Here is a 93,765-nt window from a genome sequence, read left to right on the forward strand (position 1 = left end):
TACACCGTCACATGGGCATTAGGACACCAGATAACGGTGCCCATGCCCGAAGCCTACGGTTTCAAAGGTTTCCATCGTGAAAATCTTCCCATCCTGCCTCCCGTCTTTACCCTTATTCCCCGTCAAGTCAAGAGCGGTAAAGGCTACAAGGCAGACCCGAGTGCCCTTGCCCAGCTCAAAGTCATTGAAAAACTCTTCAAAGCGGCAGAGAGCATCATCGTAGCCACCGACGCAGGACGTGAGGGTGAGTTAATATTCAGGTTCATCTACGAGTATCTCGGCATCGCCAAGCCTTTTGAGCGACTCTGGATCAGTTCGCTCACAGACAAAGCCATTCGGGAAGGACTTGTCCAGCTCAAAAGCGGAGCCGAGTACGACAATCTTTATTATGCCGCTCGAGCACGCAGCGAAGCCGACTGGCTCGTGGGTATCAATGCCACTCAAGCCGTTTCCATAGCGGCAGGTTATGGCACTTACTCGTTAGGCAGGGTGCAGACTCCGACACTCTGCATGGTCTGCTCACGCTTCTGGGAACATAAGAAGTTTACGCCACAACCGTTTTGGCAACTGAGCCTTTCTGTAAAGGACGGCGATGAGAGCTTCCGTTTCTCATCGCCCGAACGCTACTTCAACAAGGAAGAAGCCACCGCCTTGTATGAGAAACTCAAAGCAGCCTCTCAAATCACGATAGAGACGATTGTCCGCAAGGAAGCGAAGCAGGAACCACCTCTTTTGTACGACCTGACCACCTTGCAGAAGGAAGCCAATAGCCGACACCGTTATCCGGCAGAGCAAATCCTTACACTGGCACAAAAACTTTATGAAAAGGGATACATCACTTATCCGCGTACCGGAAGTCGTTATATCTCGGAGGATGTCTTGGAGGAAATCCCCGCATTGATCGCATTCCTGCATGACCATCCCGTATGGGGTATCCATGCCCGTAACCTTTCCGTCCTCAATGCCCGATCGGTAAACGGGAAGAAAGAGACCGACCACCATGCCCTGCTCATTACAGGCAAAAAGCCGATAGATGTATTTGGAGAGGAAGCGGTCATCTATAATATGATTGTAGGGCGTATGCTGGAAGCCTTCTCCGCTCGGTGTGAGAAAGACGTTACCACCGTAACCGCCTTGTGCGAAGGTGTAAAGTTCACGCTCAAAGGAGAAATCATCAAGGAAGAGGGTTGGCGTGCCATCCTCAAAAACAGCAGGAAAAAAGATAAGGAGCAGTTAGAAGCTGAAGAACGAGAAAGTCGAGAAAATGGGGAAGGCATCATCATCCCCGAATGGGAGGAAGGCGAGCAACTCCCGCTCTGCGCCTGTTCGTTGGCACAAGGGACGACTAAGCCAAAACCGCTGCAGATTGTCAAATTTATAGAAAGAAAGTATTTGGTAGATCCTTTCTATACCCTTTTGCGAATATACTTTTTTTTATAAATAGAAGTGCCAAGTTTTTCCGAAAACAACTCCTACGATGTTGGAAAAAGAGATCTCATTTGCCATGCCTCCCCAACTCTTGTACAATAACTGGGGAGAGAGCAAAAATTCTCTCCTGAGAGAATTTTTGCTAACACAGGAGAGAATTTTTGTTTTCACAGGAGAGAATTTTGACCCCCTCAGAATGCCGATGAATAGGGCCTTTTGAGAAGAGCTTTTGGAGACCTAAAAGTTCTTTTTGTTTGGCTATTTCCCAGTCAAATGGCATCACCATTAGGTGGAAGACAGCTTTTCTAAAATCGTATTGCTTTAGTTATAATGCGATATGAAATTTAAATTACAGAAGAGTGGAATTAGCTCCTTAGTCAAAGTGATCGCTTGTTATATATAAATTAGTGTCAACGCCATGTCGTAATTATTGCATTCCATAAAGCTTGACAAAGGGCTACTGAAACAAGCGTCTTGGGAGCCTGCGCAACGATCTCGAAAACAGAAGCTTTCGGGTTTGCTTTTTTGTCAGGGAAAATATAAATTAGCGGTGAAATGAATAATCAATAATGTCCAACCACTAATAACAACAACACTATGTCAATCACCATTTCTTTCAACGAATTGCGAAGAATAAAAGATAGTCTGCCTGACGGCGCCATGACACGCATCGCCGAGGAGCTTGATCTTCGCCCGGATACAGTGAGGAATTACTTTGGCGGTGCCAACTACGAAGAAGGTCGGAGTTGCGGTATACATATAGAACCCGGCCCCGATGGCGGTCTGGTTGAGATTGACGACCCCACCATACTCAATAAGGCTAAGGCTATTCTTGGGGAAAAGCCCCTCGAGGAAGAAATGGCATCTGAGTCCTAATGATACCATGAAAGAGAGGGGAGATCTTGCATATCTGTTAAAGAGTGGGGTAGAAGGTCTCCCCTTTTGATTGTTTTTCGTCTCTTGATACGTCGAGAGAGCGTCTCTCTTGAGCTATATGAGTTGCCGGACTTGTCGGGCTGTTTCCCCTTGTAGTCCTGCGTTTATGATTGAACACAACCAACACAAAGCAGTACGTTATGTCTGAAAGCAAATTAGTTACCATAGCCATTCATACATATGAAAAGGCACAGATCCTAAAAACACTATTAGAGAGCGAAGGAATTGAGACTCAGTTGCACAATGTAAACCAGATACAACCGGTCGTTTCGGCCGGAGTGCGGGTACGTATCAAAGAGACTGACTTGCCCAAGGCTCTGCGTATCATAGAAGACAACAAATGGGACCAAGAAGAAAAAGATGTTCCCGAAGAGAAACCATCTCATCCCAGTGACTATGTATTGATTCCTGTAGACTTCAGCGAATATAGCATGAAGATATGTGAGTTAGGGTTCAATTTTGCACATAGAAAAGGACTAAATGTGGTCCTATTCCATGTTCACTTCACCCCCATTGGCTCTGCATTCTTCTCAATAGGGGATGCCGCAATGTTTCAGGTACCTGTCGAAACCAATCTTTCCAAGGAACTGGCTAAGGCTAACAGACAGATAAGCAAACTGAAGAAAGAGCTACGGGAACGAGTTGCAGCGGGGGAATTGCCTGAAGTAAAATTCACCTCTATTATACGCAACGGCACGCCGGAAGATGTGATACTAAGTTATAGCCGTCGTCATCCGCCGGTAATCATTATAATGGGGACAAGAGGGAAATCTCGCAAAGACTCCGACCTGATAGGCAGTGTGGCCGCTGAAGTAATAGACTCAAGCCGGGTACCTGTGCTGGTTATCCCCGAAGAAGTTCCATTTAATGACCTAAAAAAGGCCGATCGTGTGGCAGTAGCTACCAGCTTCGACCAGAGAGATATGGTTCTTTTCGACTCTTTCATGGAGCTTTTGGGATCACATATCAACGCGTCTATTCGCTTATTTAATATCTCTACTTCTACGCCGGAATGGAATGAGGTTCAGCTTAAAGCGATACAGGAATATTACAAACATTATTATCCAAACATCGATATCAGTTATAATCCTTTGGATCCGGGAGATTTCTCTCTGGCATTGGAGAAATTTATCCGAATGGAGGATATAGATATGATTGTGGTTAATACCTATCGCAGGAATTTCTTCTCACAATTCTTCAATCCCAGCATGGCCAGACGTATGCTTTTCCATGCTGGTACTCCTTTGCTCGTTATGCACGGCAAGCGCAGTTGATAAGCATAATAGGAAAAGCCTTGCAAATGAGGCTTAAACAACCCAACTAAGAGAGCTACACATTCCGGGCTCCACCATAAGAGGGCTGTGTCCAAATTAAAATTTGGCGCAGCCCTTTTACTTATACACAGATCGGAGATGTTTATTGATAGTGAGCCTCGTTTGGTTTCCTCCTTTTATATCCGGACTTCTCGCAAATATCTCACATTTCGCAAAGTTCTCTTCAGAAATTTCCCAAATCTCTGTTTTGAGCACTTATGATATGGTTTACTTTATCTATATATCTACTTGATATTCAAATAAATAGTCGTCTATTTTAGTCTCCTAAACTCTCCATGATTAAGAAAAAAGGCAATTCGTGTGACATCTTATGCCAAAAACGCAAGGAGGGCATTTTGATGATTGCCATCAAAAAGAGATCGTCTCTCTTTCTAAAATCACGCTTCTAAATAGAATGACAATTTGACTGTATATAGAGAAGTAAATCTACAAGTATAAAATGTAATCCTTTATCATGCGATTTATATATATAAAAAATAATAGAGGAGGGTAGGGGAGAAGTATTTCAGTGAGAGTTTCTATGGTTATTTATAATTACAAAATAGTCTTTCGATCATTTTTCGGGATTATATACCATGCATATATACTTCTTTTATTCATCACTATGAGTATTGCATATATACTTGTTAGCCAAACTCTTATACTATATGATTAGAAGTTTTACAGCACAAGTATTGGCTTTGTAGAGTACTGTTAGTAACATATATTCCTAAAACCATATAAATATAATGCTTAATAGTCTTATTATCAGATGATTATATATATCAATATGATTGATATATACATGTATGTGAGGTGTTTGTTGCCTCAATATAGAGATGTAAACCAGTGTGGGAATGCATATATCTAAATTATAACAGGGGGTGGATTTATAAATATACTCTTTGGGATGTGATTTGTCTTTATATATTTGTATTCATAAGAACAAACTCAAAATTGTAGACATAATGTCAGAAGAAATAGGCTTGGATGCCGTTCAAATAAGAGATCGTATCCAGTACATGCTAAATGTATTGGAAATGAAGTCTTCTGCTTTCGCTGACAGTTGCGAACTTCCGAGAGCTACTGTGTCGAATATTCTCAATGGGAAGTCCAATGTGACGTTGGAAGTCTTGAATAAGATTATCCGGACATTTCCTGATTGGTCTCATGCTTGGCTATTATTCGGTACAGGCCCCATGCAACATTTGGCTCACGAAGAACAGTCTCTCTTTTCAACAGAGGAGCTAGATCAGGGAATGCGTCAAGAATCGAGAAATCCTGACCATTCTACTGACTTGTTTCAAAAATCGCAGCCATCAGGGGTTGAGAAAAAACGAGAAAAAGATGCAGTAGCCACTCAATCGGAAACAACTTCCCCTCCGACTATCGTGATACAACAGCCAACCAAGGCCATAGAAAAGATCATCGTATTCTATACAGATAGCAGTTATCAAACCTTTATGCCTTCTGATATGGGTGAAACAGGCCAATAAGCGAAGGGAGAAACTGAAGACACGGGGAGTATTGCCTGCTGTATATAACCAAGTCTGAAATCTAATGAGGACAATTGTTACAAATGCTCCGCCATAAACAGCATAGACTTATCCATGGTGCTTGCAAGGATACCTTTATCTTTGTATCGGACAACATAGCCCATATTATATTACAATGTTTCAGAAATACCAACAACTCATGCCGGTTGTAGGCATAAGCCAACCCGGAGGCACTTACCATCTGATTGAGTTGGCTTGCCCGGCAGAGATACCACTAAGAGATGTCGAGCCAGGACAATTCGTGGAAATATCCGTACCCGGCCGCAAGTTCATGCTGCGTCGTCCAATATCCATTTGTGATATAGACGAGCAGAAAAACCACCTGCTGTTACTTGTAGATGCAGTAGGAGAAGGAACACGACTTATCACTCAAGTGAAGAGTGGAGACAGCCTTGATATTCTTTTTCCATTGGGGAAAGGCTTCTCACTCCCATCTTCTTCTAAGGCTTCTCCTCTTCTGGTGGGAGGAGGGGTCGGTATAGCTCCCATGTTATACTTAGCCAGAAGTATTTACCGCCATTCCGGTGAAAAACCGAAAGTCCTTTTAGGTGCAAAAAATGCTGCGTATCTGAAGGGTATTGCAGATCGCTTTTCCGAGTTTTCCCAACTCTATTTGTGTACGGATGATGGCACTCTTGGAAAAAAAGGCTTTGTCACAGACCACGAGATTTGGCAGCAAAAGCACTCTCATGTATATGTATGTGGCCCTAAACCGATGATGAAGTCCGTAGCTCATAAAGTGGCTGGAGGAGATGCTTGTGTGGAATTCTCTCTGGAAAATATGATGGCTTGTGGCTTAGGTGCCTGCCTCTGTTGTGTGGAACAGACCGTTACCGGCAATCGATGTGTGTGTACAGAAGGACCCGTATTCAAATTGGAGGAACTAACATGGCTCAAACAGCAGTAAACATAGGTGGTCTAAAGCTAAAAAACCCTATAATGACCGCTTCCGGTACTTTTGGCTATGGGACGGAATTTTCAGACCTGATGGATATTTCTTCTTTGGGAGGAATAGTTGTGAAAGGGACAACCCTTCACCATAGAGAAGGAAACCCTTATCCTCGCATGGCTGAGACAGCTTCTGGAATGTTGAATGCTGTCGGATTGCAAAATAAAGGGGTAGACTACTTTGCCGAGCACATATATCCAACTCTTGAGGCTTACAATACAGAGTTTATAGTAAATGTAAGTGGATCTCGCATAGAAGATTATGCAGAGACAGCCAGAAAGGTGGCTCAACTCGACAGGATACATGCAATAGAGTTAAATATATCCTGCCCTAATGTCAAGGAAGGAGGGATGGCCTTTGGAGTTTGTCCCCCCTCTGCAGCAGAGGTAGTGGCTGCGGTGAGGGCTTCTTATCCTAAAACTTTGATTGTGAAACTCTCCCCAAATGTCTCAGATATATGTGCTATAGCCCGAGCCGTGGAAGCTGCTGGAGCCGATGCTGTATCTCTGATCAATACCTTGCTTGGAATGGCTATTGACGTGCGAAGTAGAAAGCCTATCCTCAGTACCATTACTGGAGGATTATCCGGCCCGGCCATCAAACCCGTGGCCCTGCGTATGGTATGGCAGGTTGCACAAGCTGTGTCGGTCCCCGTGATAGGGATGGGAGGAATATCCTGTATCGAGGATGTCGTAGCTTTTCTTTTAGCTGGAGCCACTGCCATACAAGTCGGATATTACAACTTTGTGGATCCAACCGTGTCAGGACGTCTGGTACAGGAATTGAACAATTACCTCGAATCCGAGGGTATAAGTGATGTAAATGAGCTGATCGGAGGCTTGATTTGCTAATAAAACGGAGACTTTGATATATGCCGGACTTTTCTCTTTCCTCCTTGTTTGAATACTCTCATCCGTCTTTGTTTGAAGCTGGGGTCCGTATATTGCTCAGCCTTCTTTTGGGAGGGGCAATTGGTTTGGAGCGCGAAGCAAAATATCACTCAGCTGGTTTCCGAACGTTTACGTTGATATGTCTGGGCTCCACGTTGGCAATGCTTATTTCTATCTGGACTCCTTTGTCCACACATCTGAGTAGTAGCAATCCAGGAGACCCGGCACGCATTGCGGCACAGGTACTTACCGGTGTCGGTTTCCTGGGAGCTGGAGCCATTATGCGCACGAAGGCGAGTATACAAGGGCTTACTACAGCTGCTGGCATCTGGGTCTCCGCAGTGATCGGGTTGGCTATTGGGGCTGGGTTGTATGTCCCATCGGTAGTTGTCACCGCTCTTGTTATTGCCGTATTGTCCATGATGGATCGTTTGGAAATATCCAGACGCATCGGAGGATACAACAAGTTGATTGAGTTGCAGTTTTGTAGCCAATTGGGGGGGATGGAAACAGTGACCCAAATTATGGCCAAACACAATGTGAAAATCATAAACTTCAGCACAGAACACGATTTACAAAACATGAGTTTTGCTATTTCTTTGAGTGTCCGTATTTCCTCTCTAAACAACGAAACAGAGCTCTCCAATGAGCTGTGCCAACTCCCCAATCTGATCAGCATGAAGATTTACTCTTAAGCGAAGACAAATCTTGGGTATTAGCAGGCTATGAAAGTCTATGAATTTGGAAGAGAGAACTCCAAGAGGCTACTGTTCTTTCAGGGATCTTGTACTTGTTGGACGGATTATATGCCCTCCATCAAATTGTTGGCAAAACACCTGCATATCATTGTTCCGGCTATTGAGGGGCATGATCCGACGGAAAAGAAAGATTTCGTTTCTGTAGAGAAGACAGTGAGTGATACAACGGACTATTTGCTAAAACATGGCTATGGAGAACTTTGGGGAGTGTATGGATTGAGTATAGGTGGAGCAATGGCTTTGCGTATGCTGGCAGAACATCGCATCACGATCCACAAGGCTATCATTGATGGGGGAATTACTCCTTATAATTTCCCACGTTGGATTACACGTCTTATCCTTCTCAGGGATTATCTAATGATCCAACTTATCAGAATTTTCAAACGATTTGTCAGCCCCAATCGCTGGACTCCGGCTGGGGATAATGGTAAAGAGAGATACCAAGATATGTTTTCTTTTCTCAGGGGATTATCTCGAAGGACCATTTGGAATATTTTTGACTCGGCTAACAACTACAAGATGCCCATAACTATGCCAGCATTGGCAACAGAGATTCTATTTTGGTACGGTTCTCGAGAAAAAGACTCTCGAAAGAGAGATCTTCAATGGGTTTCGAAATATGTGAATGGCATACATACGAGAGAAATTCCTGATATGGAACACGGAGAACTGGTGATGATGCATCCCGAGCAGTTCTGTGAGGTAGCAAGTGATTTTCTGATATACAAACCCGCATGGCAACTTCCTTGTTTTAGCATAAATCCCATGTGACCCGAATGAATAAAATATCTAATTAAGAGTTCAGAAGAGAAGAGAAGAGTTAGCTTACACAATAGCGGAGAGGCTTTATTCAAGCTTCATTATTAAACATAACTATGATTACCTAATAATACGTATAGTATATTCTAAATCGGATTGTCTGGTAATTATTAACTTTGGTAGTGGATAAATACAAACAGAACACACGTAAAAAAGTACAGTATAATATGAGCTTATTTGAGGACATCAATGGTGAGATCAAAACAGCTATGCTGGCACGCGAGAAGGTGCGTTTGGAAGCATTGCGAAGCATAAAGAAGGAATTCATGGAAGCTGTCACAGCCAAAGGTTCGGATGGCACACTACACGATGAACAAGCCCTGAAAATCTTGCGAAAATTGCATAAACAACGGATGGAATCGGCCGAGATATACAAGCAGAACAATCGTCCCGAATTGGCGGAAGTCGAATTAGCAGAGGCCGAAGTAATCGCCTCTTTCTTACCGGCAATGCTTAGTGAAGAACGGGTTGAGCCAATTATTAGAGAACTTATTGCTGAATTAGGGGTTTCTGATATAAAAATGATGGGCAAGGTAATCGGAGCCGCTCAAAAAAAACTTGAAGGGAAAGCCGAAGGAGCCGTCATTGCAGGCATTGTAAAGCGATTACTGTCGTAAATATCAGTGCCCATCCCCCATAAATTAAGTGGAACGACAACTGTTCTTCGTCCGGTATAGTATGTATGGAATATAAGGAAGAATTACAAGCCGATCTTTTTAGCCCTCAAGACCTTATGCAAATGGAGGCACGAGGTATTACTCCGGATAAAGCTCTGGAGCAGGTGCGTATGATCAGCGAGGGAACCCCCTATCCTGAAATCATCACTTCAGCATCTCTGGATAGAGGCATTGTACGTATAGATCTATCGGAGAAGTCCGCTTATCTGGATTTATGGGAAGACTATATGCAAAGTCTCGAAGCCAATGTGACTAAAATGGTGCCTGCTTCGGGAGCAGCCACACGTATGTTCAAAGATCTGTATGCTTTCCTTGAAGCTCCATATGATATCCCTCAAACGGAATCGGAACAACTCTTTTTCGAACGGATACAAGACTTTGCTTTCTATGGTTTGCTTAATGAGGCTTGTCTACGAAACAATTGGAGGCCTATACAGAAGCTCGTTTCTCAAGAGGATTTCAAACTTGTAGTAAAAAATTTGCTACAAAAAGACGGTATCAACTATGGCAATCTCCCCAAAGGGCTGCTGCTTTTTCACAAAGGACTTAAACATCCGCGCACTGCAGTGGAGGAGCATATGGTGGAAGCTGCCATCTACACAAGGCCAAACGATGGACTGGTAAAGTTGCACTTCACCGTCTCGACTGAGCATCGCGAGGCTTTCATGGCATTGATAGAGAAAAAGAAAATCGAATACGAAGATTACTACTGTGTTCGATACGACATTAGCCTCAGCGAACAAAAATCATCTACAGATACTATAGCTCTTACTCCACAAGGGGAGATATTCCGTTTGCCTGAGGGTGAAATGCTATTTCGCCCTGGTGGACATGGAGCTTTGATACAGAATCTCAATGACCTCGATGCAGACATCGTTTTCATAAAGAACATTGACAATGTAGTTCCCGAAGAGCAGCTTTGTGATACTATCGTATACAAAAAGCTGCTTGGGGGGATATTGGTAGCTCTTCGTAGACAGGTATTTGCTTATGTAGGTAAACTAAAGCAGGCAAAAACGAGTCGCAACGAGTTGAATGAGATATATTCTTTCCTACGAGAGAACTTTGCTATTTGCCTTCCAGATGTAGACAAGATAGATGACAATAGACTTCAGGCAGCCCTCTTGAGTAAACTGGATAGACCTCTCAGGGTCTGTGGTATGGTCAAGAATGAGGGAGAACCGGGCGGAGGGCCTTTCATTATTCGAGAGCCGGATGGATCTTCATCTTTGCAAATACTGGAAAGTTCGCAGATAGATACTTCTCGAGAAGATCAGCTGGCCCTATTCCGTGAGGGCAGTTTCTTCAACCCTGTAGACTTGGTTTGTTCCAAACTGCGTCCGGAGGGTGGACATTATGACCTCAATGAGTTTGTAAATGCGAAAACGGCCTTTGTATCCGAGAAAACCTACAATGGCAAGCCTCTATTAGGATTAGAATTGCCGGGATTATGGAATGGAGGTATGCACCATTGGCTGACTCTTTTTGTAGAGGTGCCTCTTACTACTTTCTCTCCTGTCAAGGAAGTAAATGACCTACTAGATCCTGTCCATCAGTAGGATCAATCAACAGCTAAATACACAAACAACAAAACAGATACTGAAAATATGCAGATCAAGGAACACGTAGAAAGGCTTAGAGCTGCCATGCATAAGAATGGTTTCAAGGCTTATATTATCCCATCTTCCGATGCTCACCTGAGCGAATATACACCTGAGCATTGGAAAGCTCGTCTTTGGATTTCCGGCTTTTCGGGCTCGGCAGGAACAGTACTCATCACACCAGACAAGGCCGGTCTTTGGACAGACTCGCGCTATTTTCTTCAGGCAGAAGAACAATTGCGAGGCTCTGGTATCAAACTTTACAAAGAGGGTCTGCCCGAGACACCGGGGATAGACAGCTTCTTAACATCAGAGCTGCAGCCGGGAGATGTGGTTGCTTGTGACGGACGTTGCTACCCTCATGCCGAAGCTCAAGCTTTGGAAAGTAAGTTGGAAGCATTCGGGATTCGTTTCGATTGTTCCACAGATTTATTTGACCAAACAGTGTGGCCCGATCGCCCGGCTATTCCTACAGGAAAACTATTTGGTCAGCTCACCCAATACAGTGGAGAGACGGCAAAAGGCAAGATTGCTCGCTGTCGCAAAGCTTTGTCTGAACATGGGGCCAATTGCTACATAATCAATATGCTTGACGAGTTGGCTTGGATCTTCAACATCAGAGGGAAAGATGTAGAATGCAACCCCGTAGGTGTAGCATACGGATTTGTTTCGGAGCAAACTGCAATTCTTTTCGTGCTTCCTGAAAAAATAGATTCAGATCTGCGTAATGAACTTGAGGTACAAGGTATCACTCTCAAACCTTATGGAGAGATCTACAACTATGTATCATCCCTGTCCGATTCTCATAAAGTACTGATAGACGGTCGTCGCATCAACGAAGCCCTCTATAAGGCTATTCCTGCTCATTGCCGGATCATAGAAGCAGTCTCCCCTATCACACTTATGAAAGCTGTAAAGAATGAGATAGAATTGCAGGGTGTACGCAATGCCATGAAGCGAGATGGAGTGGCTTTGACACGCTTTTTTATCTGGTTGGAAAAAACTCTCGACAAGGGGCTAACTCCTAGCGAGGTTGAGATTGGAGAGAAACTCACAGCTTTCCGGGCTTTACAAGATCTATATTTCGGTGACAGCTTCGATACAATTGCTGGATATCAAGGACATGGAGCAATTGTGCATTATCGAGCCGAAGAACCAACAGCCTACAGAGTGAAAAAGGAAGGAGTACTACTACTTGACAGCGGAGGTCAGTATTTCGATGGTACAACAGACATTACTCGTACCATCTCTCTTGACGGCAAACCGTCTAAGCAGCTACAGGAGGACTATACTCTTGTCATGAAGGGGCATATCGCCATTGCTACAGCACAGTACCTCGAAGGCACAAGAGGGAATCAGATAGATGTATTAGCTCGCAAACCACTATGGGATAGAGGATTGCACTATGGTCATGGCACAGGGCATGGAGTTGGCTGCTTTCTGAATGTACACGAAGGGCCACAGAACATCCGTATGGAAGTGAACCCTACCCCTCTCAAAGTCGGTATGATCACCAGTAATGAGCCGGGGATTTATAGGGCTGATCAATGGGGGATACGTATCGAAAACCTTGTTGTGACAAAGCTGAATTGTGAAACGGATTTTGGTCGTTTCTTCGGATTTGAGACACTCACTCTTTGTTATTTCGACAATAATATGATCGACAAGAGCATGCTCACAGAACAGGAGATTGAGTGGTACAATGCTTATCAAGAAAGAGTATATAAGACTCTGTCTCCCCTACTAAGTGCAGAGGAAGCCCTTTGGTTAAAAGGAAAAACTCAAGCAATCTAAATTCGTACAGAATGGCCTTAATAAAGGAAGTCAGAGGTTTTCAACCTCAGTTTGGGGATAACTGCTTTTTGGCAGAAAACGCCACCGTGATCGGGGATGTGGTCATGGGGGACAATTGCAGTGTTTGGTTTGGAGCAGTGGTACGTGGCGATGTTAATAGTATACGCATTGGGAACAATGTGAATATACAAGACGGCGCAGTAATACACACGCTCTATGAGAAGTCTCAAACAGTGTTGGGGAATTACGTCTCTCTGGGACACAATGTAGTTGTACATGGTGCCACAGTGGAGGATTATGCACTTATCGGTATGGGATCAGTAGTCTTAGATCATGCGGTAATCGGAAAAGGTGCTATCATTGCGGCCGGTTCCGTGGTGTTATCTGGTACTCATGTAGAGCCAGGGAGCATATACGCAGGAGTACCCGCCAAATTTGTCAAAAATATAGATCCTGAACAGGCAGCAGAGATCAACCTTCGTATTGCACACAACTACACGACCTACGCCTCTTGGTACTCTTCACCCCAAAATGACTAATCGAATGGATGAAGATATCGAACATATAAACCTTATAATGGAATATACAAAAGCCTCTCGAGAGATTAGCCCCGAGAGGCTTCTGCTTGGATCTAACAACGTACCGGCAAAGTTGAGAGCACGAGTAGCCTTGCAACTTGCCTTACAAGGCAAGTTCTCCCACAAATTGCCATCTTGGGCCTCTCTGTCATGCTACATCCCTTCTCGCTTAGCCCTGGAGCAGTGCAGCTCTGAAGAAGTAGCGAATTATAAAAAACGTTTCATTAACCTAGATGATACATTAGCTGACCTTACGGGAGGGATGGGTGTTGATTTTTGGGCTCTTGAATCTGTTTCTGAGCAACCGTCATACTACGTGGAGTTGCAACCTGAGCTTATCCAAGCTGCTCGATATAATCTATCTCGACTTTCATCCTCTCCACGACGCTTTCTACAGGCAAATGCTGAAAAGATGATACCCCAACTGATAGAGAGTGGTGTAACTTTTTTCTATATAGATCCAGCCAGACGAGAAGGAATAGACAAGGGTAAGCAATATCATCGTCAGTATAGTATTGAAGACTGTAAGCCCAATGTATCCGAGCTATTGCAGCATCTCCCTCAAGATGGCTCTATACGATTGTTAGCCAAGCTCTCCCCTATGCTCGACTTGTCTGACACGTTAAACAAATTGACTTTCATCAGCCAGTTGCACATCGTGGCTCAAAAAGGGGAAGTAAAGGAACTCCTTGCTCTCATTGAACCGGGAGTCTCTCTACCAACAGAAGAAATCCCTATCATAGTGTCGGACGTCTCTTCGGGACTCCATTTTACCTTTTGTTTGGCGCAAGAAAAGACAAGTCGGGCTTTGATAGCAGATCAACCGCTTTCTTACCTATATCTCCCCCACTCTGGTATCATGAAGGCTGGTTGTTATAGGTTTCTTTGTCAGAAATATGAGGTTTACAAACTGCATCCCAATAGCCACCTCTATTCTTCGGAGAAGGCAGTATCTGATTTTCCGGGTAAGAGTTTCCGAATAGCACGCATTATTCCCTATCATCACAAAGAAGTCAAAGCCCTTACTCAAAGTCTACCGGCGGCTAATTTGGTTTCTCGAAATTTTCCTCTTTCTCCTCTCGAACTCCGAAAAAAACTGAAGATTCGGGAAGCAGAGTCTCCTTATTTAGTGGCAACAACCCTTTCTGATGGTTCACTCGTACTCATTGAAGCGATTGGATAGTGTCCCCTCCTTAACAACAGCTCTTCTGCGGGGTTAATCGACAAAAAAGAGCCTCGACAATGGAGTTTCTCCATTGCCGAGGCTCTTTGCTATCCCATGGATTAAGACACAAGGCTGTCTCAGCTTATGATTCACTACGATGTAACAATTGAAGTCGTGTTTCGAGATCGGGGAATTGCGCCTTCGGTATTAAAGAAGTACAAATGCGTATTGCTTCCATGCGATCACTGCCGGTAGTTCGCAACGTAATAGCACAAATCCCATATTGGATCATCTTAAACAGGAGCTTTTCACTATCCATATTGCCGTAAGCGACGGTGAAATAGAAACCATCGGCAATATCTCTTTCTCCATCCTTGTCGTATACAATATGGAAGCCATTGTTCAGAAACATTTGCTTCATCTCTTTGGCTTTCAGACCATATTCAATCGTAGCATCTCGGTAGTTGTACGTACCATCGTTGGTCGCTTTCAAGATAGCAGCCAAAGCCCACTGTGCAGAGTGTGTCACACCGGCAGAGATAGCATAAAGAGCAGAAGAAATCATTGCATCCCCAAAGTGCAAACGACCGAATATGGGTTGCAAATCGGGATATTGTCTGTCAAAAAGTTTATTGCTCATGATCATCAATCCAATACGCTGCCCCGCATAACTGAATGCTTTAGAACCGGATACTGTAAGGATATAGTGATCCGTGTAATGCGCTACTGTAGGTTGATAAGGAGGCTGTCCAGGGCGAGAGTAATCTTGTCGAAAATCCATGCCAAAATAGGCCAAATCTTCAACCACAATACAATCAAACTCCGTGGCCAATTCACCTATAATACGTAACTCTTCCTCTGTGAGACATTGCCAAGTAGGATTGTTGGGATTGGAATAAAATATCGTGCAATACTGGCCGGTCTCCAGATAAGAGCGAAGCTTGCCTCTAAGTTTCTCTCCTCGATATTTATATAGGTCGAAGCTATCAAATTTCTGCTGCAAGATACGACACTGCAGTTTATTCAGATTAAAGCCGGGATCAATAAAGAGAGTTCCCTTTTCTCTGTTCTTGAAAGTATTATTTGCAACTAAAAAAGAGGAAAATCCTCCCATCATGGAACCTACAGTAGGTACACAGCAACGAGCATCGACTTCAATGTCAAGAAATAGTTTAGCAAATCGGCTTCCCTCTTGTTTGAGTTCGGGTAGTCCGTTCAAATTGGGATAGACAGCAGCTACTCCTTCTCTCAACTTTTCTATTTCCTTCTCAATGCCAACTTTAGGTGCAGGTAGACCTGGCACTCCCATCTCCATGCGCACGAATTTTGTCTGAGTAGCTTCTTCTAAGGCATTAACCAAAGCTACAAGATCACGGATAGAAGCTATAGCTACATTCTCAATATGCAACTTGGCCATCTGCTCCTTGATGAGCTCTTCTGAAATTGGTAAGTTCATTGGGTATTGTATTGTTTGTTGTGTTTATTGTTTCATCTTTAGTTCTCAGAGAGAAGTTATTTCTGCAGTTTTACCACTACATCGACAGCAACAAGCCTTTCCCCTCTACCTATTAAAGGATTGATATCCATTTCTTCAATTTCCGGGGCTGCTGCAACTAAAGCAGAGACTTGGCATAAAGTACGAGCAATCAAATCTTCGTCTATCCCCTGCTTCCCCCTTATCCCCTTGATGATAGGATAAGACTTGAGTCGCCCTACCATGCCAAGAGCTTCCTCAAAACTTAAGGGGGACAGAGCTACTTGTATATCCTTCATGACCTCTACAAATATCCCTCCCAAACCACAAGTGATGAGGTGGCCATAAGCTCCTTCTTTTTTTACTCCGATCATGACCTCTACACCATCGATCATCTCCGAAACTTGCACACCTTCGGCTCCTTCTATCCTCATCATACGTTCATAAGTTGTTTCAACGGTGACAGGATCAGCTATACCTAGAGCTACACCGCCAAGCTCCGATTTATGAGCCGGACCGACTACTTTTATTGCCAGAGGATAGCCAATACTTTTGGCCTTTTCCACGGCAGCCTTTGCAGATGTCACGATAGCCTCCTGAGGACGGTTTATACCGGACAAATCGAGCAAATGAAGAGCTTCCGAGGTTGGGAGCAGACCCGATGCATTTCTATTTACTAAAGCTCGTATTTCATCAAGTTGAGGTAAAGAAGCCAGTTGAGTCTTGTTGGGAGCATGGCTGTGGTAAACTTTGGACAAAGCTTGGGCCAAGCCCACTTCGTCTTGGAAAAACAATCCACCTCTCCGTACATACTCTTCCATATCAGACTTTGTATTGAGCACCGAAGGCATCACTACATACAAAGGTTTTCTGCAGCTCTTTTGCTTTTTCAGGAGTAATTCATAGACATCTGTCAGAGAACGCAAGCCCGGGCTACCAAATATAATGATAATGCCGTCTACCTCCTGGGCCTCTTTATCACAATAGTCTATGCAGATTTCCAACTGTTGAGGGGTACCTGTGGCCAAAATATCTATGGGATTGGCAACGGAAGAGCCATCAAACAAATCAGAGAGTAAACGCTCTGCTCCAGTATCGGAGAGAGAAGGTACCGACATCCCTATCTTAGACAAAGCATCCGTAAGCATTACCCCTGGCCCCCCGGCATTAGTGATAATAGCAAGCCTGTTCCCCCGAAGAGGTTTGTGTTGTAGGACAGCTCCTACTGAGCACAACTCTTCCCTGCCATAGCAACGAATGACTCCAGCCTTGTTTAACAAAGCTTCTACAGCCATATCTGAGCTGAGCATAGCTCCTGTATGGGATGCTGCAGCTCTACTGCCAGCTTCAGAAGAGCCTGCCTTTATAGCTGCTATATGACAGCCTTTCTCCACAAGAGATCGGGCATGTTCCAAAAGCATGGCGGGTTTGGAAATACTCTCGATATAGAGCAGTAAAGTAGAAGAAGATTGTCCTGAGATATAGGCTTCATCAAGGTAAGCAAGTACATCCTCGATACCCGTCTGTGCCGCGTTACCAACCGAATAGACAGAAGAAAAACTTAGCCCTCTACATAAAGCAGACTCCATGATAAACACACAAGTAGCCCCAGATCCTGAAACCAGTTCACAGCCGTGAGAGTTGAGAATGGGTACTGGTTCTGTAAAAACCGAGCTGTGGAATGTATTCATCATACCAATGCAGTTGGGGCCTATAATTGTAGCTCCATGAGCATTTGCAATTTCGGCAATCTCTCTCTCCATGGTCTTTCCTTCAATGCCCAATTCAGAGAATCCAGCCGAGAAAATAATAATTCCTTTAGCTCCTTTTTCTACAACAAGTTCCCTCACAGTGTCCGGACAAAAACGTGCCGGTATGGCTAATATTCCAAGATCTATTGGTGGCAAATCAGTAATCGAAGAAACGGTTTTCAGTCCTTGAATCTCTTCTGATTTTGGATTGACTGGGACCAGCCGTCCGGGGAAATGACTTTCTATAAGGTTTTTAAGTACTCGTCCTCCTGGTTTTGAATAATCGTCAGAAGCTCCGACAATAGCGATGGATTGCGGGTGGATCAACTGTTTGGCTATCATAATGCAACATAATATTTTCGTTCGCTTTCTTTCAGGCTGAAAATCTCCTTTTCAGCCTCGTAATATTAGTAAAATAATCTCAAAGGATGGATGAGAAGAAGAAATGTCTAATTCCTCAGAAGAAGGTAGGAGAAAGCAAAGAAGGCCAAAGCTCTGAAATGGACAAGCGTACCCGCTTACAATAGATGTCGATAGGAATGTTCAGAGCTTCACTCTGACTGAGATATATCTGTTCTATGGGTAGCCCAGAGTTATCCGACTCCACCAGCAGTCGGTTGGAATAATATGCCAATCGTAAACTTTCAACGGAGAAATTAACCCCAAAACTCAGATATATACCCCTGTCGATCAGCTGCTTTGCCAGAGTAATATTCTTCCTAAAACCATGTACAATCCATGGTTGTTTCGGCCTAAGTTCTTTGTGAAGAAAAAACAGATCTGACCAAGCTCTTACAAGATGAAGAATAATAGGCTTGGCCAAATCCTCTGATACTTTATGTTGAAATCGCAGGACTGCTATCTGAAGATCCCAATCACTCTTTACACACTTATCCAGACCACATTCTCCGATGGCCACACAAGATCTTGATGTCGCCATACGAACGAATAATTTCTTTTGGTCTATGGTTGGCTCTCGTTCCAAGTAATAAGGATGAAACCCTAAGCTGAAAGGGAAAACAGGCAGTGTGGAAAAGGATATCTCTCCAACATCATAGGAGCTTATCGAAAAAGGAGTTTTTCTCTTTGATAGATGGGTGTGTATATCAAAATACATATTGGGAAAAAGTAAGAATCAGGGCACAGGATCGTACCCACTTCCTCCCCAGGGGTGACAACGGAAGATACGACGTATAGACAGATACAAGCCCTTAAATGGACCGTATTTGCGAAGGGCCTCTAATGCATAGGTCGAACAAGTGGGAGTAAAACGACAAGAAGGAGGCAAAAGAGGGGAAATAGCTCCTCTATAGAAATAGATTGGAAGACTCAATACATGCGTAAGGAATATCTTGGCTATCTCAAAAAGTTTCAATAAAAAAGGAATCAGTCGCATCGTCTACACTAACTCTTTTTGTATTCGGTTCAATGCTCTAGTTACAGCTTTGCCTATTTCATCGAAAGAGGGTAACTGTTCTCCTACCATCATATAGGCCAAATCCAACTGCAGGCCATGGTCACTAAGGAATTCTGATATTTCGAGCTTCCTCAAACGATGATTCTCTCGTACTAAGCGTTTTATTCTATTTCTTTTGTTAGCTCTGCGAAAACGTCTTTTAGCAACAGAGACCAACATCCGCAGAGGAGGAACTTCTTCTTGTATCGGACAGACCAACCACACCACTCTCAAAGGATAGGCTACAAAAGATTTCCCTTTCCGGTGGAGATCGGCTATTTGCTCTCGTAAATACAGCCGCTCTGCCTTAGATAGCGAATACGAGGAGTTAGACATGGAGGGTGCGATTGAGAGTAAATCTTTATGCCACAAAGAGCAAAGCTTTGCCTTTCTCTCTTCGTTCGGGTTCCTTTAAACAATTTTATTTAGCCTTTTTAATAAATTGAGATAGGTACAACTCCAAAGCCATGGGCATCGATTTGGCCTCTGGAGTGGGAGCTGAAATATCCAATCTCAACCCAGCCTCCTCTACGGCCTTGCACGTAGAGGGACCGAAGGCTCCAATACGAATACTTCCTTGGTCAAAATTCGGGAAGTTCTTCCTCAACGCAGAAACACCTGAAGGACTGAAGAAAAGAAGCACATCATGATCCAGACGCTCATCCTCAGCAAAATCGTTGCTTACAGTTCGGTACATAATTGCCTTGTCGAACTGGATTTTTGCTGCTCTGAGCATATCTAATAAATCTTCCTTATGCTCCTCTGCCACAGGAATAAAATACTTTTCCTTGTTGTGCTTTTTGATAACTGTCACCAAATCCGCAATCTCATTAGAAGCCCCAAAGAAAACCTTACGCTTGCGGTATACAATGTATTTCTGCAAGTAGACAGCTACAGACTCGCTCACACAGAAATACTTCATAGTCTCTGGCATCGTGAGCCTGAGTTCTTCCAGTAGACTGAAAAATTTGTCTATAGCTGTCCGAGCTGTAAAAACGATAGCCGTGTGTTCCAGTATATTTACTTTCTGATCTCGAAACTCCCTGGCTGAAACACATTCTACCTGAATGAAAGGACGAAATACAATTTCAACACCATACTTCTCTGCTACATCGTAATAAGAAGATTTTCCCGTAAGAGGTTTCGGTTGAGAGACCAAGATTTTCTTTATACCTGTTGCCATAAAAATTCTTGCATTTCGCTATTCAACATCCCTCCCATAATAGCCACTGACAAGTAGGCATATGGCAGAATTTCGTGGGCGCAAAGGTACAAAAAAACATGTGCCTGACATAAGCCAGCCACTCTTAAATCCCGGGCTGAAAAGATTATAACAGCAATTCTCCACAAGAGGAATAAACTCAAAACTGTTATGCCACAAATATGTACAGGGCAAGGCAATAAGAACAACAAAGAACAAAAAGATAAAGAAACCGACCAAAACCAGGAACACAAGATATACCTGAGAGAAGAATAATCCAACCTATGCAAAGGCAGAAACAACCATTTCCACAGCCGATACGAGAGCAAGCGAATTGATAGAGTCAATATCACTACTCCCAAAATTAACAAAGGGAAATAAAATTCTCCTACCTCCCAAATCGTACAAATACCATATTTACGCAATATGAGCCATGTTACAAAAGCTCCACTTATACTCGTCTGAACAAAAGTCAAAATAGAAAATGAAGCAAATGGCATATGCCGGAGGAGATAGGTATGAAGGTCTTTCTCTTTGCCTGCCCATAAAGAGGAAAGACTCAATCGGAAGATCTCAGGTATATGCCACACCATTATACCGATCAACAGAAGCTGAATGGCGATAGTCACGTAAACGATGTCTACAATCGGTTGTCCAACCCAAAATAAATTCCACATGATTCGTTCCTACTTTATTCTTTCAGCCCAACAGAGCCGAAGCCCTACTCATGAGATAAGCATCAGCCAAAACCAAAGCAGCCATAGCCTCCACCACAGCTACTGCTCGTATGGCAACACAGGGATCATGTCGACCTTTTGCCTGTAAAACACGTACCTGACCGTTGCGGCTTACGGTAGACTGTCGTAGAGCAATCGTGGGAGTTGGTTTGAAAGCCACACGACAAAAAATAGGGCTACCACTGCTGATCCCTCCCAGTACTCCTCCACAATGGTTACTCAGAAAAGAAACCCGACCATGACTACCTATGCCATAAGCATCATTTGCTTGAGAGCCTCTCATAGAAGCAAGCGAAAAGCCATCTCCAATCTCAAAACCTCGTGCAGCGTTGATACTCATCATTCCTGCTGCCAACATAGATTCCAATTTGGAGTATATGGGTTCTCCCCAACCGACCGGGACTCCTTTTGCAATACATTCTACGACCCCACCTAGACTATCTCCATCTGCTTTAGCAGAAAGCAACACCTTTCCCATGGCCAAGTCCAATTCAGGAAGTGGGCAGTATGTGGCTGAAGCTGTAGTAAGGATCTTTAGTTGTGCAATATCCATACACAATAACTTTTCTCGATCCTGATTGGAAATGCTTATGCTTCCTATTCGGGATATAAAGGCTGCGAGGTCTACCCCTATTTCATGCAATAGAATAGATGCAACTGCCCCTCCCACACAGCGCACAGCAGTCTCTCTTGCCGAAGCTCGTCCTCCTCCTAGAATCTCCTGATATCCACCATATTTGCTGTGATATGTGTAATCGGCATGTCCCGGACGGAATACCTCTGCTATATCTTCATAATCCCCACTCCTAACATCAATATTGGGTATTAAGAAGGCCAAAGGGGCTCCGGTTGTATACCCTCTCTTCAAACCAGACACAAACTCAACGCTGTCAGGCTCCTTCCGAGGTGTGGTCAGATTGGATTGCCCAGAACTACGTCTACTCATTAGTTCGGAGACAAAGTCTCCATCTATACGTAAACCGGCCGGACAACCATCTATTGCCCCTCCAATTATCTTACCATGACTTTCCCCAAAACTGGTCAAACGAAAGATATTACCGAAAGTGTTCATCAGAGATATATCTCTATAGTTTGCACAAAAGTAGCCAAATCCAGACACTCCATATCGGGAAATTCATAGATGCAAAAAAGCACCGAAGCAGGGCAAAACCGTACACTCGGTGCTTGTATTCGTCGGGGTGAAAGGATTCGAACCTTCGACCACACGCCCCCCAGACGTGTACTCTAACCGGGCTGAGCTACACCCCGAATACGGATGCAAAGGTAGACATATTTCTCATACATCCAAATACGGTACGTTATGTTTTTCCATTTGCAGTTCCCTACCAATGTTGTCCTAAACGTTTTGATACCCCCATCAAAAAAAGGAAGTAGAGCTAAGGAACAAAATGGCACCTCCGTAAAGAGAGTCCAACTCCCCTCACTCTTATGACGAATGTAATACTCTTCGCGCAAGCCATCAGTAAACTGCCAAGAGAAAAGGATTATTCGAGAGTCTAGCACAGATAAACATTGCAAAGGCTACAATGCTTGAAATCAGTTTATTAGTATGATGTTCAGCCAATTCTCAAGCTGCGACTCTGTAAGAGATATTTCCAATGGTCTCAATTCTGCCAACGGCAATCTCAACCACTCAGGAATATTGCATGACTCAAGTTTTCTCGCTTAAATTGGGCTTTAGGACTACGATCCTCTTTTCGAAGTCGTTGAAGTTCTTCTTTTTTCTTTTCTCTTCTTGAATGACCCGTGCAGGAATCTTTTTTTCTTTTATTGTCTCTTGATGTTCACATCAAAGGGTAAATTTATGTAGCTATTGATTAATATTACCATGCGAGAGACCTTATTTCTTGTTTATCGCATACTTGCTTTGATCACACCACTGAAGTATTCTTCCTGGATCTCGAGTCGATCAGAATCTGTCGAATGTTTTTCATCATCTTCCTGCCCCTGCCGTGTACTGAAAAAAGTTGACAGTTTGGCGTGCTATCAATCAAAAACATTATGTCCAAACATCTCAGCAATTCCGAACGTCTTCGGATCTTGGAAGGGTACCTCAGTACCTCCTTCAGTAAGTATGCCATACAGAACAGATATGGCTTGTCCAGAGGGCCTATTCCCTCTTGGCTTCGTAAATTTAGTTTATCGGACAAACCTCAAGCCCAAGATTGTATGAAACCGAAACGTAAAGAAGAGAGCAGGCTCAGCATGAGCGAATAGGAAGAGTTAGCGCAACTCCGTCAAGAGAATCGCTCCCTCAAGGTGAAACTCAAAAGAGAAGAACTGGGGCATAAGGCCTATAAGATACTATTGGTGTCCGATAAAAGTTTTTCGAGACTTATCATTCTCTTTTTACCGGTTGCTATTCTAAGAAATAACCAACTATTCTCTTTCTAAGAGAATTTCTCCTTTTCATCAAAGTATATTGTCGTTCTATTTAATCGGACAGCCGAATAGTCAATCTCTTAGGAGAGCTTTTTGGAAACAATCTCATGCTCTTGCCACCACAAGAGGTAAGAGAATACCAAAACAGGTTCTCGTTCTGAAGTGCAAGAAAAAAGGGGCTTACAGAAACAAAAAGACTCCAAAGGAGCTGATTTATGGGCTTAACTATACCTTTTTATGCTTTCGAAAAGTTTTATCGGATACCAATAATAAGATACTTGTCGACCTGGCAGAAGAGACCTACAGTATTGAGATAAGAAAAAACTCCGCAGACAAGTAGTTCAGCGTTTCTCAGAGTCGGAGCAACCTCAGCCGGTGGCTCCCCTCTGCGGACTGCTTAGCTTCAGCCGTCAGGCTTACTATAAATGCAAGCTCAGAACTCTTAATACTTCTAAAACAGGTGTTTAGTTTTTATCGAGAACAGAATGTAAACCCGAGGGGTATGATTCATCACAGCGACTGAGGAGTGCAATATGCTTCTTGGGAGTACACAAATCTTCTTAAGGCGCAATAGTACCGTGTCAGTATGACTCAGACTGGTGATCCACTGCATAATGCTTTAGCCGAGCGGATGAACAATACGCTCAAGAACTCGTGGTTCATTTCCGAGGAAATGCAAACACTGGAGCAGGCCATGGCACGGGTGGTGCTGATGTATAATGAGGCGCATCGACACCAAGCTCATGGAGGCTTGACACCGATGCAGATTCATCAAAACAGAGCACACAACCTGCTCGTCCCGAGTGTGGAAGAGAAATTGGAAATCGCTCCTAAATTGTACGCTAAGATGAGAATCCCAGGCAAAGGGCTAAATTTGCCAGTGTAAACCATTTGAGGAGTCTGAGTCGGCAGGTGTAAACCCAAAACAGAAGTAAGAAAGGTGTGTGTAAACAGCTAATAAAAAACAAGCACGCCAACTGTCAACTTTTTTCAGTACACGTCATACAATTATTCCTATACTCCTATCTATTTGTTACAAAGACAGCACAACTTTTTTGGAGAGGGGGAGAAAAAATCACCAGAGATTATCTTTTTTTATTGCTGATTTTGCAAACAGCAGTTTGCATTTCGATAAAATTTAGTTCTACCTTTGTAGCAACAATTAGGTAGTCGGCAATGGACCACATGCATAGAACACACCGTTACTTGCTTAGTAACAGTCACTCCTCTCTTCGCCGGGGACTGATGGATGAAATAGACTGGAGCAAGCATCTTATCGGCATCAAAGGAGCCAGAGGTGTTGGTAAGACGACCTTCTTGCTGGATTATGCAGCCGAACATTATCAAATAGATGACAGACGTTGCCTGTATGCTAACCTCAATCAGTTTTGTTTCTCCGAAATGAGTATCATAGGCTTCGCTGAGCAGTTTGTAAAGGACGGAGGCGAGGTTTTACTCTTGGATCAAGTATTCAAATACCCCAATTGGTCGGAAGAACTTCGTTATTGCTATGAGCATTTCCCCTCTCTTAAGATTGTTTTTACAGGTTCAACTGTAATGCGCCTGAAAGAAGAAAATGAACAACTTAGGGGTATCTGTCAACCTTATACCTTAAATGGTTTTTCTTTCCGCGAATTTCTATATCAAATGACAGGACATAAATTTCCTGTACTGAAACTTTCGGAAATTCAACAGCAACACGAGGAAATTGCTAGAGAAATAGTGAGCAAAGCTCACCCAGCCCTATGGCTCAATGATTTCATCCATCATGGCCACTATCCTTTCTTTTTGGAGAAACACAACTACTCAGAAAATTTGCTCAAAGCAATCAATATGATGCTGGAGGTCGATGTCCTACTTATTCGTCAGATAGATCAGCGTTTTTTGCATAAACTGCGCCGAATGCTCTACCTGATGTCAATGGAAGCCCCTGCTTGGCCAAATGTTTCAAAACTTTCCCAAACTCTTGAGTTGTCTCGTGCTACGGTCGGCAATTACATGCAGTATCTGGCGGATGCTCGTCTGGTAAACTTACTCTACAAATCAGGAGACAACTCTCAAAAAAAGCCATCGAAATACTATCTCCATAACCCTAATCTTTGTTTTGTATTGAATCCGCAAACAGCTTTCGATGCCCAAACTTATGCCACATTTTTCCTCAATCAAGTTAAGGTGCGACACGATGTGTCTGTTCCCAAACAAAACGGAATAGACTTTTTGCTCGACAATGAATACTCCTACTCTGTCCAGACAGATCAGGAGGGTATTCGCAAATCTAAACCTCGTCAATATACAGCTGTGGCAAACATCGAAGTGGGGAAAGAAAAAGTAATCCCATTATGGCTCTTTGGCTTCCTCTATTAAGAGATCCTGTGGAGATTTTACGCACAATAAAAAAGAAAAGATCAAGAATTAATAATCCAAATTAATCACTATCAAATGGCACGCGAAAAGAAATATCTAACCTGTGACGGCAACCAAGCTGCTGCTCACGTGGCTTATATGTTTAGTGAAGTAGCCGCTATCTACCCCATTACGCCATCTTCTACCATGGCTGAATATGTAGATGAGTGGTCTGCACAGGGCAGGAAAAATATCTTCGGAGAAAGAGTAGTAGTTGAAGAGATGCAGAGTGAAGCCGGAGCGGCCGGAGCTGTGCATGGATCTCTCCAGGCTGGAGCCCTTACCACTACTTTCACCGCATCTCAAGGGTTGCTATTGATGCTCCCCAATATGTATAAGATAGCCGGGGAGTTATTGCCTTGTGTATTCCACGTATCTGCACGTGCATTGGCAGCACAAGCTCTATCTATTTTCGGAGACCACCAAGACGTGATGTCTGCCAGATCTACAGGTTTTGCTCAATTGTGTACAGGGTCCGTGCAGGAAGTTATGGACTTGGCTGGAGTAGCTCACCTGTCTACGATTCGTTCAAGAATTCCTTTCATCCATTTCTTCGATGGCTTCCGCACCTCGCATGAGATACAGAAAATTGAAGCCCTCGACAATGAGGATTTAGCCCAATTCATAGACTGGGATGCTTTAAACGAGTTCCGTAATCGTGGCCTCTCTCCTTTGCATCCAGTAGTTCGAGGTACAGCCCAAAATCCTGATATTTATTTCCAGTCACGCGAAGCTTCCAATCGCTTCTACGATGCTGTTCCAGAGATTGTACAGCATTATATGGATGAGGTAGCTAAAGTAACGGGGCGTAAGTACCACCTCTTTGACTACTATGGAGATAAAGATGCCGAACACGTGATCATCGCCATGGGATCTGTAACCGAGGCTATCCGTGAAGTGGTAGACTTGAGAATGTCTCAGGGGGAGAAAGTGGGGCTGCTGTCTGTACATCTCTATCGTCCTTTCAGTGCTAAGCACTTCCTTGCTGCTATGCCCGAGACCGTGAAGCGCATTGCTGTACTTGATCGTACGAAAGAGCCGGGAGCCAATGGAGAGCCCCTCTACCTTGATGTTAAAGACTGCTATTACAACCAACCAAATGCTCCTCTGATCGTAGGTGGACGCTATGGTTTGTCATCCAAAGACACGACTCCGGTTCAGATTATGTCCGTATTTGACAACCTGAAACTTAACGAACCAAAAAATCGCTTCACCATAGGGATTGTAGATGATGTGACTTTCACCTCTCTACCAATGGGAGAAGATATCCAATTAGGGAGTGACTATTTCGAAGCTAAATTCTTTGGTCTTGGAGCGGATGGTACAGTAGGAGCCAACAAGAACTCTGTAAAGATTATTGGGGACAATACGGATAAGTATTGCCAAGCATACTTCGCTTACGACTCCAAAAAATCCGGAGGATTCACCTGCTCTCACCTGCGCTTTGGAGATAAACCAATCCGGTCGACCTACCTTGTGGTGACCCCTAACTTCGTAGCTTGCCATGTACCGGCTTATTTGAGAATGTATAAAGTACTCAAAGGCTTAAGAGACAATGGTACGTTCTTGCTAAACTCACCTTGGGATGCAGAACATGTGGCTGACAACATTCCAGTGAAAGTGAAGAAATACATGGCTAAGCATAAGATACGCTTCTTCATCATTGATGCAACAAAAATCGCCATGGAAATCGGTTTGGGCAATCGTACCAACACTATTCTGCAATCTGCCTTCTTTAAAATCTCCGGAGTAATCCCATATGACTTGGCTGTAGAACAAATGAAGAAATTCATCGTCAAGAGTTATGGACGTAAGGGAGAAGAAGTGGTCAATAAAAACTATGCAGCTATAGATCGCGGTGCAGAAGTGGTGGAGGTCAAAGTTGATCCCGAATGGATCAACCTTCCGGATGAACTCGAAATACGTCACGAGCATGACACTGACTTTGTGCACAATGTAGTACGTGTAGTCAATGCTCAAGCAGGAGATGAACTCCCCGTATCGGCTTTCTATGGTCGTGAAGACGGTACTTGGGACAGCGGTACGGCAGCCTCTGAAAAACGAGGAGTAGCTCCTTTCGTTCCAGTGTGGAACAGTGACAACTGTATCCAATGTAACCAGTGTGCTTACGTTTGCCCTCACGCTACGATTCGTCCATTCTTGCTCAATGACGAAGAGCGACAGAAGACCGGCATACCTACAATCAAAGCTATCGGTAAGCAATTTGATGGCTTGGACTTCCGCATTCAGGTCAATGTACTTGACTGTATGGGCTGTGGCAACTGTGTAGACGTTTGTCCGGGCCGTAAGGGAGAAAAGGCATTAGAGATGGTGCCTATCCAGACCCAGCTTGAGGAACAAAAGAATTGGGATAAGGCTTTCCTTCAGGTAAGTAGCAAAGCTCATTTGGTAGATATCACTGCCAATGTCAAAAACTCTCAGTTCTCACAACCTCTTTTCGAATATAGTGGAGCCTGCGCCGGCTGTGGCGAAACTCCTTATGTTAAGTTGCTCTCTCAGCTCTTCGGAAGTCGCCAGATGATTGCCAATGCAACCGGTTGTTCTTCTATATACTCTGCTAGTGCTCCTTCTACTCCATACACCACAAATGAGAAAGGGGAAGGACCGGCTTGGGCTAACTCTCTGTTTGAAGACAATGCTGAGTTTGGTCTCGGTATGCATATGGCAAAAGAAACCCTCCGTAGCCGTCTGCTAAACGTAGCCAATGAGGCTTTGCAAGATGAGATGATAGGACAAAACATCAAATGTTTGCTCTCTGAGTGGATTGAAAACATCTCCGATGCATCTCGCTGCAAAGCTTTGTACGATGCTATCGTACCCGAATTGGAAGCAGCCAAGGATAATGATCTTGTGGAGAAATTATTGTCTCTCAAAGACCACTTCATCAAGCATTCTCAATGGATTATTGGTGGTGATGGTTGGGCTTACGACATCGGTTTCGGCGGTCTGGATCATGTATTGGCTTCGGGTAAGAATGTCAATGTATTAGTACTCGATACTGAAGTGTATTCTAATACTGGAGGACAAAGCTCAAAGAGTACTCCTATCGGAGCCATTGCCAAGTTTGCCTCCGGTGGTAAACGTGTGAGAAAGAAAGACCTTGGTATGATTGCTGCTACCTATGGTTATGTCTATGTAGCTCAGATTGCAATTGGGGCGAATCAGGCTCAGACTCTCAAAGCAATCAGAGAAGCAGAGGCTTATGATGGACCGTCACTCGTTATCGCCTATTCGCCTTGTATATCACATGGTATAAAAGCCGGCATGGGTAAGACTCAGGCAGAAGGAAAGAATGCCGTCGAATGTGGCTACTGGCATCTGTGGAGATACAATCCTCAACTGGAATCCGAAGGTAAGAACCCCTTCCAGCTGGATAGTGCAGAACCTAAGTGGGAACTGTTTAAGGATTATCTCAAAGGAGAGGTTCGCTACGCTTCTGTTGCCAAGATGTATCCACAAGAAGCCGATGAGCTATTCCAAGCAGCACTTGAGAATGCACAATGGAGATATCGTAACTACAAACGCTTGGAAGCCTCCAATTGGCAGAAGGAAGAAAACTGATCTATGTAAATACCTCCAGAGAGAAGGAGGCTCTCCCCTCTTTCTCTTCAAAAAAGCAGAAGGCTACTCCGAAAAGGAGTAGCCTTCTGCTTTTTTTTATCTACCTGAGAGAAGATCCCTTCTCTCTCCACAGTTATCAGTTTTTTTATGGTAGTCAGATTCTGGAGTGTTTGGTAGCAGAATTTAGTATTTCAAAATATAACTCTTACAATCAGAAGATTCAGGAGGCTTTTTTACCTTTGTCTTGTCATTGCAGACACCGTACAGAGGGAAAATCCCCACCCTCTTTCACCGGGTAGCTATGATGGGGACTTTTTTCAATAACTACTCTACTCTGAAATAAAATGTCTGTACTGAATCAGCTTGTAGAAATGGAGCGAGAGGTTTTTCTTTGGCTAAATAGTATGCATACTCCCTACACCGATGCATTCTTCTATCTATTTACTTCGACACATACATGGATAGGGGTTTGGGTATTGTTGGTGATGCTTTTGTTCTACAAGCAACCGGCAAAAGAGGCTGTGTTAGTACTTATTGCCTTGCTTTTTTCTCTCCTTGTTTGCGATCAACTTACCTCTCATATCATCAAGCCATACTTTATGCGTCCGAGGCCGACGCATTTTCCGGAAATCAAAGAATTGGTCAAGATCGTTTATGAATATCGTGGTGCTTTATATGGCTTTGTTTCGGGACATTCAGCGAATTATTTTTCTCTAGCCATGTTCACGTCTCTACTCTTCAGAGACAAAAGGTATAGTGTACTTATTTTCTTCTTGGCTACTCTCATAGCTTACAGTCGCATATACATAGGAGTTCACTTTATCACAGATGTACTACCCGGTGCTGCCATTGGACTTCTAATCGGTTGGTTTACCTATTGGCTTTATTCCAAACTACGATTTAGGTGGATCCCAGGAGCACGAACAACCCCTCCGAGCCGGGTCTTTGCTCCAATCCTTCGTTCATGGGTTTTTGTGCTGCTTTTTTTTCTACTCTTTACAGCATCTGCATCGTATGCAGTAATGAAGATGGCTATGCGTATTGCTTCATAAAATCTCGAAATCAACTAACTTTATTCCTCTTGTATCTACCTTTCTTCCTTCTGTAAGAAGCTCAACAGATATTCCTCCAGCTCTTCCATATAACGAGAGAATGTTTTGGGCATAAGCGATGGTTTTATTTCAGCCTGCCAGAGAGAAGTGGCCTCTATCCAACTCAACATCCGGCTCAAGGATCGGGTGAGATCATTTGTCTCAAATGGAGAAAAAACTTCTCCATTATTCTGATTGATTAGCCCCACGCTTCCTGCAACAGTAGACACCAACGAAGGGAGACCAGACATGAGAGCCTCACAGGTGACTGCTCCGAATAGCTCTCTACTGCTTGGCAATACAAAGCAGTCTGCCGCTGCATAATGAGCATATAGGTCTGTGCCTTCTTTCTTCCCAACGATATGTATCCTTTTCGATAATTTCTCTTTTTCTACCAAAGTCGACAAATCCTTGACTTGTGGCCCATCCCCGACCAAAAGCAAATGCCAACGAGGATAGCTTTGTGCTAATTGAGAAAACGCAGAGATCAATGCCGGTAAGTTTTTTTCTTCAGCCAGGCGACCTACAAAGAGCAGTATTCGATCTTTCTCGGACAAGGTGTACTGTGCTCGTATTTGCTTGGCTTGAGGCAATGCTTGGAGCAATTGGGTATGAATAAATTGTTCATCCTGAACAATAGGCAGATAGTGACAAGGTAACCGATACTGCTGAGTATAGACATTCGTTACACGTGGGTCACAACAGATCAAACCGTCAGCGAGGTGGATAGAAAAATTCTTGAGAATATTTTGCTTTCGTTTATCGGATAGAGTCAGATTGTCATCCACCAAACTAATCAGCGGTGCTTTGGTATATAAACTCTTACAGACAAACAGAATAGCTGTGATCAGGTTGATCTCGCTACACAAGATCAATTGTGGACGAAGGTCTTTTATTAAAGAAAAAAGTTGAGATCTGAAATTTGCCGGAGCATGGCGTGGACAAGAGAGAATTCTGTAAGAGAAATGTATTCGTTTTTGCAGCTCAGCATCATTAAATTGCTGTTCAAAAGGAGATGGATATTCAAAATAAATATGTGCATCAAAGCGGTTGTATAGTTCGTTGAAAAGTTCTATTCGGTAGGGAGCCAAGGCTCGATGTATGATCAATAGTCGTGGTTTCATGGATTTACGAAGCCGGATTTAATAGCTCATTTAGACGAGACATAATTGATTGAGCTATGGATATTTCTGTATGAGGCAATACTAAGTGACGAAACGAGTCCCATAATTCGGAGCTTTCTACTTCTCTCTTTTCGGCCACGGATTCCAAAAAGCGATCGATCTGTTCTTCTGAATCTGCCAATTGGTGTAGTTGGTATGCGAGCTTACCTATCTCATTGAGCTTTGGAGGAAGGCGATGGTTACGACGAATGAACAGCACGGGATGTTGGGTTAGGAGGTATTCCACAGAAAAGGCTGCGCAATCGTGCACCATAGCAGCCGAATGAGCAAACAAATCGGCATAGGGTCCTAATTCCAGATAGCATCCTTCAGATTCATCCCAAAATTTGTAGTATTCATCCGTGCGTTCTCTACCCCATTGAGAATGGCGATACAACTTTGCTTTCAGGTGAGGATGTGGCTTAAATGCAAATCGCAAACGGCCAGCAAAGCGATGCGGTAGCGATAAGTAGTAATCAGACAGACGTAAGAAGTTTGACAAGGCAAAGCCCCATGATTCAATAGAATGGTGAGGAGCTAGAATTACCAGAGGTAAATCTTCGTGGTTTTCTTTTTTAGGGAGAGCTTCTCTTATTTCGTCATAAATCAGAGGACCGGAAGCATATCCATTTTCCACTCCGAAAAGAGAGTGCCTTTGATAGAGATCGGAGTCTATCTTGGAGCTGAGAAATAATTGCCAGCAGTAACCAAAATTGCGAATTTTGTGCCACTCTGCCCTTGTATCAAGCACATAGCCATAACGGGAATAACAAATCAAGCTGTGCTTATAGGTGGATGACATGCGGTACTGCTTGGGCAGTAACACATCGTAGGGAGTGATGTAGTAGATCAAATCAGGCGGACATTGCTTGGCTATATTGAGTAACTGCCCATCAGGAGATAGAGCTTCGATAGGAGTATAGCCCTTCTCTTTTAGCTTGGCCAAAGAGGTTTGATAGTTGTCTATTACTGCCGGGGTTAGCTCTTCAGAATATGGAGTGAGCAAAATAGCAGGTTCAAAATGAGCATTTTGCTCTAACAAGCGAAACAATATCCCTTGCTTCCACTGAGCTGCTACGGAAACAATAAATAGGACCCGGTAGTGGCTCTTTCCTTTTAATTGTCTGTATAAAAGATCAACATCCCGCCGAACTTGTCTAAAATGTCTGGGATCGACTAATCGCTCCCTAAGCCAGGCTTTCGTCTGAGTTATCACATACTGTACCCTTGGAGGGGAGATCTTATAGAGGAAAGAGGTAAAATGGCTAAGTCCTGCCATGATTTTTACATTTAAGGAGACGATCTACTACAGACTTAGCTTCCGGACTAATCCCACTAAAATAGATCGCACACAAACCGAAAAATCCTATTGGCAAAGAGCGTACCAGTATGTCAATCCAAGGATTAGACATGCAGGGAACAACATAGTTGATTGCACACATTGCCGTAAAGATGCAAAGAGAAACAAATAAGTCCTTAGAAAAAGGACTGCATTTCATCTTCAGAGAAATCATCAATTGTTGTACAAAGTAGCTCAGGGCCGTGGTGATAAGAGTGGCAATTGCGGCACCTGATATCCCCAATATTGGGATTAGTAACACTTGCCAGAGGACACCCAGAAGGGTAACCCCGAGTGTATAGTATAGGTTCCAGTGGTAATATTTCGAACAACTCAATAACGAATTGCCATAGTTAAATGTAATCTCCAGCATTTTGGCCAGACCCAAAAACAGAAAGACCGATTTACCAGAAATATATTTTGCTCCATTGGGCAGAATCGCGTAGATACTATCAATATTGAATAGGACTAAGAGAAAAATAAAACCACCGGCTAGTACCTGATGCAAAGCTACCCTTTTGAACAAGTGATTGGCTTGAGACAAATCCTCCCTTTTCATGGAATCAGCCATGATTGGAGATGCAATATTGAGCATCGACCTGGATGGTATTTCTACGACTGCTACCATAAAAAAGGCAATCGAATAGATGCCGGCACTATCCATTCCTCCGGCGTCCAAAGCTCCGACCATAAATAATCCGAGTTGGCTACCTAGCTTTGTCCCAATCGAAGCTGATACATAGATAAAAGTGTAGCGTAGGAAATTGCATCTTAATTCAGGGGTAATGTAGCTCCAATCGTGTTTTAGAGACAGACTGCCAAGACGGCCGATATAAGCAATAGAAAGGAGCATACAAAAGCCATAGCAGGATATGTATATACCTACCATGATCGGAAAGCTGACCCAACCAAGTGCGTAAACCAAATAGGTCCCGACAAGCAAGACTCGGAGTATGATCTCTCGGATCAATTTCGGGACAGCTATGCGCATCAGCTGTACGGCATATAATTCAAAAACCAGCCAAAACAGGAGGAAAACCACCAATGGCACGACCCAATGAAAGTATTGGACAAATTCCGGGCTATTGTCCATGTACATATCACAAATAGGTCCTCTCAGTAGATAATACAAAGGAATGATAACTACTAAGCCCACCAAAGAAATGAGCAAAGCATAGAAAAGGAAGCCATTATCTCTTTCGGAGGAAGCTCTTGTCTGTTCTCCTGAATTTCGAAAGTAAGGATAGAAACGATAAATTGAAGAGTTGAGTCCCATCATCGCAAAGCTTGAAACTAGAGTGGCAGCTTGTAAGAGGACTTGTAACAAACCAATTTCTCCTGGCAATAAATAACGTGTCTGTATAAAAAAAGTCGAAAAGAAGCCGATGAGTGCTCCCAAATAAGTCACCGCTGTCCCTTTGATACTTTGACGAATTACAATCCCCATGGTAGGTTACTACAAAGAGAAGTCTTTTATCAATACCGGTCTTTCATCAGACAGACGGTCGAGCGTATCTCGCAACTCAACAACTCGATACCCCAACGACGGATGAACCCAATCAGGAAAGAGTTCTGCCAATGGGTAAAGGACGAATGCTCTTTTGTGCATCTCAGGATGAGGTATAAATAACGTTTGAGGCGAACATACGTGCCATTCTTGCCTGTCATACAAAAGTAGATCTATGTCTATTATTCTGTCCGAATACTTTTTGTTTACACTCTTGGCTGTTCGCCCCATCTCTCGCTCCACCTTTTGCGTAAAGTAGAGCCAATCGATCAGGCTACGCTCTGTGTATACGAGTGCGACGGCATTGAGAAAATAATTGGGAGTGTCAAAATCCAACGGCTGCGTGCGATATACCGAAGAAACCTCAATGAGGCCATCTGCGTATTCACGAACATAGCCTACAGCTTGGGACAAAAAATTCAGTCTATCCCCTATATTGCTCCCCAACCCTAAACAAAGTGTACTCATATAGCTTAGAAAACATACACCTCCCTCGCAGAGACGAAAGAGGTGTAAGTGTACATCCTTTTTCTGTATTTAGATGATCAATAGCGCATCCCCATATACACCAAAGCGATATTTCTCTTTGATGGCAACATCATAGGCATTCATCACATGTTCGTACCCACCAAAGGCCGCTGTCATCATCAATAAGATAGAGTATGGCATATTGAAGTTACTAATCATGGCGTTGGGCAAAGAGAAGTTGTAGGGAGGGAATATGAAAAGGTTTGTCCAGCCTTCAAATTCCTTGATGTGCCCATCTGTACTCACAGCCGTCTCCATGGCTCGCAAAATCGAGGTCCCAACAGCGCAAACCTTATGCCCACCATCTTTGGCCTTGTTTATCACTTGGCAAGCTTCTGCTCCAACAAACATTTGCTCACTTTCCATCTTGTGTTTGGAGAGGTCTTCCACATCTATCTCTCGATAGTTGCCCAAGCTATTGTGCACTGTGAGGTATGCAAAGCGACAATCTTTGATCTCCAAACGCTTTAGGAGCTGTCTACTAAAATGTAGGCTTGCTGCCGGAGCAATTACAGCTCCTTCTTCTTGGGCAAAAACACTCTGGAAACGCTCCTCATCTTCTGGCTCTGCCTCTCGATCCAAATACTTGGGGATCGGAGTTTCTCCAAAATCGAAAAGGACTTTTTTGAACTCATCATGAGGTCCATCATAGAGAAAACGAAGTGTGCGGCCACGTGAGGTCGTGTTATCAATTACCTCAGCAATTAGGCTGTCATCCTCACCGAAATAAAGCTTATTTCCGATCCTTATCTTGCGAGCCGGATCTACCACGACGTCCCACAGTTTTTGTTGCTCATTGAGCTCTCGCAGCAAGAAGACTTCTATCTTAGCTCCTGTCTTTTCCTTATTGCCATAGATGCGAGCAGGAAAAACTTTCGTATTGTTGAATACAAAAGCATCATCCTTGTCGAAATAATCTATGATATCGGAAAACTGCTTGTGTTCGATCTCCCCCGTAGCCCGATGCAACACCATCATTCGAGACTCATCTCTAAAACGTGCAGGATACTTGGCAATCAGCTCTTCTGGGAGCTTAAACTTAAACATCGATAGTTTCATATGCTTTATTCTGTATTTTGGTCTGCGATATTTTTCTTTGTCTTATTTGCCGTCTTTCTCTTCTTTTGGGAGAGGTTCTACGTACCGTTTAAGCAGCTCATCCAACAGTTCTATCGGGTATGCATCTTCTATACGGTATTCACCAATACGAGTGCGCCTCAAAGCAGTTAGATGAGCACCGCTGCCTAATGCTACGCCTATATCTCGAGCTAAAGCCCGTATATAAGTTCCCTTGGAACAAACCACCCGGATTATTATTTCGGGCAAATCAGTCGATAGGAGCTCTATTTCTTCGACAACCAACAAACGAGGCTTAAGGTTCACTTCTCGACCTTTTCTGGCCAGAGCATAAGCTCTTTTCCCATCTACTCTGATAGCGGAATAAGCCGGAGGAGTCTGCTCTATGATCCCCACAAACTTTGGCAATACTTCAGAGATTAACTGCTCGGTAATGTGCTCTGTAGGATATTCTGCATCTGGCTCTGTCTCCAGATCAAAGCTTGGAGTTGTCTGCCCAAGCTTAAGTGTAGCTATGTATTCTTTTTTCCCTTGTTGCAGAGTATCAAGTTGTTTGGTACAACGCCCGGTACAAATGATCATCAATCCGGTAGCCAATGGGTCCAAAGTACCGGCATGACCTACTTTGAGTTTCTTGACCCCAAGTCTCCGGCAAGCCCAATATCTGAACTTATTGACAAGATCGAATGAAGTCCATCGATAGGGTTTATCGAAAAGTAAAACCTCACCATCTTCTGTCAGATGCCACTTGCGATCTTTTATATTATCCATCGAAAAAGTCCTGTAAACAAACCCTATTGCAAATTGAGAGGTATACCACAAAGCATGAGTAGCAATATCAATGATCCCATAGCAATACGGTAGTAACCGAATGCACGAAATCCATATTTGGTAAGAAAAGAAACAAAGCCTTTGATAGCTAACAATGCAACAATGAAAGCCAAGATGTTACCGATCAAGAGAGTATCCATATGCTGCATAAATATCTCTTGCCCTCCTTCTTTGTACAGCTTGTAAATCTTTAGCAATGTTGCTCCCAACATTGTTGGTAAAGCCAGAAAAAAAGAAAACTCTGCTGCTGCCTTTCTGGATAGTCCCTGTTGCATTCCCCCCACAATAGTAGCCATGGAGCGTGACACTCCTGGCACCATGGCCAAACATTGATAAAGGCCTATAATAAGGGCTGAACGAGGAGTCGGCTTGGAGGAGTTGGATGAAGCAAACATCTTATCTACAAAAAGCATAAATACACCTCCCAATAAAAGTATCAAAGCTACAACCAGTACACTCCCAAGCATATGGTCTATGTATTTCTCAAATAGTAGCCCTAATATTGCTGCAGGTAAGACTCCTAAAAGGAGCAACCCATAGAAACGGAAGCGACTAAGCATACGAAGGACCGGCTGTGTCATTCCCGGAAGAGGCCTAAAATCAAAGAACCGTCTCCAATACAAGACTAAAACAGAAAGCATGGCTCCGAACTGGATAATCACTGTAAAAGCCTTTGTGTAGCTATCTGACTCCATTCCCATGAGGCCCTCAGCTAAAACCATGTGACCAGTGGAAGAAACCGGTAGAAACTCTGTAAGCCCCTCTACTATGGCTAAGATTATTGACTGCAAAACTGTCATAATCCTAAGATTACGAATGTGAAAACATCACTACACACGACTCCATCTTTCTTGAGAAAGAAAATGGGTCATGTATAGATTATTTGTCTAAAAATGAAACTTCTTTCAACAATATACTTATTCTGGTCTCTCGGTGTTTTTCCTCGATGAATCGGAAGATGGCTTTGCCATAATAGCATAAGCCATGAGACTAAAGCCTGCGACACAGACAATAGGGGCTATCACGATGCGACGTGTGGAAAAAAGCTCGGGATTAAAACTAACACCATCAGTTGGCGCTCCTCCCGACATCAGCACAAAACCCAATACTATCAGCAGAACTGAGACTAACATGAGCAGATAATTCTTCTTGTTGTACAACATAAGTATTTCGTTAGTTAATAATCTGGAATATCCTCCCCAACAAAAGAGTAGGAGGCTTATATCAAATACATTTTACTGCCATCCATACGCACATAGCGTCTGGCAGCTCTGTATGCTGTGAATGCAGATACAAGGCTGCCAATCATCAGCAGAGTTACAGCAAGCATCCCCAGATCTCTAAGAGGAAGATAATTCCATAACATCGGTAATTGGTATTTGTCCAGAGCAAAAATGGCTGCGAGTAGGAGCAAACAGGCTAAGGTGGCACCAAACAGACCATCGAAAACACTGTGCCAAACAAATGGGCGTCGGATAAAAGCTGCAGAAGCCCCTACAAGAGAAAGAGTGCGTATCTGATAACGCTTGCTGTAAATAAGCAAACGGGTAGTATTGTTGATCTGTATAAAACTGATGATAAGAAGAACAATAGCCAGTATGAGCAATATGCGCTCTGTGGCCTTGATCTTAGTATGTACGGTGTGGAATAGATCTTGTCTGTAGGAGAGTCTCTCTACGCTGTCCCAAGCCCTAATTTTGGTGTCCACGATTGGCAAACTGTCCGGATGTGCATACTCGGACTTTACATAGACTTGCATCTGCGGTTGCAATGGATTGTAGCCCAATACCATTACAGGGTCTTCGCCCAATTCTTTCCCTAATTCCTCGGCTACTTCGTTGGCTGAGATGTATCGAATTCGTTGCACAAACGGCTCTCGTTCCATTTTGGTGCAGAGAGCCTTATTCTCCTCATCCGAATTCCCTTCTTTGAGCAGTATATTGAAAGCTATTTGCTCCTCTACTTCTTTCCGGATCGCATTACCAGCAATCTCTGCCAAGCCTAAGCAGCCGACAATGAATAATACCATAGCAATACTGATAATACATAACAGATGTGTATGATAAAATGCTTTTGAACGGGTCTTTTTATGTTTTGTCATTTGTCTTATTTCGATTTAGATAGGGATCAGAAATGAGATTCATTCTAATCAAGACTCCTTTCAGGCCATTTTGGCTGCATTGATAAAACTCAGCAATACAGGGCTGTCGGTCTCGTCTATGGTTGCACTGCTTCCTTCCCATTCCTTCTTGCCCTTGCGCAAGAAAATGATTTTGTCGCCAATCTTACGTACAGAATTCATATCATGCGTGTTGACTATCGTGGTTATCCCAAATTCAGCCGTCAGACCATGTATCAATTCGTCTATCGTAATAGAGGTTTTTGGATCCAAACCGGAATTGGGTTCGTCACAAAATAGGTAGCGAGGTTCGAGTGCTAATGCTCTGGCAATAGCAGCACGTTTCATCATCCCTCCCGATATATCACTCGGGTACTTATGGCGGGCGTCAATCAGACCAACTCGCTCCAACAAATCCGTGGCTCTATCCTTACGTTGAGCTTTGCTCATCTTAGAAAGCATTTCCATCGGAAAGAGAACATTCTCCATTACTGTCATGCTATCAAACAAAGCAGACCCTTGGAAGAGCATACCGACCTCCCTGCGAAGATTAAGTAATTCAGATTTCTGCATCTTCACCAAATCTCGGCCATCATACAGTACAGCCCCCGATGTCGGTTCTATTAAGCCTATGACGCACTTGAGCAGGACGGTCTTCCCTGCCCCACTTCGGCCTATTATTAAGTTGGTCTTACCTGTCTCAAAAGTTATATTCAGGCCGTCGAGGACAGTTCTATCCTCAAATACTTTGACTAATTGTTTTACCTCGATCATGAACTCCCCACTGATAGATGACTAAATAAGTTTTGCAAGCTCCCCGGAAAGGTCACAATTCTAGGTAAGCAAGATATTGGTCAGCAACACATCGAAGAGTAATATTAATACACTAGTACTAACCACTGCATCTGTACTGGCTTTTCCAACCCCCAAGGCTCCTCCCTTTACTGTATACCCGAAAAAGCTCGCCACGGAACTGATTATGAAAGCGTATACCACAGACTTAATAATAGAGTAGAGCACAAAAATAGGATTGAAGAATAACTGCAAACCAAATTCAAAGTCACTTGGTGAAAGATTATCCACAAGTCCACAAGCCAAATATCCCCCTATAATTCCCATTCCCATGCTGATTATAGACAACACCGGGATAAATAGCATCAATCCTAATATCTTGGGCAGAATAAGAAAATTGGCGGAATTGATGCCCATAATTTCCATTGCATCAACCTGTTCTGTCACACGCATCGTGCCAAGCTCACTGGCTATATTCGAACCAACCTTCCCTGCCAATATGAGACACATGATAGAAGAAGAAAACTCCAACAATATGATCTCTCGAGTAGAATAACCTATGGTGAAACGAGGGATAAGAGGAGAAGTCATGTTAATAGACAGCTGAATAGTAATTACAGTGCCTATGAAGAAAGAGATGATCACAACAATCCACACCGAATCGACACCAAGCTTATATATCTCACGTATCAATTGTCGGAAAAACATACTCCACCTGCGAGGCAAAGCAAAAGTGCGCCCCATTAGGATGGTATACTCTCCTATTTGTTGTAATGCTTTCTGTCTCATAGGCGCAAAGGTAGTACTATTAGGAGTGTTTGACAAAGAGCAGAAGACAGCTCAAGAGTTCTTTTCTTGGGTCTTTTGTGGTAGAAACAATCAGGAAAAGAAGTGTCGAGAGAAGCACCTTCGACTTGTTTTTACAAACAAACACACAAAAGGCTGTCCCCACGAAAAGAGAGGGACAGCCTCCTGTGCTTATGCATGCGTAATTTTCTTACAGCTTAAGCCCGGCACCCGGCTTAAATTTAGCAACCTTGCGAGCCTTGATTATGATAGGCTTCTTCGTGGCAGGGTTAATACCCTTGCGCTCAGCCTTATCTACAACGGAGAATGTACCAAAGCCCAGAAGAGAGATCTTCAAGCCTTTGCGGAGACTTTCGATAAGAACTTCGATAAAGGCATTCACAGCCTTCAAGGCGTCACCTTTCTTAAGGCCGGACTTTTCTGCTACGGCAGCAACGAATTCACTTTTGTTCATACGTTTTACTTGTTGTAATATTAGACATCTATTTATTCCTCTTGTCAAAAAACGGCTCACTCTCCCAACGGATTTCTCCTCTAAGTTTCTGATCCAAAGAACCTCCGATGGATAGCTAACACCCCAAAAGTACATAATTTTCGTTTGCATACAAATTCATGACAATTTATTTTCTCTCATATATATTCCCCTCTCTGGATGCAACGATAACTTAAGAATGGAAAATGGAGAAGAAAAGATAGAGCAATGCTTGCTAAGAAGGCTTCGAGTACTTATAAACAACACAGCAAAAAGAACTTGAGCTTGTTGCACAATACAACATTCGCCACCTAATTGGGGCTGCGGTTATATAGATGAGAGAAAGATCTCCGCTTTAGCCTTACCCTTATTTTACACATCCATTCTAAAATGTATTAACTAAGGTCATGCCAGAATGTCTGTTTTGATATAACATCTGGAAACTTATGCTGTATTTTCAATTTGTTTCTTCTCTATTCTCTATCTATCTCCCCTCTCAAAAGCAACCTCCATTTAGAAACTATTGGATAGCACGGTATTCGCTGTATTTTTTTTCGATGTCTGAGTTTGGTCGTATATGACAAGTATGCCTATCTTCTCAATCTCAATACCTTCAAGATTACTACTCTCTACAAAGTGTAATAAAAGGCAAGTTTAATTGTCATTTTGGAGCCTGTGCGAAGAACTTATCTATCCTCTATTTTGTCTTCTACAGTCATTTTGACCAGCACAATCTTTGTGCTGGTAGAATGCAGCACATCAAAGCGGTATGGAGCAATTGTTACCGACTGGCCATTGCTTGGTATATGTTGATAATGGTAGAGTATAAATCCGGCTATTGTGAGATATTCTTCGCTCTCGGGAAGCTGTAGATCAAACTGCTCATTGATGTCATCGATCTCCATACGACCACTGAAAACATAGGTATGCTCAGAAATCTGTTTAGACACTAATTTTCGTCTGTCGTGTTCATCTTCTATATCTCCAAATATCTCTTCTACAATATCTTCGAGAGTCACCATGCCAGAAGTGCCTCCTAGCTCATCTATTACAATAGCTATGCTTCTATTGCGCTGCATTAACTGCTTCATGAGTTTATTGGCATACATACTTTCCGGAACAAAGAGAGTTGGAACAACCCGCTTTTGCCAAGGATCAGGCTGAAACATCTCTGATGAATGGATATAACCGACCACATCATCGATATTTTCCTTATAAACGATAAGTTTCGAAAGGCCAGAAGAAGAGAATTTTTCTTCGAGAAGAGATTTATCCGCCCCAAGCTCCACTGCTACCATCTCATTACGAGGAACCATACAATAGCGTACCTGTACCTTAGAGAAGTCCAGAGCATTCTGTAGAATTTTAACTTCTGTATTGAGATCTCCGTCTCGATCATCCTCTATGTTTTCAGATAGATAATGATCCAAATCTGCTGTTGAGAAGCCAGACAAAACGCCCTCAGAAGAAACACCCGAACGTCCACCCACGAGTAGGAAAAACAATTTTGTGAGTAGAGTACATAGCTTAGTGATAGGGAAAAGCAATATATAGAAGAGAGAAACAGGCAGGGCGAATAATGTCATCATTTGGTTCGATTTTTGCCGAAACAAAACTTTAGGCAAAAACTCACCGGTAACGAGGATGAGCATAGTGGATAGTAAAGACTGCAGCAGAAGGACTAAAGCATCATTGGTTGAGACATACAACCTGATAGGAGTTTCGAGCAGTTGAGCCATTAGCAAGCCATAGACGACAAGCACTACATTGTTACCCACCAATAGAGTTGTCACAAACTCATCTGGTTTTCTGAACAATAGCCCCAGAATATACCCCACAAATCCATGTTCCTTGCGATCGATTTCCAATCGCAACTTATCCGAAGAGACGAAAGCGATCTCCATGCCGGAGAAAAATCCGGAAAGGAGTAGGGTTATGATGATGCCGATATAAATCATTTTGAATTAACCTGAGGATACAGACTAAGGCTTTTCCAATGGGTTCTTCTCCTCTTCTTTTTCTTTTGAATCCTCTTCTGGCTCTTGATAATCAACTTCTGCAGAGCTATTCACAAAAGAATAAGAACTAAGGTCTTGATTGGCTTCAAAAGACTGTCCGCGTAATACTCTGTCTGGAGCTTTGATATATACCGAATCAGGAGAATAAACCCGGGCATTGCGACTATCCCAAAACATCCGAGGAGCATAGAAATCTACTCCGGACATATTGCGAATATGTACATGTCCAACCAACTCCCACAACTCTTCTGAGGTATAGTTATAAGCTGTATCGGACGATACTTTGGCTATGGGTCTTTTGAGCGAATCGAATCGCTCAAAATAAATTCCCTGAGGGAAATACCAGTGAGGACGTTCTCCCTTGTCGTAGATACGCCATTCCTTCGCGTCCAATTTGTATTGGGTGAGTCCAGAGTCTGACACCAGTGTATGAACGTCATATGTACACATCATATACACTGTATCTAGTAACAAGTCTTGCTTACTCATCTCCAACTTACTGCCACCGCATCCGGGCAACAGAACAGACGCAACAAGCACTGCCCAAGTTACAAGAACTGGAGCAGTGCCTTTATATTTGAACGAATATCGTTGGTATTGCATTTATATAGGATCACTTCCCGAAGAAGAGAAAAAAACCTCCCGTACGGAAAGATTCTTAGCGTATCACCACGGATTCGCCTATCCATCCACCGATATAGAAACTCTTTCCTTTTTCCAATTCAGGGTGCATGAATATGTCTGCAGCTGAGGGCAAGTATTGTCTGTATTGCCCAATCAGGCTGGCAGCCTTGGATGCCACACCCTGATCCATTTGGCGTGCACGTTCGAGCTTTTCTATAGCCAAGTAATAGACGCAGCGCTGTTTGAGTCTATCATCAGGGAAGAGACTGGAAGCGGAACTTGCAATCATCTGTCCGATATTCAACATTGCCTCTCCCATATTGGGGTCTTCGGCCATTGCCTTGTTGAAGAACTGACGAGCTTGCCCATAGCTACGCTGGTTCATATAGATGACTCCTATTGTGTAATTGCATGAAGCACGCATTTTGGAGGTCTTGGCCAAAGAGATCGCCTGCTGCAAGTAGTTTACGGCCTCAGTTGTATTCTTGTTGTCCAAGGCTTCCTTTGCCAATCCCATGGCTGCCTCTGCTGTAGGTTTAATCTCAAAGAGACTTTTGCTGGCCTTGATATACAGAGGAGAGTTTTCACAGCCCGAGATGCTCATCATAGACAACATCCCGGATAAGAAATCAGCATCTTTTTTCGACTCTTCATAGCGACCTGCATAGATTTTCTCCATCATCTCGCAACTGGCAAGTCCACTCTTGGCAAAAAGGTTCTCCATCGGATTTTTCAACGCCAGAATAGCCTGTTGTTGAGCTTCATCCGCTGTTTCCAACTGTTTGTCCAGAATATCATTTCCTCTCACAAAGTCTCTTATATAGGGCTCATACCAGGCCTTATCTTTTATGGCTTTGTTCAGGGAAGAGAAGACGAAATAGTACACCGTTTGAGGATCAGTCTGTTCCTTGTATTTGTCTACCACAGGGAGAGTCCAGCGATATATTTGATCATAATCTACTTGCTCTCCCATCAGAACAATGTAGTCCGTTATTCGAGATGCCGTGATCCAATCTTCTCCATATTTTCTATCACTGCCAAAGTATTTGATGCGATCGTCATACAGTCGCATCAGTTTGTCGATGATCAGCTTCTTCTTGGTTGGGTCTGTTTCTTGTTCAAACTGCCATTTGTAGATCTTAACACCATAGAGGTATATACTTTTGGTAGATCCTGGACACTCCTCGTAGGCTTTTTGCCAAAATTCCACAGCGTCCTTCATTGCCCCCCCTTTGATATAGGAGGTAAAGAGGCTTATGTTTTGCAGACAGCGGACACTATCCTCCCCTTTGCCATAAGGAGTGCCGGAAGCTACTCCTGTTTGAGCCGAAGCAGCTACTGCGCCCGAAAACATAAGGGCAGCAGTAAGGAAAACCTTGATTGCTTTCATAACTATCGGATAATTTTTTGTGCTTTTATTTCTTTGATTCTATTCTTTGCTAATGCGATTATGCCCCGAGAAGATCAATTCAATTTAAGCTTTCGGAACCACCCCTCATTGAATGTCAACCCCAATGTCAAACGCAAGCTATGTTCGGAGATCATATCCTTATTGGTTGGGATTAGTCGATCATATTCCAGACTCATCTGCACAAAAGAGCGGCGATCCACAAGAGGGAAGGCTATTCCGGCAGAAAGTCCGAGCTGGTGATATCCTTCAGCTCCCTTGGTAGTGGGAAGTTTAAGGTAAGAATTGCCCAAACTGAGCCCTGCACGATAGCGCAGTTGCTTGGTGGAATGTATCTCTTCGGCATTGGGTATATATTGTCCTCCAATAGCTATTCGCCATTGATCCTGGTATTCACACTGTGACTTATAAAAAGAGGCATCACTCCATCGTCCATACTGCAGATCCACTCCGGCTATCAGGCGTGGCGAAAAATCCACGCTTACTCCTAATCCATACATTTCAGGAGCTGTATAAAGCCCTGTGCCACGAACTGTATCACCATGCAAATGCTCTACTATCTGCTGATTTGAGATCAAGAATTGCTCTGTAAAAAGCTTACTCTTGAATTTGACAGAGGTATCGTATGTCGCCCCAAATACGATTCGTCTGCGATTAGCAAGCTGCCAAGCATACTGCAGTCCGATTTTCCCCCTCAAGGCATCCAACTCAAGACGAGAACTGATCGTGGGATCCAAGGCTGTGCCAACCGAATAGGAAACACGACGACTATGATTGTAGGTGCCGAACAAATAGCTAAAGTTTGCTCCCACAGAGAGACCCTCAATCGGCTCTATTGCAGCTCCTATATACAAGTTGTTCAGGTTACCGGTTCCCTGGTAAATACGGGTATAATTTTGTTTGTCCAGCCCTTCAATTGGCTGCACACTTCCGTATTGATAACCGGCTGTAGCCAAAGGCAGTATTCCAAGACTTACTCCGGCATACTTGGTCACAGGGAAAAGCATTGTAGCATACTCGAAATTCCCAAGTTTGCGAGTACTGGAGTGCGAGCCTTCTTTGGCCCAATAGAATCCTGCAGATGCACCCAAATCGAAGATAAAGGTCAACGAGTCCACTGCTGAATAAGAAGCTGGATTCATTGGATTAACAGCCCGAGCATCTCTTATGCCGATACCCAAACCACCCATCCCTCGATTGGAAGCGTGTCCACTTGGGTCGAACCGTCCCAGCCCGAAACGGGTGTAGGGAGATTCCGAACTGTTACTTTGGGCCGACAAAGAGGCACAAACCAATAGTCCAGCTAATAAACACGTTGCCGGAAACACGGCTTTGGCAAATTGCCCTATTGTCTGTTCTATTATTCTGTACATTCCCGTATTTGGTAGTCTAATATGCAACTGAGACCTCGTAAAACGAGATCGTCAGCTACAAAGGTCTGATATTTTAGCTTTGTCTCAAAATAGGAAGCAGCTCCACCTGTAAGTAGCACTCTTATCTCTGGATGTTCTTGCCGCGCAGCCTCAATATACCCCTCCATCTCAAGTATGAGGCCTCTGACAACTCCCGCCATAATAGCTCCGGATGTATTGGTCCCCCATTGAGGAATGTTGTCCGATTCATGGATATGCACCAGGGGTAGACGTGCTGTATAGTGGTGCAACGAAGAAAATCTTACCTCCAACCCCGGAGATATATTTCCGCCGAGATACTTTCCTTGCGAAGAAATCCTTTCGTAGGTCACAGCCGTACCAGCATCTATCACAAGAATTTCCTCTTGAGGGAAAAGAGATCCGGCTCCGACCACGGCAGCAAGCCTATCAGCCCCCAAGGTTGTCCGATCGTAGTCTATCTCTATAGGGATAGGCATTTGATCGTTCAATACATATAGGTTTTGGCAAAAGTGGCCTTTCAGATCCTCTAAGATTGGATCTTCTACTTGTGCCACAGAAGAGAAAATACAAGAGTGACAGAGCAGCTCTTCCGAAGAAAAGGTATTCTTTAGGCCGATGTAAGTCGAAGCCGACAGATGCCGAACTCCCACCAACTCCTGGTTCTCAAAGATTGCGACTTTGAGGTTGGTATTTCCCCTATCTATAATCAAACTGCGTTGCATCTACATTTATACACGGCTTGCTGTAAAAACTGCCAAGGGAACCAAAGGTAACTAATCTTCGTTATCCGATACATGGGGCGCATCCGGACATTGCCAAAAACGTATTCCCACTGCTTCCATACCGAGTAGAGCCACTTGTTGCAGTTGAGTCCGCAAAGACAAGCGATAGATACCCGACAATTCAAAATATCTGCCATCGAAAAGAGGGACGGATAGTTCTCTCTGAGCCAATCCCTGCCCTTTCCAATGAAGAGGAGAAAAAGAGAAGGAGGGAGTGACACTATCAGCCCAAACAATCTTTTCTTTGAAGTCATGCAAAGAAGCCACAAGGGCTATATGGGTGTACTTGTAATCATTGTTATGTCTTAAGAGCAGCTCTGCCGAGTAGCTCTTGCTACAATCTGGAATCAACAGCTCAAAATCGTAGTTCTTACCGGCTTCCCAACGAGAACCTTCGATCTGCTGAAAGCGGATGTATTCTTGAGGCATAGGGTTATGCACACAAGAGAGCATCCATCCACCGAGACACAGTATTCCTAACAGCCTCCTCCCGATACGACACATATCACCACCCGACCTGATCAAGATATTGTTCGCTAACGCAACTCTCCATTAATTCCGCTGTCCATAGCGAGAATCGGATGGTACTGCTGCTGACTGTTCCGGTTTGCTCCCAGACATTGCGCCAATAGCTTCGCCTCCGACTTTTCTTACGGGCCGCCTGTTTCTTCCTCGTCTGTTATCCGCCATTCTCATTTGGGAGGGGAGATCGGCTTCAACCCGCTTGCTTGGTTCGAAAGATTTATTGGATTTTGGCTTTCCATTTGAGCGCACTTCGCTCGTCTCTTGTTCGGATTTCTGCGTATCGTTTTTTGAAGTATCCAGATTGATAGAAGAATTATGACCCAAAGAAGAATCTTGTGGCTTATCTGTACGCTTACGTTTACGCTTGCGTTTGGCACTGTCAAAACGAGTGAGACTGTCATCCAAAATATCGGCAGAGGGTTGTTGTGCGGATTTCTGTTTGTTGTCGTTCTCCAGTGTTTTGGGGATCTCGCCTCGTTTGTTCTGATTCAAAATGGCAAATGCTCGTTCTGCTGGGATCGTAATCAAGTCCGAAGGATTATTCTTTTGTTTGGAATAAGAAATCTCACGCTTGAGAACGTCCGTCTTGAAGTGGTAGTAAGTACCTTCCTCAGTCTCCAGTGTGAGGTCTCGGTGTGGCAACCTACGTTTGGCTTCTGCGTACACATCGACCTCGTGATTGAGACAACACTTCAGTTTGGCACACTGACCGGTAAGTTTCTGCGGGTTCAGTGATAGATCTTGTAGTCGAGCGGCTGTGGTGCCAACAGAAACAAAGTTGTTCATCCAGGAAGAACAACACAAGGGTCGACCACAAGAACCAATTCCTCCGATGCGACCGGCTTCCTGACGGGCTCCTATCTGCTTCATTTCGATACGCACCTTGAATGCATCGGCCAATACACGTATTAGTTGGCGAAAATCTACTCTACCGTCAGCGATGTAATAAAAAATGGCCTTCGTACCGTCTCCTTGGTACTCCACATCGCCGATTTTCATCTCCAAGCCCAATTCTTCTGCTATACGGCGAGAACGGATCATTGTGTCATATTCGTGTCTTTGAGCCTCTTTCTGTTTATCCAGATCGCTCTGCTCTGCCAACCTTAGGACAGATTTAGGCCCCATTCTCTGCGTGTCATGGCGATGACGACGCATGGCGGAGGCAACCAAAGGGCCGGTGAGTGTGATCATCCCCAAGTCGTAACCGGGAGAGGATTCTACCACCACCTTGTCTCCCTTACGCAGCTTCAGCTCAAAATTGTTAAGATAGTATCCCTTGCGAGTATTCTTAAATTGAACTTCTACATATTCTCCTCCCGATTCTGGAATATCATTCAGCCAATCGTATGTGTTAAGAGGTGCTTGGTGAGTATTTCGACAACCCTCGGCTGTCATACCACGAGAGCTCTCGCCATTATTTCCTTGCTTGTAATCCATATAATAGTAGTAACATTGATATGTAAAGTCACCCCATCCTTTATATCGAGGAGCTACTGCAACACCTTACACTGGGCATTTGCATTTGTCTTGGAGGTTATTCTCGGCTGACATTTGACCTACCACATGACTGGCTACAACAAAAGCAGCCATAGTCAAAAGGCCTCGTGCGGCAATCTTCCCTTAGTCTTATGCAGGAGATGACAATCGCACAAAGGTAAGAATTATTAGAGGCCTTCGTGAGATCCGAATTATAGAGATTTGTCTCTCAAACATCATCCAAGAACAAAGGTCTTCACTTGTCTTATCACCTCAAAAAGGAGATTTGACAGACACAAAATGAACTTGAAAAGGGTAAAATTTCTACATTCACCGAGTGAACAGTTATTACCCAGAATATTGACAAACAAAACTTGCTCGGAACGTAAGTCTATGAAACCGGAAACGACAAATATCCTACTCCTCGTCACTTGTCTCATCTACACAGTCTTGATCATTGCAGGAGCTTTGATCACTCACATGGAAGATGGGTTGAACCATTACGGATTTGTTCTTCTAATGCTACCCACCTGCATCATTCCATGGCTAATATATGTACCCTATAAAGCACCCCAAATAATAGGAGTTGTACTTGCCCTGATGGCTGTATTAGGATTGAGGTCTTGCCTAAACTACGAGTTTCCCAGAGTATGGGAAAAGGGAGACTTCTATTTTATATCATTGATGATCCTTCTCCTTTGGACTGTTGTAGCAAGGGTCCTCCTTTGGATTCAAAAATGACAAAAAGCTAACCGACAACAACATATAGGAGAGGTCGATCATTTTTCTCCTCTCTATCTTCCCCAAGGGAAGGAGACATGAACTCTCTCCTCTCCTAAGAAAGATGTGCACATAGTCCTCAATAGGATTCATACCAATCTCTCAACCTCTGCCCCACCCTCTTCTAAACCTGGTGTGTTTTGTAAAATTTTAGTCGCATAAAAATTAGGGAAACGGAGGGGAAAGGACTTGTTGTCAATGAGAAAATCAGACCCTTTTTATCGGCTTTGTATAGGTCTTTCAGAATGCCCTATTCATCGGCGTTCTGAAGAGGTCGAATTTCTCTCCTGAGAGAAATTTTGCTAACACAGGAGAAAAAAATAATTTCCTCAGGAGAGAATTTTCGTTCTCTCCCGTGTTAGCAAAAAACGACTCCCCTCAGCATAAAAAAGGCGAGAGAAAATCCTACTAAAATCTTACAACTTGGGCATAAAAATGCAGCTAAAAAAGATACTTAACAATACAGAAATAAACAAAAGATTGTATATAAGGATCCAGAAGAAGTGTTTCAAAGGCTCGGTAGAGCTTGTGCAACAGTCTCTCTCTCCGCATGGCAATGGCTGCTGTGTACTAATGGAAGTACATCAAGGTTCCGAGTGAGATTGTATTTATGCACTTAACATCGATCTCTCTGATGTTTAGTAAACCATAGCACTCAAATAACTGGACAATTTCAAGAAGTATATAGAGCAAAAAAGTTACCTTTGTCTTCGTACAAAGTTTGGTATCAAGTAAGCTGACCAAACGCATCACAAATAAAAACCATGTCTCACCTCAGATTATCAGAACACATCAATAAGTGCCTCTCTCAGCATGCCTGTGTTGCTATACCAGAGATAGGAGGCTTTGTATTGGAAACAATACCCGCCAGATACGATGAGCAAGAGAATCGGGCTTACCCTCCCGGACAGGAATTACACTTCAATGCAGCCATACGACATCGAGACGGATTGCTTGAGACTCTTTATGCAACGACTTTTGGTGTTTCTCTCAGACGGGCACGTATGATGTTGGACGAGGATGTCAAAGCCCTGCGTTCGGAACTGGTAAGCAAACGAAGTACAGAAATCAACAGCATCGGAAAATTGAGCTTGAGTGATGAAGGTTTGGTAAGCTTCTCCTCTGATATGTCCGAGAAACGGCAGCACCCTGATGCCTACGGCTTATTCCCGGCATCTCTTCCTCTGCTACAGACTTCTATCTCCTCCTTATCCCCAGCACCAAACAAGTCGGAGAAGTACTATTACCTCCCCATACATCGTAATGTGCCGGGTATTGCAGCCGCTGTGCTTCTCTTTACAGCTCTACTTTTTCTTCCCATTCGCACTACTTCTTCCAGACAGAACTGTGAAGCCGGATTCATACCGACAGAACTGGTGGCTGGTAAAGTTTGGAGTCAATACGATAAGCAATCAGGCAACAGTCAGGCAACAGAAACAGAACCGGAAGAGCCAACAACAAAGATGCCGGAGGTCGAAGATTTTGCTCGCGTAGCAGAACTCCCGATGGTGGAGAAAGAGCATATCACAGGGCCAGCCTACTTTGTCGTTATAGGAAGTTTCCGTACAGAAGAGCAAGTAAGGGAGTTTGTTTCTGGCCGGAAAGAAAAGTTCTCCAAACAATCCGGTGTAATCAAGGACAAACGCTGGTATCGAGTTTATTCCGAAATGTTCTCGTCTTCCGGAGACGCCTATACAGCTTCAACAAGGGCCAAAGGTGAAGCCTGGGTGTTTGAGGTGAAAGAAAAGAAATAAAGATCCATGCAGCATCTTACAATCAATCTTCGAGGGCAGCTGGTAGATTTGTCTCATCCTCGAGTGATGGGGATCATAAATGTTACCCCGGACTCTTTTTACACCGGCAGTCGTATCAAAGGAGAAGAGGCAATCCGAAAGAGAATAGAAGAGATTGTATCTGAAGGAGGAAGTTTCATTGATGTTGGCGGATACAGCTCCAGACAGGATGCCCCGGAAGTGTCTCCTCAAGATGAAATCAATCGTCTCAAACCTACACTCAAAATACTACGAGACGAATACCCGTCTTTGCTAGTTTCGGTCGATACTTTCCGGGCGGATATCGCCCGAATGTGTGTAGAGGAGTATGGTGCACACATGATCAACGACATATCTGGGGGAGACCTAGATCCAAAAATGTATAGCACTGTGGCCGAGTTGGGAGTGCCCTACATTTTGATGCATATGAAAGGTACACCGAAGATAATGCAGCAGCTCTGTCAATATCGGGATATTGCATTGGAAGTACTTGATTATTTCGTGGAACGAGTAGGCAAACTTCGAGAGTTAGACGTGAAAGACATCATACTTGATCCCGGCTACGGTTTTGCCAAAACATTGGAGCAAAATTACGAGCTGATGTCCCGACAGCGAGAAGTTTGTGACCCTTTGGAGCTGCCAGTACTGGTGGGTATTTCTCGCAAAAGTATGATCTATCGACTATTGGGCTGCTCAGCTGATGACTCCCTTAATGGGACGAGTATTCTTAATACTTATGCACTATTGCAGGGGGCACATATCTTGCGTGTACATGACGTGCGGCAAGCTGTAGAAGCAGTGCGTATTGTGTCTCAATTACAAAAAGCAACCACCACCTAAAAACTGGAGCTATGTGGCTGTCATTCTCTTTCAAAGACTTTGTAGACATACTCTTAGTAGCCCTTTTTATCTACTATACCTACTATATACTCCGAAATTCTGGCAGTAAAGCCCTGTTTTTGGGGATTATCTTCTTTATCATCTTGTGGATCTTCATCTCTCAGATGCTTCAGATGAGAGTCATGGGAGCTATACTTGACAAGTTTATCAATGTAGGATTCTTTGTTCTGGTTATCATTTTCCAAGATGAGATACGCAAATTCCTTGCGACATTAGGCTCAACCAAGAAATGGAGAATATTCAATCACTTTTTTTACAGAGATCGCAGGGTCAAGAAACAAGAAGAACGCAAATGGGTTGCCCCCGTGGTATTGGCGTGTATGAATATGTCACGCAAAAAGACTGGAGCTCTCATTGCCATACAGCAAGGGATGGATCTCACCCCATACGAACATACGGGTGAGCGGTTTCGATCTGAGATTACAGCCCGGCTGATCGAAAATATATTCTTCAAAAATAGTCCTCTGCACGATGGAGCTATGATCATTGCCGACAATGAGATAAAGGCCGCCGGCTGTATCTTACCGGTTTCTTCAACCACGGACTTAAACAAAGATCTGGGGTTACGGCACAGAGCCGCACTCGGATTATCTCAAGAAACAGATGCCAAGGTGATCATAATAAGTGAGGAAAGAGGGAAAATTTCAATTGCATTTAGAGGAGAGGTGAAAGTGGATATTTCCAGTGAGGAACTTCAGGAACTGCTAATGAGCGATTAGCCGGAGAAAACTTTCATGAAAGACTCAATCAAATTGATAAGGCCTCAGCAGTGGATAAAGAACCTTTTCGTCTTGCTGCCAGCTTTTTTTGGTCATGAAATTCTTTTTCCAAAAGTTTGGGGAAGATTGGGTATCCTTTTCTTTGCCTTTTCTTTTGCCTCCAGTGCCATCTATGTCTTTAATGATATCTATGACAGGCAATCTGATCGCAACCATCCAAAGAAACGGTATAGGCCCATAGCTTCGGGCAAGGTGTCTTTAGTTCAGGCCTATATATTGTGTGGGGTTTTGCTATTGGGGAGCCTCTCTCTAATGTTGCTTCCTCCTTACGAAGACTCAAGATGGCAAATTGCGACACTGATTGTGGGAAGTTATGTACTGATCAACATAGTTTACTCTCTATGGGGAAAACATTGGCCCGTGTTGGATGCCTTTTTTGTCGCAGCAGGCTTCGTCCTTAGAGTAGAAGCGGGAGGAGCTGCAGCCTATACAGAAGTGTCTCACTGGCTCTTTTTGATGATCTTGTTTCTCTCTCTACTCTTAGCATTTGGTAAAAGACAGGAAGACCTTAAGCTCGCAACGGGGCGAAATGAAACTTCTCGCCCCGTGGTAAAGCACTACTCTCCAGCCTTTCTTCAGTCTATTTTTTCCACAATATCAGCCATCCTGATTGTTCTTTATACGCTCTATTGTTTGGATAATGCAACAATGGAGCAACATAGTCCATACCTATACACTTCTATTCCATTGGTAGCATTGGGATTGATATACTACCTGCGTGCGGTGATTGTGGAAGGCAAGTATTATAACCCCACCGAAATGCTATACAAGGATCGTGGCTTACAAATCATTGTCCTATGTTGGGGATTTCTCTTTTTTCTTCTCTCTTATGTCTTCTGATTCTTTTGATAAAAAGGACTTACGTCCAACATTGGCAATATTTGATTTCGATGGAACTCTTATCCGGAGAGATAGTTTTCTCCTATTTCTAAAGTATGGACTGGGCATTTTCGGAACACTTCGCCACCTGCCCTATTTCTGTTTATGCTTTTTAAGATTCAAACAAGGAGTCTTGTCTGCCAAGCAAGCAAAGGAGCTAATGCTACGTCCCATAATAAAGGGGAAAAGAGCTGAAGAATTGAATCTCCTTTGTGAGCAGTTTGTTATTCAACAATTACATAGAATAGAGAGAAAAGAAGCTATACTTGCTCTCTGCAGACATCAAGAATTGGGGCATCGCATTTGTATCGTTTCTGCCTCTCCTATCGACTGGATCATTCCTTGGGCTAAAACAAAAGGAATAGACCTTGTAATTGGAGCAAAGCTGGAGCAGGCAGGACAGATTGTCACTGGCCGGTTAAATGGCCCTAACTGCAATAAAAAGGAGAAGATACGCTACCTACAGCATTACATCCCAAACTTCGAGACGAGATACCGATGCTATGCATATGGAGATTCAAACGGGGATCAGGATTTGCTCAATATAGTGGACATACCTCAGTACAGGAAGTTTGATATAAATCTCATCTCATAACTCTTATGAGATCATTTTATAGCTCTTTGGCTAAATACAGAAGCCGACTGCCACTCCATTGCTGCGTGACGGTCGGCCGAAGAGGCTCTACACCCCAAATTTGGGAGATACTTACTCCTTGGTTATTCAAAATTGGGCTTTCGCTTTTCCAAGAAAGCCGTCATACCTTCTTTCTGATCAGGATGAGCAAAAGTGTGGGCAAAGAGATTTTGTTCTATCGTGATAGCGGTATCAATATCTGTCTGCCCCCCCTTGTTGATCGCCTCCTTAGCTGCCATTATGGCCGATCTGCTTTTAGACGCAATCTTCTCAGCCATTTGTCGGGCTGCATCAAGGAGTTCTTCGGGAGCTACAACCTTATTCACCAAACCTATACTGAGGGCTTCTTTAGCATCAATCACATCGGCTGTATAGATCAACTCTTTTGCCTTTGGTTCGCCTATCAGACGAGACATTCTTTGCGTTCCGCTAAAGCCGGGAGGAATTCCTAATCCAACTTCAGGCTGTCCAAATTTTGCTTTATTGGAGGCAATTCGTATATCGCAAGCCATGGCGAGTTCACATCCTCCTCCTAAAGCAAATCCATTGATTGCCGCAATCACTGGAAATGGGAGCATCTCTATCCGTCTGAAAACTCCAGATCCGTTGATAGCATAGGCCTTGGCTTGCATGGGAGTCATCTGACTCATTTCCTTTATATCTGCGCCGGCAACAAAAGCCCTGCCACTGCCTGTAATAACGAGAACATGCACAGAGCTATCGATCTCCAATTCAGCCACAACTTGTCTCAACTCCCCGAGTAAGTCGGAGGAAAGCGCATTGAGCGTTTCCGGATGATTGATAGAGAGGAAGACTATGCCTCCCTCTCTATTCAATATAAGATGTTGATAATCTGCCATAAAAACAGAATAAACAGTTCCTTAAGCCTTTGTTTTTGCCTGTTCTGCTTGCAATTTGGCTGTGAGAACAGGAATAATCTTGTGCAAATCTCCTACAATACCCAAGTCTGAGACTTGGAATATCGGAGCGAACTTATCTTTGTTGATTGCAATGATATACTCAGACTCTTCCATGCCGGCCAAATGCTGGATGGCTCCAGAAATACCACAAGCCAAATAGAGGTCAGGGCGAACCGTCTTACCTGTCTGACCCACTTGTCTATCATGAGGGATCAAACCTGCGTCAACCATGGCTCTTGAAGAAGACACCTCAGCATTCAAGCACAAAGACAATGCCTCAAGCTTTTCGAAGCCATCTGTCGTACCAACTCCACGACCACCACTGACAAGTACATGTGCTTCGGTGATATCGATCTTGTTCTTGTCTTCGATAACCTTCTTGATCAACTTTACCTTGAACTTAGATTCATCGAAAGGTACAGTAACCTTTACAACTTCACCGGAACGGCTATAGTCGCGTTCTTTTTGACGCATCACACCGGGGCGTACTGTGGACATCTGAGGACGATGTTCCTTACTTACAATTGTGGCCATCAAATTGCCACCAAAAGCAGGACGAGTCATTAACAAGCCACGATCTTCACCGACCTCCAGCGAAGTGCAGTCTGCAGTGAGACCGCAAAGCAAGCGAGCCGAAAGACGAGGCCCCAAGTCGCGGCCGATAGTCGTTGCACCAACAAGTACGATCTCAGGCTTATTCTCGGTGATCAAGTGAGCAATAGCTTGTGCATAGGGCTCTGTGATATAATCCTTTAGGCAGGGTTCATCCACAACCAATACTCTATCGGCACCAGCTGCGATGAGTTCTTTTTCCAACCCTTCAAGTCCATGCCCGAGCAAAAGAGCCGTTACTTTTTCATTTATGCTATCAGCGAGCTCTCTAGCCTTACCGATAAGCTCGAAAGCCACGTTTTGAACTACGCCGGCACGCTGCTCGGCGAAGACCATTATTCCTTTATAGTCAGCTTTGTTTATCATATTGGTAAGAGCTATTAGATGATGAATTTCTCTTTAAGTTTTTGGAGTATAAGTTCTGCAGCCTCTTCAGGTGTAAGTTCTTCATGCAAAGTACCCATCGCTTTAGCTCCCTTGGTGAAAGCCTTCTTCACACTGGTAGGAGAACCTTTCAGGCCCAAACGCTCAGGATCCACCTGAATAGAATTGCTATCCCAAACTTCTACATCCTTCTCATAGGCCTCCATGATGCCACGCATTCTCATGTAACGAGGCTGGTTTGCAGTCGCCAAAAGAGTAAGCATACAAGGCATATCTACACTGAGGATCTCATGCCCCTCTTCTGTACTCTTGCGCACAGTAAGGGTTTTGCAGCCATCATATTCAGCTTCTTCTACATAGGTAATTTGTGGCAAATCGAGTTGTTCGGCGATTTGGGGACCAACCTGAGCCGTATCTCCATCTATAGCCTGACGACCAGCCAGGATAATATCATAGTCGATATTACGGATAGCTTGCGTGATAGTATAACTTGTAGCCAAAGTGTCTGCACCTCCAAATTTACGGTCACTCAGCAAGATGGCTCGGTCTACACCCATTGCGTAAGCTTCACGCAATACTGCCTCAGCCTGAGGAGGTCCCATGGTAATTACTGTAACATGAGCTGCAAACTTGTCTTTCAGACGCAGGGCCTGCTCCAGGGCTCCCTTGTCATCAGGGTTCATAATACTGGGTACACCCTCGCGAATAAGCGTTCCCTTCACCGGATCGAGTTTAATCTCTGTGGTATCGGGAACTTGCTTTATACATACTACAATCTTGAGCATATTGTGTGGCTTTTACTTTAAAAGGTTAGCACTAATTACCATACGCTGAACTTCGCTGGTACCTTCGTATATCTCTGTAATCTTGGCATCTCGCATCATACGCTCTACTGGATATTCGCGAGTATAGCCATAACCTCCATGGAATTGCACGGCTTTCGTAGTCATCTCCATAGCAGTCTCTGCACAGAAAAGCTTTGCCATGGCAGCATCTACGCTATAGGGAAGCTTTTGATCTTTCTTCCAAGAAGCCTGACGCACCAACAAACGAGCAGCTTGGATACGAGTTTCGAGGTCTGCCAATTGGAACTGTGTATTCTGGAACTTAGCAATTGACTTGCCGAACTGCTTGCGTTCCTTAGTGTATTTCACAGTTTCATCCATAGCTCCCTGTGCAATACCCAAAGCTTGAGATGCGATCCCTACACGACCTCCATCAAGGGTCTTCATGGCAATCTTGAATCCACCTCCAACTTTACCCAAAAGATTCTCTTTGGGTACAATACAGTTTTCCATGATCAACTCGCAGGTAGCAGATCCACGGATACCTAGTTTGAGTTCTTTTTTACCCACGCTGAAGCCTGGCATATCCTTTTCTACAATAAAGGCAGTGATCCCCTTGGTACCCTGGCTCTTATCTGTCATAGCAAAGATGATATACACATGAGCATATTCGGCATTGGTGATAAAGATCTTGTTGCCGTTAAGCACATAATGATCACCTTCCTCTACTGCGAAAGTTTGCTGAGCAGCAGCATCCGTTCCAGCATTGGGCTCAGTAAGGCCAAAGGCTCCAATCCATTCTCCCGAGCACAACTTAGGCAGGTATTTCATCTTCTGCTCTTCAGTACCATGCTCAAAGATAGGCGCACAGCAAAGAGAGGTATGAGCAGATACTACAACACCCGTTGTAGCACATACACGGCTCAACTCTTCTACACACATGGAGTAGATTTGGTTGGTCGCGCCAGCCCCTCCGTACTCTTTTGGGAAAGGGATACCCATAAGGCCTATTTCGGCCATTTTCTTTACAGTTTCAATTGGGAAGCGTTCTTGTTCATCAATCTCTGCAGCCAGAGGCTTCACTTCTTTCTCAGCGAAAGCTCTGATCATCTCGAGGAACAGCTTCTCTTGTGGTGTTTGAGAGAATTCCATATATTATTGATAAAATGTGGTTTGAATAACAGTATTACTGACGCATGGGTTTGAGATCGGGGGCAAAGATAAGATTTGCTTCGGTAGCTGCAATCACATCCTCACGAGTAAATTCGGGATGAAGCTCTGTTACCACCAAGCCTTCTCCTTTACGCACCTCTATTACACACATTTCTGTGACGATCATATTTACTTGTCCGGCAGCCGTAAGAGGCAACGAACACTCTTTCATAATCTTGGGGTTCCCTTTGGCTGTGTGCTCCATAGCAAGGATTACTTTGCGTGTTCCCATCAACAAGTCCATGGCACCCCCCATGCCCGGGGCCATTTTTCCAGGGATTAGCCAGTTGGCCAAATCTCCTTTCTCGTCTACTTGCAAGGCCCCGAGGACACTCACATCTACGTGTCCTCCTCGGATGATAGCAAAACTCTGGGCACTATCGAAAGTTGCAGCTCTTTCGTTAGCTGTAATAGCCCCCCCTCCTGCGTTGACCCAATTGTCATCTTCCTCCCCCTCTTTGGGAGCAGGCCCCATACCAATCATACCATTCTCAGACTGCAACATTACCTGCACACCTGGTTCAAGGTAAGCAGGGACCATGGTCGGCAGACCGATACCAAGGTTTACGACATCACCGTCTTTGAGCTCAAGAGCCACGCGTCTGGCAATGACTTCTCTTATTTGATTTTTTTCCATAGTCCTGGTGATTTTATAATTATTTCGTTCGTATTACTCATAATCAAGAGGGTCAGTCCTCTGTTCTGGCATTAAGTCTTCGGTCTACTTCCTGTGCAATGAAAGAAGCGACATCATCAGCATAAGTATTCGCTCCAAAACCGGCATCATAACCTAACTCTTTGGCCAACTCATAGCTAATACGAGGACCTCCACAAGCGATAATCATTTTATCTCGAAGGCCTTCAGCTTCCACCATTTCTATCAACTCTGTGAGATTCTTGATGTGGATATCCTTTTGAGTGACAGTTTGTGATACCAACAAGGCATCAGCATTCAGTTCCAATCCTTTGGCAATGAACTCATCATTCGGCACTTGGCTTCCCAAGTTATATGCCTCTATCATTTCATACCGCTCCAGACCATAGCGACCGGCAAACCCCTTCATGTTCATGATCGCATCGATCCCTACTGTGTGGGCATCTGTACCGGTACTGGCCCCAACAACAACCAATGGACGACCTATGTGCTCCCGGATAAATTGATCCGTTTCATCCATACTCCATTTAGTAGATTCCACCTTGGGAACATAGATAGAACTATAGTCCACGGTGTGCTGACAACTGCCATAACAATTAAAGAATGTAAACCCTTTGGTGAGCTCATGGTAATACACTACCTGAGGATTCTCTAGTCCCATCTTGCGTAGTAATTGCTTAGCCGCTTCTATGGCTTCTTCTCCTTCGGGTACAGGGAGGGTAAAACTAAGCTGTACCTTACCGTCATTCATAGTGTCGCCATAAGGCTTCACCTTGGTTAGATCCAGTGTCTGGTCGTAATCTTTTTTCTCGGTAGAATAGAGTCCTTCACTCATAGCTTGCCCTCCATATTAAAGGTCTTCATCAATTCTATTACAGGATTGTAGTGATGTGCACCTTTGATAGATACACCACTGAGTCCCTTTCCTCCGTCTTTTGGACGCTTAACATCACCGAAGATTCCCAGCTCCAAAGCAGTAAAGAGACCTTCCTCCCTGATTTGTTCAAGAAGTTCAATGGTCTTATCCAAAACTTCTCTAGCACGACTCTGTATGATACCATCTTCCTTAAAATAGACTTCTTCTCCAATATCGTGCATATTGTTGAAGATATATTGTGCATTCTCGATAGAGAGATAACGGTCACTCATGAAAGGAGTGTGAATAGCTTCGGTAGGCATCCCCAAGAGCTGCAATCCTTGGTGTGACCATATACCAATAATATTGAACAGGGCATCCTGTATATGTCCACGGAATATATTACCTGTCATAAACTTGGTGGGTGGCATATACTTCAGTGGAGCTTTAGGGAATATCTCACGAGTCATAATTGCTTGAGCAAGTTCGTATAGGAAGCCATTCTTGAGAGTAGGATCCATTTCGAAAGCATGTCCAAGGCCCATTTGCTCTTCTGGTAAACCGGCAGCCAAAGCAAATTGCTCATTGATCAGGTCGGAAGCCAATACCGTGTGAGCTTGTTCCACAGCATCAGCTGTAGTTAGATAATTATCCTCTCCGGTATTGATGATAACGCCGGCAAAACCGTTAATAACACGACTCATGTATTGGTCTACGAGCGTGCGCTGCATATTGATATCTCGGAAAAGAATCCCGTACAGAGCATCATTGAGCATTACATCAAGGCCTTCTAAAGCTCCCATCACAGCAATTTCTGGCATACAAAGCCCTGAGCAATAATTACAGAGCCGGATGTAACGACCAACCTCTTCGCCTACTTCATCAAGAGCTTTTCGCATAATACGGAAATTCTCCTGTGTGGCGAACGTACCACCAAACCCCTCGGTTGTCGCCCCATAGGGAACATAGTCGAGCAAACTCTGCCCCGTGGTGCGGATCACAGCTATAATATCTGCCCCTTGACGTGCTCCGGCTTGAGCCTGTATAACGTCTTCATAAATATTACCTGTGGCAACAATGATATACAAGTAAGGTTTGGATCCTTCGCCAATGGTATTGATATAATCCTCACGTCGCTTGCGGTTGGCGGCTATTCTGTCCATTCCGGCCTTGATGAAAGGAGCCAGTACATCCGCTACCTCCTGACGAGATCTGAATTCAAAGCTTGTCAGATCTAAATCTTCCGTTGCTACAGCTTCAGCCAGTTCTTGAGGAGTCTTCCCTGTGGTCAACATGGCATTAGCTAAAAAGAACAGAGCACCATGCTCTAGCACACCCTTCTCATTCAGACTGTCTACCACACGATTAGGAAGAGGCACCTGATTTTCATCCACATTATCTATGCCTACCAAACGGCAAAGCGTGCGCTCCACGGCTACGGTGGTATATCGGTCTACAAAGCTCTGCACATCATTGGCTATTTCTCCAGCCACATTCCGTGCATGATCTACTTTGTTGTAGTCAATACCTACTTTACTTGTTCTCATTCTTTATCTCTTGATATACTTTATACTTCTGTCAATTAGATCGGGGTATACTCCCAGGATTTGAGCGATACGAATGGCCTCATGAGGAACATCCGATGTATCGGTCTCTTCCAAGCTGTAATCGATGCAACTATTCAGTTCATTGACATGGAGAGGCAATTTTACCTTTTCTTCGACAAACCCTTTCACTCTAAGTCTGCGACAGGGAACATCAACAGAACTGTAGTGAGTCGTCACAACTGCTATAGTCTGCGAATAAGCTGTTAGTAGTTCCACCAAACCGCTTACAATCGCCTGTCCTTCTGTCGGGTTAGTGGTACGTGCCGGCTCATCTATCAGAGCTAATACACTCTCTCCTCCAGCCACCAAATGGCAAATCTCAGAAAGTCTGACCATCTCAGCTCCATAGGAAGACAATCCTTCTGTTTCATCCTGGGCATCTCCAATACATAGCATTACCTCTTTTACAGGATAGATATCGGCATCAGAAGCCGGCAAAAAGAACCCATATTGAGACATTAATTGAGCGACAGCAAGAGACCGAAGAAGGACGGATTTACCAGCCATATTAGCCCCGGTAACTAAAGCTACACCGGGGGACAATGTTATGCTTACCGGTTGAAATTTCTGCCCGCGTGTCTTTAGGATAGCTTCTACTTGAGGATGCCTTAGATTGCTATAAGATATACGGCCTTCAGTGTTTATACGAGGTCTTACATAAGACTGCGTCAGAGCCAATTTAGCCTTGGCAATGAGTAAATCGTAATAGCCCAACAAGTCAAGAGCCTCTTTCAAGGCAGGCCCCATAGGCTGGAGCATACGGCTCAACCTACGTCTGACTTTATCCTCTACCTGAGAAATCTGTATCCAAAGAGCTTCTTTTTCATCTCCTTCAGGGATATTACGGTACTGCTTACGTAACTCGGATAATTCTATGCTATAGCTGTCGTATACCATAAAAGTGGGAATACGCTTCCCTTCGGGGTCAAGTATCTTGACTGTTTCATCCAAATTCGGTAAGAGAGGCAGCTCATGAGGTAATTGAGTTTGGATCTCAGCTACAGAAGTAGAGATGAGGGCCAAGTTTTTTATCTCAAAAAGATCTATATCCGTGAGCATCGCTCCACTATATACGGCAGTAACTGAGCCTTCCACATCACGCAACTGCATCAAGCGTAGAGCAATCTCGGAAATAGCCTTGAGCAACTCTTTGTTTTTCATACAGTCGAGTACCAGCTCCAAACGGTTTAGGCTCTGCTCTATTTCCGTGGCAGATGTCATCATGGGTAAGTCGAGCATACAACGCCTGCCGGCTGGAGACAAAAGCTCCAGCTCTTCGGTTAAATAGCGTATACCCTTTACTGTTTTGATATGATCTCGTAACCTCATCCCATTTGCTTTACATCATACACCGGTATTTTCAACGCAGCCTGCATTTCCTCCCTTAATCGGGTTGAATCCAAGAGGTAGCCGTCCGGAGATTGCGGATTGACTGTAAGAGCGATAAGCTTTGTAGCAAACAAAACCCGAAGCTCTGCTCCCGAGCGCAGAAACAAATCCACAGCAGTAGGCTTGGCGAAGATACGAGTAAAGTCGCGAACTATCAGTCTACATCCGGCTGCATCCACCCTGAGCTGTTCGAGTAACTTGTCGTTTACAGCTCCAGCGGCATAGATGGTACTGTACTGTTGCAAAATCGGTAGTTCGTCTCTCGGTATTTGTAGGGCTGTTCGTATCCCCAAGTCATGTACATAGCCGTCTTTGTCAATTCCAAACAATCCCTTTTCAAGGGGTAACAGACGTTCTACCAGATGAGGGTTTCCCGTATCACAAAGACATATTAGGCGATACAAGGCAGCTGTTTGGCGTACCAACTCTCCTATATTCTTGGATACAGCTGCTCCTGTGGCCAATATCATAGCTTCCGAAACTGTTGGGGAAGCAAGACTCAGCCGAGAAAGAGCCCCATCTATAATGGTAAGGTCTATCCCCAAGCGAGAAGTATGGTTGATAAGTCTGCGAAGTCCAATTGTGGAAGAGGGGCCAGATATGAGCAATTTGCCTCTGTTTATCACCTTGGCAGTAATGAGTCTTCCCAAAGCTGTACGCTCATTACTCACGTCGAGTATCTCGGATGTGAGCCGTCGCTCCAAATAGTGTTTCTCTGAAGTGACAAAGTACATTCCGGCTGGCAAACTGATTTCGGGCTTATCGGTTTCTGTTACTTGATCGCGTTTTTCTCCATCTATCCCTATTGAACTTAAGCAGACAGAGAGGTCATAGCTGTTCTCCAAGCGTCCAAGCACATAATTCAGACACTCCGTTTTGCCGGCATTCTTGGACATCCCAACAATAGACACTGAACGATACTTGACCAACTCGTTTACAAACGGCATCTTTACCCACTTATATTTTTCGCACCAAAGGAGCCTCACCCACAAACCCAAACACTGGGCAAAAGCCACGCAAAGGTAAGACTTATAAGAACCTTAAACAAATCTTCCAGTCGACATGTTGAGCTGCCCAAAAGCGTGACTTCTTCTCTTGAAAAATCATTTTCCAAGAGAGAGAAATAGCTAAGCCTCAAAGGCCTCGCTTCCCGAGAAGAAAGGGATAAATAAAAGAATCGGGCGAAAAAGATTTACTTCCGTCCGATTTTTCAATTATGATGGGCCTATTGCATCAGGGATGATGTCACGACAATGCCTATTCTTTACAGAACAACTCCTAATGCTAACTGAGGAATTCCTATCCTATTAAAGAGGGTATTTGTATTTGAGGTGGCTCCCATTTCAAACACTCTCACACCTAACGTATAACCCAATCCGAGATAGAAATGGCCAATGTATCGACGTATTTCCGCATTGAGATTGGCTCCAAAAGCATGTTGATCTTTATTGAATGACTGGTAGGCTCCAGACAACGCCCCTTTACTGTTACCTCTGGAGAGGTAGGTATATCCCAAAGAAAGCGAAGCGTTGGCTCCCCATCCATGGAGTAATTCAGAACGCTTACAGAATGAAATAACCGGCCCTACGAATAATTGATTGAGCTCGTGTTGTTTTGGTGTTAGGGCTGGGAACTGATCCTGCAAAGTCATTGACAAAAAAGACACCTCCACTCCGATTTTCAAGTTGCTGTGTATCCAAGCATCAGCTGTCATTGAAGTGTTACTTACAAACGGAGTAATCAGTTTGTGGGTCATAGTCATCACGCCGATACCACCTCTGAGGTTAATATCGACATTGTTCTTTTTGGCCTCTTGTGCCCATAAAGAAGAGACCATACCAACAGACACAATCAAGAGGGATAATAGAGTAATTCTTTTTTTCATAATGATTTTCAAAGATAAATTTAGCATTCACGATGTTGTCAAACACTCAAAGAAAAAACAGTCCAAACTTTTTTAGGAATAGATCTGTAATCTTTCTTTTTATATATCATCGGCATTTGTAGAGGCAAAGTTCGAAAAATATGTGGCAAAACAACACAAAAAGAGAAATGCACTACGTAGTAAAATTCTTTATCGAGAATAAAGCATTCACAAGAGGCATTTTCCTGCTGTTGGCAACCAGATAGAAAGAATTTGCCGAATGGAGGTTCAAAAGATACTGAGCTAATTCACAATCGCTCCGTATCCTTTTGTCGATTGCTCAATATCTTTTTTTCGGGAAGCACTTGATGAAGGCATCAAAAGCAACTAAGCTTTCGGGCAAAAGCAACTAAGCTTTCAGACAAAAGCAACTAAGCTTTCGGAGAAAAGCAATTAAGCTTTCAGACAAAAGCAACTAAGCTTTCTGAGAAAAGCAACTAAGCTTTCGAGCAAAAGCAACTAAGCTTTCGGAGAAAAGCAATTAAGCTTTTTTGGGAAAGCTTAGTTGCTTTTTGTGTCAAATCAAATACATTTGCGTTATCGAACAAGAAGCCTTTGCCGAAAGTCAATACCTCCGACTTTGGCAAAGGAGGTAATAGGAGGAAATACTATTGATTTATGGCTAACAAACCATTGCAGTTCATTCTTCTTGAACGCAAATTGAACGTCGGTCCAAATGCCGGTAAAATCGTGCAAATCGCCCAACCAACGGGCAGACATCGAGTGAGTTTCCGCAGTTTCTGCGAACGGGTGGCCAAATCCACCACATTTAACCGTCAGGAAGTGGAAGCAGTATTGAACTACGCTACCGAGATTGCCCGAGACATCGTGGCAAATGGCGACATCGTAGAGTTCGGAGACCTGGGTACGCTCAAGCCTTCATTCAAAAGCAAATCCGTTCCTCAAGGTGAGGCCTTTAATGTCCAAAAACATATAGAAAAACCGGTTGTTCGGCTTTCTCCTTCACGCAAATACTTTACACTTACCGACGTGAGCTACGAACAGACGACCGCTAAACCAAAGAAAGACACGAAGCCTTCTACCCCCAAACCTGACGAAGGCGAGGATCCTGGTCTGGGTGCTTAATCAATCCTGCGGAGCGACCGCTGATAGAGGCAATCGCTCCGCAACTTTTTTTACCGTGCAACATCAATAAACAAGGGTATTAGTATGGCACGAGCAACGACTAAAGCGGATTTGATAACATCTGCCAACGGGCAATTCGATAAACTGTGGAAACTCATCGACGGAATGAATGAGGGACTACAAGATGCAACATTTGCGGAAGAAATGGCGACAATGGGCAAGGAGGCACATTGGAGCAGGGATAAAAACTTGCGTGATGTACTTGTTCATTTGTACGAATGGCATCAGTTATTATTGAATTGGGTAAAATCCAGTCAAGGTGGTGAGCACAAACCTTTTCTGCCAGAACCGTATAATTGGAAAACTTATCCGAAAATGAATGTCGGTTTTTGGAAGAAACACCAAAGCACATCGCTCGCAGAGGCGAAGAAAATGCTAAAAGAAAGCCATGGAGATGTGATGACCATAATTGAGACATTCTCCAACGACGAACTCTTTGCTAAGGGAGCTCTCGATTGGACGGGGACTTCCACTCTCGGCTCCTACTGTGTTTCGGTAACTGCAAGCCATTACGACTGGGCGATGAAGAAGATAAAAGCGCATATCAAGACTTCAAAATAAATAACCTCTCGTTACAAGCCACGCAAACATTGCATTGCCACAAACGATATACCAAGAATTTAAGAGAGGGTGCCGTGTATAAAATTCAACGCAGCACCCTCTCTTTCTGAAAACAGAATAGAACATCAATGTCACTAACTATTCATGCTTACCTTCTCTGTCGGAGAGAGATGCTCATTGCGATAAGCAACTCGCTCTACCAATGAATGAGCCAACTGGCGAAAATAAATACCACTAAGAGAGTCCTCTTGGATTGCAGACGGTTCCCCATTGTCACATCCCTCACAAATACTCTGCACCAATGGTATTTGGGCTAAAAGCGGGATGCCTAACTCTTCAGCCAATTTCTTACCTCCATCTCTGCCGAAGATGTAGTACTTATTTTCCGGTAACTCGGCCGGGGTAAACCAAGCCATATTTTCAATTAACCCCAGTACGGGTACATTGATCTTGTCTTCAAGAAACATTCCAATACCCTTGATTGCATCTATCAATGCTATTTGTTGGGGAGTCGTCACAACTACGGCTCCTGTTAGGGCAATAGTCTGTACCATCGTAAGATGAATATCACTTGTGCCTGGAGGCATATCAATAAGGAAATAGTCCAGTTCCCCCCAATTGCCATCACTAATCAATTGCCGTAGTGCATTGCTGGCCATTGTTCCTCTCCACAAGACCGGACTATGCTTATCCACAAAGAATCCCATTGATAGGAGTTTAACTCCATGTACTTCAATCGGACTAATCAATTCTCTTCCATCTACAACATCAAGAGTAGGTCTGGCATCTTCCGCATCGAACATTCGTGGCATAGATGGGCCAAAAACATCTGCATCAAGCAGGCCCACCTTATATCCCTCTCTTGCCAAGGCAACTGCCAAATTAGCAGTAACAGTGCTTTTGCCTACTCCTCCCTTGCCGGAGAATACAGCTACGATGTTCTTAACTCCCGGCAACAAAGGTCGTTCGGATGGAGCAACAGCTTCTTCTGGCAAGACAATCGATATATGATCCCGAATATCTACATCCTTGTCTACATAGGTGAGAATGGCAGTCTCACTGGCTTTCACCACAGACTTGATGAAAGGGTCTTTAGCCTTGGCAAAACGAAGAGAAAACGATACTTGCTTACCTTCAATGCAAATATTCTCCACCATACCGGCTTCAATTAAATTCTTTCCGCTGCCAGGGTAACGGACTTTACTCAGTGCATCAACGATTGCTTCTTTAGTAATATTCATCAGTTGATCTCCTTATTTTTTTCCATAGCTTCGAGTGATCTGCGAGATCGATTAAAACTACGATAGCTATCAGGTTTTATATCTATATCTGGTTCCGTGAGGATCTTGCCTTGAGGTATCTGAAATGCGATATACTTGATACAAAGACCTCTATCCAGCCACTGCTGTTCGTAGTATGTTCGTATCCCCAGTACATCCCTGTCTATGTTAGCAAAAGATCCTCCGTACAGATCCGAGGTGTCGTGCAACAGCTCAAGCCCATTGGCCTCAATCAAGGCTTTGGTGTAGGTGTACAGAAATGGGCTGTCTGTTTTGAGATGCAGCAAAGCTCCCGGGCAGCAGATCTCACTGTATAGCTTCAAGAAACGAGTCCCTGTAAGACGCTTACCAGCCTTTTTCATTTGTGGATCCGGGAAAGTAACCCATATTTCAGACACCTCTTCCGAGGCGAAAAACTCAGATAACAAACCAATGTCAGTACGAAGAAAAGCAGCATTCTTGATGTGCTCTTCATTGACCTGACGGGCCCCACTCCACATGCGGGCTCCCTTGATATCGATTCCGATAAAGTTTTTATCCGGGAAACGACGTGCTAACCCTACTGTGTATTCACCTTTACCACAACCTAACTCTAAAACAATAGGCTTCGTGTTGCCAAAAAGCTCTGTAGCCCAACTACCCCGAAACGGAAACCCCTCAGCCTGCAGTCTGGCAAAGGGGTATTGCAATACTCGTTCGTATTGCTCCATATCGGCGAATTTGGATAATTTATTCTTGCTCAATTTCGATGTGTATCTATTCTAATCTGTTTTTATCTCTGCAAAGAGTCACAGTAATCCATCTCAGCATTTACAATTTCTTCAATTTCTTCAATCGAAAAGTGACCAATCTCATCGCGCTTGGCATTCTTCTGGATGTACTCGCACATCTCCTCTACATCTATATCTATATCTATATCAACATCAGTATCTCCGTCGGTATCTTCATCGAGGTAGCCACGACTCTCGTAATAGTCATAGATAAGGTCGATAAAATAGGTGAGCTTGTCTGTATCCAACTTGGCAGAAAGACCTTTGGACAGATTGCTACGAATAAAGGCTACAGCGGCCTGGTCATCGTATTTGGAGAAATCCTCATTCATAGGTAAAAAGATTCCGAATAGTATGTTTTATGTTCTATACTTAATTATTGCAAAAGGAAATGCAAGTCTTGTCCCGGCTTCAGTTCTACAGTCTCCTTGCCATGACGGAAAACTCTCAAAGTCTTGTCTCCCTGCATTGAGATCTGAGTACCCTCCACTTTCAGCATACAGCCTTCTCTAAGCCCCACAACCCAACGATTGGGATTGGCAACGAGATACTCGGCGATACGCTGCTCCCGAGTCTCTCCGCCGTGTCCTTCGGGGTGTGCATCGAGATAGTGCGGATTAATCTGAAAAGGCACAAAGTTGAAGACGTCAAAAGAACGAGGCTGAACAATAGGCATATCGTTAGTCGTACAAAGAGTGGGACAAGCAACATTGGATCCTGCACTCCACCCGATATAGGGCACTCCACCGAGCACGCGCTCACGAATGGCCTCCAGAAGCCCCATTTCCTGCATTTTCTTAACCAGAATAAAAGTATTGCCTCCACCTACTACGATTGCATCAGCACGCGTCACGGCATCTATCGGACGCTGGGCCCTATGGATACTCACCACACGCTGGCCAAAAGAAGAAAAGCGTTTATTGACCTTCTCTTCGTACTCGTCATAGGTGTAAGTAACCGCAGCAAAGGGGATAAATACGATGTTGAGGGGACGATTGCCCAGGAACTCACAGATGTGTTCCGAGGCTTTTTCCAAATAGCCCTCACCCGGACTGGCTGAGTTGCTGATAAGTAATAGTCTCATTACGAGCTTTTGTTTGTTAATTGTCGTTTTTGGTAACTGTTAAGCAGCATAGACAGCTCACGCTTTCTACCCGCTTGGCAAAGATAGTAAGTAGTTTAGAGTAACAGCTCCTTTGTGAGAGGAACAATTGACATAAAACTTATCCAAAACATTAGCCCATTCTTCATCAGGTGAGCCCCGTGTCAATTTATTTTCTCTTATTTCCCGTATAAGGCTTTATTTATAGATCGCACGGTTGTCTTACAACTAACTCTCTGCTAAGATTTACAGAGGATTCTGATATACGGTGAGGATTGAAGTAAATGGAAAGAGTGAATAAACTCTGTCGCCTGTGAAAGTTGCTTTTTTCGTTACATTTGTACGTGAATCTGAAGCCGACAATGTCGGCCTATTTCTACCTTGTCTAGAAATGAAGCAGCCCGAATTGGATACATATTTGTCTCGTTTGCTGGAGGATTATTTGGCAGCCAATGGGTTGAACCATACCTCGGAACGCTTTGAAATACTTCGTGCAGTGTTGACTTTGGACAAGGAGGTAGAGCCTTTTTCGGCTCGCACAGTATACGAGCGACACCGAGATTTGGGAGGGCAGGCCGGTCGTAACTGTATATACGACACGTTAATGCTATTGGAACGAGCTGCTATAGTGGTGAGAGTGCCTGTATTGGTAGGATCAGGAATCGGATACCTTTTGGGTTATCATTTCTCCAATTCCATAGCTCACCTGTGCTTGTATTGCAATAAAATCCACCTGTATAAACGCAGCCGATTCTTAAATACCCTTTCCGTCATCCACCCGAAAGGTTGCGTAGTGGGTAGCAATTCGGTATTTCTCTACGGGATTTGTGCCCAATGTAGCTCCAAAAAGAGAAGACTAAGTCACACAAGAAATAAAAACAATAAACAGAGGTCAATAGGCCCTGTTTCTCAAAAAGATAAAAAATGAAAGTAGACGTATTACTCGGTCTCCAGTGGGGAGACGAGGGCAAAGGAAAGATCGTGGACGTATTGACCCCGGCCTACGACATAGTAGCCCGTTTCCAAGGAGGACCGAATGCCGGACATACATTAGAGTTCGAGGGACAGAAATATGTGCTACGCTCTATACCGAGTGGCATATTCCAGGGAGATAAGATCAATGTGATGGGCAATGGTATAGTGCTAGATCCTGTCTTGTTTCGAGAAGAAGCTGAGGCTTTGGCCAAAAGCGGACATAACCTACGAGAACGCTTAGTCATCTCACGCAAGGCGCATCTGATAATGCCTACACACAGGATGCTTGATGCTGCAAATGAAATTGCCAAAGGGGATGCCAAGATCGGGACTACCGGGAAAGGTATTGGACCAACTTATGCGGATAAGATCGGGCGTTATGGGCTGCGTGTAGGAGATATAGAGCAAGATTTCTCTGTTCGATACGAAAAAGCCAGAGATAGGCACGTAAAAATGTTGTCCGACTTAGGCTATCCAACAGAAGAGTTGGAGTCCTGTGAGAAGGAGTGGATGGAAGCAATTGAATACCTAAGGACATATACTTTTGCAGACAGCGAATTTCTGATCAATCAGGCCCTGATTGAGGGGAAAAAGGTTCTGGCCGAAGGAGCACAGGGATCATTGCTTGATGTGGACTTCGGTTCATATCCTTTTGTCACATCCAGCAATACAGTTGCTTCGGGATGTTGTACAGGTTTGGGGATTGCTCCAAGACGTATCGGAGATGTATTCGGCATATTCAAGGCCTATTGTACTCGTGTGGGAGCAGGCCCATTCCCAACAGAATTGGATGACGAAATCGGCAATGAACTGTGTGAAAGAGGGCATGAGTTTGGTGCAGTGACAGGTCGTAGGCGTCGTTGTGGCTGGATCGACTTGGTGGCTCTACGCTATACGATCATGCTAAATGGAGTTACCAAACTCATCATGATGAAAAGCGATGTAATGGATACATTCCCCATTATTAAAGCATGTGTGGCGTACCGACACAACGGCGTAGAACTGAAGGATTTCCCGTATGACATCACAGATGATATTACTCCCATATACCGCGAATTACCCGGTTGGCAAGAGCCTATGGACAAGATGACTCGAGACGACCAATTCCCAGTCAATTTCAAGCGTTATCTCGACTTTTTGGAAGAAGAACTGGGTGTACCTATCTTGATTGTCTCCGTAGGACCAGACCGTAATCAGACTATCATACGATGAATTATCAGGAAGCGATCGAGTATCTCTATCGCGCTACTCCGGTATTTCAACACAGTGGAGGCTCGGCATACAAGCCGGGTCTCAGTACTGTCATAGCCTTGTCAGAAGCCTTTGGTAACCCTCATTTGGCTCTGTGTTGCATCCACGTGGCAGGCACCAATGGGAAGGGCTCTACTTGTCACACACTAGCTGCTGTATTGCAAAAAGCTGGATACAAAGTTGGATTATTTACTTCACCTCATTTGGTAGACTTTCGTGAACGAATCCGTGTCAATGGGCAAAAGGTATCGGAAGAATATGTAGTGCAATTCACCAAAGAGTCACAAACGCTTGTGGAGAAACTTAGACCCTCTTTCTTTGAGCTAACCACAGTGATGGCATTTAGCCACTTCGCAAAAGAAAAGGTGGATATAGCCGTGATAGAGGTTGGGATGGGAGGCCGACTGGACAGCACTAATATCATCAAGCCGATGTTGAGTATCATCACCGGTATCAGCCTTGATCACACTCAATTCCTCGGTAATACGATAGAAGATATTGCAATCGAGAAAGCCGGGGTCATTAAGCCTCATGTTCCTGTAGTAGTAGGAGAAGCTAATAAATGTCTAAGGGAAATTTTCACCCAAAAGGCCTCTACTGAATACGCCCCTATTTATTTTGCAGAGGATAGTAAACATATTTTGGAAGCAAAGCTATCCGAGGACCAAAGTTATATTTCCTATCAAACAGCTTTGTGGGGAGAGATACAGTCCGGTTTGACCGGAGATGCCCAACCAATCAATGCTCGTACTGTAATGACGGCTATAACCCTTTTGCAACAACGACTCCAGATCCCTACAAGTGCTATACAGTCTGGATTTAGGAATGTAATATCTCTTACCGGTTTGATGGGGCGTTGGCAAGTATTGGAGCATTCGCCTCTGCTTATTTGTGACACCGGACACAATGCCGGAGGTATAGCTCAAATTGTGAGTCGTCTGGAGAAGCTCAAAGTGACACATTTGCATATCATCTTTGGAATGGCTGCTGACAAAGATGTGAAACAGGTGCTGGAGCTTCTACCCAAACAAGCATATTACTATTTCTGCCAAGCCTCGGTAGACAGAGCTATGCCAGTGGACGAGTTATACTCTTTGGCCAAAGGCTGTGGCCTCGATGGAGAGAAATTCGTTTCCGTGGAGAAAGCATTGGCTTCTGCCCGAAAAAAAGCATCACAAGAGGATGCGCTCTTTGTCGGGGGGAGTAACTTCGTTGTGGCGGATCTGCTTTCCACCCTTCATTTACTGAAGAAATAGATTTCATAGACAATATAATCATCACTTAATTATCAATCCAATATTCATTTCTTATGGATCAAACAGTACAAACGATGAGGGATAAGCCGCTCCTGCGCTGGACCGTCCTTATCCTGCTTGCGTCCACAATGCTCTTTGCCTATATGTTTGTGGACATTCTGTCTCCTCTGCAGGCAATGCTCACAACAAACAAAGGTTGGTCTCCCGTTGATTATGGGAATTTTGCCGGGAGTGAAATGTTCCTCAATGTGTTCTTTTTCTTCCTCATCTTTGCGGGGATTATCCTAGACAAAATGGGAGCCCGCCGTACAGCTATCCTCTCAGGAGTTGTAATGGTTATCGGTGCTTTTCTGAAATATTATGCAGTTTCTTCTGCTTTTGAAGGCAGTGCTGCCGAAGCTTTCTTTACCAACAACTTCAACCTGCCCAAAGCCTGGTGGAATGTAACTCCCTTCTTCGAGGGGATGGCTCCTTCAGCCAAAATGGCTTCGGTGGCATTCATGATTTTTGGATGTGGCGTAGAGATGGCAGGTATCACTGTTTCCCGTGCTATCGTTAAATGGTTTCAAGGTTACGAATTGGCTATGGCCATGGGAGTAGAAATGGCTATTGCCCGCTTGGGGGTCGCTGCCGCCGTACTATTAGGCCCGCGTATTGCAGACATGAGTGGATTGGTGGATGTATCAAGACCGGTATTGCTCTGCGCTGCTCTGATGTGTATAGGTCTACTGAGTTTCTTTGCATTCTTCTTTATGGACAAGAAACTCGATGCAGAGATCGGCCACAGCACGGAAGAGAAAGATGATCCTTTCAAATTCAAGGATCTGGGCAGGCTGTTTGGAAGCAAGACATTCCTCATTGTGGCACTCTTGTGCATGCTCTACTATTCAGCCATTTTCCCTTTCCAAAAGTATGCTATCAATATGTTGCAGTGTAATCTCAATATGAGTTCGGAAGATGCTGGATGGATTTTCTTCTTCTTCCCTCTCGGGGCGGCTGCTATCACTCCCTTCCTTGGGAACTTCCTTGATCACAAGGGAAAAGGCGCAACAATGTTAATGCTCGGAGCCATACTAATGATTTCTTGTCATAGCCTTTTTGCATTCCTCCCCCATTTTGCCGGAGCTAAGACTGTTATTGCCTTCTTGGCGATTATTCTTTTGGGTATTTCCTTCTCTCTGGTACCTGCAGCTCTTTGGCCTTCTGTACCCAAATTGGTAGAAGGGAAACTGCTCGGATCGGCCTATGCTGTTATCTTCTGGATCCAGAACATTGGTCTCTACTCCTTCCCGATGATTATCGGTAATGTACTCCGCTCCAGCAATCCAAATGTGGAAGATCCCTTGCAATACAACTACATGAACCCTATGCTGGTATTCGCCAGCTTGGGTATAGCAGCTCTTATCCTTGGCTTCTGGCTCAAAGCTGAAGATAGAAGGAAGGGCTATGGCTTGGAGCTTCCCAATATAAAGAAGAAATAAGCTAACCTACAAGCTCTTAGTTTAGTCTAGAGCAAGCAGCCCTCGGTGATGCATAAGCATTGCCGAGGGCTTTTTTTCTGCAAACAAAGCATATATAGCCAATCTCAAGAAAGTATATTGCCGTTTCCGACTAATACAATGATCATCAAAGGCGTTGTGTGTGTTCGAGCTTCAATCGGTGCTAAAACAAATATCCCGACGAACACAACGATTATCAGGAACTGCAACTTCCGCAGTAGAAACCATATTTGTTTGGCTTTGACTAATTTTGCGAAGTATGTCGTCTTCCCTCGTTCCCTATTGAGAAGGTCGACTCGCTGATTACACAAGAAATCAAGAAATGGAAGAACAAACCCACAAACCCACATTACTCGTGCTCGCCGCCGGTATGGGGAGCCGCTATGGAGGTCTCAAACAACTTGACGGAGTAGGCCCTCAGGGAGAAACTATCATGGACTATTCCATATACGATGCTGTTGCAGCAGGCTTCGGTCGTGTCGTATTTGTCATCCGGCACAGCTTTGAGCAAGCATTCCGCGAGAAAGTGCTTTCTAAATACAACCACATCATACCTACGGAAGTCGTCTTTCAAGAGATAAGCAAGCTTCCATCGGGCTATACCTGCCCCGATGGGAGAGAAAAACCCTGGGGTACCGGACATGCTCTACAAATGGGAGCGGAAGTGATAGATGAGCCGTTTGGAGTGATCAATGCCGATGATTTCTATGGCAGACATAGTTTTGAGGTATTGGCCAATCGCCTTAATCAACTGCATGGGAGGAATGGGCAGTATTGTATGGTAGGCTTCGAGCTTGGCAAGACTCTAAGTGAAAGCGGTGCCGTATCCAGAGGAGTCTGTTCTATTGACGAGCAAGGGCTGCTCTCCACAGTGGTGGAGCACTCCGGTATTGAGATGAAAGACGGACAAATCCAATGCCCCGACCCGAAAAATCCAACAGAGACTAAAGTTCTCGTAGCCGAATCTATTGTGTCTATGAATATGTGGGGATTTACGCCCGACTATTTTGCACACGGAGACTTGTTGTGGCATAAGTTTTTGGATAAACGAATCAATGAGCCGAAAAGCGAGTTTTATATTCCAACCGTAGTTAGCGACCTAATCAGCTCCCAAAAAGCAACAGTAGAGGTGTTGCATTCCTCTGCCAAATGGTTTGGAGTCACCTATGCAGCCGATCGCCCTCAGGTAGTCGAGACTCTTGCAAAAATGACTCGTGAAGGCCTTTATCCCGATAATTTATTTCAAGCAAAACACCAATAAAAGTATTGCAACAATGAAAAAAACAAATGTTCTACTCGCCATGGCTACCGGCTGTACGTTAGTCTTGGGTGCTTGTTCAGGTAAGACCGGACAACAAGCAGAAAAAGTTCCAGCCATTGACCCCACGGCGATGGATACCACAGTAACGCCACAAGACGACTTCTTCCGCTATGCCAACGGTGGATGGATGGCTAAGAATCCTCTCAAGCCGGAAGACAGCCGCTATGGATCTTTTGATGTATTGCGCGATTCTACCGAAGCTCGCATACACCGAATTGTAGAGAAATACTCTTCTACAAAACAGAAACCCGGCACGAACGAATACCGCATGGCCACTCTTTATGCTCAAGCCATGGATAGCACTAAGCGTAATAGTGACGGAGCCGAACCTATCAAAGAGGATCTGAAAGAGATAGAGGCCATCACCGACAAGGCGATGCTTGGAAAGCTGGCAGGAAAATGGGACAAACAAGGAGCCAGTACATTCTTCGGTTCGGGTGTAGCTGCCGACATGAAGAATAGCAAAATGAACATGATGCATATCGCCCAAATATCCCTAACGATGGGCGACAAGAGCTATTACACAGACGATAGCGAGCCACACAAAGCCTATCGTCAGGCATATTTGGACTATTTCAAGGAATTGGCCAAGCTGTCCGGATATGAGCAAAGTGTAGCTGAGCGCATCGCAAACAACATGCTCAAAGTTGAGACAGAATTGGCCAAAATCAGCCTCTCTTCTGTAGAGCTACGTGATCCAATAGCCAACTACAACAAGCTGAATGTAGCAGACTTTGTAGCTTCTCATAAGGCTTTTGACTGGAACGCCTACCTCGCAGAAAGGAACCTGAGTGATCTGAAAGAATGGGATGTAATGCAGCCTGCCTACTTCGAAAAATTTGACAAGTGGTTCGATGCTGCTCCTCTCGAAGAGATCAAGGACTTCTTGTTGGCCGGAGTAATGAACGATGCAGCCGATTATCTAAGTGATGACTTTGGAATTGCACAATTCAACTTCTTTGGTAAGACTCTTAGCGGTACAACAGAGCGCAAGGCCAGCTGGAAAAGAGCCGTCTCTACTATCGAAGCCGTGCTTGGGGAAGCTCTGGGGCAGATTTATGTGAAGGAGTATTTCTCAGCAGAAGCCAAATCCAAGATGCTCGTATTGGTGGAGAACTTACGCAAAGCCCTCAGTCAGAGAATTAATGGGCTGGAATGGATGAGCGATTCTACCAAGATGAGAGCGCAGGATAAGCTCAACAGCTTTACCGTAAAAATCGGTTATCCCGACAAATGGAAAGACTATAGCAAGCTGGATATAAAGGAGGATAATTATTATGCCAACATAAAACGAGCCATACAGTTCGAGCAAGACTACGAAATGTCTCAGCTGGGTAAAGAGGTCGACAAAACAAGATGGCATATGTCTCCGCAGACGGTGAATGCATACTATGAGCCTTCGTCAAACGAAATATGCTTCCCGGCAGGTATCCTGCAACCTCCTTTCTTCAACATAGATGCAGATGACCCCGTAAATTATGGTGCTATCGGTGTTGTTATCGGGCATGAAATGACACACGGCTTTGATGATCAGGGACGTCTTTTCGATAAAGACGGCAATATGCTGGATTGGTGGATCAAGACAGACAGTGAGAAGTTCGAAGCAGCAACAAAGAAGCTCGTTTCACAATTCGATGATATTGTAGTAGCAGATGGCGTCCATGCCAACGGCGCACTCACTCTGGGTGAAAATATTGCTGACCAGGGAGGTCTTATGATTGCCTACATGGCGATGAAAGAAGCCATGAAAGACAAGAAAGCAGAGGTGATAGACGGTCTAAGTCCGGAACAACGCTTCTTCATCGGCTACGCTCGTGTGTGGGGACAAAATATCCGTAAGGAGGCTGCTCTTCGTCTTACAACTATAGATGTGCACAGCCTGGGCGAATACCGCGTAAACCAAACCTTGAGAAATATTGATGCCTTCTACGAAGCATTCAATGTACGTCCCGAACACAAGATGTACCTCAGCCCGGAAGATCGGGTACTTGTTTGGTAAGCAACATCTACGACTGTCGAATATTTACTTCACTGACAGTGTGAAGATATATCCGACAAGAAACGAAGAAGGAGGGTGTGTCAAAAGGATATTTTGGCCACCCTCTTTTTGTATCCCTACACTTCCATTATATAGAGGAGAACATTGCAGGGGGCGTCAAGGAAATGCTTCTCAATAGTCCCTCTATCTCGGCTTTGCAGAGAGAGCATAGCGAGACTATATTGTGCAATGGCTCCTATTTAGCGATAAGTGTAAGACCTACATCGAATCAATCTCTCCGACTGACAATTTTTTCACTACACCACCCTTCTCGGTTTGCTTTCGCCACATCTTCCAGATTGGGCATATACGACGAAAAATTTTCGTGGCCAAGAAAAATTATTTTCGTGCGCACAAAAAAATATTTTCTTGCGCACGGAAATTTATTTTCTTGCGCACAGAAATTTATCTATATATATACGGAAACTCAGAAGGCTGACGTGTGCTGAAAAAAAAGTCGGGAAAATGGGTGTGGAATCATACAATTCGGAGAGGAATAGATATGACTATCTTTGCGCTGTGTGTTCGATACTGCAAGCTATGAGAAAGACCTACAACCAAAGACATATAACCCTACGAAGTCTCTATTTCAGATGGAGAAGGCTCAAATACCCGGCTCTGAGCTTTGGCGTTTTATTGAGCTGTCTCTTTGTCGGCTGCAGTACAGAGGATGACTACACAGCTGATCCAAAACGTAATTTCCGTGCCTTGTGGGAAATTTTGGATAAGGGGTATTGTTATTTCGACCTCAAGCTGCCACAAGACTCGACGTGGGAAGACTTGTACGAAAAACACATTCAGCAAATGCGCCCCGATATGACCACGGATGAGCTTTTCCGCAAGATGAGTGATCTGATACGAGAGCTCAGAGACGGGCATGTGAATATCATCACTCCTTTTGACTACGGACGCTATTGGGGTTGGAAAGAAAACTATCCGACCTCTCTAAACACCTATGTGAGGGGTAAATACCTGGGGAGAGATTACCGAATTGCAGGAGGTCTGAATTACGAACGGATTCGCTACAACAACCACGAAAAGGACTCCGTAGCCCTCATTGTCTACAATAGTTTTTCTTATCCGGTAAGCCATGCTAATATCAACGCAGCCCTTAGCCGATTGGCCGATTGTAAGGGAATTATTTTTGATATAAGGGAAAATGGAGGTGGCAACGTGAACTTGTCGGATCGTCTGGCATCTCATTTTGTGCGCGAGAAGACTCTCACGAGTTATATGCGACACAAGACCGGCCCGGGACACAACGATTTCTCTTCGCCACGAGCCATGTATATAGAGCCGGTGACAAGAGGGGTGCGTTGGTATAGACCCGTAGTACTATTAGTAGATAGAGGGGTCTATAGCGCAGCCAACGATTTCGTTCTAAAGATGAAAGATATCCCTCATGTACTTGTGTTGGGAGATACAACAGGAGGAGGAGCCGGCATGCCGATGTCTTCGGAACTTCCAAATGGCTGGGGGGTACGATACTCGGCGTCACGCACTTTAGACAAAAACATGCAGGATGTAGAGTTTGGAATTTCTCCTCACAAACGACTTCCCTTCTCTGAGGAAGAAGCTGCTTCGGGTCGAGACAATCTCATCGAAGCCGGTATAGAGCATATCCGGCAAGAATGGGAACGCCTCCGCTGACAGCCCCCTCCTGCTATACAGACAGCTGACAGACCCCTCCTGCTATACAGACAGCTGACAGACCCTTCTGCTATACAGACAAAAGAAACTTAGATCTGCCTTCTCTGAATTTGAGATAAAGGAGGGGAAGTTTGTCTTCCTTTAATTCTTGGCGAATCGACAAGCTCATGAAAACAAATATCTCAAACGATGTGTTATAGTAGCGAAAGAAGACAAGGCCGTCCGAATGAGGTTGCCCGGCTGAGTCTATTGACATAAACAAGGCAGACCTCTGGTATTTAATTTAATACAGAAAGTTAGAAGATATTATGACCTACGAATTGATTCACCTCCCCTACGCATCGGACGCTTTGGCTCCGGTTATCAGCAAAGAAACCATAGAGTTTCACCATGGCAAGCACCTACAAACTTATGTGGATAACCTCAATAAGTTGATTGCCGGCACTGAGTTTGAAAATATGCCCATAGAAGAAATCATCGCCAAGAGCGAAGGTGGAGTATTCAACAATGCCGGTCAAGTCCTCAACCACAACCTTTATTTCACTCAATTCACTCCACAAGGGAAGGCACAGGAGAAGCCGGAAGGTAAACTGTTGAGTGCGATCGAATCTACTTGGGGCAGCTTCGAGAAGTTTAAGGAAGAAATGACCAATGCGGCCATTACCCTTTTCGGCTCCGGATGGGCTTGGCTTGCAGCGGATAAAGATGGGAGATTGGTAATTACCAAGGAACCCAATGGAAGTAACCCCTGCAAGAATGGATTGAAACCTATTCTCGGCTTCGATGTTTGGGAGCACTCCTACTACCTGACTTATCAAAACAAACGCGCTGATCACATAAAAGATCTGTGGACAATAATAAATTGGGAAGAAGTAGCAAAGCGATACTAAAATAAGGTTATCACCTACACCTCTATTTTACATCCGAGAGGCCAATCCGAGTAGTAGAAATACTTGGGTTGGCCTCTCGATCTATTTAAGAATAGCTTAGTGGGTATTCTTTTCATCAAAAAGTTCGTTGAAAGTCCCCCTATCAGCTCATAATTCTTTACTATTCAGGCAGACAGACAAGCAGTTAGATTTAAGAAGAAAAAATTCAATAGCTCAAATAGAAAATTTCTCCACCTGTGTTAAACCTATATAATATGATTGACTCTATTGTTGTAAATGAAGAATCGTATAATAGGCATATTGGTGGTCTTGCTCATGACGGCATTCGTTTTGCTGTTCGTTGTGCAGGTGCTTTATATCCGCAAGGTTTACGAGGCCAAGGATGAGCAATTCAATCGTCTGGCTAAGGTGGCCTTGAGCCGGGTCTCAGCCAAATTAGAGCTGGACGAGATGCGGGTATGCTTGTACGAAAATCTAATGAGCGACAGTACGGACTTTGCCTCTACATTGGAAGCTCCAACGGGGCTCCCGCAGTCTCACCCTCACAATATATCAGCCTCCAGACGAATATTCAATGAGGATATTTTTGCCGGCATCTGGGGACACTCTGCAGATAGTCTACCGGTAGAATGGCTTGTCGCTTCCCAAAAAGCCAAGGGAAACACCCCCAGCCAATTAGGGACAACACACAAATCGACCAATACAGCCACGAGACTGCAGATGTCCCAGTTGGGAAGATATTTGCACAAACGAGAGCTGCTCAATGAGGTGATACTGCGTACCCTCATTGAGAGTGAATTCAAATCAACTAAGCAGCGGATCAAGGTAAATAGACTTACAGAAACAATCCGCTATGAGCTGGATGAAGTTGGCCTAAAAACGGCTTTTCTATACAAGCTCTACAATGCAAAGGGGGGACTGGAATACTTTGAGACCCTTCCTCAATACAAGAATGTAAAGCCCGACAAAAACAATACCATACGGCAGTACCTCTTTTTATGCGAAAACGATTCTCCATCCGAGGCTGCTTATGTGGATGTTATCTTCCCGGAGAAACAGACCTACGAAGAGACGGTATGTGGCTTTGCTATCCCCGTTGGGATTTCGGCTCTGGTGCTTCTTGTACTGACCACATGGACTGTATACATACTGTATAAGAAGCAAGTATTTGCTCAGACCAAGACAGACTTTATCAATAATATGACACACGAGTTAAAGACTCCAGTAAGCTCTATCAGCTTGGCTAGCCAAATGATGAGAGACGAAGCTATTACCTCCAATCCGCAGACCATGTCTCGGCTGTTGGGTGTCATATCCAGTGAAACACAGCGACTCTCGATGCTGATAGAGAAGGTATTGCAATTCTCTCTCTTTGAAGACAAACGTATAAAGCTCAAGATGCAGGAAGTGGATGCTAATGAGATCATCCTTGGTGTGGCCGAGGTCTATTCTTTCAAAGCTCAGCAAACAGGAGGGAATTTGGATCTTGATTTGGAAGCCGAAGACACATGGATACTTGCCGATGAAATGCATTTGACAAATGCAATCTTTAATCTTCTGGAAAACGCAGTGAAGTACAGACAACCCGATAGGAAACTGATGTTGGCAATCCATTCTCGCAATGTCGGGAAGAAGATAGAAATCGTGGTGCAAGACAATGGTATCGGTATTCCTCCGGAAAGCCAGAACAAGATATTCAAACGTTTCTATCGTGTACATACTGGAAACAGACATGATGTAAAAGGGTTTGGCCTTGGTTTGGCCTATGTACACATGGTATTGCAGGAGATGGGAGGATCCATCCGAGCTGAAAGTAAAGTAGGTGAAGGAACAAAAATGATAATAACGCTACCGAATATTAAACAAAACACATGATAAATCTGTTTTCCTCAAAATAGGAGTAATGAACGTGTAAATAAAACAAATTGGAATATGGAAGAACAAATGAAAATCTTCTTTTGTGAAGACGATGAGAGTTTGGGACTTTTGCTGAAAGAGTTCTTTATATCGAAAGGCTTTGATGTAGACCTCTTTACGGATGGTGAGTTGGGGATAGAGGGTTTCCCAAAATCGAAATACGACCTCTGTATATTGGACATCATGATGCCTAAGAAAGATGGGTTTGAAGTCGCAGAGTATATCCGTAGTGTAAATATGGATATCCCTATTGTGTTCCTCTCAGCCAGAGATGTTCCCAAAGACAGACTCAAAGGCTTCCAGGTCGGAGCTGATGACTACCTGACTAAACCTTTCTCAATGGAAGAACTTTTGCTCCGTATCGAGGCTATCATGAGACGCATCAATGGCCGTAAGGCTAAAGCAATGCCTTTCTATCAGATTGGGAAGTATCACTTCGATACGCTCAACCAGACCCTCGAAATAGGTGGCAAAGTTACGAAGCTGACAACCAAAGAGTCTGAGCTGCTGAACCTCTTGTGTATGTATGTAAACAACACGCTGGAAAGAGACTTCGCTCTCAGAACAGTATGGCATGCCGGTAAGACAGATATCGACAGTGATGATTACAAACGCAGAAGCATTGATGTCTATGTAACGAAGTTGCGTAAACTGCTCAAGGACGACCCTTCGATCACGATCCGCAACGTGCATGGGAAAGGATATCGTCTTGTAACCCCGATAAACGACATAGAGGAAAATACTCGCAAATTGTAAGTCCTTATAAGCAGACGTGTTGGCACAAAGAACGATTGTCTTCTGTGCTGTGTGCATCGATGCTGTCGAGCACATGTCGTCTTGCCCCTCTTCGGGGAGCCTCATACGACCGCAACTGTGGATTGATGGCGGTGCGCAAGAGGCTCCCTTGTTTTTTTACTCTCTTAATAGACTGAGTGTGTACAACGAATGAATAGAAAGAATAGGAAAAAAGTAACCCCTGCAAGGAAAAGACTACGGGAAAAAGTGGCTGGCAAACAGCACAAAAGAATAACCGGCTTCAACAGGGAAGAGCTGGAGAAGACCGTGTTTGCGTTTCTGTCAGCAAATCCCGGACAGGTATTCAACTACAAGCAGGTAAGCCATCGCATAGGAGTGGAATATCCGCCCATAAGGCAGCAGATTTACAGCATCATGGAAGAAATGGCTATCGACCATGTCCTTGTACGTGTAGATCGAGGTCGGTACAAATACAACGCTACCAATCGAACCATAGAAGGAATTTTTGAGCGACGTATAAACGGACGAAACATTTTGTTGCCCATAGCCGATGACATCCCTTCTGTTGTGATTGCAGATCAGAATGCACTCCATGCCATCAATGGCGACCGTGTGAGAGTGCAATTGTTTGCTAAACGACGAGACAAAGATCTGGAAGGACAGGTGATAGAGATAATAGAGAGAAAAACCTATTCTTTCGTCGGAACTGTTGAGATAATGAGAGACATTGCCTTTGTAGCAACCGAAGATCGCAGAGTTGGTTATGACATCTTTATACCCAAGTCTAAACTTTCGGGAGCAAAGGCCGGGGATAAAGTAATAGCTCGTATATCGGACTGGCCAATGCATGCCAAAAATCCGGTAGGAGAAATAATAAGCGTTTTGGGCCCTTCGGGAGACAACGAAACAGAAATGCACGCAATCCTTGCCCAATTCTCTCTCCCCTACTCTTACCCTCAAAATGTAGAAAAAGCTGCCGAAAAGCTCTCCGAAAATCTTTCTGCAGAAGAGGTTGCTCAACGGGAAGATTTCAGAGAGACACTCACTCTCACGATAGACCCTGCGGATGCAAAAGACTTCGATGATGCCATTTCATTTACACAACTGGAGGACGGCAAATACCAAATTGGTGTACATATCGCAGACGTCTCCTACTTTGTTACGCCAAAAAGTGTAATAGATAGAGAAGCATATGAGAGGGCGACAAGTATTTACTTGGTAGATCGCACTATCCCAATGCTGCCGGAGAAACTCTGCAACGACCTGTGTTCCCTCAAACCCGACTGCGACAGACCTGCCTACAGTTGTGTCTTTGAGATGAATGAAGATGGGCAAGTAATGGACTATCGTATTGTTCGGACACTGATCCGAAGCCGGAGGAGATTTACTTATGAAGAAGCTCAAGAGATCATTGATGGGAATGAAGGAGACTGCAAAGAGGCAATCCTCAAACTCAATGAATTGGCTGGCAAACTACGGAAACAGCGTTTTGATAAAGGTGCTATCGCTTTCGAGTCCGAAGAAGTCAGATTCCAATTGGATGAGCGAGGAAAGCCTATCGGGGTTTATGTGAAAGAAAACAAAGAAGCCAATTGGTTGATAGAAGAGTTTATGCTTTTGGCCAATCGAACTGTAGCCACTCACATCTCTCAAATGAAAAAGGCTTCCACGCAAAGCAAAGGAAAAACATTCGTCTATCGAATACACGAACAACCCGATCCCGAAAAGCTGGACAACCTCAGCTCTTTCATCTATCGATTGGGATACCGCTTCAAGTTTAGGGGAAAAGGAGATAATGTCTCACAAGACATCAATAGACTTTTGTCGGATATACATGGCAAACCGGAAGAGTCACTTATCTCGACTATTGCTATCCGTACTATGGCAAAAGCCCGCTATAGCACGGACAATGTAGGGCACTATGGTTTGGCTTTTGAAAACTATACCCACTTCACTTCGCCAATACGTCGCTACCCCGACCTGATGGTACATCGCATGCTTACTCACTATTTGCAGGGAGGACGTTCGTTGGATAAGACGAAATATGAGGAGGATTGTGTACATTGCTCAGAGATGGAGCAAATTGCAGCTCAAGCTGAACGAGAATCTATCAAGTATAAACAGGTAGAGTATATGCAAAGCAGGTTGGGACAAGTGTTTGATGGGGTTATATCCAGTGTCGCCGAGTGGGGTGTGTACGTGGAGTTGAACGAATCCAAATGCGAAGGTCTGGTACCAATGCGTTCGTTGGACGACGATTTTTACGAATATGATGAGGCTAACTATTGTCTCATTGGTAGACGAGGCAAAAAACGTTATGCACTAGGGGATCCTCTTAGTGTGCGTATCGCTTCTGCCAACCTCGAACGCAGGCAACTGGATTTTGAATTGGTTTAGCACGACAATAGACACCTCTCCCCCTCCCCTCGTTACTGCCGTATCAAGTTTTTTCAAACAACAAAAACATCAACAACAATGGGAACTATGAACAATACCTCAAAGATCAGAGTCTTGCTCGTTGGAGCCACAAATCCTCTGGGGAAAGAGATTTTATCAGGCTTGATGAGCCAAAAGGAACAATTTGAGATAAGCGTTTTCGATCGTAAGACATCAGCCAATATGACTTTCTTGGAGAAACACAAAGGAACCATCACCGTTTACTATGGTGATATTCTGGACGAAGAAGCTCTCCGGGAGGCTTGCGCCGGACAGGACTTTGTGATACACAACAACAGTCTCCCCAGGGAGCAAGCCTCCAAAAGTCTCAAACAGGCAGAAGCTATCAATGTGCTGGGAACACACAACTTGGTAGAAACACTGGAGCAGTACAGCCCCACGGCTTTGCTACTATACATTTCTACCATGGGAGTTTATGGAGACCGTCTCAAGTCTCCTATGATCAGTGCTCAAGATATACCTGGACCTGTTTTAGGGGATTATGATGCTATCACCAAAATGCAAGCAGAGAAAATAGTCAGAGAAGCTTCTCTGGATTGGATCATATATCGTCCCGGTTACATTTTGTACACACAAGGTATCAAACTAAGCCCTGAAATATTCAAGACTCCGCTATCCACGCGCATGGAGCTGATACATGCACAAGACTTGAGCACAGCCGTAATCAAGTCATACGAGCAACGTAACAGGCTATGGGGACATATCTACAATGTAGGAGGTGGAGAGGCTTGCCGAATTACATACGAACAACTTATAAAACGCTTCCTCTCTGAGCTGCATATTGATTTCAAGGATATTCCTGACCATAGCTTTGCTACTCGCAATGGTAGCGGAGGATATTTCGCTGATAGCAACTCATTGAATGATCAGATCGGATTTCGGACATACTCGATTGACCGTTACTTCGAGGAATTGGGTAAATCTAAAGGCCTACTCAAACGAGTAAGCTCCGCTTTGTTTGGTTCTGTCCGAGGGAAGTCGCTGTTTGCCCAGTCTGAACCTCTCAAAGCCCACAAGTCTGGAGATCCGATAAGGAGCAAATATTTCTTTTAGTCGTCGTTCAGAAAGACTATGCTGACAAAAACCGCCGTCAAACTGTTTCTGCGGAGATCGTTTCGTTTTATCTTCCATCGCAGAGGGTACGGTATACACTCTCCCTTTGTGTTCCGATTTATTACTCGTCTGGTGGAAGAGCGAACTCCATACTATACTTTCCCAAGCCTTCGTGCCGAATATGCCAATACACCGACCAATTGGAGTTTCAGGGAATTGGAATTGATTTTCAGAATTGTGGATCAAATGCACATTCGGAGCTGTCTTTTATTGGCAAAAGACCCTTCTCTAGTGGAAAAGTATGTAAGAGCGGCAAGCAGCAAAATTGAATTGGAACAGGTGCAACATTTGGACAACAGCATAGAGAAAAAGCCTTCTTCCGGATTCTTTGATCTGATTGTACTCGAGGACTTGAACCTTGCTTCAGACCAAGCAAGCATTTGTGACTCACTATTATCGAAATCAGATGAACAAATGCTTGTTATCAACCTAAGATCCGAGAGTTGTTTCTCTCTCTGGGGACATCTGTTGGAGTCTCCGGATATATCTGTTTCGATTGATTTGGGACGGATTGGCATGGCCTTTACTCACAGCAGATTGCACAAAAGGCATTACAATGCTTTCATATAAAGAGGACTTTATTCACAAATAAATTTATCATGACAAAAAGCAGAATATACACCGGTGGAGGAGACAAAGGAACCACCAGTCTGGTAGGAGGCGAACGCGTCCCCAAATTTGATACTCGGCTGGAAGCCTATGGGACTATAGACGAGCTTAATTCTTTCATCGGACTACTAATAGCGGAGGAGTTGCTTCCCGAAGACTATGAATTTCTCTCTTGGATTCAGCACAAACTGTTTACCATCGGTTCATATTTGGCAACGAATCAAGATACTACAAGCTTGATGGTAGAGAGTTATGTATTTCCGAAAACAATAGAGCGAATCGAAAAAGAAATTGACCGTCTTGATGGCGCTATGCCTCGGATGACAGCTTTCATTCTACCGGCTGGGGGGCGGCAGGGAGCTCTGGCCCATGTATGTCGTACCGTTTGCCGACGGGCAGAACGGCATATATACAGATTGATTTCGGAAGGGGCCAAAGTGGAAGATGCCATACTCAAGTTCGTTAATCGTTTGAGTGATTATTTCTTTGCTTTGGCCAGAAAGGAAGGCTATCGTATTTGTGGTAGAGAAACAACCTGGGATAAGACCGTTCTCTGACAATTTCCCTTTTGACTCTCCCTTTTCAGATATATGATTTAGACGAGAAAGCTCGGCCTCACGCAAGGCAAAAAAGGTGCATAGGGAACAAAAACAAACCGCTATCAAAGAGTTTTGACTTCTTTGATAGCGGTTTGTTTTATAAGCAAAGATCCAATAGAAGCTTCAAGAAGCTATCGCATCAGTACTTTCTCTTTTCATCCGTTTAGCCCGTCTTATTCGTCTACGCTTCCTCTTGTCGTTTCGATCTTCTTTGTGAGCATCGATATAACTTGGATCTTTCACCACTAAACGCATATAGAAAGAATAAATTGTCATGGTGATCGGTAAAGCTATGATCAAGCCAAAAAAGCCCAACAACGTTCCCCAAATAGTGATACAAAGCAGTATCAAAGAAGGACGCATCCCCATCTGACGCCCCATAATGTGTGGGACTAGCACGGTATCCTGTATGATCTGTACCAGCATCAGTATACCGAGTGTAATAGCCCAAACGACAAAGAAGTTCGATCCTGTTTGGGCAGCAGATAGGCCTGCTAGAAAAGTCAAGGGGAGTATGCCCAGAATTTGCATATAGGGGATGAAGTTCAGCATACCGATAAATAACCCGATGGTAATACCCAGGGGCAAGCCCATAATGCGATAGCCAATAGCCAACAGTACCCCTACACTCAAAGCCACCATGGCCTGACCTCGAAAGTAGTTATTCATATAATAATCTACATCGGATAGAGCCATCGTAGCTGTGCGCCTGATATTGAGAGGGAAAAGCCCGATCAAACCATGTATCAAGGATTCGTAGTCTACCAGTATAAAGAAAAAGTAGATCAATCCCATGGTAAAGACTGTAGCCCACGACATTACAGATATAGTACCACTGACAAGTCCACTCAACTGATCCATAATCTGTCGCCCTCCCTCGAATATATTCTCGGGACTGATGTCTTGCAGAAATTCTCCTATGTTGGCATTGTTAGTAAGGAGCTTGGCTATATTGTCGGGCAAAATACCCAATATGGAATCCTCATTAGTGTACTGCTGTATCAATACCCATGTCTTATTGATCTCTTCTCTAATGGTCGGGATGATAGTAAGGACCATAAGGGTACATATCCCAGCTATCAATAGAAATACAATGATAACAGAGAGAAGTCTATATTTCACCCGAAGCTTGTATTGTATAAAGCGGACCCAAGGCAGGAGGATATATGCAAATATCCAAGCCAATCCAAAAGGGATGAGAACCGATTTGAGCCCTGAGAGCAATGCTGCCAAAAAAGAGAGCAACAATAAAAGGAAAACGATACGTGCAGTACGGTCGAACGTGAACTCTCGCCTAAAGAAGCTGGTCATATTAGATTTTTCCATTTTATTTACTCTGCTGCTCTAAAAGGATACTTAAGGCCGGATGTGGATTTCAATACAGCTACTCCCGCACCTATCTTCAACTGCGATTTCATTTGAATTGGGATACGATTGTCATCATCGCTGATCCATACCTCCATAGATTCTTTCTGCTGCTCGAATTTATCTGAGTGAATATCAATTACGAATCTCAATGTCTTATATTTCTTTTTTCTGCTCACCTTGAGCTTTTCCTTCCCTTTGTAGGTGATCGTTGCTTGTATCACGTCGGCATTGTCTATCACCGTAATGGAGAAACGCTGCCCCTCAGACAATTGGCTATAGTCTACAGAGCGAAGATAAACGACCGAGCCGAACAAGTCCACAACAGGATATTTGCTATCAAGAGGAACAATCGTATCATACATTACCCAATCTCTTCTATTCTGATAATACCGATATCCCCTGGCTTTATTACCTGCTCCAAAATGAACGGTCATACGTCTGGTGCTTGGCTTCTCCCGTTCAACCAAGTCTTTAATAGAGCGAACAAAAGTGAGATCCGGCAAATAAAAAGACTCAACCTGGTCTCGCAAATAATATATATTGTCAAAGAAAGAGGATGTACGTAGACTGATTTTATAGGCATACAATGTGCGTCCTCTATCCTGAACCTCACGCATCCTCATTTCAGCAGAACCGGCATTCGGGCTAATAAGCCCCCACTGAAACTCCACATTGTACTTGAGTATTTCATCTGGGTGCATGAGTGCCTTTGGAGATCTATTCGGTTGTGCCTCAGCAGACAAACAAATGGATACTCCAGGAAAAAGGGTCCACAAGCATATCCTAAAAAAAACGTCGTATAGCTTCATTGAAAATAATAATTGTTGAATATCTCTATCTCATAAAAACACCCAAAGAGTGCATGGCAAACTTACAAAAAAGGGCTTTGAGTTGTGTTCGCAACAGCCCTACCCGACAGCATTTGTAGAAAAAACAAGAGTGTATCGAAACATTTTCGATACACTCTTATTTCTACAATTCTCAAACCGAAGTTCTCTGGTTCAATGTCACCGCAGCTCTTACTTTATAATCACCTTTTGCACAGATTTGCCTGCCTGCAAAAGGTAAGTATCAGCAGGCAATCCGGAAATATCTAAACAAAGAACACCCTCACTATCTGTGTGGGAAGAAAGCAACACTCTTCCACCAAGAGAAAGTAAGCGCACTTCTGTATTAGGCATACTGATGGCATATAAATAATCCTGAGCTGGATTGGGGTAAATATGGATAGTAGATGTAGAGAGAAAAGCAGAGGAAGTTATGTCCCTAAACTTGGCCACTACTTTGGTATCCTCCTTCACTGTAAATTTCTTCTCCTTAGATATGTCTTTATCGTTGGCTTTCAATGATTCCAACTCATAATTCTCGTCAAGAGTAACAACGACTGTAAGATCTGTGCCGAATGGTACAGCATTCAGATCAAGACCTGCTTCTCCTTTAATTTCTACCTTTCCTCCTTTTTCTGACTCTACGGACACGGCAAACACAGCTTTCTCAAAGACTGCTTTCACAATAGTAGGAGCATTGAGAATGAATTTCTTGCTGGCCATAATATCCACCTCATTGGCTGTCAAACTCCGCAGGCGATAACCCTCTGTAGCTTCAACTTCAACCTCAAGCTCTGTACCCTCCTCTATAGAAGCAAGAGCGGCTTCATCATATCCCTTGATAGTTATCTTTCCTTTTTCGCCTTGCACTAGAGTTACAGCATAATTGACAGCTTCTCCTTCATAGTCTTCTGTTTCGTATTCTTTCCGTTTTTGCACAGTCCAACCCTTAGCTTTCATCTTTGCTACTGTTGCCTTACTCCATTTGTTTTCTTCAGTAAAGTCGGAATGCTCGCCGACAGCAAAAATCTTGGCTCCATCACCGTCTCCTCTTTGTGGCAAATCAGAAGCAATCTTACTTGTCACTTCCATGCTAAGTTTGTTCAAGTGAAGACTGAGAAGTTTCAAGGCACTACAGCCTGAAACGTTAAGGGATGTAAGATTATTCTTTTCGCAATATAACTGCTCCATCAAAGAGAATCCACTGACATCCAAGGAAGAAAGGCCACTGTTAGAAATCATCAGGAAAACCAAACTCTTGCAGCTTGAAAGGTCTAATTTCTCCAGACTGGAGCTACTATGAACATTTAGCTCTTTAAGAGCTATACATCCCTGCAAATTCAAGGCTTTCATCTTCGAATTTTTAGAACAATCCAAATTGATAAGTCCAGAACATCCCGAAACATCCACCTGTAACAAATCATTTCCCTGACATTCAATTTTCTCAAGAGCTGTATGGCCTGCAAAATTAAGGGTTCCAATCTGGCAGTTAGATAAATTCACAGATTTAAGTTTGGCGCAACCATCGAACTTAGCCACTGTCAATTTAATAATACCACCACATTCTACAGTCTCTAAAGATTCGCAATCAGTCATGTCCAGCTCAGCAATTGAAGAAGAATTGCCTTCAAAAGAAGAAAGAGCTTTACAGGCTTTCAGATTTATAGATTCTACATTACTATAGCGAATTGAAGCATTTTTTAGAGCAGTATGTCCTTCTGCTTCTATCGATTTTATCTTACTGTCAAAAGCACAGCTGAAAGAAGTCACATTTCCCTTTATCACCACATTTTCTGAAATGGCGGTATAGCTCGAAGTCTCGCTGGAATAGGGCTCTTTTACCCCTTCAATTGTAATTTTCCCATCACCAGTCAACTCTAGCTTGATTTGTGCAGTCATCTCCTTTCCTTCTCCAAAAGCAGGAGAAAAAGGAGATATATCATCGTCATCCGATCCGGAATTTTCAGAAAGATTTACAGACAACTTGATGACATTCTCTTCCTGACCTTTTACAGGCATAGGATTCAAGGCCCAAAAAAGAAGTAGGAGCAAAGAAAACGATCCGAACAAATGGAATCGCGCTCGAAGAGAGATAGCCGCAGACTTTGCTCTTCTCTCAGATAAGCTTGTTTTTGGTAGCATTCTATTCATATTTAATGGTTATGTGTTACTGTTCATTCATCTGTCTTTTCGGAAAATAGATAGAATCCCTGTTTCCTTCGGCACCCCAAACATAAGAAATATATTCCATTATCGAAATAAGAAGAGATATATTCAGAACGATATTGTATTTATTTGGAGATAAATTTAGCTAAACAAGAGGGTAGGAATACCCTTTCAATACTCTTTCCGCATAGGCAATAATATAGAAAAGAGTAGTTTTCCTCTTCAGAGAAAACTGAAGATTAGGAATAAGAAAGATAAGCTGATATAGAGTCTCGCCCGATCAGCGGAGATATAAGCTCTAATTAGAAGCACAGAAATTGGAAAGGGGGAAATAAAGATCAGCGTGTAATGGAAAGAGAGGGTTAGAGGTTGGGGTATATAGCAGGAGGAATAGATAAGGAAATAGTTAGAGCAATTGTTTGTAGTAGCATTCAGGCTGTGTTTTCTCTACCTCTTGCTTTCCTTCGCTCTTGAGGAAAGAAGAGAAGCAAGAGAAAGAGGTTAGAGAGGAAAGAGAGAGGAAAGAGAGAGAATAAAACAGCGGGAACAGCGCGGGCGCGGTCTAAAAAAGAATAGCGGGTAACAAGTCTTACAACTCATCACCCGCTATCTAAAAAAAAACGGCAGCTACCTACTCTCCCACTATACGCAGTACCATCGGCGTGGTTGGGCTTAACTTCTCTGTTCGGAATGGGAAGAGGT

82 protein-coding genes, 1 tRNA gene, 1 rRNA gene and 2 pseudogenes (1 of these 86 cut by a window edge) are annotated in these 93,765 nt (G+C 43.9%); 40 read left to right on the top strand and 46 right to left on the bottom strand.

Translation table 11 applies throughout. The features are described 5' to 3' along the window. The 13 genes and pseudogenes from B5D48_RS03380 to B5D48_RS03440 all read left to right on the top strand — a co-directional run. Positions 1 to 1,362: pseudogene (locus tag B5D48_RS03380) on the top strand (DNA topoisomerase) (its annotated part extends 99 nt beyond the left edge of the window); the annotation flags it as partial. A gap of 663 nt (positions 1,363 to 2,025) precedes the next feature. Beyond that, a complete protein-coding gene (locus tag B5D48_RS03385) occupies positions 2,026 to 2,304 on the top strand; it encodes a hypothetical protein (RefSeq protein ID WP_023938407.1) in 279 nt (92 codons plus the stop codon). Between the two features lie 200 nt (positions 2,305 to 2,504). Further along, a complete protein-coding gene (locus tag B5D48_RS03390) occupies positions 2,505 to 3,638 on the top strand; it encodes a universal stress protein (RefSeq protein ID WP_023938404.1) in 1,134 nt (377 codons plus the stop codon). Positions 3,639 to 4,645: 1,007 nt separating this feature from the next. Next, positions 4,646 to 5,173 (top strand): helix-turn-helix domain-containing protein, encoded by a 528-nt coding sequence (locus B5D48_RS03395; RefSeq protein ID WP_036888772.1) that lies wholly within the window; start codon positions 4,646 to 4,648, stop codon positions 5,171 to 5,173. A 175-nt stretch (positions 5,174 to 5,348) separates the two neighbouring features. Next, the gene (locus B5D48_RS03400; RefSeq protein ID WP_023938682.1) at positions 5,349 to 6,140 is read left to right on the top strand and encodes a dihydroorotate dehydrogenase electron transfer subunit; all 792 of its coding nucleotides are present in this window, start codon (positions 5,349 to 5,351) and stop codon (positions 6,138 to 6,140) included. After that, positions 6,122 to 7,033: a dihydroorotate dehydrogenase gene (locus tag B5D48_RS03405; RefSeq protein WP_036888773.1), complete on the top strand. Its 912-nt coding sequence runs from the start codon at positions 6,122 to 6,124 to the stop codon at positions 7,031 to 7,033. The genes B5D48_RS03400 and B5D48_RS03405 overlap by 19 nt, the downstream gene beginning before the upstream one ends. A 20-nt stretch (positions 7,034 to 7,053) precedes the next feature. Next, positions 7,054 to 7,767 carry an MgtC/SapB family protein gene (locus B5D48_RS03410; RefSeq protein ID WP_023938685.1) on the top strand — a complete coding sequence of 238 codons (714 nt, stop codon included), beginning with the start codon at positions 7,054 to 7,056 and terminating at the stop codon, positions 7,765 to 7,767. Between the two features lie 30 nt (positions 7,768 to 7,797). Beyond that, positions 7,798 to 8,601, top strand: coding sequence for an alpha/beta fold hydrolase (locus B5D48_RS03415; protein WP_023938686.1), 804 nt, complete (start codon positions 7,798 to 7,800; stop codon positions 8,599 to 8,601). 215 nt (positions 8,602 to 8,816) lie between these two features. Next, positions 8,817 to 9,266 carry a GatB/YqeY domain-containing protein gene (locus tag B5D48_RS03420; RefSeq protein ID WP_023938687.1) on the top strand — a complete coding sequence of 150 codons (450 nt, stop codon included), beginning with the start codon at positions 8,817 to 8,819 and terminating at the stop codon, positions 9,264 to 9,266. 65 nt (positions 9,267 to 9,331) lie between these two features. Further along, on the top strand, positions 9,332 to 10,885 hold the full coding sequence (locus tag B5D48_RS03425; protein ID WP_023938688.1) for a DUF4301 family protein: 1,554 nt from the start codon (positions 9,332 to 9,334) through the stop codon (positions 10,883 to 10,885). A gap of 48 nt (positions 10,886 to 10,933) precedes the next feature. Continuing rightward, a complete protein-coding gene (locus B5D48_RS03430; protein WP_023938689.1) occupies positions 10,934 to 12,721 on the top strand; it encodes an aminopeptidase P family protein in 1,788 nt (595 codons plus the stop codon). A gap of 11 nt (positions 12,722 to 12,732) precedes the next feature. Continuing rightward, positions 12,733 to 13,260: a gamma carbonic anhydrase family protein gene (locus B5D48_RS03435; RefSeq protein ID WP_023938690.1), complete on the top strand. Its 528-nt coding sequence runs from the start codon at positions 12,733 to 12,735 to the stop codon at positions 13,258 to 13,260. A gap of 4 nt (positions 13,261 to 13,264) precedes the next feature. Beyond that, positions 13,265 to 14,482, top strand: coding sequence for a THUMP-like domain-containing protein (locus B5D48_RS03440; RefSeq protein ID WP_042120607.1), 1,218 nt, complete (start codon positions 13,265 to 13,267; stop codon positions 14,480 to 14,482). Between the two features lie 124 nt (positions 14,483 to 14,606). On the opposite strand, the gene B5D48_RS03445 is transcribed toward B5D48_RS03440, so the two are convergent. From B5D48_RS03445 to B5D48_RS03485, 9 genes are all read right to left on the bottom strand, one after another. Further along, positions 14,607 to 15,920 (bottom strand): pyridoxal phosphate-dependent aminotransferase, encoded by a 1,314-nt coding sequence (locus tag B5D48_RS03445; RefSeq protein WP_023938692.1) that lies wholly within the window; start codon positions 15,918 to 15,920, stop codon positions 14,607 to 14,609. A 56-nt stretch (positions 15,921 to 15,976) separates the two neighbouring features. Further along, positions 15,977 to 18,031: an acetate--CoA ligase family protein gene (locus B5D48_RS03450; protein ID WP_023938693.1), complete on the bottom strand. Its 2,055-nt coding sequence runs from the start codon at positions 18,029 to 18,031 to the stop codon at positions 15,977 to 15,979. 115 nt (positions 18,032 to 18,146) lie between these two features. Next, positions 18,147 to 18,806 carry a TatD family hydrolase gene (locus tag B5D48_RS03455; protein WP_023938694.1) on the bottom strand — a complete coding sequence of 220 codons (660 nt, stop codon included), beginning with the start codon at positions 18,804 to 18,806 and terminating at the stop codon, positions 18,147 to 18,149. 18 nt (positions 18,807 to 18,824) lie between these two features. Beyond that, entirely contained in the window at positions 18,825 to 19,085 is a 261-nt protein-coding gene (gene yidD / locus B5D48_RS03460) for a membrane protein insertion efficiency factor YidD (RefSeq protein ID WP_023938696.1), read from the bottom strand. Positions 19,086 to 19,088: 3 nt separating this feature from the next. Beyond that, the gene (locus B5D48_RS03465) at positions 19,089 to 19,481 is read right to left on the bottom strand and encodes a ribonuclease P protein component (protein WP_036888783.1); all 393 of its coding nucleotides are present in this window, start codon (positions 19,479 to 19,481) and stop codon (positions 19,089 to 19,091) included. A gap of 85 nt (positions 19,482 to 19,566) precedes the next feature. Then, positions 19,567 to 20,328 carry a uroporphyrinogen-III synthase gene (locus B5D48_RS03470; RefSeq protein WP_023938699.1) on the bottom strand — a complete coding sequence of 254 codons (762 nt, stop codon included), beginning with the start codon at positions 20,326 to 20,328 and terminating at the stop codon, positions 19,567 to 19,569. Next, positions 20,313 to 21,023, bottom strand: coding sequence for a DUF4271 domain-containing protein (locus tag B5D48_RS09350; protein WP_023938701.1), 711 nt, complete (start codon positions 21,021 to 21,023; stop codon positions 20,313 to 20,315). The genes B5D48_RS03470 and B5D48_RS09350 overlap by 16 nt, the downstream gene beginning before the upstream one ends. 22 nt (positions 21,024 to 21,045) lie before the next feature. Beyond that, positions 21,046 to 22,155, bottom strand: a complete 1,110-nt coding sequence (gene aroC / locus B5D48_RS03480; protein ID WP_023938702.1) for a chorismate synthase — start codon at positions 22,153 to 22,155, stop codon at positions 21,046 to 21,048. Positions 22,156 to 22,277: 122 nt separating this feature from the next. Then, a tRNA-Pro gene (locus B5D48_RS03485) sits at positions 22,278 to 22,352 on the bottom strand. Between the two features lie 304 nt (positions 22,353 to 22,656). Here B5D48_RS03485 and B5D48_RS09210 point away from each other — a divergent pair. The 5 genes and pseudogenes from B5D48_RS09210 (at position 22,657) to B5D48_RS03525 (ending at position 30,523) form a co-directional block, all read left to right on the top strand. Continuing rightward, positions 22,657 to 22,773 (top strand): DUF4372 domain-containing protein, encoded by a 117-nt coding sequence (locus B5D48_RS09210; protein ID WP_234985397.1) that lies wholly within the window; start codon positions 22,657 to 22,659, stop codon positions 22,771 to 22,773. Between the two features lie 957 nt (positions 22,774 to 23,730). After that, a pseudogene (locus B5D48_RS09380) lies at positions 23,731 to 24,372 on the top strand (integrase core domain-containing protein); the annotation flags it as partial. A 290-nt stretch (positions 24,373 to 24,662) separates the two neighbouring features. Beyond that, complete coding sequence (locus tag B5D48_RS03510) at positions 24,663 to 25,850, top strand: AAA family ATPase (RefSeq protein ID WP_042120527.1); 1,188 nt, start codon at positions 24,663 to 24,665, stop codon at positions 25,848 to 25,850. Between the two features lie 75 nt (positions 25,851 to 25,925). After that, positions 25,926 to 29,471 (top strand): pyruvate:ferredoxin (flavodoxin) oxidoreductase, encoded by a 3,546-nt coding sequence (nifJ, locus tag B5D48_RS03515; RefSeq protein ID WP_023938426.1) that lies wholly within the window; start codon positions 25,926 to 25,928, stop codon positions 29,469 to 29,471. A 344-nt stretch (positions 29,472 to 29,815) separates the two neighbouring features. Continuing rightward, entirely contained in the window at positions 29,816 to 30,523 is a 708-nt protein-coding gene (locus tag B5D48_RS03525; RefSeq protein ID WP_023936709.1) for a phosphatase PAP2 family protein, read from the top strand. Positions 30,524 to 30,558: 35 nt separating this feature from the next. Here B5D48_RS03525 and B5D48_RS03530 read toward each other — a convergent pair whose 3' ends face one another. The 19 genes from B5D48_RS03530 to B5D48_RS03620 all read right to left on the bottom strand — a co-directional run bounded on the left by B5D48_RS03530 (position 30,559) and on the right by B5D48_RS03620 (position 49,385). Beyond that, a complete protein-coding gene (locus tag B5D48_RS03530; RefSeq protein ID WP_042120192.1) occupies positions 30,559 to 31,686 on the bottom strand; it encodes a glycosyltransferase family 4 protein in 1,128 nt (375 codons plus the stop codon). 4 nt (positions 31,687 to 31,690) lie between these two features. Next, positions 31,691 to 33,004 carry a hypothetical protein gene (locus B5D48_RS03535; protein ID WP_023936713.1) on the bottom strand — a complete coding sequence of 438 codons (1,314 nt, stop codon included), beginning with the start codon at positions 33,002 to 33,004 and terminating at the stop codon, positions 31,691 to 31,693. Continuing rightward, positions 32,991 to 34,343: a lipopolysaccharide biosynthesis protein gene (locus B5D48_RS03540; protein ID WP_234985394.1), complete on the bottom strand. Its 1,353-nt coding sequence runs from the start codon at positions 34,341 to 34,343 to the stop codon at positions 32,991 to 32,993. Before B5D48_RS03540 ends, B5D48_RS03535 begins: the two co-directional genes overlap by 14 nt. Positions 34,344 to 34,520: 177 nt before the next feature. Then, entirely contained in the window at positions 34,521 to 35,039 is a 519-nt protein-coding gene (gene folK, locus B5D48_RS03545) for a 2-amino-4-hydroxy-6-hydroxymethyldihydropteridine diphosphokinase (RefSeq protein WP_023936716.1), read from the bottom strand. 69 nt (positions 35,040 to 35,108) lie between these two features. Further along, positions 35,109 to 36,158 carry a tRNA preQ1(34) S-adenosylmethionine ribosyltransferase-isomerase QueA gene (queA, locus tag B5D48_RS03550; protein ID WP_036889546.1) on the bottom strand — a complete coding sequence of 350 codons (1,050 nt, stop codon included), beginning with the start codon at positions 36,156 to 36,158 and terminating at the stop codon, positions 35,109 to 35,111. Positions 36,159 to 36,200: 42 nt separating this feature from the next. After that, entirely contained in the window at positions 36,201 to 36,947 is a 747-nt protein-coding gene (gene truB / locus B5D48_RS03555; protein WP_023936720.1) for a tRNA pseudouridine(55) synthase TruB, read from the bottom strand. A 23-nt stretch (positions 36,948 to 36,970) separates the two neighbouring features. Continuing rightward, positions 36,971 to 37,807, bottom strand: a complete 837-nt coding sequence (locus tag B5D48_RS03560) for an undecaprenyl-diphosphate phosphatase (protein ID WP_023936722.1) — start codon at positions 37,805 to 37,807, stop codon at positions 36,971 to 36,973. A gap of 117 nt (positions 37,808 to 37,924) precedes the next feature. Continuing rightward, a complete protein-coding gene (locus B5D48_RS03565; RefSeq protein WP_023939441.1) occupies positions 37,925 to 38,170 on the bottom strand; it encodes a DUF3098 domain-containing protein in 246 nt (81 codons plus the stop codon). Between the two features lie 56 nt (positions 38,171 to 38,226). Further along, a complete protein-coding gene (locus B5D48_RS03570; RefSeq protein ID WP_023939442.1) occupies positions 38,227 to 39,036 on the bottom strand; it encodes a cell division protein FtsX in 810 nt (269 codons plus the stop codon). A 132-nt stretch (positions 39,037 to 39,168) separates the two neighbouring features. After that, positions 39,169 to 39,900 carry an ABC transporter ATP-binding protein gene (locus tag B5D48_RS03575; protein WP_023936728.1) on the bottom strand — a complete coding sequence of 244 codons (732 nt, stop codon included), beginning with the start codon at positions 39,898 to 39,900 and terminating at the stop codon, positions 39,169 to 39,171. A 60-nt stretch (positions 39,901 to 39,960) separates the two neighbouring features. After that, positions 39,961 to 40,707: an MlaE family ABC transporter permease gene (locus tag B5D48_RS03580; protein ID WP_023939443.1), complete on the bottom strand. Its 747-nt coding sequence runs from the start codon at positions 40,705 to 40,707 to the stop codon at positions 39,961 to 39,963. Positions 40,708 to 40,915: 208 nt separating this feature from the next. Further along, the gene (locus B5D48_RS03585; protein WP_316931135.1) at positions 40,916 to 41,329 is read right to left on the bottom strand and encodes an HU family DNA-binding protein; all 414 of its coding nucleotides are present in this window, start codon (positions 41,327 to 41,329) and stop codon (positions 40,916 to 40,918) included. A gap of 554 nt (positions 41,330 to 41,883) precedes the next feature. Next, complete coding sequence (locus B5D48_RS03590) at positions 41,884 to 43,155, bottom strand: hemolysin family protein (protein WP_023936736.1); 1,272 nt, start codon at positions 43,153 to 43,155, stop codon at positions 41,884 to 41,886. Positions 43,156 to 43,179: 24 nt separating this feature from the next. Continuing rightward, entirely contained in the window at positions 43,180 to 43,818 is a 639-nt protein-coding gene (gene lptC, locus B5D48_RS03595; protein ID WP_052115881.1) for an LPS export ABC transporter periplasmic protein LptC, read from the bottom strand. 55 nt (positions 43,819 to 43,873) lie between these two features. Then, positions 43,874 to 45,229, bottom strand: a complete 1,356-nt coding sequence (locus B5D48_RS03600) for a tetratricopeptide repeat protein (protein ID WP_023936740.1) — start codon at positions 45,227 to 45,229, stop codon at positions 43,874 to 43,876. A gap of 74 nt (positions 45,230 to 45,303) precedes the next feature. Continuing rightward, positions 45,304 to 46,620, bottom strand: coding sequence for a BamG family beta-barrel-assembly machinery protein (locus B5D48_RS03605; protein WP_023936741.1), 1,317 nt, complete (start codon positions 46,618 to 46,620; stop codon positions 45,304 to 45,306). Beyond that, on the bottom strand, positions 46,608 to 47,363 hold the full coding sequence (locus tag B5D48_RS03610; RefSeq protein ID WP_023936742.1) for a type III pantothenate kinase: 756 nt from the start codon (positions 47,361 to 47,363) through the stop codon (positions 46,608 to 46,610). The genes B5D48_RS03605 and B5D48_RS03610 overlap by 13 nt, the downstream gene beginning before the upstream one ends. 51 nt (positions 47,364 to 47,414) lie before the next feature. Continuing rightward, a complete protein-coding gene (locus tag B5D48_RS03615; RefSeq protein ID WP_158441711.1) occupies positions 47,415 to 47,852 on the bottom strand; it encodes a gliding motility lipoprotein GldH family protein in 438 nt (145 codons plus the stop codon). A 123-nt stretch (positions 47,853 to 47,975) separates the two neighbouring features. Continuing rightward, positions 47,976 to 49,385 (bottom strand): PSP1 domain-containing protein, encoded by a 1,410-nt coding sequence (locus tag B5D48_RS03620; RefSeq protein ID WP_023936744.1) that lies wholly within the window; start codon positions 49,383 to 49,385, stop codon positions 47,976 to 47,978. A gap of 432 nt (positions 49,386 to 49,817) precedes the next feature. Between B5D48_RS03620 and B5D48_RS03625 the strand changes: the two genes are divergently transcribed. The 6 genes from B5D48_RS03625 (at position 49,818) to B5D48_RS03650 (ending at position 55,129) form a co-directional block, all read left to right on the top strand. Beyond that, positions 49,818 to 50,165, top strand: coding sequence for a hypothetical protein (locus B5D48_RS03625; RefSeq protein ID WP_023936745.1), 348 nt, complete (start codon positions 49,818 to 49,820; stop codon positions 50,163 to 50,165). Between the two features lie 803 nt (positions 50,166 to 50,968). Next, the gene (locus B5D48_RS03630) at positions 50,969 to 51,958 is read left to right on the top strand and encodes an HU domain-containing protein (protein WP_023936747.1); all 990 of its coding nucleotides are present in this window, start codon (positions 50,969 to 50,971) and stop codon (positions 51,956 to 51,958) included. 6 nt (positions 51,959 to 51,964) lie between these two features. Beyond that, on the top strand, positions 51,965 to 52,816 hold the full coding sequence (gene folP, locus B5D48_RS03635) for a dihydropteroate synthase (RefSeq protein WP_023936748.1): 852 nt from the start codon (positions 51,965 to 51,967) through the stop codon (positions 52,814 to 52,816). A gap of 11 nt (positions 52,817 to 52,827) precedes the next feature. Further along, on the top strand, positions 52,828 to 53,595 hold the full coding sequence (cdaA, locus tag B5D48_RS03640) for a diadenylate cyclase CdaA (RefSeq protein WP_023936749.1): 768 nt from the start codon (positions 52,828 to 52,830) through the stop codon (positions 53,593 to 53,595). Between the two features lie 15 nt (positions 53,596 to 53,610). Then, positions 53,611 to 54,495, top strand: coding sequence for a decaprenyl-phosphate phosphoribosyltransferase (locus B5D48_RS03645; RefSeq protein WP_023936750.1), 885 nt, complete (start codon positions 53,611 to 53,613; stop codon positions 54,493 to 54,495). Beyond that, positions 54,485 to 55,129, top strand: coding sequence for an HAD-IB family hydrolase (locus tag B5D48_RS03650; RefSeq protein ID WP_023936751.1), 645 nt, complete (start codon positions 54,485 to 54,487; stop codon positions 55,127 to 55,129). The genes B5D48_RS03645 and B5D48_RS03650 overlap by 11 nt, the downstream gene beginning before the upstream one ends. A gap of 122 nt (positions 55,130 to 55,251) precedes the next feature. Here the strand turns inward: B5D48_RS03650 and B5D48_RS03655 are convergent, their stop codons facing one another. From B5D48_RS03655 to B5D48_RS03700, 10 genes are all read right to left on the bottom strand, one after another. Next, positions 55,252 to 56,028: an enoyl-CoA hydratase-related protein gene (locus B5D48_RS03655; RefSeq protein WP_023936753.1), complete on the bottom strand. Its 777-nt coding sequence runs from the start codon at positions 56,026 to 56,028 to the stop codon at positions 55,252 to 55,254. Between the two features lie 21 nt (positions 56,029 to 56,049). Further along, complete coding sequence (locus B5D48_RS03660) at positions 56,050 to 57,063, bottom strand: electron transfer flavoprotein subunit alpha/FixB family protein (protein WP_036888909.1); 1,014 nt, start codon at positions 57,061 to 57,063, stop codon at positions 56,050 to 56,052. 17 nt (positions 57,064 to 57,080) lie between these two features. Continuing rightward, positions 57,081 to 57,869, bottom strand: coding sequence for an electron transfer flavoprotein subunit beta/FixA family protein (locus tag B5D48_RS03665; RefSeq protein ID WP_023936755.1), 789 nt, complete (start codon positions 57,867 to 57,869; stop codon positions 57,081 to 57,083). Between the two features lie 12 nt (positions 57,870 to 57,881). After that, complete coding sequence (locus B5D48_RS03670; RefSeq protein ID WP_023936757.1) at positions 57,882 to 59,021, bottom strand: acyl-CoA dehydrogenase; 1,140 nt, start codon at positions 59,019 to 59,021, stop codon at positions 57,882 to 57,884. Positions 59,022 to 59,055: 34 nt separating this feature from the next. Then, the gene (locus B5D48_RS03675; protein ID WP_023936758.1) at positions 59,056 to 59,718 is read right to left on the bottom strand and encodes a 3-oxoacid CoA-transferase subunit B; all 663 of its coding nucleotides are present in this window, start codon (positions 59,716 to 59,718) and stop codon (positions 59,056 to 59,058) included. 52 nt (positions 59,719 to 59,770) lie between these two features. After that, the gene (kamE, locus tag B5D48_RS03680; protein WP_023936760.1) at positions 59,771 to 60,571 is read right to left on the bottom strand and encodes a lysine 5,6-aminomutase subunit beta; all 801 of its coding nucleotides are present in this window, start codon (positions 60,569 to 60,571) and stop codon (positions 59,771 to 59,773) included. Beyond that, positions 60,568 to 62,139, bottom strand: coding sequence for a lysine 5,6-aminomutase subunit alpha (kamD, locus tag B5D48_RS03685; RefSeq protein WP_023936762.1), 1,572 nt, complete (start codon positions 62,137 to 62,139; stop codon positions 60,568 to 60,570). Before kamD ends, kamE begins: the two co-directional genes overlap by 4 nt. Positions 62,140 to 62,142: 3 nt before the next feature. Continuing rightward, positions 62,143 to 63,528: a lysine 5,6-aminomutase reactivase ATPase KamC gene (gene kamC / locus B5D48_RS03690; RefSeq protein ID WP_023936764.1), complete on the bottom strand. Its 1,386-nt coding sequence runs from the start codon at positions 63,526 to 63,528 to the stop codon at positions 62,143 to 62,145. Next, the gene (gene kamB / locus B5D48_RS03695) at positions 63,525 to 64,535 is read right to left on the bottom strand and encodes a lysine 5,6-aminomutase reactivase subunit KamB (protein WP_023936766.1); all 1,011 of its coding nucleotides are present in this window, start codon (positions 64,533 to 64,535) and stop codon (positions 63,525 to 63,527) included. The genes kamC and kamB overlap by 4 nt, the downstream gene beginning before the upstream one ends. Positions 64,536 to 64,852: 317 nt before the next feature. After that, the gene (locus tag B5D48_RS03700) at positions 64,853 to 65,473 is read right to left on the bottom strand and encodes a hypothetical protein (protein WP_078801674.1); all 621 of its coding nucleotides are present in this window, start codon (positions 65,471 to 65,473) and stop codon (positions 64,853 to 64,855) included. A 657-nt stretch (positions 65,474 to 66,130) separates the two neighbouring features. Between B5D48_RS03700 and B5D48_RS03705 the strand changes: the two genes are divergently transcribed. Together B5D48_RS03705 and B5D48_RS03710 are read left to right on the top strand one after the other, a co-directional pair. Then, the gene (locus B5D48_RS03705; protein WP_036888804.1) at positions 66,131 to 66,598 is read left to right on the top strand and encodes an HU family DNA-binding protein; all 468 of its coding nucleotides are present in this window, start codon (positions 66,131 to 66,133) and stop codon (positions 66,596 to 66,598) included. A gap of 84 nt (positions 66,599 to 66,682) precedes the next feature. Next, positions 66,683 to 67,219 (top strand): ClbS/DfsB family four-helix bundle protein, encoded by a 537-nt coding sequence (locus B5D48_RS03710; protein WP_023936773.1) that lies wholly within the window; start codon positions 66,683 to 66,685, stop codon positions 67,217 to 67,219. A 134-nt stretch (positions 67,220 to 67,353) separates the two neighbouring features. On the opposite strand, the gene B5D48_RS03715 is transcribed toward B5D48_RS03710, so the two are convergent. From B5D48_RS03715 to pepE, 4 genes are read right to left on the bottom strand one after another with little or no spacing between them, the layout of a single operon-like run. Further along, positions 67,354 to 68,460: an Mrp/NBP35 family ATP-binding protein gene (locus tag B5D48_RS03715; RefSeq protein WP_023936774.1), complete on the bottom strand. Its 1,107-nt coding sequence runs from the start codon at positions 68,458 to 68,460 to the stop codon at positions 67,354 to 67,356. Then, entirely contained in the window at positions 68,460 to 69,242 is a 783-nt protein-coding gene (gene trmB, locus B5D48_RS03720) for a tRNA (guanosine(46)-N7)-methyltransferase TrmB (RefSeq protein WP_023936775.1), read from the bottom strand. The genes B5D48_RS03715 and trmB overlap by 1 nt, the downstream gene beginning before the upstream one ends. A 29-nt stretch (positions 69,243 to 69,271) precedes the next feature. Beyond that, complete coding sequence (locus B5D48_RS03725) at positions 69,272 to 69,601, bottom strand: hypothetical protein (protein ID WP_023936777.1); 330 nt, start codon at positions 69,599 to 69,601, stop codon at positions 69,272 to 69,274. Positions 69,602 to 69,645: 44 nt separating this feature from the next. Then, the gene (pepE, locus tag B5D48_RS03730) at positions 69,646 to 70,353 is read right to left on the bottom strand and encodes a dipeptidase PepE (RefSeq protein WP_023936779.1); all 708 of its coding nucleotides are present in this window, start codon (positions 70,351 to 70,353) and stop codon (positions 69,646 to 69,648) included. A gap of 409 nt (positions 70,354 to 70,762) precedes the next feature. Between pepE and B5D48_RS03735 the strand changes: the two genes are divergently transcribed. From B5D48_RS03735 to B5D48_RS03805, 14 genes are all read left to right on the top strand, one after another. Continuing rightward, on the top strand, positions 70,763 to 71,299 hold the full coding sequence (locus B5D48_RS03735; protein ID WP_158441728.1) for a hypothetical protein: 537 nt from the start codon (positions 70,763 to 70,765) through the stop codon (positions 71,297 to 71,299). After that, a complete protein-coding gene (locus B5D48_RS03740; protein WP_023936783.1) occupies positions 71,296 to 72,558 on the top strand; it encodes an adenylosuccinate synthase in 1,263 nt (420 codons plus the stop codon). Before B5D48_RS03735 ends, B5D48_RS03740 begins: the two co-directional genes overlap by 4 nt. Beyond that, entirely contained in the window at positions 72,555 to 73,853 is a 1,299-nt protein-coding gene (locus B5D48_RS03745; RefSeq protein WP_023936785.1) for a bifunctional folylpolyglutamate synthase/dihydrofolate synthase, read from the top strand. Before B5D48_RS03740 ends, B5D48_RS03745 begins: the two co-directional genes overlap by 4 nt. Positions 73,854 to 73,906: 53 nt before the next feature. After that, complete coding sequence (locus tag B5D48_RS03750; protein WP_036888808.1) at positions 73,907 to 75,334, top strand: MFS transporter; 1,428 nt, start codon at positions 73,907 to 73,909, stop codon at positions 75,332 to 75,334. 340 nt (positions 75,335 to 75,674) lie between these two features. Continuing rightward, complete coding sequence (locus B5D48_RS03755; protein ID WP_023936789.1) at positions 75,675 to 76,613, top strand: glycosyltransferase family protein; 939 nt, start codon at positions 75,675 to 75,677, stop codon at positions 76,611 to 76,613. A gap of 13 nt (positions 76,614 to 76,626) precedes the next feature. After that, the gene (locus B5D48_RS03760; RefSeq protein WP_042120193.1) at positions 76,627 to 78,672 is read left to right on the top strand and encodes a M13 family metallopeptidase; all 2,046 of its coding nucleotides are present in this window, start codon (positions 76,627 to 76,629) and stop codon (positions 78,670 to 78,672) included. Between the two features lie 579 nt (positions 78,673 to 79,251). Beyond that, on the top strand, positions 79,252 to 80,361 hold the full coding sequence (locus tag B5D48_RS03765; protein ID WP_078801677.1) for a S41 family peptidase: 1,110 nt from the start codon (positions 79,252 to 79,254) through the stop codon (positions 80,359 to 80,361). Between the two features lie 308 nt (positions 80,362 to 80,669). Further along, positions 80,670 to 81,251: a superoxide dismutase gene (locus tag B5D48_RS03775; protein ID WP_023936798.1), complete on the top strand. Its 582-nt coding sequence runs from the start codon at positions 80,670 to 80,672 to the stop codon at positions 81,249 to 81,251. 276 nt (positions 81,252 to 81,527) lie between these two features. Next, a complete protein-coding gene (locus B5D48_RS03780) occupies positions 81,528 to 83,126 on the top strand; it encodes an ATP-binding protein (RefSeq protein WP_023936799.1) in 1,599 nt (532 codons plus the stop codon). A gap of 57 nt (positions 83,127 to 83,183) precedes the next feature. Beyond that, positions 83,184 to 83,924: a response regulator transcription factor gene (locus tag B5D48_RS03785; protein WP_023936800.1), complete on the top strand. Its 741-nt coding sequence runs from the start codon at positions 83,184 to 83,186 to the stop codon at positions 83,922 to 83,924. Positions 83,925 to 84,113: 189 nt separating this feature from the next. Continuing rightward, entirely contained in the window at positions 84,114 to 86,321 is a 2,208-nt protein-coding gene (gene rnr, locus B5D48_RS03790; protein ID WP_023936801.1) for a ribonuclease R, read from the top strand. Between the two features lie 87 nt (positions 86,322 to 86,408). Then, positions 86,409 to 87,434, top strand: a complete 1,026-nt coding sequence (locus tag B5D48_RS03795; protein ID WP_036888917.1) for an NAD-dependent epimerase/dehydratase family protein — start codon at positions 86,409 to 86,411, stop codon at positions 87,432 to 87,434. An 18-nt stretch (positions 87,435 to 87,452) separates the two neighbouring features. Next, positions 87,453 to 88,064, top strand: a complete 612-nt coding sequence (locus tag B5D48_RS03800) for a hypothetical protein (protein ID WP_052512519.1) — start codon at positions 87,453 to 87,455, stop codon at positions 88,062 to 88,064. Between the two features lie 29 nt (positions 88,065 to 88,093). Further along, on the top strand, positions 88,094 to 88,660 hold the full coding sequence (locus B5D48_RS03805; protein WP_023936804.1) for a cob(I)yrinic acid a,c-diamide adenosyltransferase: 567 nt from the start codon (positions 88,094 to 88,096) through the stop codon (positions 88,658 to 88,660). Between the two features lie 165 nt (positions 88,661 to 88,825). On the opposite strand, the gene B5D48_RS03810 is transcribed toward B5D48_RS03805, so the two are convergent. From B5D48_RS03810 to rrf, 4 genes are all read right to left on the bottom strand, one after another. Further along, complete coding sequence (locus tag B5D48_RS03810) at positions 88,826 to 90,028, bottom strand: AI-2E family transporter (RefSeq protein WP_234985395.1); 1,203 nt, start codon at positions 90,026 to 90,028, stop codon at positions 88,826 to 88,828. Positions 90,029 to 90,033: 5 nt separating this feature from the next. After that, complete coding sequence (locus B5D48_RS03815) at positions 90,034 to 90,771, bottom strand: DUF3108 domain-containing protein (protein WP_023936808.1); 738 nt, start codon at positions 90,769 to 90,771, stop codon at positions 90,034 to 90,036. Between the two features lie 318 nt (positions 90,772 to 91,089). Continuing rightward, the gene (locus tag B5D48_RS03820) at positions 91,090 to 92,916 is read right to left on the bottom strand and encodes an InlB B-repeat-containing protein (protein ID WP_143742799.1); all 1,827 of its coding nucleotides are present in this window, start codon (positions 92,914 to 92,916) and stop codon (positions 91,090 to 91,092) included. Between the two features lie 765 nt (positions 92,917 to 93,681). Continuing rightward, positions 93,682 to 93,765: ribosomal RNA gene (rrf, locus tag B5D48_RS03825) — 5S ribosomal RNA — on the bottom strand; the annotation flags it as partial.

Source organism: Porphyromonas crevioricanis (genome assembly GCF_900167225.1).
In the GTDB taxonomy this organism is placed as follows: Bacteria; Bacteroidota; Bacteroidia; order Bacteroidales; family Porphyromonadaceae; genus Porphyromonas; species Porphyromonas crevioricanis.

Bases quoted from the DNA above. Each gene is read 5' to 3' on its own strand.
- B5D48_RS03775 (WP_023936798.1), top strand. From the start codon at position 80,670: ATGACCTACGAATTGATTCACCTCCCCTACGCATCGGACGCTTTGGCT.
- B5D48_RS03605 (WP_023936741.1), bottom strand. From the start codon at position 46,620: ATGTACAGAATAATAGAACAGACAATAGGGCAATTTGCCAAAGCCGTG.
- B5D48_RS03805 (WP_023936804.1), top strand. From the start codon at position 88,094: ATGACAAAAAGCAGAATATACACCGGTGGAGGAGACAAAGGAACCACC.
- B5D48_RS09350 (WP_023938701.1), bottom strand. From the start codon at position 21,023: ATGTGGAATTTATTTTGGGTTGGACAACCGATTGTAGACATCGTTTAC.
- B5D48_RS03530 (WP_042120192.1), bottom strand. From the start codon at position 31,686: ATGAAACCACGACTATTGATCATACATCGAGCCTTGGCTCCCTACCGA.
- B5D48_RS03715 (WP_023936774.1), bottom strand. From the start codon at position 68,460: ATGAATATTACTAAAGAAGCAATCGTTGATGCACTGAGTAAAGTCCGT.
- B5D48_RS03585 (WP_316931135.1), bottom strand. From the start codon at position 41,329: ATGCAAACGAAAATTATGTACTTTTGGGGTGTTAGCTATCCATCGGAG.
- B5D48_RS03795 (WP_036888917.1), top strand. From the start codon at position 86,409: ATGAACAATACCTCAAAGATCAGAGTCTTGCTCGTTGGAGCCACAAAT.
- B5D48_RS03760 (WP_042120193.1), top strand. From the start codon at position 76,627: ATGAAAAAAACAAATGTTCTACTCGCCATGGCTACCGGCTGTACGTTA.
- B5D48_RS03780 (WP_023936799.1), top strand. From the start codon at position 81,528: ATGAAGAATCGTATAATAGGCATATTGGTGGTCTTGCTCATGACGGCA.
- kamB (WP_023936766.1), bottom strand. From the start codon at position 64,535: ATGCCGTTTGTAAACGAGTTGGTCAAGTATCGTTCAGTGTCTATTGTT.
- B5D48_RS03535 (WP_023936713.1), bottom strand. From the start codon at position 33,004: ATGGCAGGACTTAGCCATTTTACCTCTTTCCTCTATAAGATCTCCCCT.
- B5D48_RS03650 (WP_023936751.1), top strand. From the start codon at position 54,485: ATGTCTTCTGATTCTTTTGATAAAAAGGACTTACGTCCAACATTGGCA.
- B5D48_RS03735 (WP_158441728.1), top strand. From the start codon at position 70,763: ATGAAGCAGCCCGAATTGGATACATATTTGTCTCGTTTGCTGGAGGAT.
- B5D48_RS03670 (WP_023936757.1), bottom strand. From the start codon at position 59,021: ATGGAATTCTCTCAAACACCACAAGAGAAGCTGTTCCTCGAGATGATC.
- B5D48_RS03455 (WP_023938694.1), bottom strand. From the start codon at position 18,806: ATGTATTTTGATATACACACCCATCTATCAAAGAGAAAAACTCCTTTT.
- B5D48_RS03600 (WP_023936740.1), bottom strand. From the start codon at position 45,229: ATGAAAGCAATCAAGGTTTTCCTTACTGCTGCCCTTATGTTTTCGGGC.
- B5D48_RS03560 (WP_023936722.1), bottom strand. From the start codon at position 37,807: ATGACAGTTTTGCAGTCAATAATCTTAGCCATAGTAGAGGGGCTTACA.
- B5D48_RS03420 (WP_023938687.1), top strand. From the start codon at position 8,817: ATGAGCTTATTTGAGGACATCAATGGTGAGATCAAAACAGCTATGCTG.
- lptC (WP_052115881.1), bottom strand. From the start codon at position 43,818: ATGCAATACCAACGATATTCGTTCAAATATAAAGGCACTGCTCCAGTT.
- B5D48_RS03385 (WP_023938407.1), top strand. From the start codon at position 2,026: ATGTCAATCACCATTTCTTTCAACGAATTGCGAAGAATAAAAGATAGT.
- B5D48_RS09210 (WP_234985397.1), top strand. From the start codon at position 22,657: ATGTTCAGCCAATTCTCAAGCTGCGACTCTGTAAGAGATATTTCCAAT.
- kamE (WP_023936760.1), bottom strand. From the start codon at position 60,571: ATGAGTGAAGGACTCTATTCTACCGAGAAAAAAGATTACGACCAGACA.
- folP (WP_023936748.1), top strand. From the start codon at position 51,965: ATGCAGCATCTTACAATCAATCTTCGAGGGCAGCTGGTAGATTTGTCT.
- B5D48_RS03470 (WP_023938699.1), bottom strand. From the start codon at position 20,328: ATGGCAACAGGTATAAAGAAAATCTTGGTCTCTCAACCGAAACCTCTT.
- B5D48_RS03565 (WP_023939441.1), bottom strand. From the start codon at position 38,170: ATGTTGTACAACAAGAAGAATTATCTGCTCATGTTAGTCTCAGTTCTG.
- B5D48_RS03615 (WP_158441711.1), bottom strand. From the start codon at position 47,852: ATGCCTCAAGAATACATCCGCTTTCAGCAGATCGAAGGTTCTCGTTGG.
- B5D48_RS03820 (WP_143742799.1), bottom strand. From the start codon at position 92,916: ATGCCTGTAAAAGGTCAGGAAGAGAATGTCATCAAGTTGTCTGTAAAT.
- B5D48_RS03590 (WP_023936736.1), bottom strand. From the start codon at position 43,155: ATGATTTATATCGGCATCATCATAACCCTACTCCTTTCCGGATTTTTC.
- B5D48_RS03525 (WP_023936709.1), top strand. From the start codon at position 29,816: ATGTCTGTACTGAATCAGCTTGTAGAAATGGAGCGAGAGGTTTTTCTT.
- B5D48_RS03675 (WP_023936758.1), bottom strand. From the start codon at position 59,718: ATGGAAAAAAATCAAATAAGAGAAGTCATTGCCAGACGCGTGGCTCTT.
- B5D48_RS03810 (WP_234985395.1), bottom strand. From the start codon at position 90,028: ATGGAAAAATCTAATATGACCAGCTTCTTTAGGCGAGAGTTCACGTTC.
- B5D48_RS03705 (WP_036888804.1), top strand. From the start codon at position 66,131: ATGGCTAACAAACCATTGCAGTTCATTCTTCTTGAACGCAAATTGAAC.
- B5D48_RS03740 (WP_023936783.1), top strand. From the start codon at position 71,296: ATGAAAGTAGACGTATTACTCGGTCTCCAGTGGGGAGACGAGGGCAAA.
- B5D48_RS03625 (WP_023936745.1), top strand. From the start codon at position 49,818: ATGAAACCGGAAACGACAAATATCCTACTCCTCGTCACTTGTCTCATC.
- B5D48_RS03425 (WP_023938688.1), top strand. From the start codon at position 9,332: ATGGAATATAAGGAAGAATTACAAGCCGATCTTTTTAGCCCTCAAGAC.
- B5D48_RS03645 (WP_023936750.1), top strand. From the start codon at position 53,611: ATGAAAGACTCAATCAAATTGATAAGGCCTCAGCAGTGGATAAAGAAC.
- nifJ (WP_023938426.1), top strand. From the start codon at position 25,926: ATGGCACGCGAAAAGAAATATCTAACCTGTGACGGCAACCAAGCTGCT.
- B5D48_RS03440 (WP_042120607.1), top strand. From the start codon at position 13,265: ATGGATGAAGATATCGAACATATAAACCTTATAATGGAATATACAAAA.
- B5D48_RS03745 (WP_023936785.1), top strand. From the start codon at position 72,555: ATGAATTATCAGGAAGCGATCGAGTATCTCTATCGCGCTACTCCGGTA.
- kamD (WP_023936762.1), bottom strand. From the start codon at position 62,139: ATGAGAACAAGTAAAGTAGGTATTGACTACAACAAAGTAGATCATGCA.
- queA (WP_036889546.1), bottom strand. From the start codon at position 36,158: ATGAAACTATCGATGTTTAAGTTTAAGCTCCCAGAAGAGCTGATTGCC.
- B5D48_RS03610 (WP_023936742.1), bottom strand. From the start codon at position 47,363: ATGCAACGCAGTTTGATTATAGATAGGGGAAATACCAACCTCAAAGTC.
- rnr (WP_023936801.1), top strand. From the start codon at position 84,114: ATGAATAGAAAGAATAGGAAAAAAGTAACCCCTGCAAGGAAAAGACTA.
- truB (WP_023936720.1), bottom strand. From the start codon at position 36,947: ATGGATAATATAAAAGATCGCAAGTGGCATCTGACAGAAGATGGTGAG.
- B5D48_RS03465 (WP_036888783.1), bottom strand. From the start codon at position 19,481: ATGTCTAACTCCTCGTATTCGCTATCTAAGGCAGAGCGGCTGTATTTA.
- pepE (WP_023936779.1), bottom strand. From the start codon at position 70,353: ATGAGACTATTACTTATCAGCAACTCAGCCAGTCCGGGTGAGGGCTAT.
- B5D48_RS03620 (WP_023936744.1), bottom strand. From the start codon at position 49,385: ATGGATTACAAGCAAGGAAATAATGGCGAGAGCTCTCGTGGTATGACA.
- B5D48_RS03405 (WP_036888773.1), top strand. From the start codon at position 6,122: ATGGCTCAAACAGCAGTAAACATAGGTGGTCTAAAGCTAAAAAACCCT.
- B5D48_RS03395 (WP_036888772.1), top strand. From the start codon at position 4,646: ATGTCAGAAGAAATAGGCTTGGATGCCGTTCAAATAAGAGATCGTATC.
- B5D48_RS03390 (WP_023938404.1), top strand. From the start codon at position 2,505: ATGTCTGAAAGCAAATTAGTTACCATAGCCATTCATACATATGAAAAG.
- B5D48_RS03450 (WP_023938693.1), bottom strand. From the start codon at position 18,031: ATGATAGCCAAACAGTTGATCCACCCGCAATCCATCGCTATTGTCGGA.
- B5D48_RS03710 (WP_023936773.1), top strand. From the start codon at position 66,683: ATGGCACGAGCAACGACTAAAGCGGATTTGATAACATCTGCCAACGGG.
- B5D48_RS03655 (WP_023936753.1), bottom strand. From the start codon at position 56,028: ATGGCAGATTATCAACATCTTATATTGAATAGAGAGGGAGGCATAGTC.
- B5D48_RS03725 (WP_023936777.1), bottom strand. From the start codon at position 69,601: ATGAATGAGGATTTCTCCAAATACGATGACCAGGCCGCTGTAGCCTTT.
- B5D48_RS03575 (WP_023936728.1), bottom strand. From the start codon at position 39,900: ATGATCGAGGTAAAACAATTAGTCAAAGTATTTGAGGATAGAACTGTC.
- B5D48_RS03400 (WP_023938682.1), top strand. From the start codon at position 5,349: ATGTTTCAGAAATACCAACAACTCATGCCGGTTGTAGGCATAAGCCAA.
- B5D48_RS03665 (WP_023936755.1), bottom strand. From the start codon at position 57,869: ATGCTCAAGATTGTAGTATGTATAAAGCAAGTTCCCGATACCACAGAG.
- B5D48_RS03540 (WP_234985394.1), bottom strand. From the start codon at position 34,343: ATGATGGGACTCAACTCTTCAATTTATCGTTTCTATCCTTACTTTCGA.
- B5D48_RS03785 (WP_023936800.1), top strand. From the start codon at position 83,184: ATGGAAGAACAAATGAAAATCTTCTTTTGTGAAGACGATGAGAGTTTG.
- yidD (WP_023938696.1), bottom strand. From the start codon at position 19,085: ATGCGACTGATTCCTTTTTTATTGAAACTTTTTGAGATAGCCAAGATA.
- B5D48_RS03430 (WP_023938689.1), top strand. From the start codon at position 10,934: ATGCAGATCAAGGAACACGTAGAAAGGCTTAGAGCTGCCATGCATAAG.
- aroC (WP_023938702.1), bottom strand. From the start codon at position 22,155: ATGAACACTTTCGGTAATATCTTTCGTTTGACCAGTTTTGGGGAAAGT.
- B5D48_RS03415 (WP_023938686.1), top strand. From the start codon at position 7,798: ATGAAAGTCTATGAATTTGGAAGAGAGAACTCCAAGAGGCTACTGTTC.
- cdaA (WP_023936749.1), top strand. From the start codon at position 52,828: ATGTGGCTGTCATTCTCTTTCAAAGACTTTGTAGACATACTCTTAGTA.
- B5D48_RS03410 (WP_023938685.1), top strand. From the start codon at position 7,054: ATGCCGGACTTTTCTCTTTCCTCCTTGTTTGAATACTCTCATCCGTCT.
- folK (WP_023936716.1), bottom strand. From the start codon at position 35,039: ATGAGTACACTTTGTTTAGGGTTGGGGAGCAATATAGGGGATAGACTG.
- B5D48_RS03580 (WP_023939443.1), bottom strand. From the start codon at position 40,707: ATGAGACAGAAAGCATTACAACAAATAGGAGAGTATACCATCCTAATG.
- B5D48_RS03510 (WP_042120527.1), top strand. From the start codon at position 24,663: ATGGACCACATGCATAGAACACACCGTTACTTGCTTAGTAACAGTCAC.
- B5D48_RS03800 (WP_052512519.1), top strand. From the start codon at position 87,453: ATGCTGACAAAAACCGCCGTCAAACTGTTTCTGCGGAGATCGTTTCGT.
- B5D48_RS03630 (WP_023936747.1), top strand. From the start codon at position 50,969: ATGTCTCACCTCAGATTATCAGAACACATCAATAAGTGCCTCTCTCAG.
- B5D48_RS03445 (WP_023938692.1), bottom strand. From the start codon at position 15,920: ATGAACTTACCAATTTCAGAAGAGCTCATCAAGGAGCAGATGGCCAAG.
- kamC (WP_023936764.1), bottom strand. From the start codon at position 63,528: ATGAGGTTACGAGATCATATCAAAACAGTAAAGGGTATACGCTATTTA.
- B5D48_RS03750 (WP_036888808.1), top strand. From the start codon at position 73,907: ATGGATCAAACAGTACAAACGATGAGGGATAAGCCGCTCCTGCGCTGG.
- B5D48_RS03765 (WP_078801677.1), top strand. From the start codon at position 79,252: ATGAGAAAGACCTACAACCAAAGACATATAACCCTACGAAGTCTCTAT.
- B5D48_RS03815 (WP_023936808.1), bottom strand. From the start codon at position 90,771: ATGCACCCAGATGAAATACTCAAGTACAATGTGGAGTTTCAGTGGGGG.
- B5D48_RS03435 (WP_023938690.1), top strand. From the start codon at position 12,733: ATGGCCTTAATAAAGGAAGTCAGAGGTTTTCAACCTCAGTTTGGGGAT.
- B5D48_RS03700 (WP_078801674.1), bottom strand. From the start codon at position 65,473: ATGAAAAAAAGAATTACTCTATTATCCCTCTTGATTGTGTCTGTTGGT.
- B5D48_RS03570 (WP_023939442.1), bottom strand. From the start codon at position 39,036: ATGGTATTATTCATTGTCGGCTGCTTAGGCTTGGCAGAGATTGCTGGT.
- B5D48_RS03755 (WP_023936789.1), top strand. From the start codon at position 75,675: ATGGAAGAACAAACCCACAAACCCACATTACTCGTGCTCGCCGCCGGT.